A 114,292-nucleotide genomic window follows, 5' to 3' on the forward strand; every position below is an offset into this window, starting at 1 on the left:
GCGACAACACCTATGCGAACTACGCCGAGGCCAACCGCGCGCTGTGGCGCCAGACCGTGCTGCCGCTGGTCGGCCGCACCGCCCAGGCGCTGGCACACTGGCTGGCGCCCGTCTTCGGCGACGGGCTCCGGCTGTCCGGCGACGTCGACGCGATCGATGCCCTGTCGGCCGACCGCGCGGCGCTGTGGTCGCGGCTCACCGCCGCCGATTTCCTCACCGACGACGAGAAGCGTCTGGCGGTGGGCTACGGGGTGCGCGAATGACCGAGGCGCTGGACCGGGTGCTCGACGCCGTCATCGCCCGCGGGGATCTGGCCCACCTGGCGCTGTTCCTGTGGGCGGGGGCCGCCAGCGCCCTGTCCTGGCACGCGCTCAGGGAACTGGCGCGGTCCAACCGCCGCTTCGAGGAGTTCGTCACCGCGCTCGCCCGCGTCGACCGGCTGATCCGCGGCCGCGAATGACCGGGTGGGCAAGCCCGTCCCACCCCGGTCGCCGACCGGCGCGTGGCCCATTGCCGAAACGTCAATCCGAGGCGTCACAGGGTGCGTATCGGCTGGTAGACGGCCCGTCCCACCACCGAAATGGCCGGTATGGCGGTCCCGGTCCTGCCCGGCGAAGCCGCCGAATGATTAGGCAAATACTGCTTAAAGTCTGGTCACGTTCTCCAATTCTGCGTGGATTGATCGCTGTTTGTTCTATTATGAATAGCCGGTTTATTTCTTATTCATGACGTAGGGTAATAAAAAGCATCCGCTTTTTGATTCTTTGGTGCGCAAATAATCGCCGGATGAGATGCCGGAGGTATCCCTGCCCCTTTCCCAGAGGAAACCGGCAGAAACCCCGAGTTGGCCGCCGTTGGGGTGGGCCGGCGCCAGTCCGCGCCTGCCGTCGCCCGATACCGACAGGACCCGCCGATGCCCAGGACGACCGACCGGTGCGCCGCTGACGGCCGTGCCGCAAATCACCCGCGCCAGGACCCTGTCCGCGACGACCACGCCCGCGTCTTTGCCGATTTCGCCGAGACGCTGGCCGGTCTCGTCGCCGCGACCCGAAAGCACAAACGGAGATCCGCATGACCAGGAGTAGGAGCGGGGCGCCGCGTCGCCGGGGCCCGTCCGCCCGGAATGTCTCTCGCGACAGGTACGACGGCCGCGACGGTGACGACCCGATCGGGCGCGAGCGCAAGTTCGCCCCGGTCGACCTGAAATCGGTGGCGGCGGACGGCTCCTTCTCGGGCTACGCCTCGATCTTCGGCAAGGCCGATCTCGGCGGCGACCTGGTGGAGCCCGGCGCGTTCTCGCGCAGCCTGGCGGCGCGCGGCGTCGCCGGGGTCAAAATGCTGTTCCAGCACGATCCCGCCGAGCCGATCGGCGTCTGGCAGGAGCTGGCCGAGGACGGCGTCGGGCTCTATGCCCGCGGCCGCCTGATGCCCGAGGTGGCGCGCGCCCGCGAAGTCCTGTCGCTGATGCGCGCCGGCGCGCTCGACGGCCTGTCCATAGGCTTTCGCACGGTGAAGGGCCGCACCGATCCGAAGACCGGCATCCGCCGCCTGTCCGAGATCGATCTGTGGGAGGTCTCCGTCGTCACCTTCCCGATGCTGCCCGAGGCGCGCATCGACGCGGTCAAGCGATCGCCGTGGGCGCCCGGGGCACCCGGACCGCTTGAGGGGGGAGGCGCCATCGCCGCCGCCATCCGCCGAGCCGCCGCCCGGATGGCCCCCCGCTGACGCGCCGCCTGGCTCGCCAGGATGTAGACCCGATAGCCGTCCATCCGTGAAGCAAAGGCCGCATGGGCCCTGGATCAAGTCCAGGGCACGCGGCTTCGGTTTGCCGCCAGGGTCGTGCCGCATAACGGGGGGCTGTTCGTCTGTGCCTGCTGTAACGCACCGCCTTTGCCTCGCGACAGGCCTCGTGCCCTGGACTTGATCCAGGGCCCATGAGGCGGTGGCGGGAGGCTCAGTGGTTGAAGCGATCGAACAGGTCGTCCCAGTCGGGATTGGCCGTCTCGATCAGGGTGATCTTCCAGTGCCGGCGCCAGCCTTTCAGCTGGTGCTCGCGGCGGCGGGCGGCGTCGAGGTCGGCGAACGGCTCGGCATGGACGAGACGCTTTACGTCGTACTTGCGGGTGTACCCGTCGGCGAGACCGCTTCGATGCTCGAAAATGCGCCGCGCGATGTTGGCGGTGACGCCGATATAGAGCGTGCCGCGTCGCCGGCTCGCCAGGATGTACACCCAATAGCCGTCCATCGGTGAAGCAAAGGCGGCACTGGGCCCTGGATCAAGTCCAGGGCACGCGGTTCTTCGTGGTGCAGACGCCTAGCCACCAAGGACGACTGCGTTGCCGTGGCGGTTGTCTGGCCCCACGCGCTCGGCAAACCGAAGCCTCGTGCCCTGGACTTGATCCAGGGCCCACGGTGCGGTGGCGGCGGTCTCAGTGGTTGAAGCGTTCGAACAGGTCGTCCCAGTCGGGATTGGCCGTCTCGATCAGAGCGATCTTCCAGTGCCGGCGCCAGCCTTTCAGCTGGTGCTCGCGGCGGCGGGCGGCGTCGAGGTCGGCGAACGGCTCGGCATGGACGAGACGCTTTACGTCGTACTTGCGGGTGTACCCGTCGGCGAGACCGCTTCGATGCTCGAAAATGCGCCGCGCGATGTTGGCGGTGACGCCGATATAGAGCGTGCCGCGTCGCCGGCTCGCCAGGATGTACACCCAATAGCCGTCCATCGGTGAAGCAAAGGCGGCACTGGGCCCTGGATCAAGTCCAGGGCACGCGGTTCTTCGTGGTGCAGACGCCTAGCCACCAAGGACGACTGCGTTGCCGTGGCGGTTGTCTGGCCCCACGCGCTCAGCAAACCAAAGCTGCGTGCCCTGGACTTGATCCAGGGCCCATGCGGCCGCGCTGTTGTCCCGAGCCGTCCCGTATTTCTGAAACCCCGAACCAGGAACCCCGACACATGACACGACATTTCGCGCGCCCCCGCTCCCGCAAGGAAGGCGAAGAGATCGCCGCCGGGCCGACCAGCCTGGAGGTGGTGGAGGCCTTCGACGAGTTCATGGCCGCCTTCGAGGCCTTCAAGGAGGCCAACGACGAGCGCCTGGCGCAGATCGAAAGCCGCGTCTCCGCCGACGTGGTGACGACGGAGAAGATGGAGCGCATCAACCGCGCCCTCGACGAGCACAAGCGGCTGGTCGATGGGCTGGTGCTGAAGTCGCGCCGCCCGCCGCTGTCGGGCGAGCGGCCGGAGGCCTCGCTGTCGGCGCTGCAGCACACAGCGGCCTTCGAGGGCTATGTGCGGCACGGCGCCGAGGGCCAGCTGCGCGCGCTCGAGGCCAAGGCCATGTCGGTGTCGTCCGATCCCGACGGCGGCTATCTCGTGCCCGACGAGACCGAGCGCGAGATCGGCCGGATGCTGTCGCGGGCCTCGCCGATCCGGGCTATCGCCGGGGTGCGCGAGATCTCGGCCTCGGTCTACAAGAAGCCCTTCGCCATCACCGGGCCGGCCACGGGCTGGGTCGGCGAGACGGCGGCGCGGCCCGAGACCAACAGCGCCACGCTGGCCGAGCTCACCTTCCCGGCGATGGAGCTCTACGCCATGCCGGCGGCGACCCAGACGCTCTTGGACGACTCCGCCGTCAATATCGACGAGTGGATCGCTGGCGAGGTGCAGGCCGCCTTCGCCGAGCAGGAGGGCGCGGCCTTCGTATCCGGCGACGGCAGCAACAAGCCGAAGGGATTTCTTGCATATGCAACCGTCGCCGAGGGCTCCTGGAGCTGGGGCAATCTCGGCTATGTCGCCACCGGCGTCGACGGCGATTTCCCGGCCTCCGATCCCTCCGACGTGCTGATCGACCTGGTCTACGCCCTGAAGGCCGGCTACCGGCAGAACGCCACCTGGGTGATGAACCGGCGCACCCAGGGCGAGATCCGCAAGATCAAGGACGCCGACGGCAACTACATCTGGCAGCCCGCCGCCCAGGCCGGCGGCACCGCCTCGCTGCTCAACTTCCCCGTAGCCGAAGCCGAGGACGTGCCGGACATCGGCTCGGACACGCAGGCTATCGCCTTCGGCGATTTCCGCCGCGGCTATCTGGTGGTCGACCGGCTCGGCGTGCGCATCCTGCGCGATCCCTATTCCTCCAAGCCCTACGTGCTGTTCTACACGACCAAGCGCGTCGGCGGCGGCGTCCAGGACTTCGACGCCATCAAGCTGATGAAGTTCGGCGTGAGCTGAGGCGGGAGCGCTCGCCCGGCGCGGCCGCCGGGCAGTGTCTTCCTGCCGGGCGCGGCGCTATCGGGGCAAGGCTCTTGCAGGGCAAGGCCCTGACAGGACTATGTCCTTAGAGGGCCAAGCCCTTGGCGCGCCGCGCCGACCCCCCTCTCCATCTCTCCCCCGCAAGGGGGGAGAGGGGAAACTGCCGTGCCAACCGGACAGCCGCGTGTCCCGGACGTGATCCGGGACCCATTCGGCGCCTCAGTGCGGCGTCGCCGCCGATAGGGAACGCGGGCCCGCAAAGCGTGGGGCCGCCCCCCCTTTACGTCATTGCCGGGCCTGATCCGGCAATCCCGGGCGTATGGCACGAGATGCCCGGGTCAAGCCCGGGCATGACGCGGGGAATGGAGGGGACCCGGCAATCCGGCCTGCGGCCCCTAGGCCCGGGAACCTGCCCCCGCGTTCCGGAGCGAGCCCCAAGCACGCCCGGAAAACACCACCTGTGATCGGGGCTCTGCCGTGCCACCCGAACAGCCGCGTGTCCCGGACGTGATCCGGGACCCATTCGGCGCCTCGGCGCGGCGTCGCCGCCGATAGGGAACGCGGGCCCGCAAAGCGTGGGGCCGCCCCCCCTTTACGTCATTGCCGGGCCTGATCCGGCAATCCCGGGCGTATGGCACGAGATGCCCGGGTCAAGCCCGGGCATGACGCGGGGAATGGAGGGGACACGGCGATCCGGCCTGCGGCCCCAGTGCCGTGGCCCCGGCCCTTGGGCTCCGGGGCAGGCTTGTGGCCCGAGGCCCTGGTTTTGGCCACGGCCGTGCCAACCGGACAGCCGCGTGTCCCGGACGTGATCCGGGACCCATTCGGCTCCTCAGTGCGGCGTCGCCGCCGACAGGGACCGCGGCTCCGACGCCCTTCGCGAGCGCCCGTCGTCCCGGCCTCTCAGGAGACCCTCATGACCCTGATCCTCGTCACGCCGCCGGCGGCCGAGCCGCTGTCGCTCGCCGACGCCAAAGCCTTCCTCAAGGTCGAACACACCGACGAAGACGCGTTGATCGGCACGCTGATCGCGGCGGCCCGGCTGCACGTGGAGGCGGCCATCCGCCGGGTGCTGGTGACGCAGGCCTGGCGGCTCGTGCTTGACGGCTGGCCGCCCGGGCGCACGGTCGAGATCCCGCTGTCGCCGGTTGCCGCCATAGATGCGGTCACGGTCTATGACCGCGACGGCACGCCCGCCGTCCTCGATCCGTCCGCCTATGTCGCAGACGTCTCGTCGTTTCCCGCCCGCCTGATGGTGCGCGACACGGTGGCGCCGGGCGCCGCCTTCAACGGCGTCGAGTTCGACTTCACCGCCGGCTATGGCGACCCCGCCGACGTGCCCGCGCCGCTCGTCCAGGCGATCCGGCAGCTCGTCGCCCACTGGTACGAGACCCGCGAGCCCGTCGCCTTCGGCGGGCCGGTGGCGCAGGTGCCAGGCACGGTCGCCGCGCTGATCGCCCCCTACCGGGCGGTGAGCCTGTGATGCCGCTCGGCAGGCTGCGCAGCCGCGTCACGCTGCAGGCGCCGGTCGATGCCGACGACGGCGCAGGCGGCACGACGCGAAGCTGGCAGGACGTGGCCACCCTGTGGGCGCGCGTCGAGCCCCTGCGCGCGTCCGAGCGCGTCGAAGCGGAGCGCATCGAGGCGGCCGTCGATATTCGCGTCACCATCCGCTGGCGACCGGACGTCGGTCCCGCCATGCGCCTTTCCTTCGGCACGCGGGTCTTCGAGATCCGCGGCCTGATCGACCGCGAGGAGCGCCACCGCTACCTCGACTGCCTGTGTGAGGAGACCCCCGCATGAAGCTCAGGATCCGCCTGACCGGCGCCGATGCGCCCGGCACGCTCGCCCGCCGCCTCGAGACGGGCCTGGAGAAAGCGCTGGAGGCTGGCCCCGAGATCGCCCGCCCGCCGCGCCTGGAAGGCCGGTTCAAGGACCATCGCGACATCGCCGCGCCGCGCGGCGAGGCGGGCGACCTGCGGGTGACGCCGCGGCCCGAGCCGCGCGCCCCTCTGGGCGGCACCCGCAGGGGTGGAACCTACAGGGGTGGCACCCGATGAGCGCGGCGCTGGCGCTGCAATCGGCGCTGGTCGCCGCGCTGCGCGCCGACGCGCCGCTGACCGCGCTGCTCGGCGGCCAGGCGATCCATGACGGCGCGCCGCAGGGCGCCGGCTTTCCGCACGTGAGCCTCGCCGATCTGACCTCGCTCGACTACGGCGACGTCTCCGGCGAGCGGCAGGAGCACTATGCGACGCTGCTGGTGTGGTCGCGCCAGGGCGGCCGGCGCCAGGCGCTGGAGATCCTCGGCGCCGTCACCGCCGTGCTCGACAACGCTGCGCTGGCGCTGGCCGGCCACCGCCTGATCAATCTCGCCGTCGAACGCACCGAGGCCCGCCGCCAGGCCGACGGCGCCACCTGGCGCGGCCTGATGCGCGTGCGCGCCGTGACGGAAGCGGACTAGGCGCGACGCGCCGGCGCCGCCGATAGGGAATGCGGGCGTGTGGGACGCCGCGCGGAACCAACACCGACCCATCCACACCACGGAGACACCGATGGCCGCCCAGAAAGGCAGGGACCTGCTCTTGAAGATCGACTCCGACGGGGTCGGCACCTTCGTCACCGTTGCCGGCCTGCGAACCCGCACGCTCGGCCTGAACGCCCAGAGCGTCGACGTGACCGACATGGAGTCGGCCGGCGAGTGGCGCGAGTTGCTGGCGGGCGGCGGCATCAAGCGGGCGTCGATCACCGGCGCCGGCCTGTTCCGCGACGCCCAGTCGGACGCGCTGATGCGCCAGCTCTTTTTCGACGGGGCGATCCGCGCCTTCCAGGTGACGATCCCCGATTTCGGCATCATCGCCGGCCCGTTCCAGATCACCGCGCTGGAGTTCTCCGGCCGCCACGACGGCGAGCTGACCTTCGACATGGCGCTGGAATCCGCCGGCGAACTGACCTTCGCGGCGGTGTAGGGCCATGGCCAATCCCCTTCGCGGCGAGATTTCCGCCCGTCTCGGCGGGCGCGACCTGACGCTGTGTCTCACCCTCGGCGCCCTCGCCGAACTGGAGGCGGCGCTGGGCGCCGGCGACCTGATGGCGCTGGCCGCCCGTTTTGAGGCCGGCCGGCTGTCGTCGCGCGAGGCGATCGCGATCATCGGCGCCGGCCTGCGCGGGGCGGGGCACGAGATCACCGACGCCGAGGTGGCGCGGCTGCCGATCGACGGCGGCGCGGCCGCCTATGTCGGCCTCGTCGCCGACCTGCTGGAAGCGACCTTCGGCGCGGCATCGACGGCCGATCCGGACGGCGGCGCGCCAAACCCTACGGCGGCGGGCTGACCGGCGCCACCGATCCGTCCGCCGACCGGCCCGCCGATAGTTCACACAACGCTGATTCAAACGACACTGGTTCACAGGGGGGCGCCACGCCGCCCGAGCGGCGGTTTCCCTGGGGGGCGCTGCTCGGCTTCGCGGTCGCCGTGCTGGGACTGAGCCCGCGCCAGGCCTGGGCGGCGACGCCACGCGAGCTGGCCCTCGCCGCCGGCTGGCTGTCGTCGTCGCATGCTCTGGCATACGCGCCGACCCGCGCCGATCTCGCCGCGCTGATGGCGCGGTTCCCGGACTGATCACGAGGGGCCGTCGTATGGCCCTGGGCCCTGGATCAAGTCCAGGGCACGAGGCCCGTTAGGGGATCGACACCGTGCCACGGGTCGCAGCGCCGCGCCGCGCAAAAGCCACGCCAACGGACAACGAACGGAACACGCCATGCCCGAAACCGACGACACACTGACCGTCCATGTGGATGCCGACATCTCGGCCTTTCGCGCCGACATGGAGGAGGCGACGCGGCTTGCCCGCGGCTTCGGCGCGGCGCTGACGGGCGCGTTCGAAAGCGCGGCGCTGAAGGGCCGGTCGCTCGGCGACGTGCTGCGCGATCTCGCCCTGCGGCTGTCGCGGCTGGTGCTAAACGCGGCGCTGCGGCCGCTGGAGCAGGGCCTTGCCGCCGCGCTCGGCGCGGCGGTGCAGGGCGCGCTGGGGTTCGCCAACGGCGGCGTGCTCACGCCGTTCGCCGCCGGCGGCGTCGTCTCGCAGCCGAGCCTGTTCGCCCTCGGCGGCGGATCCGGACGTGGTCTGGGCCTCGTCGGCGAGGCCGGGCCGGAGGCGATCCTGCCCTTGCGGCGCGGTTCCGACGGCCGCCTCGGCGTGGCGGCAGAGGGTGGCGGAGCGGTCCATGTCACCTTCAACATCCAGACGCCGGACGTGGACGGCTTCCGCCGCGCCCGCGGCCAGATCGCCGCCGATCTGTCGCGCACCGTCCAGCGCGGCGTCCGCAACCGCTGACGCGCTTCAATGCGGCGCCAATGCGGCGGGGATTGGGCGGCGAAGTGGCGAAAAGTTTATAATTTTCAATGATGTAACATTCTGTGATTGAAATTTCGGAACGTCGCATCCGGTGCCGCGTTGATGGGCCACGTTCGAGACAGAACGCGATCCGATTCATGTCCGGCGGCCTCGTGCCGCCGGCACGAAACCAGGAGATGACCATGACCGCACGACCCATCCGTTTCCTCGCCGGCTCGGCACTCGCCCTCGCGCTCGCCGCGCCCGCTTTCGCCCAGTCGGGCACGCAGTCCGACACCAGCCAGACCACTGAACCGCCCGCCGCCGTCGAGCAGAACGGCGATACGATGCAGGCCCCCGGAAATGGCATCGAGAGCGGTGCCGAGGGCGGCACGGCGATGGACAGCGACGCGCCGACGCTGAAGAACACGCTGACCGACGAGATGACGGCGCCGAAGTCTCAGGCGCAGCCTGGGCAGGCGCAATCGGGCCAGCGTGACCCGGCCGCCGCCGCGCGGGCTCCCGCGAGCGCCCCGGCGAGTGCCGACGGATTGCCGGCCGAGCCGATCCTGACCGCCCAGAAGACCGGGCAGGTCGCCTCCGACACGTTCATCGGCATGGACGTCCGCAACCCCGAGGACGAGTCGATCGGCACCCTCGACGCGCTCGTCATCGACAGGCGCAACCGCGTCGTCGCCGGCATCGTCTCGGTGGGCGGCTTCCTGGGGATCGGCGCCAAGGACGTCGCCGTGAACTGGCGCGAGTTCGACTTCCAGCCCGAGCAGGAGGTCGCCGTGGTGATGCTGAGCCGCGAACAGCTCGAGAACGCGCCGGCCTTCCGCGACAGGGGCGATCTGCAGGCGCGGCTGCGCGCCATCGGCAACGGCGACGCCGAGACCCGGGCCGACCGGCTGAACGCCGAGCCCGGCACCCCGGCCGACAAGCCGGCCGCCGCCGAATAGACGCTGGTCCCCGCCCGCGGCGCGGCGTGATCAACGGCCCCATCGGGCCGACCCCGTTCATGCCCCCGATCGCGCCACGCCGTGTGCCGGGCGGCGCCCGGAACCCCGTTCCGGTGTCGCCGCCCGCAACTTCCGAAGCCGGCCTCCTTTCTTTCGGAGGTCGGCTTTTTTCGGTCTTCCGTTAGCGGGGCCCCGTGTGCGGGGCCCTAAGTGGACGGGCCGAAGCCCGTCCGGTCCGCGCAGGATGTGCCCATGAGCTTTCACGAGATCCGATTTCCCGCCGATGTCTCGCGCGGCTCGACCGGCGGCCCCGAGCGGCGCACGCAGGTCGTCGCGCTCGCCTCCGGCCATGAGGCACGCAACCAGCAATGGGCCGAGTCGCGCCGGCGCTACGACGCCGGCACCGGCATCAAGGACGCCGACGCGCTGCACGCCGTCATCACCTTCTTCGAGGAGCGCCGCGGCCGCGCCCACGGGTTTCGCTGGAAGGACTGGGCCGACTACAAGTCCTGCGCGCCGCTGGCCGTGCCCACGCCCGCCGACCAGGCCATCGGCACCGGCGACGGCGTCGAGACGGAGTTCCAGCTCGTCAAGGTCTACGGCGCCGCGCACCTGCCCTGGACGCGCACGATCGCCAAGCCGGTCGCCGGCACGGTCCGCGTCGCCGTCGCCGGCATCGAGCTGGCTCCGGTGACGGATTTCGCCGTCGACGTCACCACCGGCCGCGTCGCCTTCGTCAGCCCGCCGGAGGTGGACGCCTCGGTCACCGCCGGGTTCGAGTTCGACGTGCCGGTGCGCTTCGACACCGATGTCATCGGCGTCGACCTCGCAAGCGTCCGCCACGGCGCCATTCCGCAGATCCCGGTGGTGGAGATCCGCATCTAGGCGGCGCGTTTTGGTGGGGCGCTGCGATCGATACCGAACGCAGGCCGCCCAGTGCGGTCCGACTGCCCCTGATCGTCACTACCGGGCATGACGCGGGAAGGGGGAGGGCACGGCGGTACAGTGGGTGAGGCTTGAGCCCGGGGTTCGTCCCCTTGGGCCCCGGATCAAGTCCGGGGCACGAGGTCTTTTGTGTGTCCGCCACCGTGCCGAATGCCGCAGCGCCGTGTCCCGGACTTGATCCGGGACCCATGCGGCCTGTCCGCGTTTTGCTGCGGTCGATGCCGAAAGCTGGCCGCCCAGCGCCGTCCGACTGCCCCCGCCCGTCATTGCCGGGCCTGACCCGGCAATCCCGGGCGTGTGGCACGAGGTGCCCGGGTCACGCCCGGGCATGACGCGGGAAGGGGGAGGGCACGGCGGTACAGTGGGTGAGGCTTGAGTCTGGGGTTCGTCCCCTTGGGCCCCGGATCAAGTCCGGGGCACGCGGCCATGCTGTTTGGCACGGCCATGCCACCCGAAAAGCATCGTGTCCCGGACTTGATCCGGGACCCATGCGGCCTGTCCGCGTTTTGCTGCGGTCGATGCCGAAAGCTGGCCGCCCAGCGCCGTCCGACTGCCCCCGCCCGTCATTGCCGGGCCTGACCCGGCAATCCCGGGCGTGTGGTACGAGGTGCCCGGGTCACGCCCGGGCATGACGCGGGAAGGGGAAGGCACGGCGATGCGAAGCGTGAGGCTTGAGCCTGGGGCCTCGTCCCCCTGGGCTCCGGATCAAGTCCGGAGCACGAGGTCTTTTGTGTGTCCGCCACCGTGCCGAATGCCGCAGCGCCGTGTCCCGGATGTGATCCGGGACCCATGCGGCCTGTCCCCTTGGTGCTGCGGTCGATGCCGAAAGCAGGCCGCCCAGTGCGGTCCGACTGCCCCTGATCGTCATTACCGGGCATGACGCGGGAAGGGGGAGGGCACGGCGGTACGGTGCGTGAGGCTTGAGCCTGGGGCTCGTCCCCTTGGGCCCCGGATCAAGTCCGGGGCACGCGGCCATGCTGTTTGGCACGGCCATGCCACCCGAAAAGCCTCGTGTCCCGGATGTGATCCGGGACCCATGCGGCCTGTCCCCTTGGTGCTGCGGTCGATGCCGAAAGCTGGCCGCCCAGCGCCGTCCGACTGCCCCCGCCGTCATTGCCGGGCCTGACCCGGCAATCCCGGGCGTGTGGCACGAGGTGCCCGGGTCACGCCCGGGCATGACGCGGGAAGGAGGGGGCACGGCGGTACGGTGCGTGAGGCTTGAGCCTGGGGCTCGTCCCCTTGGGCCCCGGATTAAGTCCGGGGCACGCGGCCATGCTGTTTGGCACGGCCATGCCACCCGAAAAGCCTCGTGTCCCGGACTTGATCCGGGACCCATGCAGCCCATCCACGCGGGGGCTGCACGCCGCACAGCGAAGGGTAGTCCGATGAAAACCGTTTCCTCCGCGCTGGCCGCCCATCTCGCCGGGCCGGTGACGACGCTGTGCTGGTGCTGGAAAGTCAGCCGCACCGATGGCGTCGTCCTCGGCTTCACCGATCACGACCGGCCGATCTCCTTCGGCGGCGTGACCTACCAGGCGGCGAGCGGGTTCGTGGCGAGCGAGATCGCCTCCAGCCTCGGCCTGTCGGTCGACAATCTGGATGTCGAGGGCGCGCTGTCGTCGGCGGCGATCACCGAGGCCGATATCCGCGCCGGCCGCTACGACGGGGCGGCCATCGAGGTCTGGCGCGTGAACTGGGCCGAACCCGGCCAACGGCTGCTGATGCGCTCCGGCGCCATCGGCGAGGTGACGCGCGGCGAGCTCGCCTTCACCGCCGAGCTGCGCGGCCTTGCCCATGCGCTCGACCAGACCGTCGGGCCCACCTATCAGCGCACCTGCGACGCGGTGGTCGGCGACCATCGCTGCGGCGTCGATCTCGACACCGCCGCCTACACGGGCAGCGCGGCGGTGACGGCGGTGAGCGACAACCGGGTCGTCTCGACGGGCGGCCTGGACGCCTACAACGACGGCTGGTTCCGGTATGGCCGCCTGACCTGGACGTCGGGCGCCAACGCCGGCACCGGGGCCGAAATCCGCGCCCATCGCAGGACGGCGGAGGGGGCGGCGCTGACGCTGTGGCAGCGCGCGCCGCTGCCGATTGCGGCCGGCGACGCCTTCACCGTCACCGCCGGCTGCGACAAGACGATCGGGACCTGCAAGGCGAAGTTCGACAACGTGCTGAACTTCCGCGGGTTCCCGCACATGCCCGGCAACGACCGGGCCTTCTCCTATGTCGTCGGCCAGACCGGAGAGAACGATGGCGGCAGCTTCTTCAGGTGAGGCCCGGCGCGGCCGGCCGCTCGTCCGGTCGGCCGCCCAGGCGGTCGACCAGACGGTCAGCCGGGCCGCGATCGTCGCCGAGGCGCGCGCCTGGATCGGCACGCCTTACCATCACCAGGCCAGCCGCAAGGGCGCGGGCTGCGATTGCTTCGGCCTCGTGCGCGGCGTCTGGCGGGCCCTATACGGGCCGGAGCCCGAAGCCGTGCCCGCCTACAGCCGCGACTGGGGCAGCGTCACCGGCAAGGAGGCGCTGATCGAAACGGCGCGGCGGCACCTGGTCGAGATCGCGCCACGGGCCATCGCCCCCGGCGACGTGGTCGTCTTCCGCATCCGCGGCGGCAAGGTCGCCAAGCACGCCGGCATCGTCTCTGCGGTGGCCGGCTCGGCCGGCGGCTCGGCCGGCGGCGCGGACGGTGGCGGGGCGACCGGTGAGGGCGACCGTTTCGTCCACGCCCAGGAGGGCGCGCCGGTCTGCGAAGTCACCCTGTCGCCCTGGTGGCGCCGGCGCATCATCGGCGCCTTTTCCTTTCCCGGACTCGAGCACTAGACCATGGCAACGCTTCTGCTTTCCGTCGCCGGCTCGGTGATCGGCGGCGCCATCGGCGGCCCGGCCGGCGCCGTGATCGGCCGCGCGCTCGGCGGGCTCGCCGGCGCCGCCGTCGACCAGACGCTGCTGGCGTCGACGGCAGCGCGGCCCGACCGGGTCGGCCCGCGCCTGACCGCCGTCGACATCACCGGCTCCACGGAAGGCGCGGCGATGACGCGGCTCGTCGGCCGCACCCGGCTGTCGGGCCAGATGATCTGGGCGACCCGGTTCCGCGAGGACGCCGTCACCGACGACAGCGGCGGTGGCAAGGGCCTGGGCGGTGGCGGCGGCAGCACGACGACCTACAGGTATTTCGCCAATTTCGCCGTCGCCCTGTGCGAGGGGCCGGTCGACCGCATCGGCCGCATCTGGGCCGACGGGCGCGAGCTCGACCAGGAGTCCGACGATGTCGTCATCCGCAAGCACCGGGGCCGGTCGAACCAGGGCCGGGACAGCCTGATCGAGGCCAAGGAGGGGACCGACGCGACGCCCGGCTACCGGGGCGTCGCCTATGTGGTGTTCGAGAACATGGCGCTGGAGACCTACGGCAACCGCATGCCGGTGATCACCGCCGAGGTCTACCGCTGCGTCGGCGACCTCGAGCCGCTCGTCCCCGCCGTGGCGCTGATCCCCGGCACCACCGAGTTCGGCTACGATCCCGGCACCGTCAACCGGCTGAGCGGGCAGGCCAGCTACACGGCGGACAACCGGCACACGCTGGAAGCGCCATCCGATCTCGTCGCCTCGCTCGACCTGCTCGGCAGCGTCGCGGAAAACTGCGACTCGATCGTGCTGGTGGTCGCCTGGTTCGGCACCGACCTGCGCTGCGGGCATTGCGAGATCAGGCCGAAGGTCGAGAACCGCGCCAAAACGACGATGAAGGACGGCATGCCCTATGCCTGGCGGGTGGCGGGCGAGGACCGGGCCACCGCCGACCTGGTGAGCCAGTTGCCCGGCGACATTCCCGCCTTCGGCGGCTCGCCGAACGACGCCTCCGTGATCGCCTGCATCAAGGAGCTGAAGGCGCGCGGCTATCACGTCACCCTCTATCCCTTTGTGATGATGGACATCGAGGCCGGCAACGCGCTGCCCGATCCCTATTCCGACAATGCCGGCGCGACCGGCCAGCCGACCTATCCCTGGCGCGGCCGCATAACCTGTTCGCCGGCGCCGGGCCATGCCGGGTCGCCCGACAGGACAGCGGCGGCGGCGGCCCAGGTCGCGACGTTCGCCGGCACGGCGCAGGCCTCCGATTTCGCCGCCTCGCTCGGCACGGTGGTCGACTATACCGGCCCGGCCGAATGGTCCTATCGTCGCTTCGTCCTGCACATGGCGACGCTGGCCGATCTCGCCGCCCGGGCCGGCGCGCCCGTCGATGCCTTCACCATCGGCTCGGAGATGGTCGGCCTGACGACGGTGCGGTCTTCGGCGTCCGCCTATCCCTTCGTCGACGCGCTGGTCGACCTGCTGGGCGAGGCGCGCGCGATCCTCGGCGGCGGCACGAAGCTCGGCTATGCGGCGGACTGGTCGGAATATCACTCGCACCGGCCAGCCGACGGCTCAGGCGACGTCCATTTCCACCTCGATCCGCTGTGGTCCGACACCGAGCTCGATTTCGTCGGCATCGACAACTACATGCCGCTGTCGGACTGGCGCGACGGCACCGATCACCTCGACTATGCCAACACCGGTCCGACGTCGATCCACGACCGCGCCTACCTGACGGCCAATATCGCCGGCGGCGAGTATTACGACTGGTATTACGCCAGACAGGCCGACCGCGACGCGCAGATCCGCACCCCGATCGCCGACGGCGCCTACGGCAAGCCCTGGGTGTTCCGCAACAAGGACATCCGCGGCTGGTGGGAGAACGCGCACCACGACCGCCCCGGCGGCAGCGAGAGCGGCGCCCCGACCGGCTGGACCCCCGAGGGCAAGCCGATCTGGTTCACCGAATTCGGCTGCCCGGCGGTCGACAAGGGGCCGAACCAGCCCAACGTGTTCTACGACCCGAAATCGTCGGAAAGCGTCCTCCCGCACTATTCGTCCGGCGCCCGCGACGATGCCGCCCAGCGCGCCTACCTGCAGGCGATGCTCGACTACTGGACGGACCCCGCCAACAACCCGTCGTCGGGCGTCTATTCCGGCCGCATGGTCAACCGCGAGCGCATGGCGGTGTGGGCGTGGGACGCGCGCATGGGGCCGTCGTTCCCGCAGGACGAGACCACCTGGGCGGACGCGCCGAACTGGGAATACGGCCACTGGATCTCCGGTCGCCTCGGCGCCGCGCCGGCGCGCGAGACCGTCAACCACCTGCTCGCCCGGTACGACATTCCGCTGTCGCTGCGCGACGTCCGCGACATGGCCGGCGTCGCCGATGCGGTGGTCGTCGACCGGCTGATGTCGATCCGCGCCGTGCTCGACGCGATCCAGCCCGCCTACCTGTTCCAGGCCTTCGAGAGCCAGGGCAAGCTGCGCTTCGCCTCCCGTATCGGCGCGCCGGTGATCCGCGACGTCGGCCTCGACGACCTCGTCGACATCGGCGCGCCCGACGGCGGCTCCGGCTCGGTCGGCACGGATCGCTACGCCCGCACGCGCGGCCAGGAGACCGAGCTGCCCGATGCCGTGAAGATCAGCTACGGCGATCCGGTCAACGACGACCTGAGCGGCGGCGTCGAGGCGCGCCGCTCCGACGGCGGCTCGATGCGGGTGGAGCAGGTCTCATTGCCGGTGGTGATGGGCGAGGCGCGCGCCCGCGCCCTGGCCGAGACGCTCTTGTTCGACGCCTGGGTCGGGCGCGAGCGGCTGGAGTTCGCGCTGCCGCCGGCGCATCTGGATCTGGACCCGGGCGACGTGATCCGCTTCGCACCCGGCGGCGACGCCGACGGCCAGGAGACCTGGCGCATCGCCGAGATCGACGACGGTGCCTATCGCCGCCTGCGCGCCGTGCGCGTCGAGGCGAACCTGTTCGACGCCGCCGCGATGCCGCGCCGCGCGCGGCCGGTGGTGAGCGTGCCGGCGCTCGGTGCGCCCCTGGCCGTGTTCCTCGACGGCGCGCTTCTGCAGGACGCCGACGACCCCCATGCCGGCTATGTCGCCGCCTTCGTCGCGCCGTGGCCGGGCAGCGTCGCGGTCTACAAGAGCCCGGCCGAGACCGGCTTCGTGCTCGATACGATGCTCCCCACCCCGGCGACCGTCGGCACGACGGCCTTCGACTTCTACTCAGGCCCCCTGTGGCGCTGGGACCGGGTCAACGATCTCTATGTCGATCTGGAGGCCGGCACGCTGGCATCGGCCGAGGCCATCAACGTGCTGGCCGGCGCCAACGCGCTGGCGGTCGAGACCGCCGAGGGCGAATGGGAGATCGTGCAGTTCCAGACGGCCGAGCTGATCGACGTGAACCGCTACAAGCTGTCGCTGCTGCTGCGCGGCCAGCGCGGCTCCGAGCATGCCATGCGCGATCCGGTCGCCGCCGGCGCCCGCGTGCTGGTCCTCAACGCCGCGCTGCGGCAGCCCGACCTGTCCGATGCCGACATGGGCCTGCCCTACACCTGGCGCGTCGGCCCGGCGACCCGCGACGTCTCCGATGCGTCCTTCGGCGCCCACACCGTCACCATGGCCGGCAAGGGCAGGCGGCCACTGGCGCCGGTACGCCTGACGGGCCGGCGCGATCCCGCGACCGGCGACTGGACGCTCGCCTGGATCCGGCGCACCCGCATCGGCGGGGATTCCTGGAACCAGACCGAGGTGCCGCTGGCGGAAGACAGCGAAGCCTATGAACTGGAGATCCTCGACGCGCCGGGCGGTACCGTCCTGCGCGCCGTGGCGCTGACCGAGCCGCGATACCTCTACACCGCCGCGGCCCAGACGGCGGATTTCGGCTCGCCGCAATGGACCGTGCCGATCCGCGTCCGCCAGATGTCCGCGAGCTTCGGCGCCGGCGCCGCCGCCGAGGCCCTGACCTGGGATCACTAGAACCGAACCACTAGACCCGGGCCACTAAACCGGGACAACCGGAAAGGCTGGACGATGGCAGAAACCGCCAGACTGCGTCTCCCCGAGATCGCCGCCGCGCAGGCGCAGAAGCACGTCACCCACAACGAGGCGCTAGTGGCCCTCGACACGCTGGTGCAGCTCAGCGTCGTCGACAAGGATCTTTCCGCCCCGCCCGGCAGTCCCGCCGAGGGCGACTGCTACATCGTCGCCGCCGGCGCGACCGGCGCCTGGACCGGCTGGGAGGATCGCATCGCCCGCTACGAGGACGGCGCCTGGCGCTCCTTCCTGCCCGGCGCGGGCGACGGCGTCGGCTGGCTCGCCTGGGTGGACGACGAGGAGGCGTTCTACGTGCTGACGGCGACCGGCTGGGAGGCGCTGACGACGGGCGGCGCCGTCGCGATCGAGGCCGGCACCTGGACGCCGGCCGTCACCTTTCAGACGCCCGGCGACGTCAGCGTCTCCTATTCCACCCAGACCGGCACCTACATCCGCGTCGGCGACACCGTCTTCGTCACGTTCGTGCTGTCCTTCACCCCGACCCATACGACGGCTTCGGGGCAGTTCCGGATATCCGGCCTGCCGGTGACGGTCGCCAGCGACGGGCTGGGCAGCTTTCAGCACGGCGGCGCCAATCCGGTTTCCTATCCCGCCGGCACGAGCGCGCTGCTGACCGTGCCGGTCGCCAGCCATCAGAACATCGTCATCGTCGCGAACGGCAGCGGCGCGCTCGGAACCCTCGGCACCGCCGAGGTGACCAGCGGCGTGGCGCGCGTCTTCCGCGGCGAGGCCGTCTACGGCGCGTGACGCCGGAACCGGTCCAGTAAACGGCCCCGCAAGTGGAAGTGTAAACGGTCGCGATGGCCGTCGCGGAGGAGCCGGGGACGCGTCCGCGCGACCGGCCGGCGGCGGAAAAAGGCCCGCAGGTCCGCCGCTTTATGCTTTGATTTCAAAGATTTCCGGTGTTTCTTTATCGTTTGATCAAAAGTATTTCGCCGGGACAATATATGGGGTGTGCTACGGCGCAACATAAACTATTAAGTATAGTAAATAATGTATTCTTTAAAAAAATACATAAAAATGAAAACTAGTTGGCGAGTCGTGCGGAGTCTTGGTTGGGATTGCGTGGTAACCTTAAGATATAGACTTCCGAAAAATTTCTAAAAATATTTCAAATTCTGGTCATATTTCGTTAGCAAATGCGCATCGTCACGGCCCTTGAAGCCGGGGCGCTTTGTGTAACCAGCGACGGAACTGAGTATGACTGGAATTTCGCTGGGGCGTTTGGGCCTTCATGTAACCGCGCTGGCGACGGCCTCCGTCGTCGCCTCGTTCGCCGTGGCGCCGGCATCCGCGCGTATCCTCGACGGCGATCCGTCCGCGGTCACGCTGACCTTCTCGCCCAAGGATACGAAGACCGCCGGTTTCACCACCGGGGTCGGCCGCACGCAGGCCATCTCGGTGGCGCGCCGCTATCTCGGCGGCAACCCGACCGGGCAGCGCTCGCAGTGGTGCGCGGATTTCATGAACCTGGTGGAGAAGAAGATCGGCCGTGAAGGCACGGGCTCCCGCTCCTCCAAGTCCTATCTGGCCTACGGCAAGCCGGTCTCCAACCCGCAGCCGGGCGACATCGTCGTCCTGGCCCGGCGGGGTGGCGGCCATGTCGGCTACTTCATGGGCTGGAAGGACGGCAAGATCGAGCTGATTTCCGGAAACCACGGCCGCAAGGTCGGCATCGGCACCTATCCGAAGTCGCGCGTGCTGGGGTACCGGCGGCCCTGATCGCCCCACCCACTCGACCTAATCAGAAAAGGCCGTCCTCCGGGGCGGCCTTTTTGCTTTTGCAGGGAGACCGCGATGGCCCGGCACGGCTTCGAGGCGGCGCTGCCGCACGTGTTCCGCCACGAGGGCGGCTATGCCGACCATCCGCGCGATCCCGGCGGCGCCACCAAGTACGGCATCACCGGCGCCACCCTGTCGGCCTGGCGCGGCGCGCGCGTCACCGCGACCGATGTGCGCCGCCTGACCCGGGCGGAGGCCGGCGCGATCTACAGGGCGCGCTACTGGGACGCGATCCTGGCCGACGACCTGCCGGCCGGCGTCGACTACTGCGTGTTCGACGCCGCGGTGAATTCCGGGCCGGGGCGGGCGGCGCGATGGCTTCAGGCCGCGCTGCGCGTGCCCCAGGACGGTATCGTCGGCCCGGTGACGCTTGCCGCGGCGGCGGCCACCGATGCCGCCCGGCTGATCGACGACATCTGCGACGTGCGTCTCGCCTTCCTGCGGTCGCTCGGCACCTTCGCGGTGTTCGGCCGCGGCTGGGAGCGCCGCGTCGGCGAGGTGCGCCGCGCGGCCCGGGCGATGGCGCGCGACGGGGCGGCGGCGACCACGCCACCGGATCCTCGCGGCGACGGCCGCGACAGCGCGCCGCCGGCCGGCGGCATCTGGTCCATGCTCGCCGTCCTGCTGCGGGCGATCCTCACGGGAGGCAAACGATGATCGGCGCCCTTACCCCCTTCCTCGGCCCGGTCTTGGAGATCGTCAGGCGGGTGATCCCCGACCCGGCCGAGCGCGCCCGCATCGAGGCCGAGCTCAGGCAGGCGGCCTCCGACGCCGAGGCGCGCCTGGCCGAGGCGCAGGCCGAGATCATCACGACGGAAGCCCGGGGCGGCCCGCTGCAGCGCAACTGGCGGCCGCTCTTCATGATCGTCTGCATGGGCCTGCTCGTCTGGCACGCCGTCGCCGTGCCGATCCTCGCCGCGATCCTGCAGGTGCCGCTCGACGAGGTCGTCGGCCTCAAGGCCGTGCCCGACGGCCTGTGGACCCTGCTCGTCGTCGGCATGGGCGGCTATATCGGCGGGCGGTCGCTGGAAAAGGTGTTCACGGGCAGGGACAGGTGAGGGCGGTTGGCGCTCGTGCCGCTTTGCCGCTAGGTTCCCCGCCAAAGATGACCCCAGCCGGAGCTTTCCCGCCTTGTCCAACACCCTGACGATCACCGACGCGGCCCGTTCGCGCATGTCCTGCCGCGCCTTCCTCGATACGCCGGTGCCCGAAGACACCGTCCGCGCCATCCTCGACGCGGCGCGGTGGGCGCCGTCGGGCGGCAACCTGCAGCCCTGGCACGTGCACGTCGTCACCGGCGACGCGCTGGAGGATCTGCTCGGCCGCATCACCCCGCGCTTCGATACCCTGCCGCTGGCCGAAGGCGCCGAATACCAGGTCTACCCGGTGCCCCTGAGCCCGCCCTATACCGGCCGGCGCTTCAAGTGCGGCGCCGATCTCTACGCCTCGCTCGACATCCCGCGCGAGGACCGGCCGGCGCGCTATCGACAATATGCCCGCAACTTCGTGCTGTTCGGCGCGCCCGTCGGCATCTTCGTCTCGATCGACCGCCAGATGGGCCCGCCGCAATGGGCCGATGTCGGCATGTTCTGCCAGACTGTCATGCTGCTCGCGCGCGAGCACGGCCTGCACACCTGCGCCCAGGAAGCCTGGACCTTCTGGCACAAGACGATGACCGATTTCCTCGAACTGCCCGACAACATGATGCTGTTCTGCGGCATCGCGCTCGGCCACGCCGACATGGACCATCCGGTCAACAACTGGCGCACCGAGCGCGCGGAGGTTGACGACTTCGCCGTTTTCCGGGGATTCTGAGCACCCGACACACCTGAACGACCCATTCATCCGACGTTCAGCCAGGCGACACTACGGTTCCGGCCCATGAACAGGAACGCGCTCATAGGCCTTGCCGCCGCTCTCTTTGTCGCGCTCGCCGGCATCGCCGCGGCGACGCCGGGCAATGCGCTTGCGTGCTCCGGCGGGCTCGGAGACAATTGCGCGGAAATCGGCGCCGGTGAGACCGGTGCGGGCCTTGGTGCCGAGTTCGGAATCGGGACGACCGGCCCGGCCGGTGTCGCTGGCATTCCGAGCCTCGCCACGCCTGCCGCGCCGACGCCCGCGCCGATGCCCGCGCCGATGCGGCTTGCCGGCGACGGCTGCGGCACCGCGGCGGCCCAGGCGGCGGCCGCGCAGGGCGGCCAGGTCATCGGCGCGCCGCGGGTCGTCCAGCGCGGCAACCGCACGCTGTGCGTGGTCACCGTGCTGATCAAGGACCCGAGCGGGCGCAAGCCGCCGACGCGCAAGCAGATCACGGTTCCGGCCGACTGACCGGGCCGGACAGTTTCGAGGCCGGACCTTAAGGGAAACACCACGATGCGCATTCTGGTCGTCGAGGACGACAAGGATCTGAACCGCCAGCTCGTCGCCGCGCTGGCCGACGCCGGCTATGCCGTCGACACCGCGTTCGACGGCGAGGAAGGCCATTTCCTCGGCGATACCGAGCCCTACGACGCCGTCGTGCTCGACATCGGCCTGCCGCAGATGGACGGCATCCGCGTGCTCGAGCAGTGGCGCGCCGACGGCCGCAAGATGCCGGTGCTGATCCTCACCGCGCGCGACCGCTGGTCCGACAAGGTCGCCGGCATCGACGCCGGCGCCGACGACTATGTCGCCAAGCCCTTCCACATGGAGGAGGTGCTGGCGCGCATCCGCGCGCTGCTGCGCCGCGCCGCCGGCCACGCCTCCAGCGAGATCGAGTGCGGCCCGGTGCGCCTCGACACCCGCTCCTCGCGCGTCACCGTCGACGGCAACGCGGTCAAGCTGACCTCGCACGAGTTCCGGCTGCTGTCCTACCTGATGCACCATCAGGGCAGGGTGGTGTCGCGCACCGAGCTGGTCGAGCATCTCTACGATCAGGACTTCGACCGCGATTCCAACACGATCGAGGTCTTCGTCGGCCGCCTGCGCAGGAAGCTCGACACCGATATCATCGAGACGGTGCGGGGCCTGGGCTATTCCATAGCCGCGCCTGCGGCCGCCGATTGAGCGCGCCGAACACCGCGGTTCCGGCCAAGGTGCTCTCCGCCAGAAACGCAGCGATCGACGTCGCGGCCCGGCGTACAGTCGGGATGTCGCGATGAGCGCGTCGTCACGCCAGCCGGTATCCCTCGCGCTGCGGTTGTTCGTTCTGGCCGCGGTGTGGAGCCTGCTGGCGCTCGCCGCCGCCTATTTCGTGCTGGTCTCCTATTACCGGGCCGGACTGGAGCGCAATTTCGAGACCCTGCTCGACCTGCATCTGTTCAACGTTGTCGCCGCCATCCAGCAGGACGAGGATGGACGGATCTACGGCGAGCCGCAGCTCGGCGATCCCCGGTTCGAGACCTTCCGTTCCGGCTGGTACTGGCAGGCGATCCGCCTGGGACGCAGCGATCAGGCGATCGCCTCGCCCTCGCTCGCCGGCGGACGGCTGGGGCTGAAGAACACCGAGGAAGCGCCCTTCGACGACGCGTTTCGCCGGGTGATGGACATCGAGGGGCCGAACGGCGAGACCCTGCGCGCCGTCGAGCAGCTTGTCCTCTTCGACCGCACGGGCGATCGGCTGGCCTTCGCCACGGCCGCCGATCTGGGCGAGCTCGACGCCGACATCGCCGCCTACCGGAACCTGCTGGTCGCGGTGTTCACCGTGCTCGGCGTCGGCATCGTCGTCATCACGGTCGCGCAGGTGCGGCTCGGCCTCAGGCCGCTGCGCCGGGTCGGCGCGGCGCTGTCCGGCATCCGCGAGGGCAGGGCGGAACGCCTGACCGGCGCCTATCCGCGCGAGATCGCGCCGCTGACCGCCGAGATCAACGCGCTGATCGAGTCGAACGCCAAGATCATCGAGCGCGCCCGCACCCAGGTCGGCAATCTCGCCCACGCGCTGAAGACGCCGCTTTCGGTGATCACCAACGAGGCGCGCAGCGAGAAGGGGCCGCTCGGCGACAAGGTGGTCGAGCAGGCCGGGCTGATGCGCCACCAGATCGACTACTATCTCGACCGCGCCCGCGTCGCCGCGTCCGCCGGCGTCGTCAGCGCGGTGACGGAGGTCGAGCCGGTGGCCGCGACCTTCGCCCGCGCCATGGGTCGCATCTACGCCGACCGCGACATCGACCTGACCGTCGATATCGAGGCGGGATCGCGCTTCCAGGGCGAGCGCCAGGACCTGGAGGAGCTGTTCGGCAACCTCGTCGACAACGCCTTCAAGTGGGCGGCGTCGCGGGTGCGGCTGAGCTGCCGGCAGGCCCCGGACGGCGACCGCAAGTTGCTCGAGATCGTCGTCGAGGACGACGGTCCGGGCCTGAGCGAGGCGGAATGCCGGGACGCGATGCGGCGCGGGCGGCGGTTCGACGAGACCCAGCCGGGCTCCGGCCTCGGCCTGTCGATCGTCCGCGACCTCGCCGAGCTCTACAACGGCAGCTTCGCGCTGTCGCGCTCGCCGCTGGGCGGGTTGCGCGCCATGCTGCGGCTGCCGGCGGCCTGACCCCCGGTCGAAATCCCGCACCAAAACCCCCGCGAAAGTCATCGTTCCGCCCCAATTCGCCGCAAGGTCCGGCTTCCGACGTTCGCGGGGCGTCGCCTATTGCCCAAACGACCGGCGCGCAGGGCTGCACCGCTGGCAAATGATGAGGAAGAAACAGAAATGCATCTGACGAAATTCGTCGCCATAGCGGCGCTCGGCCTGTCGGTCGCCGCCTGCAACGGCGATCGCGGCGGCGAGACGCTCGGCACGGTGGTCGGCGCGACCGCCGGCGGCATCATCGGCAACCAGTTCGGCTCCGGCGGCGGCCGGGCACTCGCCACGGTGGCGGGCGTCGCCGTCGGCGGCCTGATTGGCAACCGCATCGGCGCCTCCGTCGACGAGGACGCGCGCCGCCGCGCCATGGAGGCCGAATACCAGGCGCTGCAGTACGGTCCGCCGAACACGCCGGTGGTCTGGCGCGAGCCCGACCAGGACGTCTATGGCGAGGTCGTCCCCGGCGCGCCCTATCAGCGCGGCGGCAGCGATTGCCGGGATTACACCCACACGATCTACGTCAACGGGCAGCCGGAAGTCGGCCGCGGCACCGCCTGCCGCATGCCCGACGGCACCTGGCAGACCGTTTCCTGACCGTTTCCGGCAGCCGAAATCCGGAAAAGGGGAGGCATCGCCTCCCCTTTTTTGCCCTTAGGGAAGGGGATTTCAGCTTTTTTTAAGCCGCGCCACCGACCATTCCGCGCCGAAGCGTTGCCCCAACCGACGCGTGCAGCCGCGAACGGACGTCAAGCATGACCGCCGACCTCAAGGTCCTGGAGCAGGTGAAATCCTATCTCGCGACGTTGTCGCCGCGATTGCGCGCGAAGCTCGTCAGCGAGATCGAGGCACAGCGCCTGAAGGGCAGCGCGGACGTGGCCCAGGAGGTCGTTCTCGACCTGCTGCGCGGTGTGATGCGGGCCGAGTCGGCGCAGGCGAGGCAATCCGGCACACCGGAAAGGGCGTTCAGCGAGCCCCTGGAGCCGTTCCTGGTCGACGAAGCCGGCCCGCGGAAGCTCGAGGGGGTCATCGCCCGTCAATCGCTCGATGCGCTCTGGCGCTGGCTGCAGCGCGAGGACGCGATCGGCGGCGCCCTGCACAAGGCAACCGAGGACGCCAACGCCGCCCTGCTTGCGGGCGACGACGAACGCGCCAACGGCATCATGGCGGGCCTGCGCGCCGATATCGTGCCGATCATCGAGGCGGCTCTGGCGGACGCGGCCGACGACCCGCGCCGCGAGATGAAGCTCGCCATGCAGCTCGACGGTCAGCGCGGCTTCGACGACCTGAAGGACATCATGACGGTGATGCGTCTCGAGGAGCGCATCAACAAGGTCGTCGCCAGGCTGCCGGCGACGATCGGCGATCTCGATGACGATCTGATCGCGAAGATCGTGCACCGGACCCGGGATGTGGACGGGGATCTGCTTTATCTGCTCGTCCCGGTCTATCGCCGCCTGGCGCATCCCGCCCATATCATCCGCATCCTTACCGAGTACGAGAACACCGACAAGGGCAGCCGGCTGGTCGAGAGCCGCTTCGCGCCCTGCGCCGAGATCGTGCTGACGGACGTGGAACTCGCCGCCGACCGGATCGCTATGCATATGGGCCGCCCCGGCGAGTTCGACCGGCTGCTGGAGGCCATCAAGCGGTTCTACACGCTCGCCAACGGTCTCGGCGTCGCGATTGAGCTCGACGACGCCACCGGATGGCTCCGGCGCCTCACCGACCAGCGCAAGCGCGCCTCGGAGATCCTGTCGGCCGAGGTCCAGACCATTCCAGGCTCGGTGCGCCGCGCGATGCGGCCGCGCCGCCGCGACGGCGAGCGTGGTGCCGCCTCCGACGACGACGTCCAGGACGCCGAGCACGCGGTGCGGCTCATGGTCGCGCTCAAGCCCTATCGCGGCGAGCTCGCCGTTAACGAGCTGCTCGGAACCGTGGTCGGCCAGGTCGAGACATTCATCGAGGCGGCGAATGCCGCGATCCTCCACGACATCCGCAAGTCGAGCGGCGCCGCGCTGGAGGCCGCGCGCCGCGATCTCGAGGTCGCCGTGCGCATCAATGCCGTGGTCCTCGGCGAGACCTACGCCTCGCTGCTCAAGCGCTCCGGCGACGCCGCCGGCCCCGTGCCCAGCCGTTTCGATCTGTACGAAGACGACGAAGACGGTGGAGAGGCCGACGCCGCCTCGGCCGCTGCCTGACCCCGCCCACGCCCTGAACCGCCGCGCCTGATCTGCGGCATCCCGGCCCGGCGCGGACCCGCTCCCGACCCGCTCCATCCTGTCTCCACATTCCCCTGCGACAGCTGCCCCCACGCGATTGTTACGTCGGTGCGACGGTTTTGCGGTTTCGCAAACCAGCGACGACGCGCTATCTAGGCATCGTCGGGCGGAGACCCTTCCGCCCCCGGACGGAGTGCGCCTATGGTCCTTTGGGTGGTATTCGCGGTTATGACCGGCGTCGCCATACTGGCGGTGCTGGCACCGTTGACGCGAGGCCGCTCACCCGCGCGGAGCGGGCAGGACTCCGATCTGGCCGTCTACAAGGACCAGTTGCGGGAGATCGATGCCGATCTTGCGCGCGGCGTGATCGATGCCTCCGAGGCCGGGGCCGCACGCGCCGAGGTCGGCCGCCGGCTTCTGGCCGCAGACCGGGCCGCCCAGGAGGCGCGGGTCAGCGCCGCTCCGGTATCGCGGGCGGTCGTCACGGCCGTCATCGTGCTGGTGCCGGCCATCAGCCTCGGCACCTATCTCGTGCTCGGCTCCCCCAATCTCCCCGGCCAGCCGCTGTCGGCACGCATGGAGCGTCCGCCGCAGGAGCAGGACGTCGAGATCCTGATAGCGAAGGTGGAGGACCACCTGGCTGACGAACCCGAGGATGGGCGCGGCTGGGAAGTGCTGGCGCCGGTCTATATGCGGCTCGGCCGGTTCGATGATTCCGTCAACGCCTATGCCAACGCCCTGCGGCTGCTCGGCTCGACCGCAGAGCGCGAGGCCGACTTCGGCGAGGCGCTGGTGACCGCCCGCGACGGCGTCGTCAGCGAAGAGGCGCGCGCGGCGTTCGCCCGGGCGCTCGCGCACGATCCGAAGATGCCGAGGGCGCGGTACTTCGTCGCGATCGCTGCCGAACAGGATGGCGACACGGACATGGCGAAACGGCTCTGGCGCGCGCTTCTGCTGGATTCCCCGTCCGGTGCGCCGTGGCGCGCGACGGTGGAACAGCGGCTGGCGGCGCTGGACGGCCCCGCGATGCCTGGCCCGAGCGCCCTTGACCCGAACGCCCTTGGGTCGAACTCCCCCGGGCCGAGCAGCGAGGACATCGCCGCCGCCCAGGACATGTCGGCCGAGGACCGCGGCCAGATGATCGCCGGCATGGTCGAGCGGCTGGCCGGCCGGCTCGCCGAGGACGGCAAGGATCTCGATGGTTGGTTGAGGCTCGCTCGCGCCTATGTTGTGCTGGGGGAGCCCGACAAGGCCCGCGACGCCCTGACCTCGGCGCGGGATAACTTCCCGGACGACGCGGCGGCGGCCGGCAGGATCGACGACGCGGCCCGGTCGCTCGGGCTTGAGAGTTCGTGAGCGCCGGCATGGTATCGGGCAGGCATGGTATCGGAATGGAATTCGTTGGGCGGATAGAGAGGTTGGATCGCGAATGACACGCAAGCAGCGTCGCCTGGTTCTGATCGGCGTGGCCGGCGTCGTCCTGTTTTCCGCCGTCGGGCTCATGCTGGCGGCGTTCCAGGACAATATCGTCTTCTTCAACAGCCCCAGCGACGTCATCGCCAACAAGACGGCGCCCGGCAAGCGCATCCGGCTCGGCGGCCTCGTCGAGGAGGGCAGCGTCGAGCGGATGGACGGCGCCACGGTGCGATTCACCGTCACCGATACCGCCAACGAGCTGCCGGTGGTCTATACCGGCCTGCTGCCGGACCTGTTCCGCGAAGGGCAGGGGGTGGTCACGGAAGGCGCGATCGGAGCGGACGGGATCTTCGTCGCCGACACGGTGCTTGCCAAGCACGACGAGAACTACATGCCGCGCGAGGTCGCCGACGCGCTGAAGCAGGACGGCCACTGGATGGCCGAGGAGCAGGCCCAGTGAACGGAACCGTCCGCGCCTGCCGCCGCGAAGCCGCGATCCGATCCGCGATCGGGGCCCTGGTCGGGGCGGGGACAAGCGACGGCACCGTCGCGCGCGGACGGGCGAGGAATGCGATGATGCGCCCTGGGATGCGCCCTGGGATGCGCCCTGGGATGCGCCCTGGACAGGCGCCAAGTGGTGCTGCGAGGATTGCCGCTAACCTGGAGGGAATATAGCCGTGGTACCGGAGATCGGTCATTACGCTCTCGTCCTTGCGCTGGCGCTGGCGCTCGTGCAATCGGTGTTGCCCCTGTGGGGCGCGCGGCGCGGCGACCAGGCGCTGATGGCGGTGGCGCCGCCCGCGGCGGTCGGGCAGTTCGTCCTCGTGCTGGCGGCCTTCCTGATGCTGATGGTCGCCTATCTCCAGTCGGACTTCTCGGTGGTCAACGTCTGGGAAAACTCCCATTCGGCCAAGCCGCTGCTGTTCAAGATCTCCGGGGTGTGGGGAAACCACGAGGGCTCGATGGTCCTGTGGGTGCTGATCCTCGCCTTCTTCGGCGCGCTGGTCGCGCTCTTCGGCGTCAACCTGCCCGATACCCTGCGCGCGACCGTCCTGTCGGTGCAGGCCTGGATCGCGGCGGTGTTCCTGCTTTTCATCCTGGGGACGTCCAACCCGTTCCTGCGCATTCTCAATCCGCCTGCAGAGGGCAGCGACCTCAATCCGATCCTGCAGGACGTCGGCCTGGCGATCCATCCGCCGCTGCTCTACGGCGGCTATGTCGGCTTCTCGATCGCCTTCTCCTTCGCCATCGCCGCGCTGATCGAGGGCCGCGTCGACGCCGCCTGGGCGCGCTGGGTGCGGCCGTGGACGCTGGCCGCCTGGTGCTTCCTGACGCTCGGCATCTCGGTCGGCTCCTACTGGGCCTACTATGAGCTCGGCTGGGGCGGCTGGTGGTTCTGGGACCCGGTCGAGAATGCCTCGTTCATGCCCTGGCTCGCCGGCACGGCGCTGCTGCACTCGGCGATCGTCATGGAGAAGCGCAACGCGCTGAAGATCTGGACGATCCTGCTCGCCATCCTGACCTTCTCGCTGAGCCTGCTGGGCACCTTCCTGGTGCGCTCCGGCGTCCTGACCTCCGTCCACACCTTCGCCTCCGACCCGACCCGCGGCGTGTTCATTCTCGCCATCCTGGTCCTCGCCGTCGGCGGGGCGCTGACGCTGTTCGCCTGGCGCGCGGGATCGTTGCAGACCGGCGGCGTCTTCGCCCCGATCAGCCGGGAGGGCGCGCTGGTCCTCAACAACCTGCTGCTGACGGCCGCCTGCGGCGTGGTCCTGGTCGGCACCCTCTATCCGCTGGCGCTCGAAGCCGTGACCGGCGACAAGATCTCCGTCGGCCCGCCATTCTTCGACGCCACCTTCGCGCCGATCATGGTGCCGCTGCTGATCGCGGTGCCGTTCGGGCCGATGCTGGCGTGGAAGCGCGGCGATCTCTATGCCGCCACGCAGCGCCTGATGGTCGCAGCCGGCATCGCGCTCGCCGTCATGATCGGCGTCTACGCCTACACCTATGGCGGTCCCGTGCTGGCCCCGGTCGGCATCGGCATCGGCGCCTGGCTCATCCTCGGCGCCATCTCGGAGATCACCTTCCGCTCGAAGCTGTTTTCCAGTCCGCTCGCCACCGGCCTGCGCCGCGCCGCCGGCCTGCCGCGCTCGGCCTGGGGCACGGCGCTCGCCCATATGGGGATGGGCGTCACCGTCATCGGCATCGTCGCGGTGACGGCCTACGAGAGCGAGACCATCGTCGCGATGAAGCCCGGCGACACCGTCGACGTCGCCGGCTACGAGCTCACCCTGGACGGCTTTTCGCCGTATCAGGGGCCGAACTACCGCGACCAGGTCGGCCATATCACCGTGCGCAAGGGCGGGGCCGAGATCGGCGTGCTCAATCCCACCCGCCGCGTTTACCTGGCCAGCGGCCAGCCGACGACCGAAACCGGCATTCGCACCATGGGCTTCAGCCAGCTTTACGTTTCGCTGGGCGAGGGCAGCGGCGAGGGTTCGGTCGCCGTGCGCGCCTACTACAAGCCGCTGGTGACGCTGATCTGGCTCGGCACCATCTTCATGACCGTCGGCGGCGTGGTGTCGCTGTCCGACCGCCGCCTGAGGGTCGGCGCGCCGCGCCGCGCCCGCGCGCGGGCTCCGGTCCCGGCGGAGTAGGTCCCATGCGCCGCCTAGTCCTTGCCCTTGCCGTCTTCGCCGCGCTGGCGGGGTCCGCGGCGGCGGTCCAGCCCGACGAGATCCTCGACGATCCCAAGCTGGAGGCGCGCGCGCGCGACATATCGGCGGGGCTGCGCTGCCTCGTCTGCCAGAACCAGTCGATCGACGATTCCGATGCCCCGCTTGCGCGCGACTTGCGCATTCTGGTGCGCGAGCGGCTGCAGACCGGTGACAGCGATGGCCAGGTCGTCGACTACATCGTCGACCGGTACGGCGAGTTCGTGCTGCTGAACCCCCGCTTCGAGGCCAAGACGCTGATCCTGTGGGCGGCGCCGGTGGTGCTGCTCGTCCTCGGCGGGATCGGCGTGTTCGTCGCCGCCCGCCGCCGCCGCGCCGATCCGGCCAGTCTCACCGACGACGAGAAGCGGCGCATCGAGGCGCTGCTCGAGGCGCAGGACTGAGCCTCGTCACCTAATCGGTCCCCCCGACATACTGCCGCAACTCTGGAACAAGCAGGAGGCGACAATGGCGCCCGGACAACGCGTGACCTTTGAAGGAAGCCTTGGCGACGAGCTCGCGGCCCGGCTCGATCTGCCAGCCGGCGAGATCCATGCGTTCGCCATCGTCGCCCACTGCTTTTCCTGCTCCAAGGAGCAGCCGGCGACGGCCCGCATCTCGACCGAACTCGCCAGGCGCGGCATCGCCGTGCTGCGGTTCGATTTCACCGGCCTTGGCTCCTCGCAGGGCGAGTTCGCCAACACGGACTTCTCCTCCAACGTCCAGGACCTGGTGAAGGCGGCGGACTGGCTGCGCCGGACCTACGAGGCGCCCAAGATCCTGATCGGCCACAGTCTCGGCGGGGCCGCGGTGCTGATGGCCGCCGGCGAGATCCCCGAGGTCAAGGCGGTGGTCACGGTCGGCGCCCCGGCCTCCACCGAGCACGTCGTCAAGAACTTCGCCGCCGATATCGACCGCATCGAGGAGGACGGGCAGGCCTGCGTCACGCTCGGCGGGCGCCCGTTCACGATCCGCAAGCAGTTCCTCGACGACGTGCGCGGCCAGAAACTGCTCGACAAGGCCGGCGCCCTGCGCCGCGCGCTGCTGGTCCTGCATTCGCCGACCGACGAGGTGGTCGGCATAGACAACGCCCGCCAGATCTACGACGCGGCGAAGCACCCCAAGGGCTTTGTCGCGCTCGACGGCGCCGACCATCTGCTCACCCGGCGCGGCGACGCCGTGTTCGCCGCCGAGATCATCGCCGCCTGGGTCGCCCGCTATCTCGATATCGGACCGGCCGCCGAGGTCGTCTCGCACGAAAGCGGCGTGACCGTCATGGAATCCGGCGAAGGCCGGTTCCAGCAATTCGTCCACGCCGGCCCGCACCGCATGCTCGCCGACGAGCCGGTGATCGTCGGCGGCACCGACACCGGCCCCTCGCCCTATGATTTCGTGTCGATCGGGCTGGCGGCCTGCACCTCGATGACGCTGCGCATGTATGCCGACCGCAAGAAGATGCCGCTCGGCCGGGTCACGGTCAGTGTCACCCACGGCAAGGTGCACGCCGACGACTGCCAGGATTGCGCGGAGGGCTTCGTCGGCAAGATCGACCGGTTCGAGCGCCACATCACGGTGGAGGGCGACTACAGCGCGGAAGACCGCGCCAAGATCCTCGAGATCGCCGACAAGTGCCCGGTTCACCGCACGCTGGACGGCCGCAGCGCAATCGTGACGAAATTCGACGAGTGACACACTGCGCGCCCGGTCTGGTCTTCCGTGGGCGGGGCATGTGGCGTTGAGCGGGAATACCGCCTAAATTGCGGGGGAATGAACCGGAGACAGGGCCCATGGCGCGCGACATCATTGTGGTCAAAGCCGCGAGAGATCCCGACGCCGGGGTGTGGTTTGTCGAGTCGAGTGACGTGCCCGGTCTCAATCTCGAGGCGGAAACGCTCGAGGAACTGGTCGACAAGCTTCCGGGCGCGGTCGCGGACCTGCTTGAAATCGGCGGTTTCGAAGGCGGTCGGAGCGAGATCCCCATCGAGCTCCCCATCGAGCTCATTGCCCACGCGAGTACACGCGTTCGGCTGAGCGTGGCGGCGTGAACGATTACGGCAAGGCCGTCCGGGAACTGCTGGAAAAGGCCGGTTGCGTGTTTCATCGCCATGGCCGGGGCGATCACGATATCTGGAAGAGTCCCAAATCGGACCGGCCCTTCACCGTTCCCGTGACGATCAAGTCTCGCCATACGGCCAACAAGATCCTGAAAGACGCAGGGCTTCCCAAAGCTTTCTGATTCCGCGGCCTTTTCGGTGCTTTCCCGGCTCCCGGGATCGAAGTCGCGCCTAACCGGCCGTTATCCCGCGGGTCGGCCCAACCTTACCGATATTTAATCCGCCCGACAGGCGGCTGTAAGGCGACGCAGCCCATAGTCCTCGTGAAGGCGGGGGGATCGATAGACCCGCGCGAAGATTGTCACGAGGAGAGACACTATGCCCCAGTTCAATTCCGATAGGGCGCCCCGGCGGATCCGGTCGGCCCTGATGGCCGGAACGGCGGCGCTGGCGATCGTCGGCACCGCGGCCGGCACCGGGCTCCTGAACCCCGAGCACGCCGCCGCCGAAAACGTCAGCGCCAAGGTGCAGCCGATCCAGACCTACGATTTCGCCGACCTGGTCGAGGCCGTCAGCCCGGCCGTCGTCAGCGTCGAGGTGGAAGGCCGCGACGCCAAGGTGGCGATGACCGACGCGCCCGGCATGCCCGACTTCAAGGACCTGCCCGAAGACCATCCCTTCCGCCGGTTCTTCAAGGACTTCGAGGATCAGTTCGGCCGCGGCGGTCCGGGGAGCGGTCCCGACGCCAGGAAGGGCCCGCGCCAGGGTCCGAAGCGGATGGGGCAGGGCTCCGGCTTCATCATCTCCGACGACGGCTACGTGGTGACCAACAACCATGTCGCCGGCGAGGCCGAGAAGATCACGGTCACGACCAAGGACGGCACCGAGTATGAGGCCAAGCTGATCGGCACCGATCCGAAGACCGATCTGGCGCTGCTCAAGATCGAGGCCGACACGGATCTGCCCTATGTCGAGTTCGCGGACGCAGAAGCCCGCGTCGGCCAGTGGGTCGTCGCCGTCGGCAATCCGTTCGGCCTCGGCGGCACGGTGACCGCCGGTATCGTCTCGGCCAACGGCCGCGACATCGGCTCCGGCCCCTATGACGACTACATCCAGATCGACGCGCCGGTGAACCGCGGCAACTCGGGCGGTCCGACCTTCTCCGTCGACGGCAAGGTGATCGGCGTCAACACCGCCATCTTCTCGCCCTCCGGCGGCAATGTCGGCATCGCCTTCGCGATCCCCGCCGAGATCGCCGTCCCGGTGATCGATGAGCTGAAGGCGACCGGCGCCGTCAGCCGCGGCTGGCTCGGCGTTCAGATCCAGCCGGTCAGCCAGGACATCGCCGACAGCCTCGGCCTCGACAAGCCGGAGGGCGCGATCGTCGCCTCGATCCTCGACACCGGCCCGGCCGGCGACTCCGACATCCGCTCCGGCGACGTCATCCTGTCGGTCAACGGCAAGCCGGTCGAGGACGCCCGCGATCTCGCCCGCAAGATCGGTGATCTCGATCCCGAAGACACGGCGAAGCTGGTGATCTGGCGTGACGGCGACACCGTCGACCTGTCGGTCCAGCTCGGCGCCCAGCCGGTCGAGAAGCAGCGCGTCGCCTCGCTCGCGCCCGAACAGTCCTCCTCGGGCGAGGTCGAGAACGACAAGCTCGGACTGGTGTTCGCTCCCGCCGACGAAGGCGGCGTGCGGATCACCGAGGTCGACCCGGACGGCGAAGCCGCCCGCAAGGGCCTGCAGGCCGGCGATGTGATCGTCGAGGCCGGCGGCGCCGACATCAAGGATCCTGCCGACCTAACCAAGGCGGTCGAGAAGGCCGAAGAGACGGGCCGCAAGGCGGTTCTGCTCAGGGTCAAGTCCGGCGACAGCGAGCGTTTCGTAGCGCTGTCGTTGCGCAAGGCCTAGGTCGGGTCGAAGGAACGGGACGGTGCGGTCTCCTCTCGCCCCCGCCGCAATACCGTCCCGGACGGCAGGCCGGTCTGACCGGCCTGCCGTTTTCTCCACCCATGCGCTACAACTGGGCCCGATGAAGATTCTCGTGATTGAAGATGACCGCGAAGCCGCCCAGTACCTGGCCAAGGGACTCAGCGAATCCGGTCATACGGTCGACCTCGCCGGCGACGGCGAGGAAGGCTTCGGACTCGCCCGCGACGGCAGCTACGACGTGCTGGTGGTCGACCGCATGCTGCCCAAGCGCGACGGCCTTTCCGTCGTGATGGAGCTGCGCGAGACACAGAACTCCACGCCCGTGCTGATCCTCTCCGCCCTCGGCGAGGTGGACGACCGGGTCAAGGGCCTGCGCGCCGGCGGCGACGACTATCTCGCCAAGCCCTACGCCTTCTCCGAACTGGTCGCCCGCGTCGAGGCGCTCGGCCGCCGCCGTGGCTCCACCGAGGTCGAGACGGTGCTGAAGGTCGGCGACCTCGAGCTCGACCGCCTGGCCCACCGCGTCCAGCGCGGCGGCACCACCATTCCCGTCCAGCCGCGCGAATTCCGCCTGCTCGAATACCTGATGCGCCATGCCGGCCAGGTGGTGACGCGCACCATGCTGCTGGAGAACGTCTGGGACTATCATTTCGATCCGCAGACCAACGTCATCGACGTGCACATGTCGCGGCTGCGCTCCAAGATCGACAAGGGCTTCGCCGCCCCGCTGCTGCACACCGTGCGCGGCGCCGGCTACATGATCCGGGAAGGCGAGATTTGAGGACCGCGCTCTTGCGCGGGCCCGCCTCCGGGTGCTTCAAGGGCCTGCCATGTTCGAAGCCCTGAAGCTCCTCAGATCGACCGCCTTCCGGCTCTCGCTGATCTACCTGGCGGTGTTCGCCGTCTTCGCCGGGCTTCTGATCGCCTATCTGTCCTGGAACACCTGGGTCATCTTCTCCCGCCAGCTGATCGATACCATCGACGCCGAGGTCCAGGGCCTGGCCGAGCAGTATCGCATCGGCGGCGTCCTGCGCCTCATCCAGGTCATCGACCAGCGCACCGGCAACCCGTCCAGTTCGCTCTATCTGCTCGAGGATCCGGACGGCAACCGGCTCACCGGCAACGTCGCCGGCGTTCCCCTCAGGGTCTGGAACGAGGACGACGCGGTGCGGATCCGGTACGAGCGCTTCAACGAAGGAGCCGGATCGAACCACGAGGCAATCGTCCGCGTGTTCCATCTGCCCGGCGGCTTCCGCCTGCTCGTCGGCCGCGACATCGAGGAGCGCCGCCGCCTGCAGGACATCGTCTGGCGCTCGACGCTGCTCGGCCTGGTCCTGATGGTCGTGCTCGGCGTCGGCGGCGGCTACTACGTGTCTCGCCGTATCCTGGGGCGTATCGACGCGGTTTCGGAGACCAGCCGTACCATCATGGCCGGCGACCTGTCGCAACGCATGGCGCTGTCGGGCTCCGGCGACGAGTTCGACCGTCTCGCCGAAAGCCTCAACGCCATGCTCGCCCGCATTGAGCGGCTGATGCACGGCCTGAAGGAGGTCTCCGACAACATCGCCCACGACCTGAAGACGCCGCTGACGCGCCTGCGCAGCCGCGTCGAGGCGGCCCTGCGCGCCGAGCCGACGGAGGAGGGCTACCGCGAGGCGCTGGAAACGACGATCGAGGAATCCGACCGGCTGATCGCGGTGTTCAACGCCCTGTTGATGATCGCCCGCGCGGAGGCCGGCGCGGCCGGGGCCAGCTTCGCCACCGTCGATCTTGCCGAGGTCGCCCGCGACCTGGTGGACCTCTACGAGCCGGTTGCCGAGGAAGCGGGCCAGTCGCTCACCGTGGAGGCGTCGCACAAGGCGGAGATCAAGGGCAACCGCGAGCTGATCGGCCAGGCGATCGCCAATCTGGTCGACAACGCCCTGAAATACACCCCGGCGGAGGCGGGAGAGCGCGGCATATCCGTGTCCGTGCGCTGCCAGGACGATCGTGCGCAGATCGTCGTCGCCGATTCCGGCCCCGGTATTCCGGCGGAGTCGCACGACAAGGTCGTGGAGCGCTTTGTCCGGCTGGAGGAAAGCCGCTCGGCGCCCGGCGCGGGGCTCGGCCTGGCGCTGGTTGCCGCCGTCGCCCGGCTGCACGGCGGCGAACTCAGGCTGGAGGACAATGAGCCGGGCCTGCGCGCCATCCTCGACCTGCCCGCCGGCAGCGGCAATACGACCGGCGCCTGAGCGCAGGGACTGGAGGGCAGGGGGCCTGAACGCAGGGGCCGGAGGGCAGGGGCCCGAGCGCAGGGGCCCGAGCGCAGGGGCCGGAGCGCTTGCATCCCGCGCCGTTGCCCCGCATCGTGCCTGCGATCGGAAATGTCGGGCCGGGACGCATGGCGAAGACTGCAGAAAAGACCAGAAAAGCTGAGAAAACCCTCCTGTCGCGCCTGAGCGAGTCGCCGAATGTCGTCGACAAGACGGACGCCGCGGCCTTTCTCGACGACCTGCTGGCGGCCGCCAAGGCGGAGAAGTGCCGGAAGCTCGCCAAGATCGACAGGAAGGGCGCGCCGGCCGATTTCCTGAAAGGCGTGCTCGAAGGCTCGCCCTGGCTTCGCGGCCTCCTCGAGGCCGATCCGGCCATGGCCGAGCGGGTGCTGTTCGCCGACACCGACAGCTATCTCGCGGTTCTGGGCGCCGCCGCCCGCTCGGAGGTACGCGCCGCCGAGGATCGCGCGGCGGCGATGGTCGCCCTGCGGCGCTACAAGAACGAGGCGGCCGCGTTGGTGGCGCTGGCCGATCTCGGTGGCGTCTGGTCGGTCGACCGGGTCATCGCCGCGATGACCGAGATCGCCGACACCGCCGTCTCGTCCGCCGTCGACTGGCTGCTGGCCGCCGCCGCCGAGAAGGGCGATCTCGCGCTGGCCGATAAGGCCGAACCGTCGCGGGACTCCGGCTACATCTTGCTCGCCATGGGCAAGCACGGCGCCGCCGAGCTCAATTTTTCCTCCGACATCGACCTGATCGTCCTCTACGACCCGGCGCGCGCCCATGCCGCCGATCCGGAGGAGGTCGAGGCGCTGTTCGTGCGCATCACCCGCGATCTCGTCAAGCTGATGCAGGAATTCACCGCCGACGGCTACGTCTTCCGTACGGACCTGCGCCTGCGTCCCGATCCCGGCGCAACGCCGATCGCGATCTCGCTCGAGGCCGCGCTCGAATATTACGAGAGCATGGGGCAGAACTGGGAGCGCGCCGCGCTCATCAAGGCGCGGCCCTGCGCCGGCGATATCGCGGCGGGAGAGGCTTTCCTGCGCGAAATCTCGCCCTTCGTCTGGCGCAAGTACATGGATTTCGCCGCGCTCGCCGACGTCCATGCGATGAAGCGGCAGATACACGCCCACAAGGGCCACAGCGCCGTCGCCGTTCGCGGCCACAATCTCAAGCTCGGCCGCGGCGGCATCCGCGAGATCGAGTTCTTCGTCCAGACGCAGCAGCTGGTCATCGGCGGCCGCCATCCCGAACTCAGGACGCGGCGCACGCTCGATGCGCTCGACCTGCTCGCCGAGGGCGGCTGGATCAAGCCGAAGGTCCGCGACGACCTCGCCGACGCCTACCGGTTCCTGCGCCGGCTGGAGCACCGCCTTCAGATCGTCGCCGACGAGCAGACCCAGACCATGCCGGCCGACGCGGACGATCTTGAGCGGTTCGCCCGATTCGCCGCCTTCAAGGGTGAGGCGGAGATGGCGAACGCGCTGACCGCCGAACTGCGGACGGTGCAGCGTCACTATGCCAACCTGTTCGAGGATGCCCCGACGCTTTCCACCGATACCGGCAACCTGGTCTTCACCGGCGACGAGGACGATCCCGAGACGCTGGAAACCCTGTTGCGGATGGGCTTCACCAACCCGAAGGAGGTCACGGCCGCCGTTCGCGCCTGGCATTTCGGCCGGATCGCCGCGTCGCGCAGCGCCCGCGCCCGCGAGCGGCTGACGGAGATCACGCCGGCGCTGCTGGAGGCGCTCGGCACCACGGCCAACCCTGATTCCGCCTTGCTCGCCTTCGACCAGTTCGTCTCCCGCCTCCCCGCGGGCATGCAGCTTTTCTCCCTGCTCTGGTCCAATCCCCACCTGCTGCATCTGCTCGCCGAGATCCTCGGCACCGCGCCGCGCCTCGCCGATCTCCTGAGCCGCCGCCCGCGCGTCTTCGCCGCCGTGCTGGAGCCCGATTTCTTCGACGCCCTGCCGAGCCGCGAGATGCTGGAGACGCGCCTGGAGGCGACGCTTGCCGAGGCCGCCAGCTACGAGGATGCTCTCGACCGCGCCCGCATCTTCGGCCAGGAGCAGTCCTTCCTGATCGGCGTGCGGGTGTTGTCGGGGACGGTTTCGGCGGCCGATGCCGGCGGCGCCTTCGCCCGTCTGGCGGAGCTTCTGGTGGACCGGCTGCATCACTTGGCGGCCGAGGAGCTGGCGCGGACCAACGGCCGCATCAAGAAGGGGGCCGTCGCCGTCGTCGCCATGGGCAAGCTCGGCGGCGCGGAGATGACCGCCACGTCCGATCTCGACCTGATCCTGCTCTACGACTACCGCGGCGAGGAGCCGACGTCGGACGGCCGCCGCCCGCTGCCCGCCTCGCAGTATTACATTCGCCTGACCCAGCGCCTCGTCGCCGCCCTGTCGGCGCCCACCGGCGAGGGCACGCTCTACGAGGTCGACATGCGGCTGCGGCCCTCGGGCCGATCGGGTCCGCTGGCCGTCCACATCGACGGCTTCGCGTCCTACCAGACCGACGAGGCCTGGACCTGGGAGCACATGGCGCTGACGCGCGCCCGCGTGATCTCGGGGCCGGACAAGCTCGCCCGCCGCATCGGCGACGTCGTCGGCAAGGTGCTGACGGCCAAGCGCGGGATGAAGGACCTGCGCGCCGACATCGTCGACATGCGCGACCGCATCCAGAAGGAAAAGGGGTCCGACGACGCCTGGGAGATCAAGACGGTGCGCGGCGGCCTGATCGACGTCGAGTTCATCGCCCAGTTCCTGCAGCTCGCCTACGGCCACAAGCACCCCGAGATCCTGTCGCAGAACACCGCCGCGGCGCTCGCCGCCGCGCGCCAGGCCGGGGTGCTCAAGAAGGGCGATGCGGCGGTGCTGGAGCCGGCCTGCCAGCTCTATCACGCGGTGACGCAGATCCTGCGACTGTGCCTGACCGGTCCATTCGACCCGGCACAGACCCCGCGCGGACTGTCGCGGCTTTTGTGCAACGCCGCCGACGTTCCCGACCTGTCGCGTCTGGAGGCGGATCTACGCGACACGCAGGCGAAGGTGAAGGCGGTGTTCGACAAGCTGCTGGCCGTCTGACGATCGGTCTATCGGCCGGCGGGTTGACCGGTGCTTCGGAACAGGGAGGCCGATCCGATGATCCGTGGCGTGCTTCTCGATCTGGCGGGCGTCGTCTATGTCGGCGGCGCGGCGTTGCCGGGCACGATTAAGGCGGTGGAGCGGCTGCGGCGCGCGGGATTGCCGCTCGGCTTCATCACCAACACCACCCGCTCGCCGAAGCGCGAGATCATCGCGCGGCTGAAGGCGATGGGGCTGAGCGTCGCCGATAGCGAGCTGACCACGCCGGCACAGGCCGCGCGCGCCTGGCTCCACGCCATGCGCCGCGCGCCGCACCTGCTGATCCATCCGGCGCTGGCCGAGGACTTCCAGGGCCTCGACGACTATCCCGACACGGCGGTCGTCGTCGGCGATGCCGGCGCGGGCTTCACCTACGAGGCGATGAACGGCGCGTTCCGCGCCCTCGTGGATGGCGCGGGTTTCCTGGCGCTGGCCCGCAACCGGACCTTCCGCGACGCCGACGGCGCGCTGAGCCTCGATGCCGGCGGGTTCGTCGCCGCGCTCGAATACGCCAGCGACCGGCAGGCGGTGGTGGTGGGCAAGCCGGCGCCGGACTTCTATGCCGCGGCCGTCGCCGGCCTGGGCGTCGACGCGGCGCAGGCGGTGATGGTCGGCGACGATGTCGAGGCCGACGTCTCCGGCGCGCTTTCGGCCGGCCTGGGCGCGGCGATCCTGGTGCGGACGGGAAAATACCGGCACGGGGCGGAGGAGGGCGCCAAACCGGCCCCGACGGCCGTTGTGGCCGATCTGGCCGAAGCGGTGGACTGGATTCTCCGCAATCGCGGATAGGACCGACGGACGACGCCGCTCGCTATTGCACTGTCACGACTTCAGGCCGACGCCGCGCGCGCCTGCGGCCCGCCGTTGTCGGGCGTTCCCTGGATGACCGGCTTCTGCGGCAGCCGCACCGTGACGATCGTGCCCTTGCCGGGCGTCGAGCGGATGCGCAGCGCGCCGCCGTGCAGCTCCACCAGCGAACGTGAGATGGCGAGGCCGAGGCCGGAGCCCTTGTGGGTGCGGGTGAACTGGTTCTCCACCTGTTCGAAGGGCCGTCCCAGCCGGCGCACCGCGTGGCGCTCGATGCCGATGCCGGTATCCTCGATCGAGATGGTGATGCCGCCCGAAACCGAGCGCGCTCGGACCTTGATCGAGCCGCTCTCGTTGTTGAACTTCACCGCGTTCGACAAAAGGTTCAGCATCACCTGCTTCAGGGCGCGCCGGTCGCCGCTCACGCTCAGGTCGTCGCCGATGACGACCGAGGTGGAAATGTTCATCTCCTCGGCGCGCAGCGACATGATGCGCACGCACTCGCCGGCGATTTCACCGAGATCCAGATCCTCGGCCTCGAGCTGGTAGCGGCCGGCCTCGATTTTCGACATGTCGAGGATGTCGTTGATGACGTCGAGCAGGAACTCGCCGCTCATGCGGATGTCACGGCAATATTCGTTGTACTTGTCGGAGCCGAGCGGACCGAACGTGCCGGTCTCCATGATCTCGGAAAAGCCGATGATGGCGTTGAGCGGCGTGCGCAGCTCGTGGCTCATGTTGGCCAGGAACTCCGATTTGGTCTTGTTGGCGAGCTCGGCGCGGGTCTTTTCCTGGGCGTAGCGCTCGGCCAGATCGACCAGCTGCTGCGCCTGCACTTCCAGCGTCTGGCGGGAACGGCGCAGGTCGGCGACCATCGCCGTCAGGGCCCGTTCGCTTTCCAGAAGGCGCTCTTCCTGCCGCTTCAGCGGGGTGATGTCGGTGCCGACGCTGACGAATCCGCCATCCTTGGTGCGCCGCTCGGAAATCTGCAGCCAGCGGCCGTCCTCGATCTGCGCCTCGTAGAGCCGGCCGGCGTCGCCGACCGGTCCGCCGACCTTCTCGTCCACCTGCACGATCGGCTGGCGGCTCTGCTCCATCACCGCGTCGTAATGGGTCCCCGTCTTCACCACCGCGTCGGGGAGCCGGTGCAGTTCCTGGTACTTGCGATTGCACAGGACCATCTTGTTGTCGGCGTCCCAGAGGACGAAGGCTTCCGAGGTCGCCTCGATGGCGTCGCGCAGGCGCATGTCGGCGGTGGCGCTGCGCTCGGCGAGACGCTGCTGTTCGGTGATATCGACGGCGATGCCGACGAGATGGCGGTCGCCGTTCGCGTGGTCGGGCACGATCTCGGCGCGTGCGCGCAGCCAGATCCACGATCCGTCGGCATGGCGCATCCGGAAGGTGCGGTCGACGTGGCCGGTATCCTGCGCGGCGAGCGCGTTCGCCAGGTCGTAGAAGTCCTCCTCGTCGGGGTGCAGCATCTGCGACACGTCCCCGATCGACAGCATCGCGTCCTTGTCGTCGCGTCCGAGCATCTCCAGCATCGACGCCGACCAGAAGATGCGTCCGCGCGCCAGGTCCCAGTCCCACAGGCCGCAGCGGCCGCGGCGCAGCGCGGTGTCGAGGCGCGCGCGGCTGGTGTCGTAGGCCGTCTCGACCCGATTGAGGTTGGCTCCCTGCCAGCGGAAGGCGAGGCCGATCAGCAGCAGGGCAAGGTCGGCGATGATGAGGATCGTGGTCGGCAGGGCCGCCGCCGCGCGCCAGCGCTCGACGACGGTGCTCTTGGGCTCGATCACGGCGACGTCGCCGAGCGGCGCCTCGAGATGGCGAACCGTGACCAGGGCCGGGTTGTCGCCGGGCAGGGTGGCGTCGAACACGCCGGCGCGCGCGCCGAAGGTGGCCAGCGGCAGGGCCGGGCCGAGCACGTCGACGAGCCCGGCGTTCCGCAGGCCGTTCGATTCGGGAAGGCCGGCGATGATCCGGCCCGCCGTGCCCGTCACCAGGACGATCTGGCCGAGCGTGCGGTTAAGGCCGGCATCGGTGAGTGCGACCTGGGCGAAGGCCTCGCCGCCGAGCGTGCCCTCGGCGCGGTAGGCCGCGTCGATCCGCGCCGCGATGATGTCGGCCGTCATGGTGAGCTCGTGGCGCACCGCGATCTCGGCATCGTCGCGTGCCTGCATGTTGATCGTGACCACAGCGGCCGCGATCAGCAGAACCAGTATGATGAGGAGTGGAGTGACAATGCGCCGGAACAGCGGCTCGGCCTTAACCAGGCCGGCATAGGTCGGAACGGCAATGTCCCGAGCAATTCCCTGAAACGCAGATACACTTCCCCCTATGCGCCCCAGGCGCCGAACGGACTCCGCCCGCTGCATTTTTGACCCCCTTCGGAATGCTTCGACAAGGCCTCTCGCCGAAGCGCCGCATCTCTTCCGAATCGTCTTATTCGAATCAAATGCAAGGTGATTTGTCTAGAGTCTGCACGCTTCTAGGCGCGCTTTTTGGCTCGTGAGTCCAAAAAGCAACGCCCCCGCCACAGGCGGCCAAGCCTTAAAAACCGGTTAACTCCGGGCGTTTAATCCAGGCTGCGCTCTACGATATCGGCGCTGTCCCGTGACAAGCCCTCGTGCCCGGCGATGCGCCTGAGTTCGGCTTCCGCCGCCGCGCGCCGCGCCGGTTCGAGCACCCGCCACGAGCGGAACGCCGACACCAGCCGCGCCGCGACCTGCGGATTGCTGCGGTCGATCTCCAGCGTGAAGTCGGCGACCAGCCGGTAGCCCGCGCCGTCGGCCCGGTTGAACTGGGTCGGGTTCGCCGCCGCGAACGCGCCGATGAGCGCGCGCACCCGGTTCGGGTTCGACAGCGAAAAGGCGGGATGATCCATCAGCGCCATCACCCGGTCGAGTGTATCGGGCCCCGTCATCGTCGCCTGCAGGCTGAACCACTTGTCGAGCACCAGCGGGTCGGTGCGATAGCGTTCGAAGAAATCGTCCAGCGCCGTGTCGGCCTCCGGCGCCCCCTGGCGCGTCAGCGCCGACAGGCCGGCCATCCGGTCGGTCATGTTGTCGGCGTTGCGGTAGTGCCGCTCCGCGGTCTCGATGCCCGCCTGGCCGGTGCCGGCGATGAGCCCGAGCGCGGTGTTGCGCAGCGCGCGGCGGCCCGCGCCGGCCGCGTCCGGGCTGTAGGGCAGGTTGGAGCCGTAGCGCCGATAGACGTCGGTGAGGCAGGCGCCGAGCTCGCCGCCGATCAGGCCACGCAGCCACCGGTCGGCGCCATGGATCGCGTCGGGATCGACATTGCGGCCGATCTCGCGGGCGATGTCGGATTCCGAGGGCAGCGACAGCACCTGGGCGCGGAAGCTCGGATCGAGCGCGTCCGCCTCGACGGTGTGCTCGAGCGAGCGGAGGAAGCGCGGGTCGATCTCCGGCGTCCTGCCGGCGGCGATCGCGGCCTGCGCCTCGATCAGGATGCGGGTCGCCAGCGACTGGACCGCCTGCCAGCGATTGTAGGGGTCGCTGTCCTCGGCGGCGGCGAACAGCAGGTCGTCGTCCGTCAGGTTGGCGGTCAGCTTCACCGGGGCGGAGAAGCCGCGCAGCAGCGACGGCACCGGCTTGGCCGGCAGGTCGGTGAAGACGATCCGCTCCCGCGTGCCGGTGAGCTCGATCAGGCCGTCGCGCACCGCCGGGCTGTCGGTCTTCAGGTCGGCGATCTCGTCGCCGTCCGGGCCGAGCAGGGCGAAGGCGATCGGGATCGGCATCGGCTGCTTCGTCGGCTGGCCGGGCGTCGGCGGGCAGGTCTGCTCGAGGGTCAGCTCGTAGGTGCGCGCCGCCGTGTCGTAGCGCCCGCTCGCCGTCACCTCCGGCGTGCCGGCCTGGTGGTACCACAGCATGAAATCGTCGAGGTTCCGGCCGGTCGCCGCGGCGAAGCAGCCGATGAAGTCTTCGATCGTCGCCGCCGTGCCGTCGTGGCGGTCGAAATACAGGTCCATGCCCGCCCGGAAGCCGTCCGGGCCGAGCAGCGTCTTAAGCATGCGGATCAGCTCGGCGCCCTTCTCGTAGACGGTCGCCGTATAGAAGTTGTTGATTTCCTTGTAGGTTTCAGGCCGTACCGGATGCGCCAGCGGCCCCGCGTCCTCGACGAACTGGTGCGCCTTCAGGGTCCGCACGTCGCCGATGCGTTCCACCGCGCGCGAGCGCACGTCGGCGGAGAAATCCTGGTCGCGGAACACCGTCAGCCCTTCCTTCAGGCAGAGCTGGAACCAGTCGCGGCAGGTGATGCGGTTGCCGGTCCAGTTGTGGAAGTACTCGTGGGCGATGATGGCCTCGATATTGGCATAGTCGGTGTCGGTCGCCGTCTCGGGGCTCGCCAGCACGTACTTGTCGTTGAAGACGTTGAGGCCCTTGTTCTCCATCGCGCCCATGTTGAAGTCGGACACGGCGACGATGTTGAACACGTCGAGATCGTATTCGCGCCCGAACGCGTCCTCGTCCCAGCGCATCGACCGCTTCAGCGCTTCCAGCGCGTAGTCGCAGCGGTCCTCCTTGCCCTTCTCGACATAGATGCCGAGCGTCACCTCCCTGCCGGACGCCGTGACGAAGGTGTCGCCGACGCGGCCGAGGTCGCCACCGACCAGGGCGAAGAGATAGGACGGCTTGGGATGCGGGTCATGCCAGACGGCGTAGTGCCGGTCGCTGCCGGCCACGACGCCGCTTCCGACCGGATTGCCGTTCGACAGAAGCACGGGGGCGTCGGAGGCGCGCGCCTCGATGCGCACCGTGTAGACGGCGAGCACGTCGGGCCGGTCGGGGAAGAAGGTGATGCGGCGGAAGCCTTCCGCCTCGCATTGGGTGCAATAGACGCCGTTCGAGCGGTAGAGCCCCATCAGCCGGGTGTTGGCGCTGGGATCGATGGTGGTGCCGATGTCGAGCACGAAAGCGCGCTCGGGCGGCGTGGCGATCGTCAGGCGGTCCTTGTCCAGCTTGTAGGCGGTGCCGGCCAGGGGCGCGCCGTCGAGTTCCAGCGCCGTCAGCTCCAGGTCCTCGCCGTCGAGAACGAGGTCGCCGCCGGGGCCGTCCGGATTGGGCCGGACGTGCAGGCGGCTCCTGACCCGCGTGCTCTGCGGGTCGAGGCGGAAATCGAGCTCGACGCGATCGACGAGATAGGCCGGCGGGGCATAGTCCTGTAGCCGCACGACCGGCGTCTGATCCTTGGCCATATGGTGAAAACTCCTGAACGGCTGGCGGGACGAGATTTAAGCCCTCAATGTGGCCGCGCCAAGCCCCGGCAGGAAATGGGGCGGCGGCGCCCCGCGCCCCGAGCGACGACGGCGATCGCATTCCCCTTGCGTCATTGCCAGGCGTGACCCGGCAACTCCGAGAAGACGGCACGAGATGCCCGGATAGAGCCCGGGCATGACGAAGGAGGGGAGGACCGGACTATTGATTGCCCCAGCCGTCGGCGCCTCGTCGTGTCGGCGCTGGGTCCCGGATCAAGTCCGGGACACGAGGCAGCAATAAGTTGCTCGGACCGTGCGCCAATACGACGCCCGTGCCCCGGACTTGATCCGGGGCCCAGACGGCGGTAGCGGCAGAACCGAGCGATATACGGGACACCGAGCGATATACCGGACGACGAAGGAGAGGCTTTTCCCGGCCGCCTATCTCTCCAGGCGCCAGGTCTCGCCGGAAAGCGGCGCCTGTGTCGGCATGCCCCATTCGAAGCCCGCCTCGGCGAGCAGGCACCACAGGTAGTCGGCCATCGAGCGGCGAACGAACAGGCGGAACACCGGGCCGCCCTCGGTCTCGTCCGCGTCGACCTGCCACAGCGTCGCCTGGGCGCGGCCGAACAGGGAGCCGGCGACCTGTCCCAGGGTGAAGGCGGACGGATGCAGGTCGAGCGTCGTCAGCTTCATCAGCATGTCGCGGGCGCGCGGACCAGCGAGCTCGATCGTCGTGTAGTACGAGGAAACGTCGGTGACCTGGTGGTGGACGCCCGCCAGCGCGGTCTCCAGCCCGTCGGCCAGCGCCGCCTGCGCGTCCATCGCGGTGACGATCCAGAACTCGTCCGGACCGATCCACAGGATCGCCGTCTCATCCTGGCGCGTGGCCCGGCAGGCCTCGGGAAGCGAAACACCGACCGTGTCGGTCACGGCCTCGCCGATCGCGTCCGGATCGCCGCGCAGGACCAGCTTGCCGAGGAACGGCGCCTCCGCCATGCGGGCGGCGTCATCCGTCGCCTTGACCGGCGCACGATGGGCGAGGGCGGAGCGGCGGCGCGTGTCAGACATCCCCGTCCTCCCGCAGCTTGAGGAAATCGGTGCCCGTCACCGTCACCGGAATCGGCGGGCCGGAGGGGCGCGACACCCACAGGCGGTCGCCCATGCGGTCGCGCCCGGATTTCACCATGGCGAGCGCGATCGAGCGGTTCAGCGTCGGGCTCATGTAGCTCGACGTGACATGGCCGAGCATCGGCACCGGCTTCGCCGTCGGCTCGGTTCCCGTCGCGATGACGTGCGCGCCTTCCGCGAGCATGATCGCGGGATCCTCGGTCACCAGGCCGACGAGCTGCTTGCGGTCGGGCCGCGCCGTGTCGGAGCGCGACAGCGAGCGCTTGCCGATGAAGTCGCCCTTGGTCTTCGACACGATCCAGTCCATGCCGAGATCCTTCGGCGTTGCCGTGCCGTCGGTCTCCTGGCCGACGATGATGAAGCCCTTCTCGGCGCGCAGCAGATGCATCGCCTCGGTGCCGTAGGGCGTGATGGCGTATTTCGCCCCCGCCTCCATCACCTTGTCCCACAGCCATGCGCCGTAATCGGCGGCGATGTTGATCTCGTAGGCGAGCGCGCCGGTGAACGAGATGCGGAACACGCGCACCGGCACGCCGTCGATGGTGGCATCGGCATGGCTCATGAAGGCGAAGCGCTCCGGATCGGGGTCGATGCCCTCGCAGAGATCGGCGACGACGCGCCAGCTGTCCGGCCCCGACAGGCTCGCCACGGCCCATTCCTCGGTGACGGTGGTGAGATAGACCTCCAGCTCCCGCCATTCGGTCTGGAGATAGTCCTCCAGCCATGTCAGCACGCGCGCGGCGCCGCCCGTCGTCGTGGTCATGTGGAAATGGTCGTCGGCGATGCAGGCGGTGACGCCGTCGTCCATCACCATGCCGTCCTCGCCCAGCATCAGCCCGTAGCGGGCCTTGCCGGGAGCGAGCTTCGACCAGGCGTTGGTGTAGACGCGGTTCAGGAACGTGCGCGCGTCCTTGCCGCGGATGTCGATCTTGCCCAGCGTCGAGGCGTCCAGCACGGCGACGCCCTCGCGCGCGGCCAGGCTCTCGCGTCGCACCGCCTCGTCGAAAGACTCGACCGGCTTCACGTAGGCGCGGGCGCGCAGCCAGTCGCCGACCGGCTCGAACACCGCGCCGTTGGCCTTGTGCCAGGCGTGCATCGGCGTCGTGCGGCGCGGATGGAAATGGTCGCCGACATGCTGGCCGGCCAGCGCGGCGAAGGTGACGGGTTTCCACGGCTGGCGGTAGGTGGTCGTGCCGACCTGCCAGATCGGTTTCTGCAGCGTATCCGCGACGAGGGCGAAGGCGTTCATGTTGGCGACCTTGCCCTGGTCGGTGCCCATGCCGGTGGTGGTGTAGCGCTTGGCGTGCTCGATGGAGTCGTAGCCCTCGTGGAGCGCCAGCCTGAGGTCCTTGGTGGTGACGTCGTCCTGCAGGTCGATCCAGGCGCGCACCTTGTGTTTCGGCCGCCCCGACGGGATTTCCGGGATCACCTTCGGCGTGCCCTGCGGCCGCTCCGCGCCCTCCACCTTCGGCGGTTTCGCCGCCTTGGTCGAAAGTCCGGCCTTCGCCGCGGCGTCCGCGCCGGCCTTGGCGCCTTCCTTTAGGCAGCCGTCCAGGTCGAAGGTCGCCGCCGCCGCGCCCGCCGACCGTTCCCGCTGCCAGGATTGACCGGGTTTGAAGGCACTCAGGGCCTCGTCATAGGCGAGCTTGCCGCGCGACTGCGAGAACAGAGCGATATTGGGCATCCAGCCGCCCGAGACGGCGAGCAGGTCGCATTCGATCGCGGTCACGGGGCCTTCGACATCGCCGGAATCGCCGAGCCTGCGGACTGTCGCGCCCGATACCCGGTGGCTGCCCGAGGTGCCGACGATCGCCGCGCCGGGATGGATCGCGATGCCGCGCCCGGCCGCCGCGCTCAGCAGCGCGGCGTCGACGTCGCGGCGCAGGTCGACGATGCCCGCGACCCGCGCGCCCGCCGCCTGCAGGTCGAACGCCGCCTCCCAGGCGGAATCGTTGTTGGCGAAGACCAGGACGCGCTTGCCGGGCAGGACGCCGTAGCGGTGCACGAAGGTGCGCGCAGCGCCGGTGAGCATGATGCCCGGCCGGTCGTTCTCGTGGAACACCAGCGGCCGCTCGACCGCGCCCGTCGCCAGAACCACCTCCCTGGCCCGCACCCGCCAGACGCGCTGGCGCGGCAGGTTGCCGGGCCGCGCGTTCGCGGCCAGGTGGTCGGTGACCCGCTCCCACAGGCCGACGAAGTTCTGCGCGTAGTAGCCGAACGCGGCGGTGCGGGGCAGCACCGTGACGCTGTCCAGCCGGCCAAGCTCGGCGACGACGCTGTCGACCCACTCCGCCGGTGCCGCGCCACCGAGCCGGACCGTATCCGGATCGACGGACAGGAGCCGTCCGCCGAGCGCGGCGGTCTCCTCGGCGAGGATGACGCGGGCGCCGGCGCGCCCGGCCGTCAGCGCCGCCATCAGGCCGGCGGGGCCGCCGCCGACGACCAGCACGTCGCAGTGCCGGTTGATCGCCTCGTAACGGTCGGGATCGGGCGCCGACGGCGCCTTGCCCATCCCCGCGGCGCGGCGGATGAACGGCTCGAACGCCATCCAGCTGCCGAGCGGGCCCATGAAGGTCTTGTAGTAGAAGCCGGCCGGCAGGAAAGCCGAGGCCCAGTCGTTGACCGCGCCGACGTCGAACGTCAGAGACGGCCAGACGTTCTGCGCCATCGCCTCCAGGCCATCGTAGATCTCCTGCTCGGTGACGCGGGTGTTCGGATCTGTCCGCGCCGCGTCGCGGCCGATCTGGACGAGGGCGGTCGGGTCCTCGCTGCCGGCGCCGAAGATGCCGCGCGGGCGGTGATATTTGAAGCCGCGCGCCACCATGTGCTCGCCGTTGGCCAGAAGCGCGGAGGCCAGCGTGTCGCCGGGATGGCCGGTGAAGTCGCGCCCGTCGAACCGGAAGCGGACGACCCGGCTACGATCGATCAGCCCGCCGGAGGCGCGGCGATTGGGCTGGCCGGTCATGGGACGAGCTCCAAGTCACGAGAGCCGGAACATCCCACTACGTCATTGCCGGGCTCGCCCCGGCAATCTCGTGCGAATGGTCCGGCAGGCGTCCAACCGCGCCGAGATCCCCGGGTCGAGCCCGGGGATGACGTGCCAGGGGAGAGCAGCGCCGCGCTCACGTCGCTTCCTCCGGCTGCACGACCTTCACCGCGTCGTTGCCCGAGCCGATCGGCGCTTCGCCCGACGGCGTGGCCGGCGCCACGGTCGTCACCTTCGGCGGCGTCTCGCCGATCCTGTAGACCGCCAGGATCTCGTCGGTGGCGGTGTTGCGCAGCATGTTGAAGAACCGCCGGCAGCCGGCGGCGTGGACCCAGCGCTCGGCGAACAGGCCCTTCGGGTTGTTGCGCAGGAACACGAAGTCGGCCCATTGCGCGTCAGTCAGCGCCTCGCCGTCGGTGGGCCGGGCGATATGCGCCTCGCCGGCGTTGGAGAACTCTGACTGGTCGCGCGTGCCGCAATAGGGACAGGTGATCAGGAACATCTCGTTTCTCTCAATCGCTGCACCGCTCTCCCGCTCCCCCTCTAATGCGCTACGGCCGCGGCGCCGTGTTCGGCGACCAGCGCGCCGGACTGGAACCGGTCGAGCGCGAAGGGCGCGGCGATCGGATGCGGATCGTCCCTGGCGACCGTCCAGGCGAAGACATGGCCGGAGCCCGGCGTCGCCTTCCAGCCGCCGGTGCCCCAGCCGCCGTTGATGTAGAAGCCCTTTACCGGCGTTTTCGAGATGATCGGGCTGGCGTCGGGGCAGGTGTCGACGATGCCGCCCCACTGGCGCATCATCCGCAGGCGCGACACCGGCGGCAGCAGCTCGCACAGCGAGGCCATCTGGTGCTCGATGATGTCCATCGAGCCGCGCTGCGTGTAGGAATTGTGCGCGTCGATGCCCGCGCCGATGACCAGCTCGCCCTTGTCCGACTGGCTGCAATAGACGTGCACCGCGTTCGACATGATGACGCAGGGCACCAGCGGCTTGATCGGCTCGGAGACGAGCGCCTGCAGCGGGTGGCTCTGGATCGGCAGCTTGATGTCCAGCATCGCCGCGATCACCGAGGTGTGCCCGGCGGTGACGCAGGCGACCTTCGGGGTCTTGATCACGCCACGCGTCGTCTCCACGCCCGTGACCGCGCCCCTGGCGGTCCTGATGCCGGTCACCTCGCACTGCTGGATGATGTCGACGCCCATGGCGTCGCAGGCCCGCGCGTAACCCCACACCACCGCGTCGTGCCGGTTGGTGCCGCCGGAGCGCTGCAGCGTGGCGCCCAGCACCGGATAGCGGATGTCGTGCGAGATGTTGATGATCGGGCAGAAATCCTTGACCTGCCTGGCGTCGAGCCATTCGGCGTCGACCCCGTTGAGGCGGTTCGCCTCGACGCGGCGCTTGAGCTGGCGGGCCTCGTGCTCGTCATGGGCGAGGTTCAGTACGCCGCGGTGGCTCATCATGATGTTGTAGTTGAGCTCGCGGCCGAGCGTTTTCCACAGCTCCAGCGCGTGGTTGTAGATCGCCGCGCTCTCGTCGAAGAGGTAGTTGGAGCGGATGATGGTCGTGTTGCGCCCCGAATTGCCGCCGCCGATCCAGCCCTTCTCGATCACGGCGATGTTGGTCATGCCGTGCTCCTTTGCCAGATAGTAGGCGGTTGCCAGCCCGTGGCCGCCGCCGCCGATGACGACGGCGTCGTAGGCGGCCTTGGGCTCGGGCGCGCGCCACACGCGCGGCCAGCCCTGGTGGCCCTTCAGGCCCTCGCGGATCAAGGAAAAGACGGAATATTTCACCCGGCCGGCCTCGCTCGCTGTCGCGGCCCGGTTTCGACAGCCCCGGGCCGCTGCCTGCCTCGCGATGGTCGCTTACCGGAGCCCCTGGACGCAAGTGTCGGGCCGTTCCGCGAGGCAGGATGATTTCGCGTTGCAATACAAGCCGTTCTTGCGTCGCGATCGTTTGTCATCTAGGAGCGAACATTGGTCTGATTGCGACATCAGGCAATTCGGTTGGGTAACCGGTTGCCGCGCGGTTTGGGAAAGGCCTTGCATGGACGCCACCGTACAGCGTTCGCGCCGGATCGTATTTTTTCTCGTGCCGAACTTCTCGATGATCGCGTTCGCCACCGCGATCGAGCCCTTGCGGTTGGCCAACCGGCATCTCGGCCAGCAGTACTACAAGTGGCGCCTCGTCACCGAGACCGGCTCGCCCGGGCTCGCCTCGAACGGCGTCAAGGTCGCCGTCGACGGCTCGCTCGAGGATGAAAAGCGGCTGTTCCACTCCGACGAGCGGCCCGACATGTTCTTTGTCTGCTCGGGCGTTTTCGTCGAGAAGTACGAATCGAAGGCTTTGAATTCCTGGATTCGGCAACTTCACCGCGGCGGCGTTACCGTCGGGGCGATGTGCACTGGCGCCTGGATACTGGCCAAGGCCGGGCTGCTGGACGGCAGGCGCTGCGCCATTCACTGGGAGAACCTGCCGGGTTTCGCCGAGGCCTTCCCGGAAGCCGACGTCTATGCGGATCTCTATGAGGTCGACCGGAACATCTATACCTGTGCCGGCGGCACCGCCTCGCTCGACATGATGCTGAGCCTGATTGACGCCGACCATGGCGACACGGTCGTCAATCGCGTCTGCGAACAGGCGCTCACCGACCGGGTGCGCAGCCCGCAGGACCGCCAGCGCCTGCCGCTCAGGGCGCGGCTGGGTATCCACAATTCCAAGGTGCTGACCATCATCGAGCTGATGGAAGCCAACATCGCCGAGCCGCTGTCGCTGGTCGAGCTCGCCCGCTTCGCCGGTCTGTCGCGCCGCCAGATTGAGCGCCTGTTCCGCCGCACCATGGGCCGCTCGCCGGCGCGCTACTATCTCGAGCTGCGCCTCGATCGCGCCCGCCACCTGCTGCTCCAGTCGAACCTGCCCGTGGTCGAGGTGGCGGTGGCCTGCGGCTTCGTCTCGGCCTCGCATTTCTCCAAATGCTACCGGGAATTCTACGGGCGCTCTCCGCTGACCGAGCGGCGCGAACGAGAAAGTGCGACGTAGTGGGACCGCAGAGCCGATGATACCGCGCTGGTTCCTCTGGCTGGTCGCCGCCGCGATCGTGTTCTCGGCGTTGATGGCGGGACGGTCCTATCTGATCCCGATCGCCATCGCGCTGGTCCTGTTCAGCCTGCTTGCCGCGCTGATCGACCGCATCACGCGGATCCGGGTCGGCCACTGGTCGGTGCCGCGGCCGCTGGCGACTGTCATCGGCCTCGTCATCATCTTCTACGCGCTGTTCCTGATGGTCTACGTCATGTCCTCCCAGGTGGAGGCGGTGATTGCCGCGAGCCCGCGCTACATCGCCCGCATGGAGGCGCTGCTGTCGCAGGCAGCCGAGTTCTTCGGCCGGGATATCGCCGAAGACATGCAGAGGGCGCTCTCCGAGATCGATCTGACCAGGCGCATTCCCGGCGTTGTCGGGTCGGCCGGGGCGACGCTGACGACGATCACCCTGATTGTCCTCTACATGGGCTTCATGTTCGTCGAGCGCGGCGCCTTCCAGTCCAAGCTCGCCCGGCTGTTTCCCAATTCCGACCAGTCGCGGCGCGTTCACGGACTGATCATCTCCATCTCGGACAGCATCCAGCGCTACTTCTCGATCAAGCTGTTCGTCAGCGCGCTGACCGGTGGCGCCGCCTATGTGGTGATGAAGCCGATGGGTCTCGATTTCGCCGAGACCTGGGCACTGCTGGCCGTGCTGTTGAACTTCATCCCGAATATCGGATCGGCGGTCGCCACCCTGCTGCCCGCGGTAGTGGCGCTGGTGCAGTTCGATACGCTGGGGCCGTTCGTGATCATCTTCTTCGGCGTCGGCGCGATTCAGCTCTTCATCGGCAATTTCGTCGAGCCGGCGCTGATGGGCCGCTCGCTGAACCTGAGCCCGCTGGTGATCATCCTGTCGCTGACCTTCTGGGCCTTCGTCTGGGGCATCGTCGGCATGTTCCTGTCGGTGCCGATCATGGTCATCGTGCTGATCGTCTGCTCGCACGTTCCCGCCTGGCGCCCGGTGGCGATCGTGATTTCGCGCGACGGCGAGATACCCGCCGCCGGCGACCTCAAGGGCTAGTCGCCGGCCGTTTCCCGCGCTCCAAACAGGTTTTCGACCGTCCTATAGCGGGCGCGCAGACGCTTGCCGAACACCCGGCTCGCCTCGACCGTCCAGTGGCCATAGTCGGTCACCAGCGGGGCGCCGTCGGCGGCGAGCACCGCGCAGTCCCCGCCGGGGCAGAGCAGGGCGATCTTCGACACATAGGCAATTCCCCGGCGGGCGAGCGCGTCGGCGTAAAGGCGGTCGACGCGGAGCACCTCGCGGTCGAGATAGGCGCGCAGGAAGCCGTCCAGGCCGTCCATTGTCCGGCGGGTCGCGACAAGGGTCGGCACGTCCCTGGAGTATTCGGGCTGCGGTCCGAAGACGACGACCGGCACGCCCGCCGTGGCATAGTCGGCGGCGAGGGCGGCCACGCCGTCGGCGTAGCGGTCGATATCCTGCGCCGCGTCCGATCCAAGCCGTGCGGTGATCGCGACGCCGTCGAGGCGGTCGGCGTTATCGGCAATGAACGTGCCGGTGAACTGCCTGAGCTGCACGCATTTCGGGTGCTCGGTCCACGGATCGCAGCCGGCCCCCGTCAGCTGGATGACGTTGACGCTCTTGTAGGCCCGCGACAGGGCGAGCCACAGGTCGGCGGCGTGGCTGTCGCCGACGACCGCGAAGTTACGTTCTCCGAGGGGGGAACACGCTTTGAAGTGCCTGGCGAACTCCTCGATGGACTGGTTTCGCGTCACCATGTGGCATCGGTTCGACCGTGTCGCCGTGCGCCGGGCCCTTGCGTCCTTGTCCATGGTCTTCAGCATCGCGGCGACGTCGTCCGACATGCGCCAGTCCATGCCGCCGCTCGCCGACACGTAGGCCGCCGGGGCGACGAGGACGACCGCCAGCGCCGCCGAGGCGAGCCCGACCTGCCGGTTGCTCAGGGCGATGCCGCGCGGCCGCCTGCGCCGGAACGGCTGCTCCACCCAGAAATACATCGCCGTGGCGATGGCGATGGAGGCGGCGACCATGCCCCACTGCTCGACCGGCCGGAAATCGCGGGCGATCGCGTAGGCGTAGAAGACGACGATCGGCCAATGCACCAGGTAGAGCGAGTAGGAAATGAGCCCGATGCCGATCGCGACGCGGTTGTCGAGGAGGCGCGCCAGCCGCGCGCCGCCCCCGGCGAAGATCACCAGTCCCGCGCCGATGCAGGGCAGCATCGCCGACGTTCCGGGAAACGGCGTCGCCTCGGTGTAGAGAAACACCGCCGCCAGGATCATCGTAAGGCCCGCCAGCATCAGCGCGTCGAGCACTAATGCACGCCGGGGGCGGTATTTTTCGATCCAGACGAGCGCCGCCCCGACGGCGAACTCGCCGATCCGGAAATGGGCGAGGTAGAAAACCGCCGCCGCGTCGTTGTCGAGCGTCCGGTCGGCCCGGTAGACGCTGATGGCGCCGGCGACCAGCAGGAACAGCGGGACGCCCCACTCGGTGAGGGCGGGAAAGCGCGACCGTTCGACCCGTGGCCGGAGCGCCAGCAGGGCAACCAGGACGGTCGGCCAGACCAGATAGAACTGCTCCTCGACGCTGAGCGACCACATGTGCAGCAGCGGCTTGTAGATCGCGTCGGCGTCGAAATAGCCGCTTTGCCACCAGAAGCAGATGTTCGAGACGAAGAACGTGGTGCAGACGAGCGAATCCGCGAACTCCTCGAAGAAACGCGGCGACAGGATGAAGAACGCGGCGACGAAGCTTGCCGCCAGCACCACGAACAGCGCCGGAAACAGCCGGCGGGCGCGGCGGACATAGAAGGTCGCGTAGGAGAAGCGGCCGGCTTCATGGTCGGCGCGGATCAGGCGGGTGATCAGATAGCCGCTGATCACGAAGAACACGTCGACGCCGACGAAGCCGCCGCTGAACGGCGCGAACCCGACATGGAAGAACACCACGACGAGGACGGCGAGCGCGCGGAGCCCGTCGATTTCGGGACGGTAGGTCACGCTGGTCATTGCGAGCAGATCCGTACGGCGTGCGGCCGCCAAGAAAGCCGGGCCGGCGCGCGCCGGCACGGCTTTTCTTACAAACAGCGCGGCCCGACCTCAAGCGCCGTGCCGGTTTTCCCCGCTGCGTCTGGCCGGCGCGTCGAACCGGCGCGCCCAACAGGCGCGTACAATCGGCGCGTCAGGCCCTCAGCCGCTCGTTCTGCGGATCGAACGGGGATTCCTCGATGACGGTGGCCTTGTAGCGGTCGCCGAGGATCTGGATCTCCAGATCCGTTCCGATCTCGCCCAGCTCCGGCCGCACCATCGCGAGCGCCAGCGACTTGCCCAGCCGCCAGCCGTAGCCGCCCGACGTCGCCCGGCCGACCAGTTCGTCGCCCCGCCAGATCGCCTCGTTGCCACGCGCGTCGGCATCCCCGATGCCGTGCACTTCCATCGTCACGAAGCGGTTCTGGAACCCCTTCTGCTGCCAGGCGACCAGGGCGTCGCGGCCGATGAAGTCGCCCTTGTTGGGATGCACGAAGCGATCTAGGCCCGATTCCAGCGCGGAATACTCGATCGACAGTTCACGCGGGATCAGCCGGTAGGATTTCTCCAGCCGCATGGAATCCATCGCGCGGATGCCGAACGGGCGGATGCCGTAGTCCTTGCCGGCCGCCATGACGAGGTCGAAGATCATGTTCTGCATCTCGATGGGATGATGCAGCTCCCAGCCGAGCTCCCCGACGAAGTTGACCCGCATCGCATCGGCGACGGCGCGGCCGACGCTGATGCGCTTGCCGGTGAGCCAAGGAAAGCTGGCGTTCGACAGGTCGGTGTCGGTGAGCTTCTGCAACACGTCGCGTGCGCGCGGGCCGGCGAGCACCAGCACGCCGAGCTGCGTCGTGACCGGCTGCACGCGGACGCTGCCGTCGGCCGGCAGCAGCTTTGTCAGGTAATCGTGGTCGTGCCGCTCGTAGGCGCCGGCGGAGACGAGGTAGTAGCCGTTCTCCCGCGCCTTGTAGACGGTGAACTCCGAACGCACGCCGCCGTTCTGCGACAGCATGTGGCAGAGGCCCAGCCGCCCGATCTTCTTCGGAATGCGGTTGGCGAGGATCGCGTCGAGCCACGCCTCCGCGCCGGGGCCGGAGACATGGCACTTGGCGAAGGCCGACATGTCGAGCAGGCCGACGCCCTCGTGCACCGCCTTGCACTCCTCGCCGACGAACGGGAAGTAGTTGGACCGGCGGAACGACCATTTCTCGCGCACCTTGCCGGTCCAGTCGGCGGGCGCGTGGTTGTGGTTCGTCAGCGTGTCGTCGACGGCGAGCTCGTCGGCCGGCACCTCATAGTCGAGGGGGGCGAACCAGTTCGGCCGCTCCCAGCCGTAGACCGAGCCGAAGACCGCGCCGCGCTGGCGCATCCGGTCGTAGCAGGGCGCCATCTTCAGCGGACGGGCGGCGGCGCGCTCCTCGTCGGGATAGTGCATGGTGAAGACATTGGCGTAGGCCTCCTCGTTCTTCTCCTTGAGGTAGCCGCGCGAGGCGTAGGGGCCGAAACGGCGCGGGTCGACGCCCATCATGTCGATGGTCGGCTCGCCGTCGACGATCCATTCGGCAAGCTGCCAGCCGGCGCCGCCGGCCGCCGTGACGCCGAAGGAATGGCCCTCGTTCAGCCAGAAGTTCTCCAGGTCCCAGGCCGGGCCGACGATCGGCGATCCGTCCGGCGTGTAGCAGATCGCGCCGTTGTAGACCTTCTTGATGCCGACCTCGCCGAAATAGGGCACGCGGGTGATCGCGGTCTCGATATGCGGTTCGAGGCGCTCCAGATCCTCCTGGAACAGCTCGTACTCGGCCTTCTCGTCCGGCCCGTCGACATAGCAGCACGGCGCCCCCTTCTCGTAGGGGCCGAGCAGCAGGCCGCCGGCTTCCTCACGCATGTACCAGGAGGAATCCGACTCGCGCAGCACGCACAGCTCCAGTCCGCCGTTCCGACGGTGCTCCTGGATCGCCGGGTGCGGCTCGGTGACGATGTACTGGTGCTCGACGGGGATGACCGGAATGTCGAGGCCGATCATCGCGCCGGTCTGGCGCACGAAGTTGCCGGTCGCCGAGACGACGTGTTCGCAGGCGATGTCGCCCTTGTCGGTCTTCACCAGCCAGTCGCCGTTCGGCTGCCGCTCGATCCCGGTCACGCGGGTGTTGCGGTGGATCTCCGCGCCGCGGTCGCGCGCTCCGCGCGCCAGCGCCTGGGTCAGGTCGGCGGGCTGGATGTATCCGTCTTCCGGGTGCTGGATGGCGCCAAGCAGGCCGTCGACGTTCACATACGGCCAAAGCGCCTTGATGTCGTCGGGGCTGAGCTGCTTGACCTCGATACCGAGCGTCCGGGCGATGCCCGAATAGTACATGTACTCGTCCCACCGGTCCTTGGTGCGGGCGAGGCGGACGTTGGAGACCTTGCGGAACCCCGTGTCCATGCCGGTCTCCTCGGCAAGCTCCTGGTAGAACCGCACCGAGTACTTGTGGATCTGCCCGACCGAGTAGGAGAGGTTGAACAGCGGCAGCAGGCCGGCCGCGTGCCAGGTCGAGCCCGACGTCAGCTCGTTGCGTTCGACCAGAACGACGTCGGACCATCCCTTCTTCGCCAGGTGATACAGCGTCGAGACGCCGACGACGCCCCCTCCGATGACGACTGCGCGGGCGTGTGTCTTCATGGTTTCCCCCGAAAACGCGGTGTCGGACGGGCATCGCCCGAAAAACCTGCTCCGATCCGACATACGCCTCCTTCACGCATGGTGATGATCGGCAGGCGACATCGAGTGTCGCCGATCCGCCAGCGGCATCGCCCCCCTATGGGGGGAAGCACGGGAACGTCCACGGATATGGGGGCTGAAATGCACGACGGCGGCCGGAGGGGCCGGCCGCCGTCGCTATGCCGTCACCGCCCGCTGCACCCTGGACGGCGTCGGTATTCCTCTAGCGCCGGCGCATCCGGCGCTCGGCCGCGCGCCGGTCGGCGGCGATCTGCCGGACCGCCAGCGACGCGTTGATCTCCATCGGCAGGCCGGCGGCGGATTCGATGTCGCGCCGCGTCAGGCCGATGTCGTCGAGAATCCGGTCGTCGAGGGCGGTCATGGTCATGAAGGTCCGCCGCTGCTGGCGCCGTTCGATCCGCCGGCGCAAGCCGTGAAGGACCGATGTCGCGAGAGACAGGAACCCTGTCCGGAAGCTCGGCCGAGCGACCGCTTCACAGCAGGGGGAGGCGCTGTTCTGGTAGGTGCTCATAATGGATCTCCGGATCTTGGGGCGGCAATTTCGAAGCCGCCGCCGTTTCCACGGAGAAATATCGGTTGGGAAGACTGTTCAATCAAACGAATTGATTTTACGCTAGTGTTCAATGAAATTGAACACAGGGGCGGATTAGGTGACGCCATGACGAAATCGGAAACCGGCGGGCTGCCGCTGCTGGAAAACGACGTCCTGCGCACGTTCGTCGCGATTGCCGAGACAGGCAGCTTCGCACGGGCGGCGAAAACCGTGTTCCGCACGCCCTCGGCGGTGTCGATGCAGATCCGCAAGCTGGAGGACACGCTCGGCCGGCCGGTTTTCGTCCGCGACGGCCGCAGCGTCCGACTGACGACCGAGGGCGAGGCGCTGCTCGGCTATGCCCGGCGCATGCTGCGCCTGTCCGACGAGGCGGTCGGCCTGTTCCGGGCGCCCGCCGTCGAAGGCATCGTGTGCATCGGCACGCCGGACGATTTCGGCACCCGCTTCCTTCCGAACATCCTGAGCCGTTTCGCGCGCACCCATCCCGGCGTCGACGTCGACGTGACGCTCGACATGTCGAACGCGCTTCTCGGGAGGCTCGACCGGGGCGCCCTCGACCTGACGCTGGTCACCTCCGCGTGCGGTCCCGCCGCGCTCGATCGCGGCCAGATCGTCTATACGGAACCGCTCGTCTGGGCCGGGCTGGAATGCGGCTGCGCCTACGAGCAGCGGCCGATGCCGCTCGCGCTCGCGCCCAAGGGTTGCGCCTGGCGGTCAACCGCGCTTGCCTCCCTGGACAAGGCGGGTATCGCCTCGCGGACGGCCTACACGAGCCCGCACTGCGCCGGCCAGATGGCGGCGATCTACGCTGATCTCGCCATCGCGCCGTTCCCCGAAAGCCTGATCGAAAAGCCGCTGGAGCGCCTGGACGACCGCCGCGGCCTGCCGGCCCTGGGCGACTACCACATCGTGCTGGCCAAGCGTCCGAACCTCGGTCCGGCGGCCGAGGCGCTCGCCCGGCACGTGGTCGAAAGCTTCCGCGATATCGCCCGCGGCGGGCATACGAAGGCGCCGGCCGACCCGGTGAGCGACGTCGCCGCCGAATAGGGCCTGACGCATAGCGTCCGAGCGGTGGCACTTGAATCGATGGTTTAAGTCCGTAGCCAGCTAAACGGATTTCTCGCGTTTCGGAATCGGTGTTTCAGCCGATCCGGCTAACGGGTTGGTCGGAATCGGGTTTTCCAGGCGTGAAGACCGCGCCCCGTCCTGAATCGATTTGTGAGAAGGGCCTCCGCTCAGGCGGGGTCCGGCCGCGCCCGGCGCCGTTCGCCGCGCCGCCCCCGGCCTTCGCCCGGTAGCGGGGTCTTGGGGACGGGCAGGGTCACCGCACGCGCTAGATTGGGGAACAAATCGATCTTGTTGGGCAGTGCCATCGCGGCGACGAAGTGCTCCTGGAAGCGCGGCTCCAGCGCCGTCTCGATCTTCTCGATACGGGTGACGAGGTCTTCGACCTCGGCGCGGTGGCCGCGGTTCAGTAGGCACATGCGCGCGCCCGTCCCCGCCGCGTTGCCGACGGCCGAGACATGCTTCAGGTCGCAGTCGGGGATCAGCCCGATCAGCATCGCGTACTTGGTGTCGATATGGGCGCCAAAGGCGCCGGCGAGCTTGATGCGGTCGATATGGGTGCAGCCGTACCGGTCCATCAGCAGCTTCACGCCGGCATAGAGCGCCGCCTTGGCGAGCTGGATCGCGCGCACGTCGTTCTGGGTGATGCGGATCTCCTGGTCGCCCCGCCACAACAGGTAGGAGAAGGTGCGCCCGTTGGCCTCGATACGCGGCGACCTCGCCGCCAGCGATCCGTCGATCACGCCGTCCTGGGTGACGATGCCGGCCAGGAACATCTCGCCGATCACCTCGATGATGCCCGATCCGCAGATGCCGGTGACGCCGACTTGATCGATCTTCTCGGCGAATTCCTCCTCGTCCGACCATGCCTCGAGGCCGATCACGCGGATCTTCGGTTCCAGCGTTTCGGGATCGATGCGCACCCGCTCGATCGCGCCCGGCGCGGCGCGCTGGCCCGACGAGATTTCCGCCCCTTCGAAGGCCGGCCCGGTCGGCGAACTGGCGGCGAGGATGCGGTGCCTGTTGCCGAGCACGATCTCGGCATTGGTGCCGACATCGACCAGCAGGGTGACCTCCTTGCTCTTCTGCGGTCCTTCCGCGAGGGCCGCCCCGGCCGCGTCGGCGCCGACATGGCCGGCGATGCAGGGCAGCATGTAGACGCGCGCGCCCGGATTGACGCCGAGCCCGATCTCGCGGGCGGGGAAGGTGAGGGCGCCGGAGACGGCGAGCGCGAACGGCGCGCCGCCGAGTTCGCGCGGATCGATCCCGAGGAACAGGTGGTGCATGATCGGATTGCCGACGAAGACCGCGTCGAGGACGTCGTCGCGGCTGGCGCCGGCGTCGTTGACGGCCTTGTCGATCAGCCCCTCGATCGCGCCGCGCACGGCGGTGGTGAGCGCCGGCAGGCCGTCGGGGTTCATCATCAGATAGGAGACCCGCGACATCAGATCCTCGCCGAAGCGGATCTGCGGGTTCGCGGTGCCGGTCGAGGATACGGTGCGCCCGGTCAGCATGTCGGAGAGATGGCAGGCGATCGTGGTAGAGCCGATGTCGACGGCGATGCCATAGAGCCTGTCGTGGAAACCCGGCCAGATCGACACGATGGTGGGGATGCCCTCGGTATGGACGGCGACGGTGACCTTCCATTCGCCCTGCCGGAGCAGCGTCTGGACGATGGGCAGCAGGCGGAACTCGCAGCGCGCGCCGATGAAGCCCCATTGCGCCTCCAGCGCCCGGACCAGCCGGTCCGCGTCGCCGAGCGGCTGTTCCATGTCGGGCTCGTCGACCTCGACATAGCACAGCTGCATCACCGGATCGCGCGGGATCGGCCGGGCCTCGGCGCGCTTGCGCACCAGCGCCCGGTTGGTTTGCGCCTCGATGGGGATGTCGATGACGAGATCGCCCTCGATCAGCGCCGAGCAGGACAGCCGCCGGTCTTCGGGCAGGCCGCGCTTGGCCTTGTAGCGCGCCTCGGTATCGGAGAACGGCGACAGGTGCGTTGCCGCGCTGGTGATCTTGTGCTTGGCGAACACGCCCTCGGTGACGGTGACCTGACAGCGCCCGCAGATGCCGCGCCCGCCGCAGACGGATTCGACATAGACGCCGAGCTGGCGCGCCGCTTCCAGGACCGGCGTGCCGAGCGGGAACCGGCCCCGTCGCCCGGAAGGCATGAACAGGACCAGGGCGTCCTTGACCTGCGAGATGTCCTCGCTCATGCCGCCCTCGGCGTAATCGCTGTCGACCGGCTTATCCATGGCCGAAAACCCTGAACAAGCCGTTGGTTGGCCGAAGCGCGTCTCTGGCGCGGGTGTCCGCCAATCCGGTGTCTCCGGCCTAAACGGCCCGGGCCCGGCGCGCCTCGCGGCCGCCGCGCCTGCGCCCACCGGCGGCCGGCGCCGCTGTATCGGCCCCCCCGGCCGAAGCGGCGGGGGCGGTACTGGCCGGCGCGTGGTCGCGATAGGTCTTGATCCAACCGGCGCAGTGGGGATCGGTGCCATTCAGCACGTTGGCCGCGCGCACCATCTCCATTTCCTGCGGCCGGCAGGGGTTCATGATCGCCGACGTCATGCCGGCGCCGATCACCATGGGGATGAAACCGGCGTTGATGCCGTGGCGGTGCGGAAGGCCGAAGGAGATGTTCGACAGGCCGCAGGTCGTGTTGACCCTCAGTTCCTCGCGCAGGCGCCGGACCAGGCGGAACACCTGCTGGCCCGCGGTGCCCATCGCGCCGATCGGCATGACCAGCGGATCGACGACGACGTCCTCCGCCTTGATGCCGTGGTCGGCGGCGCGCTGGACGATCTTCCTGGCGACCTCGAAGCGGACGTCCGGGTCTTCGGAAATGCCGGTCTCGTCGTTGGAGATCGCCACGACCGGCACGTCGTATTTCTTCACCAGCGGCAGGATCGCCTCGAGCTTCTCCTCCTCGCCGGTCACCGAATTGACCAGCGGGCGGCCCTTGGCGACCTGGAGGCCGGCCTCGATCGCGGCGGTGACCGAGGAGTCGATCGACAGCGGCACGTCGACCAGCGACTGCACGATCTCGAGCGTCCTGACCAGCAGCGGCGGCTCGGTCTCGTTCGGGTTGACGGCGGTAACGCCGGCGTTGACGTCTAGCATGGTGGCGCCGGCGGCGACCTGCGCCAGCGCGTCGGCCTGCACCGTCTCGAAATTGCCGTCCACCATTTCGGCGGCGAGCTTCTTGCGGCCGGTCGGGTTGATGCGCTCGCCGATCACGCAGAACGGCTGATCGAACCCGATGACGATGGTTCTGGTGGCGGAGGCGACGACGGTGCGCGACATTCACTTGCCCTCCGCGACGAAGGTCTTCCGGCCGCCGTTCGCGCCGAACCACGAGCCGCGCTCGGCGAGCCATTCGGCGGTCTTCCTGAGGCCGCCGAACGGAAAGACGTGCAGCTGCACGATCGGGCAGTCCGGATCGGATGCGACATGGGTCTCGATCGGGGCAACGACGCCTTCCGGGCTGAATCCCGATGCCAGCGCCATGACCGAGGTGGCCCGTTTCTTCAGGAAGGCGAGCGAGGGGCCGACGCCGCACAGGGCCGCGTATTTCAGGAGCGTCGTGATCTTGGCCGGGCCGGACACGCCGACATGGATCGGCAGCCGGTTACCCGCCGCGGCCAGGTCGTGCGCCCAGGAGACGTAGCGCTGCGGATCGAACCCGAACTGGGTGACGATGCGCATGTCGAGGCCGTGCTCGGCGGCGAAGGCGTTTTTCTCGGCCAGCGCCTCGGCGATCGTCTGCGAGGACATGTCCGGGCTGCCTTCCGGATGGCCGGCGACGCCGATCGTCGTGATATCGAACTCGGAGAGGATGCCGGTCCGTAGCACGTCCATGCTCGAGCGCAGGCTGCCGGCCGGGACGTCGACGCTTCCCGCGACGACCAGCACGTCGGTGACCCCGGCCTCGCCGGTCAGGAGCCGCAGCCGCTCGCGCAGGTCCGCTTCGTCGGCGATGCGGCGGGCCGGCAGATGCGGCACCGGTTTGTATCCGTCCTGGGCCAGGATCTTCGCGGCGCGGGCGAATTCCGGTATGGGCGCTGTGCCGACATCGGTGAGATAGACGCGGGTGCCCGCCGGGAACAGGCCGGCGAGGCGGTCTCCCTCGAGCACCTGTTTCGGGGTCGCTTCGATCGACGCGGCGATACGGAACGGGGGACGGAACGCGGGATCCTGAGAAACCTGGCTTGACGACATGCGAATTTCCTCCGCGGCGCAAAGCGCTATCGAGGGTGGCGTTACGCGAAGTCGGGCCGGCGCGCCTCGGCGATGTCCGGCGGTTCCTGCTTCTTGATATCCATGATGCGGGACACCCTGCCGCGAGGTTTGCTTTCTCACGACAGGCAAAGTCTGTTTTGCGACCTGTTTTTCAGGGCCGGCGGCGTTGGGAAAAGTCCATAGGTCCCAGTGGGCTAGGGGCTATGTCCCACGTCTCTGGCCATGTCCGTCAGCGTCAGCCTTGCTGGCCTGCCACGACAGCGCCCGGCCCGCCGGGATTCCGCCCTAGGAACGCCACTTGATAGAACAGCCGATGGAGGCCTGCTGGCCGGCCGGCACCGTGTCGTCCCGGGCCACCTCGCTCATCGCCTCGCGCAGCTCGCGGCGGGTATCCGGCCCGCTCGGCTCGCGACCGGAGGAATCGATGCGGCCGCGGTACTTCAGCGTCAGATCCCTGCCGTAGCCGAAGACGTCCGGCGTGCACACGGCCCCGTAGGCGCGGGCGACATCCTGGGTCTCGTCGATCAGGTAGGGAAAGGTGAAGCGGTGGCCTGAGGCGAACGCGACCATCCGGTCCGGCGCGTCGTCGGGATAGACGTTCCAGTCGTTCGGCATGATCGCCACGACGCCGACGCCCTTGGCCTGCAGCGCCGCGGCGTCTTCGACGAAGCGGTCGATGACCGCCTTCACATAGGGGCAGTGATTGCAGATGAAGGCGACGACGAGACCGTTGTCGCCCCTGACGTCGTCACGCGTCCATGTCTTACCGTCGGTGCCCTTCAGGCTGAAATCCGGGGCCCGATGCCCGATCTCGCCGGGCGGCGTCGCGGTGCGAACCATGTCTGCCTCCATCGTCGTCCCACATGGCGCTCCACGGGGCATTCCACGTGGCGTTGATGCAGGACCATATCAAACGGAACCGGACATAGAACCGTCTCGCGGCATGGGCGCTGTGTCACCCCGCCGCGAGACGCTGTTCAAGAAGGCTGTCTACCGCTGGTGCGGCCAGGCGGCCGATCGGTCGAGTGGCGGGCGAATTGCGGCGCCTCAGCAGCTCATCTCATTCTGTATCGATCCGTTCGAATGGAACGTGTAGCATTTGGACGCCAGCTTGTAGGGGCCGTTCTCGCACGTCGTCTTGCCGCTGTTTGCAAGCTGTTCGCAGAACTTGCTGCCGTCGACCCACCATTTTCTTTCGATGGTCTTGCCGCCGAGCTTGAGGATCTTCTGGCCGCCCTTGGTGTAAGTCACCGACCAGGTGGCCACCTTCTTCCCAGCCTGGTCGTAACTGGTTCCCTTCATGGTCTTTCCGGGGAAGAGTTGAGCTTTCTCGGGACCCGTCAGTGGTTTCGCCCCTTTCTTGACCAGAGACGACTGGTCTTCGGCGAATGCCGATACACAAAGCATGGCCGAAAGTAGCGTCGTTGCGATAGCCAGTTTCATGTTTCTGCACCCTCGTTCTCGAATGGTTTCATATAAAACAGAGTCACGCAGTATCGATATTGTAGGTTTTGAGTGAGCCGAATTACAATATAGGAAAAACGCCGTCTCTATTGGCGGGAATAGATTGGTGCGTGGCAGTAATATTGGCCGGAATCGAGGCTTCTACCTTCCGTCCGACGCGGAGGTTCGAAATGTCGCGCTGTAAACAGCCGGCGAAAGCTCGATGTTTCCGTATCGCGGCGCGATCTGCCCGGTGGCTTCGGTTCGAATTGCGAACAACCCTCAAAAATTCGAGCCCGAGCGGTTTCGCGTCACCGGCAAGGGTATATATGACCGGGCCGCGCGAGCCTGCGGCCGCGAATCCCGAAGACGCCTGAAGGCGCCTGAAGACGAAGGAGAGTATGGACATGCGTGAGGCTTTCATTTGCGAGGGGGTACGCACCCCGATCGGTCGCTACGCCGGTTCGCTGGCGCAGGTACGCCCCGACGACCTCGCCGCCCACGCGATCAAGGAAGTGATGGCCCGCGCCTCCGGCCTGCCCGGCGAGGCGGTCGAGGACGTCATTTTCGGCTGCGCCAACCAGGCCGGCGAGGACAACCGCAATGTCGCCCGCATGGCCGCGCTCCTGGCCGGGCTGCCGGACACCGTGCCCGGCGCCACCATCAACCGCCTGTGCGGCTCCGGTCTCGACGCGGTCGGCACCGCCGCGCGTGCCATCAAGGCCGGCGAGGCCGAGGTGATGATCGCCGGCGGCGTCGAATCCATGAGCCGCGCGCCCTTCGTCATGGGCAAGGCCGAGACGGCCTTCTCGCGGTCGGCCGAGGTGTTCGACACCACCATCGGCTGGCGCTTCGTCAACCGGCGGATGAAGGCGGAATACGGCATCGACTCCATGCCGGAGACGGCCGAGAACGTCGCCGAGGACTTCCAGATCTCGCGCGAGGACCAGGACGCCTTCGCGCTGCGCAGCCAGGCCCGCGCCGCCGCCGCCCAGAAGAACGGCCGCCTCGCCAAGGAGATCGTCGCCGTGTCGATCCCGCGGAGGAAGGGCGATCCGGTTGTCGTCGACACCGACGAGCACCCGCGCGAGACGACGCTGGAGAAGCTGGCGTCTCTCAGGGCGCCGTTCCGCGAGGGCGGCTGCGTCACCGCCGGCAACGCCTCGGGCGTGAACGACGGCGCCGCCGCGCTGATCGTCGCCTCCGCCGAAGCCGTCGAGAAATACGGCCTGAAGCCGCTGGTGCGCGTCGTCGGCATGGCGACGGCCGGCGTGCCGCCGCGTATCATGGGCATCGGCCCGGCGCCGGCCTCCCGCAAGCTTCTTGAGCGGCTCGGCCTGTCGATCACCGACATGGACGTGATCGAGCTGAACGAGGCCTTCGCCGCCCAGGCGCTGGCCGTCACCCGTCAGCTCGGCCTCGCCGACGACGCCGACAACGTCAACCCGAACGGCGGCGCCATCGCGCTCGGCCATCCGCTCGGCATGTCCGGCGCCCGGCTGGCCCTGACGGCGGCGATCGAGCTGCACGAGCGCGACGCCGACAAGGCGCTTTGCACCATGTGCATCGGCGTCGGCCAGGGCATCGCCGCGGTTTTGGAGAAGGTGTAGGCCTACGCCTACGTCGCCGGCTCGGCTTCCGCCGGGTCGTCTTGCTCCTCGAACTCGAACCGAAGCTGGTTCTCGTCGAATTCGGTATCGATCGGCGTCAACACCGGACTGGCGGCGAAAACGCCGCCGTCCGTCGTGTGTTCCGGCGCCTCGCGCCGGGCCACGCGGAACACCGAGAACGTGCCGAAGGCCAGGAGCGTCACACCGAAGAACGTGTAGATCCCGGCCGCCCCATAGTATTCGATCGACAGCGAGGCGACCGGTCCGGCGACGGCCGATCCGATCGAGAAGGCCAGGATCAGGGTCGCGGCCGCCGGCACGATCGAGGTTTCCGGCAGGCGGTCGTTCACGTGGGCGATGACGATCGAATACAGCGGCATCGCCGCGATGCCGCCGACGGCCATGGCGGCCGCGACGACCCAGATCGGGTGGCCGATGAGATTGAGCAGCAGCGCGACGGACAGCGCGCCGATGCCGGTCACAACGGCGGTAATAGCGACGACGAACCGCCGGTCGAACCGGTCCGAGAACCAGCCGAGCGGATACTGGGCCAGCGCCCCGGCGATCAGCGCGCCGGTCATGAACGCCGGCACGGCCCTGTCGGACAGCCCCAACCGCCCGGCGAACACCGCGCCCAGCCCGAGAAACGACCCCTGAATGAGCCCGGTCGTGAAGCACCCGACCGTGCCGAACGGCGTTTCGCGGATCAGGCGCGCGAGCGTGTAGCGCTCGACCTCCGTGCCCTCGCCCGAGACATAGGGCGCGCTGAACCGGGTCAGGGTCACCGGGACGAGCGCCACCGACATCAGGATCGAGGCGATCACGAACGGGCGCAGGCCGTCCACCTCGCCGAACGAGGCGAAGAGCGGGCCGACGGCATAGCCCAGGATCGCCGCGATGCTGGCGACCGCCAGCAGCTGGCCGCGCACGTTGCGCGTCGCCTTGGCGTTGAGCCAGCTCTCGGTCACCGTCGCCAGTCCGGCGAAGCACAGCCCGGTGACGAAGCGCAGGGCGATCCAGAAATACGGCTCGATCAGCATGCCGTGGGCCAGCACCACGGCGGAGATGATCGAGCTCAGCGCCGCGAAGGCGCGGATATGGCCGAACCGGTCGACGAAGACGGGCGCCCGGAGCGTCCCCAGCATGTAGCCCAGGTAGTAGGTGGTGGTCATCGCCCCGACCACGGCCAGCGAGAAGCCGGCGGATTCGGCGCGCAGGGCCAGGATCACGAACTGCAGGCTGTTGCCCGCCAGCAGGATCGTGAGGCTGGTGAGGAGCGCGGTGACGGACAACAACAGCGGTCGCATCGAAGCACCTTGCCGGGGAGGAAAATGGGGAATCGCCCGCGGCCCGGCGGGGCCCGGGCATCACGGCGCGAATACGGTGGAAGGCGGGACGCTAGCCCGCGGCGGCGGCGCGCTGGTTGTGCAGCCGGCGCATCAGCTCCTTGGCGGTGTCGACCGTCACCGCCGCGTCGCGGCAATAGGCATCCGCCCCGACCGCCCTGCCGAATTCCTCGTTGAGCGGCGCGCCGCCGACCAGCACGATGTACTTGTCGCGCAGGCCCTTCTCCTTCAGCGCGTCGATGACGACCTTCATGTAGGGCATGGTGGTCGTCAGCAGGGCCGACATGCCGAGGATGTCGGGCTGATGCTCCTCGATCGCCTCGAGATATTTCTCGACGGGATTGTTGATGCCGATGTCGATCACCTCGAAGCCGGCGCCCTCCATCATCATGCCGACGAGGTTCTTGCCGATGTCGTGGATGTCGCCCTTCACCGTGCCGATCACCATCTTGCCGACCTTGGGCGCGCCGGTCTCGGCGAGCAGCGGCCGCAGGATCGCCATCCCCGCCTTCATGGCGTTCGCCGACAGCAACACCTCGGGCACGAACAGGATGCCGTCGCGGAAGTCCTCGCCGACGATGCGCATGCCCTCGACGAGCGCCCTGGTCAGCACGTCGTAGGGCACCCAGCCGCGCGCCAGCAGGATGTTCACGCCGTCCTCGATCTCCTCCTTGAGGCCGTCATAGAGGTCGTCGTGCATCTGCTGGACGAGGTCGTCGTCCGCAAGCGAGGAAAGATCGATATCGTCGTCAGACATGCGCGAAACCCCGACGCGAAGGACGCGGCCAGCAAAGCCGATTACGGGGATTATTCGGCACATTCGTCACGAGTCGTTTCCTGGAACCGACTTCCCGGGTCGTAATTGCGACGAGGGGCAGAATTTGGGGAGGGGGGCGCTACGTGTTGATCCGCGATTGGACATCTTAGCGAGGTGGCAATTGCCCCCAAGCTGACCTCAGATAGCTACTGAATTGACAACTGCTTTGCGTTCCCAAGTCGCTCGTTCGCGTGTTTTGGCGTAAGCGGCCGTTCGTTGCAAACTGAGTGAAGAGCCAGGAAGGGCAGGAAGCGGACGTTCGTTGCGGGCGCAGCACTCTAGCGCATGTATGATGGTGCAGAACTTGACCGCAGATACCGAGTGTTGCTTTCTTGCGGGTGCTTGGAGCTAAACCAGTTGGTAAGTTCCTAATATAGAGAAAAGCTGTTTTGATCCGCGGGATTATTAGCCGGCGTGGTCTTCGTGAGCGTGCTCCCGGGAAAAATTTCTGAAACGGAGACGTGGCTATGAAGCCAATTTCGAAAATGGACTGGGACATCATTGACGCACGCGTAGCGAAGGCATGCGACCGGAACCAATTTGAAAAGAAGACCGTTGGCTTCCTTGCGGTCGTCATTGATCAGATATTCCCAGGCCATGAGGATCAACTACAAGAAATTGTTACGGACGGGCCTGGCGATAGAGGAGTGGACGCCATCCACATTGTCGAGAGTGAAAGCAGCGCAGAAGTTTTTCTTTTTCAATCGAAATACAGGGAAATACATGGAGCTTGCCAAAAAACTATTAATGATGCGGATCTCCTAAAGATTGCACTTTTTCTGAACGAACTATTCGACAAGGCGGATGGCCTTCTAGGCTGTGGAAATTTCCGACTTAAGGAAGCGGTTCAGCGAGTTTGGCAGCTGCACGACAACGGGAAGATCTGTCGCTACAAGGTTATATTCTGTTCAAATGGTGGAGGTTTCTCGGCATCTGCGCGAGGCATCATCGACAGCGTTAAAGCTACCCATGCGTCCGTGTCGTTTGAGTTTTACAGTGGTCATGATGTTGTTCGGGCTATGGCCATTGAGGGGCGAAATGCGGAAGATGGTCAGCTTCAAGTAATTGGAAAGGAAATACTAGAGCGCTCTGATGGCGATGTTCGAGGGGCTATTGCGTCTGTAGATGCGCAATCCTTCGTTGATTTGATTACGTTAGAGGATGGAGAAACGATTAAGCGTCATTTATTTGATGATAATTTGAGAGTATTTCTTGGCTCTAAAGGCGGGTATAATCAGGAGATTATAGCTTCTGCCAATTCCGATGATAGATATCTTTTCTGGTATTTGAACAACGGTGTTACTGTAACATGTAAGAGTTTTTCATATAACAAGGGGCATAGTAATCCGAAGCTTAATTTTAAAGATTTTCAAATCGTAAACGGCGCTCAGACATCGCATTCTCTTGTGGAGGTAGCTAGGACAAATCCAGAGGCACTTTCCGAAGTTGTGTTGATGGTTCGTATGTACGCAACTGATCGAGAAGACATTGTGGAGAGGGTCGCGGTTGCTACAAACAGTCAGGCGAGAATTCAGAGTAGAGACTTGAAGGCTAATAAGGGCGTATTGAAGAAGCTAGAGCTTGCTTTCAAGGAGAGAGGGTATTTTTTTGAGCGTAAAAAGAACATGCATTCAGATAAGCCGGAAAGTAAGAGGATTGACGCTCTGAAGCTCGGTCAGATTATTCTATCTTTCGAGCTAAGGGAGCCGGATAAGGCTAAGACTGAGTCGGATTCTATATTTGATTCCCGGTTTCATCAGATTTTCGACAATCGGCAAAGCGTTGATGAATTGATCAGGCTTTACCAAATTTACGAGATCATTGAAAAAATGAGGGACCGCTACCAAGCGGATTTTGGGGCGTCACCAGAAACCGGGCACGAGCATCAGTATCTGGTCTATGGCCATTGGTTCGTACTCTTTGCCTGCAAGCTACTGCATGTAAAAACGCAAGCGCCGCAACTGCCAATTGGCGATGATGCACTTGCTTTGGTCGAAGAGGCTATCCGCAGGGTTGCCGCTGCCTGCCGACAACAAAAGGCGGTCGCGCATTATCAACTCTTCCGCAGTCCTCGCACTAAAGAGCGTATCCTGGGAGAGATTAGCGCTAAGCAGTTTGATTTTTTCGATCTATTGGCCGACTCGTAGATTTAATCGAGTGCATGCTATCTGCAATCGGAAGCAGTTTTTTGATGAGAGAATGATGGGTGATCCCTATAAGCTGGCTAATGCATTCGTCGCCGATTTTCGATCGATGGAATACACACTGAAGCGGTCAGGTTTTCTGAGAATCAACACAGAAATAGCTGAAGCGGACTGGGGTAGGTTCGCACAGAAGCTCGGAGAGGATTTCTTCGATCATGTGGTTCGTGCTGGCCTTGCAACGACACTTATCGGCGATCCTCCCAGGCGATTGCTGGCGAATATGGAGTGGTCACCGCCAACCACGGTTCCTTTGACGAATGTAGCTCAGCTAATGATCAACGGGGTGTGCAGAGTGCGGAATAGCTACATTCATGGTGAAAAATTTACGGGCGGACCCGAAAGGCAATGGGAGCGCGATGAAAGATTAGTCACGGAAGCCCACGCGATACTTGTGGAGGCAATGAAATTCTCTAGCGCCGTGCGTACGGTCGCCGAAAAATAGATGGTTTTTCAAATTTTCAAATCGAGACAATTATATCCCGTTTCAGTAAATCTGCGCAGAAGAACAGATATGACCCCGGCAGGGTGGGGAAGTCATCGTCTAAGCATTTCAGTGTGAATTTCCTAATAAATAACTTGCACATCTATAAACCGCCAGACTCCTCTTGCTCCCATCCCGCCCTTTGCCTCCCCCCACACCAGACTTGATCGCGGTCACCGAACGTAATATTGGTTCGCCGGCTTCCCCGGCCGGACCGTCCGCGCGTCCGGCGACAGGAGGGGCAGTGGACGCGTGATCCTGAAAGGCGGGATTGCCGATGACAGCGAAACAGTTTGATGAGCTGGCTCTGAACGGGACCGGGCGTCTCAGCCGCCGGTCGTTCCTGGCCGGATCCGCCGCAACCGTCGGCGCCCTGGGGCTCACCGGCGGGCTCGCCGGCTGCGCGACCGACGGCGGCATGACCCGCGCTGAAGCCGCGCTGGCCTACGGGCCGCTGCCCGACGAGAAGTTCCCGGTGCCTGCCGTCGATCTCGACCGGATCGATCGGAAGTTCTATCGCCGCACGGTGCGCTACGAGACCGACGAGGCCCCCGGCACGATCGTCGTCGACCCCGGCCAGTACTACGTCTACCGCATCGAGGAAGACGGCTATGCCACCCGGTATGGCGCCAATGTCGGCCGCTCCGGGTTCCTGTGGAGCGGCAACGCCTATATCGGGCGCAAGGCCGAATGGCCGATCTGGACGCCGACCCCGGACCAGATCGGGCGCGATCCCGAGCTCAAGAAGTATGCCGGCGGCATGAAGCCCGGCCTGGACAATCCGCTCGGCGCGCGCGTCCTCTATCTCTATCAGGACGGCAAATACACGCTCTACACGATCTACAGCACGGTCATGCCGCAGACGATCGGCACCGGCGTGTCGAGCGGCTGTGTCGGCCTGCTGACCCAGGACATGTTCCACCTCTATGCGCGGACGCCGGTCGACACGAACGTCGTCGTTCTTCCGGCTTAGGGGCTGCCAGCCTAGGGCTGCCTGCCCAGGAAGGCCGGCTTAGGGGCTGCCGAGTAAGCGACGGCGCCTACCGCCCCGTCAGTCCTCCGGCCGCATTCTCCTGCACCCTTGCTACGCGCCGATGTTCCCGGCGCGTCGCGCGTATGCCGCTGCCGGGATAAGGCCGGCGGGCGCGGCGCGTTAGCATTTCCTCAGAGCACGGTCAGGCCGGCGCACGGCGCCGAAGGCACGAGGGTTCCCATGAGCGACGTCCGGGATGAGCAGCGCGGCCGCCGGCGCGGTGGCGGCGCCGAGGCGCGGCGCGAGCGCCGTCGAGGCGGCGGCCAGCAATCGCTGCGCTACATCACCCGCAAGGTGCCCCTCTACGAGATCCTGAACGAGGAGGGACTGGCGCTGATCGAGGCCAACGCCGACACGGTGCTGGAAGAGATCGGCATCGAGTTCCGCGACGACGCGGAGGCGCTGGCGCTGTGGAAGGCGGCTGGCGCCGATGTCAGCGGCGCGCGCGTCCGCTTCCCCAGGGGGCTTTGCCGCGAACTGATCAAGACCGCCCCGCCGGTCTTCACCCAGGCCGCACGCAATCCGGAACGCTCGGTGCAGATCGGCGGCGACGCGACCGTGTTCGCCCCCGTCTACGGCCCGCCCTTCATCCGCAACCTCGACGAGGGCCGCCGCTACGCGACCATCGAGGACTTCCGCAATTTCGTGAAGCTGGCCTATGTGGCCCCGGCGATCCACCATTCCGGCGGCACCGTGTGCGAGCCGGTCGACCTGCCGGTCAACAAGCGGCATCTGGATATGGTCTACGCCCATATCCGCTACTCGGATAAGCCGTTCATGGGCTCGGTGACCCATCCCGAACGCGCCGCCGACTCCGTCGCCATGGCCAGGCTCGTCTTCGGCGACGACTTCGTCGACAGCAACTGCGTCCTGATCAATCTGATCAACGCCAACTCGCCGATGGTGTTCGACGAGACCATGCTCGGCGCGCTCAAGGTCTATGCCCGCGCCGGCCAGGCGACGATCGTCACGCCCTTCATCCTCGCCGGCGCCATGTCGCCGGTGACGGTGGCCGGAACGCTGACCCAGGTCCTGGCCGAGGTGCTGGCCGGCGCCGCCTTCACCCAACTCGTGCGCACGGGCGCCCCCGTCGTGTTCGGCTGTTTCGCCTCGTCGATCTCGATGCAGTCGGGCGCGCCCACCTTCGGCACGCCGGAGCCCTCGCTGGTCTCCTTCGGCGCGGCCCAGCTCGCCCGCCGCCTCGGCCTGCCGTTCCGCACCGGCGGCAGCCTGTGCGGCTCCAAGATCGCCGACGCGCAGGCCGCCTACGAGAGCGCCAACACGCTGAACGCGACGGTGCTCGCCGGCACCAACTTCGTCCTGCATGCCGCCGGCTGGCTCGAAGGCGGGCTGGCGGCGGGCTACGAGAAGTTCGTCATGGACTGCGATCAGATCGCCATGCAGCAGCGCGTCTGCGAGGGCGTCGATCTGTCCGAGAACGGCCAGGCGATGGACGCCATCCGCGAGGTCGGGCCGGGCAGCCACTATCTCGGCTGCGCCCACACCCAGGCCAATTTCGAAACCGCCTTCTATCGCTCGACCATCGCCGACAACAATTCCTTCGAGCAGTGGCAGGCCGAGGGCGAGAAGCGCGCCGACGAACGCGCCAACGCGCTGTGGAAGGCGTGGCTTGCCGACTACGAGGCGCCGGCGCTGGACGAAGGCGTGGACGAGGCGCTGCAGGCCTTCATCGCCAAGAAGAAGGAATCGATGCCCGACGCGTTCGCGTGAGCGGGGGTGGCGGGGCTTCCCGCCCCAAGCACGGCGTCCCCTGACGCACCGCCGCATGGGGCCCGGATCAAGTCCGGGACACGCGAGCCTGCTTGAGGCACGGCCGTCGTCAGACAGCAAACCGTGTGCCCCGGACTTGATCCGGGGCCCAGACGAACGCCGCACGAACTCAGGACGGGTGTTGGATTGCCCGAATCCACCCCACCCGTTCATTCCCGCGAAAGCGGGAAGCGCGCGGGGAGAAGCGGCGGCCTTTGGGCCGGAGGGCATTTCCTACCCCGCAGTCCTGCCCGGACTTGTTCCGGGCACCCATCGCCACTATCGCTGATGGCAGTGTTCATCGATTGCCGGGACTGGTCCGGCCATGACAGCCAGTGGTTACGTGTGACCCCGCTATACGCCAACCTCTCCGAAGCCGTCGCCGCCCACGGCCTCGCCCTGCGTGGCGGGTTCCATCCCGCGCCGGAGGACGCGAGTCCGGACGCGGGCGAGGGGCGGGCGACCCGGACCCTCGTCCTCGTCGGCAATGTCGGCCCGGACCTGTGGCCGCATTTCGCCCCGCAGGACGATGGCGGCCGCGACGCGCTCGACCGCTGGACGCGGGCGACCATGAAACCGATCGCCGACCGGTTCGCGGCGCGCTGCATCTTCCCCTTCGATACGCCGCCGCTGCCGTTCCAGCGCTGGGCCATGCGGGCGGAGCCTGTGCGGCCTTCGCCGCTCGGCATCCTCATGCATCCCGATCACGGCCTCTGGCATGCCTATCGCGCCGCGCTGCTGTTCGCCGAGGCGATCGATCTGCCGTCGCCCGACGCGCGGCCGATCCCCTGCGATACCTGCGCGGACAAGCCGTGCCTGTCGGCCTGTCCGGTCGGCGCGTTTTCGGGGAAGGGCTATTACGTGCCCGCCTGCGCGGGCTATCTGGCGTCGCCCGAAGGCATCGGCTGCACGACGGGCGGCTGCCGGGCGCGCGATGCCTGTCCGGTTGCCGCCGACCGCCGCTACGCGCCCGACCAGATCCGCTTCCACATGGCCGCCTTCAAGCGGGCGGTTTGCGGATAAGGCCCTGAATGAGATAAGGCCCTGAATTAATTGTTTTATAATTGGCGCTACATACACCGAGGCGTTGGTTTTTATCCGATGCCGAAGTGGGGGGCTCTTTGAGAAATTCGGTCAGTGACGCCGCGAGCCTGCCGCTCACGGTCGGGGCAGACGGCGCCGGCCACCCTTACCCGGCCGCCGCCAGCGTGAATATCCCACATGTCATCTCGGCAATCCGGGTCGCCGCCGTGCTGGTGGTCCTGCTGGGCGTGTTCAGGGAGTTCTTCGTATACGGCTACGGAGAGGAAACGTTCTTCAAGGAGATGCGGCAACTCGATCTGGACGACGAGGCCAATGTGCCGACGTGGTTCAGCAGTGTCTTGATGTTCGTTATTTCGGTGTCGGCGTTTCTTATCTATCGCGGGTTCAAGGGCGGCGGGACGATATTGAGGCTGAGTTGGGCGGGCATTTCCGTCGTGTTCCTGGCTCTGTCGATCGAGGAGGTCGCCAGTTTCCACGAGGCTCTGATGGTGCCCCTGCGACTGATGCTCGGGGCAAGTGGCGTGTTCCATTACGCCTGGGTTGTCCCCGCCTTCTTCCTCGTGGCGATCTTTGTCCTGCTGTCCGTTCCGTTCCTGATCCGGACACCGCTCCGATATCGGGTCTTGTTCGTCGTCGCCGGCGCGATCTACGTCGCCGGCGCGATGGGCTTCGAAATGATCGGCGGGCTGGTTGCGTCGAGCGTCGGCGAAGACGTCTACTACTACGGCTTCATCACGGTGGTTGAGGAAGCGATGGAAATCGCCGGTCTGACGATTTTCGCGGGCGCCGTGCTCGAGTACTTCGCCGCCGGCGGTGCCAGGATTGAGCTGATCAGGAGCTGAGCGGGGCTCACCCACGCATCCTCAGCCCCTCCGGGTCGAACAACGGTTCGGGCTGGATCGTCGCCGGCCGGCGCTCACCGATGATCTCGATCTCGAACGCGCCGTTGCCGTCAGATGCGCCGTTGGCGAGCCCGGCCGGGATGTAGCCCTGCGCCAGCGAGGCGTCGACGAAGTGGCCGTAGCCGCCCGACGTCACCCAGCCGACGACCGCGCCGTCGTGCCAGATCGGCTCGTCACCGATCACGTCGGCATCGTCGACGTCGACCACGAAGGTCACCCGCTTCAGCGTCGGCGCGTCCTTTTCCTTCGCCGCCCGCTCGCGGCCGATGAAGTCGTTCTTGGAAAGGTCGACGAAGCGTTCGAGGCCGGCCTCGAACGGGCCGTAGATCGGCCGAAGCTCGCGGAACCAGGTCGGGAAGTTCTTTTCAAGCCGCATCGACAGGAGCGCGCGCATGCCGAAATTGACGATACCGTGCGTTGCGCCGGCCGCCATGATCGTCTGGTAGAGTCGCCGCTCGTATTCGGGTGCAACCCAGATCTCATAGCCCAAGTCGCCGGTATAGGTGATGCGGCCGACCATGGTGGGCACCGCGGCGAGATCCATCTCGCGGAAGGCCATGAACGGGAACGCCTTGGAGGTAATGTCCTCGTCGGTGAGCACGGCAAGCACGTCGCGCGCCTTCGGCCCGGCGATCGACAGGCCGACCAGCCCCATGCCGAGCGCCTCGATCGCCACCGAACCGTCCGTCGGCAGGTGCTGCTCGAACCAGCGCATGTGATAGACCTGCGCCTGGCTCGATCCGAACATCATGAAGCGCTCGTCCGACAGCTTGGCGATGGTGAAGTCGCCGATCAGCTTGCCGTTTTCGTTGAGCATCGGGGTCAGCACGATGCGGCCGGTGCGGGGCATCCTGTTGGTCATCAGACCCGACAGCCAGGCTTCCGCGCCCGGTCCGGTGATCTCGTACTTGGCGAAGTTGGCGATCTCCGTAACGCCCACACCCTGGCGCACCGCCATGACCTCGGCCTTCACGTGCTCGAAGTCGTTGGAGCGGCGGAACGAGACGATGTCCCTCGGCTCGACACCCTCCGGCGCGAACCACAAGGGCGTCTCCAGTCCCCAGGAATCGCCCATCACCGCGCCCTGGGCGCGCAGGGTGTCGTAGAGCGCGGTGGTCTGGACGGGCCGCGCGGCGGGCAGCTCCTCGTTCGGGAAGCGGATCGAGAAGCGGCGCGAATAGTTCTCCTGCACCTTGGCGTTGGTGTAGCCCAGCGTCGCCCAGTCGCCGAAGCGGGCGACATCCATCGCCCAGACGTCGAAGCCCGGATCGCCGTCGACCATCCAGTTCGACAGGGCGAGGCCGACGCCGCCGCCCTGGCTGAAGCCGGCCATCACCGCGCAGGCGCACCAGAAGTTCCTCAGGCCCCGGACCGGTCCGACCAGAGGGTTGCCGTCGGGCGCGAAGGTGAAGGGGCCGTTGATGATCTGCTTGATGCCGGCGTGCTCGAAAGCGGGGAAATGGGAGAAGCCCACTTCCAGCGACGGCGCGATGCGTTCAAGGTCGGGCACAAGCAGTTCCTGGCCGAATTCCCAAGGCGCCTGGCGCGGCGACCACGGCCGGCAGGCTTTCTCGTAGGTGCCCATCAGCATGCCGCCGCGTTCCTGGCGGATGTAGATCTCGCCCTCGAAATCGATGGCGTGGACGACTTCCTTGCCGGTGACCTGGTTGATCTCGGCGACCTCGGGCATGTCCTCGGTCAGGACGTACATGTGTTCCATGGCGAGCACAGGCAGCTCGAGGCCGACCATCCGGCCGACCTCGCGCGCCCACAGGCCGCCGCAATTGACCACGTGCTCTGCATGGATCGTGCCCTGATCGGTGACCACGGTCCACGTGCCGTCCGGGTTCTGGGTGAGATCGGTAACGCGGTTGCGCAGCACGATCTCGGCGCCGCCGATGCGCGCCGACTTGGCGTAGGCATGCGTCGTGCCGGACGGATCGAGATGGCCCTCGATCGGGTCCCAAAGCGCGCCGACGAAGTGCGACTCGTCGATCAGCGGCAGAAGGTCCTTCGCCTCTTTCGGCGAGATGATGTCGAGCTCCATGCCGAGATAGCGGCCGCGCGCCTTCGCCATCTTCAGCCATTCCAGCCGCTCGGTATTGCCGGCGAGCTGCAGGCCGCCCGTCAGGTGCAGGCCGCAGGACTGACCGGAAATCTCCTCGATCTCCTTGTACAGGCCGATCGTGTAGGCCTGCAGCTTGGCGACGTTCGGATCGCCGTTCAGCGTGTGGAAGCCGCCGGCGGCATGCCAGGTCGAGCCCGAGGTCAGTTCCGATCGCTCGATCAGCACTACGTCTTTCCAGCCGGCCTTGGTGAGGTGGTACAGGACGCTGCACCCGACGACGCCGCCGCCGATCACGACGGCCTGTGCGTGGCTTTTCATCCTCTCGCGGTCCTTCTCGATTGGGGAAGCCCGTTGTTTGTCGTAGCCGGTCCCGGCCTCACGCCGAGATCGATCGCGATGCAGCGGCTCGGCATGGAAACGTCCGTCATGGCGAGACCCCGAAACCCGGCCTAGTAGTCCGTCGGCGCGCCGCCTTCGGCGATGCGTCGCGCGACGAAAGCGTCGATCTCTTCCGCGATCGCGGGATCGAGCGGCGGCGGCTCATACTGGGCGAGGACTTCTTTCCAAAGCCGGTTGGCCTTGTCGTACGCGGTCGGCCTGCCGGCCTCCGACCAGGTCTCGTAGTTGCGCCAATCCGACAGGAGCGGCGCGTAGAAGGCGTCACGATAGCGCGCCTGGGTATGCGGCGTGCCGAAAAAGTGACCGCCTGGCCCCACGTCGCGGATGGCTTCGAGCGCCAGCGTATCCGTGTCGACGACGATCGGCTCGAGATACTCTGCGACCATCTGCAACAGGTCGACGTCGAGAATGAGCTTCTCGTAGGACACGGTCAGGCCGCCTTCCATCCAGCCGGCTGCGTGCTTGATGAGATTGCCCCCGCCCATGATCGCGCCCCACAGCGAGAACACGGACTCGTAGGCCGCCTGTGCGTCGAGGGTGTTGGCCGCGCAGGTATTGGAGGTCCGGTAGGGCAGGTTGTAGCGGCGCGCGAGCTGGCCGCCGACATTGGCCGCCTTCATGTATTCCGGCGTGCCGAAGGCCGGCGCGCCCGATTTCATGTCCACGTTCGAGGTGAACCCGCCATAGACGACCGGCGCGCCCGGACGCACGAGCTGGGTGAAGGCGATGCCCGCCAGCGCCTCGGCGTTCTGCTGGGCCAGCGCACCGGCGAGCGTGACCGGGGCCATCGCGCCGGCGAGCGTGAAGGGGGTGACCACGATTACCTGGTTGCGGCTCGACATCTCGATGATGCCCTGCAGCATTGGCGTATCGAGCCGCAGCGGCGACGACGAATTGATGATCGAAAGCAGTGAGGGCTCTCGTTGCAGCCTCTCTTCGGAAATGCCGCGCGCGATGCGCGCGATCTCGATGCCGTCGCGGTTGCGTTCCTTGCCGAGCGAGTAGACGTGGAAGATCTTGTCGGTCAGCGTCGCGAAGTCGCGCAGGCATTCCAGATGCCGGATCGAGGCGTGCAGGTCGACCGGCTCCACCGGATAGCCGCCGGTCAGATGGATGATGTTGAAACTCTGGGCGAGTTTCACGAGGTTGCGGAAGTCCTGGTGGGTGCCCGGCCGCCGTCCGCGGTCCATGTCGGAGCAGTTCGGCGCGCTGGCCATTTGCGCGAAGGCGACCCAGTTGCCGCCCAAGCGGACGTTGTGCGCCGGATTGCGCGCGTGCATCGTGAATTCCGGCGGGCAGGTCTTCAGCGCCTCCATGATCAGGCTGCGGTCGATACGCACACGGTCGGAGCCCGGATCGACGTCGGCTCCGGCGCGCTTCAGGATCGCCTTGGCCTCCTCGTGCATGAAATCGATGCCGATCTCCTCGAGGATGGTCAGTGACGCATTGTGAATATCCTCCAGTTCGTCGGCGCTCACGATTTCGATTGGCCGGTAGGTCATCCGGGGCTGGCGGAACGGCGTCTGCTCGAAGCCGCGCGACTGTCCGGCGCGCCGGCTGCGCCCGGTGCGACGGTGGCTCCTTTCCGGTCCATCCGCCAGAATTCCGGTATCCATGGTCAACGTGCTCCGCATCGGCCATCTGGTCCGTAGGCGCTACGCTGCAGTGATTTTGCCGCCTAGCCAAGCGGTTCGGCGGATCGCCACCGGGGGACGTCGCGGAAGCGTCCGGACAGGTCGCAATCGGAGTATTTATTCTGCGCGCGCTATTGCCGAGAGGGCGGGGCTACATGTTAGGCTTGTCCAGCCTTGTTTCAGAACAAGCCACGCTCGGCCGGGACCACGAACCGAACGCCCGCCGCGGAGTCCCTACATAAATGCGCGGAGAGCGGGATCGCCGGACGCGAGGGTCGGCAATAATTGGGAGTTTTTATATGACGAAAAGCGACAAGCCGCGCCGCCTGCACCCGAAGGTGCGGGAGGCCAGGGATCTCATGGGCCGCGGTCGTATGGACCGCCGCGAATTCGTACGAGTCGCGGCGCTGCTCGGGGTATCCGCCACCGCCGCCTATGCCATGGGCGGCGTCACGCCGTCCTTTGCCCAGCAGGGTGACCTGCCGTTCCCGCAGGACGATTCCAACGCCAAGGATGGCGGCATTCTCCGTGTCGCCATGCAGGTGCAGAAGATGGAAGACCCGGCGACCTATTCGTGGGTCGAGATGTCGAACCAGACCCGGCATATGCTGGAACACCTGACCTTCACCACGCCGGATAACGTGACCCAGCCGATGCTCGCCGAGAGCTGGGAAGCGTCGGACGACCTGAAGACCTGGACGTTCAAGCTGCGCAAGGGCATCAAGTGGCACAACGGCGACGATTTCACCGCCGACGACGTCATCTTCAACATGACCCGCTGGATGGACCCGGACGTGGGGTCCTCCAACATCGGCCTGTCCACCTTCGCCTCCATGGTCGAGGAGAAGGACGGCAAGAAGCAGATGCTTCCCGGCGCCCTTGAGAAGGTCGACGACTACACGGTCCGCCTCAACCTGTCGAAGCCGGTGCTGTCGGTGCCGGAAGACCTCTACAACTATCCGACCGCCATCGTGCACCGTAGTTTCAAGCCGCCGCTTTCCGACAATCCGATCGGAACCGGCGCCTACACCATGACCAACCTCAAGGTCGGCGAGCGCTGCGAACTGAAGCGCGTCACGGAAACGGCCGACGGCAAGCCGTTCGAATACTGGGGCGGAAAGGTCTATCTCGACGAAATCCACTATTACAATTTCGACGAGGACAACCAGCTGACGGCCTTCGCGTCCGGTGACGTCGACGCCATCTACGAGTTCGGCATCGAACAGTTCGAGCTCGCCGAGGCGCTGGACGGAGAGATCATCGAGGCGCGCACGGCGCAGACCCTGTGCTGCCGCATGCGGGTCACCGAAAAGCCCTTCGATAACGAGAAGCTGCGCCAGGCGGTCATCGCGGCGACCGACAATTCGGTCTATCGCGACCTGGTCTTCCAGGGACGCGGCGATATCGGCGAGAACCACCACGTGTCGCCGATTCATCCCGAGTACTACGAGCTTCCCGGGCTCAAGCGCGACGTGGCGAAAGCCAAGCAGCTGCTGACGGAAGCGGGATATCCGGACGGCATCGAGCTGACCATCGACGTCGGCAACACCGATGGTCCCTGGCACCAGACGGTCACCGAGATCATGCGTGACCAGCTGAAGGACGCCGGCATCACGCTGAACATCAACGTCATGCCCCCCTCCAAGTACTGGGAGATCTGGGACAAGACGCCGTTCGGCGCCACCGCCTGGACGCACCGTCCGCTGGGAACCATGGTGCTGTCGCTCGGCTACCGGAGCGGCGTGCCGTGGAACGAGACCGCGTTCGCAAGCGAGGAGTTCGACAACGCGTTGAATGACGCCGAGGCGATCCTCGACACCGAAGAGCGCCGCGAGAAGATGAAGAAGGTGGAGCAGATCCTGCAGGACGCCGCCGTCATGGTGCAGCCCATCTGGCGCCCGGTCTTCACGATCGCGGCGAAGAAGGTGCACGGCTATCCGCCGCACCCGACGCAGTATCACCAGTTCAACAAGGTCTGGCTGGAAAGCTGATTTGAACTGTGGCCGCCGCGCCCGCCGACAGGCGGGCGCGGTATTCCCGCCGCGAAAGAACCGACGGTAGTCGGGGGCAATTCCCCCGGAAGACGGCGTCGCGGGGGAATATGAGGGGACGGCATACAATGCTCAATTTGATTTTCCGCCGTTTGGGGCAAATGGTCCTGATCATGGCGGTCGTTTCATTCGTTCTGTTTCTTGTATTCGATAGTGACAAATTCAAAAAACAGATTGCCGTCAACGAATTAGGCGGTTTCGGCGTACAGGCGCTGACCGAACAGGAATACCAGGACTGGCTCACCTCAAAGGGCCTCAACGTCCCCTTCTACGAGCGCTATGCCGACTGGGTGGCCGACGTCTTGCGGGGCGATTTCGGATTTTCGTTCGAGAAGAACACCGCGGTCGGACCGCTCCTCGCCGAGCGTCTGGTAGCCACCGGAATACTCGGCTTCTGGGTGTTCGCGCTGATGATCCCCATCGCGCTGATAACCGGCGTTGTCGCGGGGATGAAGGAGGGGTCGTTCCAGGACCGGGCGGTTTCCTTCATATCGGTTTTCACCACATCGATACCCGAGATCGCGACGGCGATCTTTCTCACCGTCATTTTCGCCCTGGGCCTCGGGTGGCTCCCGACCAAGTCGGCGATGACCCAGGGGTTCGACTGGACCCAGCTGGTTCTGCCGGTGATGACCCTCGTGCTGTACGACTTCGGCTACGTTGCCCGGATGACGCGGGCCTCCATGGCCGAGGTGATGACGTCCCAGTACATCCGCACGGCGATCCTGAAAGGCATCCCCTACAGCCGCGTCATCCTGCGCCACGCCTTGCGCAATGCGCTGATAGCGCCGTTCACGGTGATCGTCCTGCAGCTCAACTGGCTGTTGTCGGGCGTCGTCGTGGTCGAGGTGTTCTTCCAGTACAACGGCTTCGGCAAGATGCTGCTCGATGCCGCCTTGTTCGGTGACATCTATGTCATCCAGGCGGGCACGCTCGCGGCGGTCTTCGTCGCCGTGTTCTCGCAGATCATTTCGGACGTGGGCTACACGCTGCTCAATCCGCGTATCAGGTTCAGTTGAGGAGACGCGATCGATGAGCGCGACAGCAGAAAGCCCCGTGGCTACCCCGTCGATCCTGGCCCGGCTCACGCAACCCAAGCCGGTGATCGTGCTGATCCTGCTGATGTGGGTGCCGCTGATCGTCTACGTGATGTTCGGTCAGATGATCGGGTCGTCCAGTCGTGTCGTCCTGCTCCCCGCCATCCCCGCGACGATGCTGCTATATGTGCTCGCAGTGCGGGCCTGGTGGGAAGCGAAGATCGCGGTGATCGGCGCCACCCTGGTGTTTTTCTGGCTCTTTATGGCGGTCACCGCGCCGTATCTGCCGCTGATCGACCCCAACCAGCCGATCGCCCCGTTCACGCTTCCGTTCACCGAGAAGAAGGACATCTTCTTCTGGCTGGGAACGGACTACAAAGGGCGCGACATGCTCTCGCGCGCCATCTGGGGCTGCCAGCGGGTGATCGTCTGGGGCGTCACCGCGACCCTCGTCGCCTATGTCGTCGGCACCGCGTTCGGCCTGCTCGCGGGCTATCTCGCCGGCTGGTGGGACGAGATCATCTCGTTCATCGCCAACATCCTGCTGTCGTTCCCGGTGATGGTGCTGTTCATCCTGATCCTGAACTATCTCGGGCAATCGGGCTTCAACATCGTCATCGCCGTCACCTTCGCTTCGGCGCCGGCGATCATGCGCATCGTTCGCGGCCTCGCCCTCGACATCAAATCGCGGGACTATGTCTATGCTGCCCAGACCCGAGGCGAGCATCCGATCTGGATCATGGTGGTCGAGCTCCTGCCCAACGTGCGCGGGCCGATCATCGTCGATGCCTGCCTGCGCCTCGGCTACACCACGGTCGCCATCACCACGCTGACCTTCCTGGGGCTGGGCCTCCAGCCGCCGGATCCCGATTGGGGCCTGATGATCAAGGAGGCGGCCAATACCGCGATGATCTTCAAGTTCTCGTATATGCTCATCATTCCGGCGCTTTCGGTGTCGACGCTGATCCTCGGCTTCAATCTGATGGCCGACGGTCTGCGCGAAATGAGCCTGCGCGACTGAGGAGGGCGCAACCATGACCGATCAGACGCCGGTTCTCGAATGCCGCAACCTGTCGATTTCCTATTTCACCCGCGCCGGTGAAATCCCGGCGGTCGTCGACTTCAATCTCACGTTGATGCCGGGCGAGGCGCACGGCATCGTTGGCGAGTCGGGGTGCGGCAAGTCGACGGTCGCGTTGGCGATCATGCAGTATCTCGGCCAGAACGGCCGGATTGTCGGCGGCGAGTTGCTGTTCAACGGACGCGACATGCGCGCCATGAGCGAGGAAGAGCTTCGCAATCTGCGCGGCTCCCGGATCGCGATGGTCTATCAGGAACCGATGGCCTCGCTGAATCCGGCGATGAAGATCGGCGAGCAACTGGCCGAGGTCCCGATTTATCACGACGGCGTTTCGAGCCAGGTCGCTCGGGACCGCGCCGAGGAGATGCTGGCCAACGTCAACGTGCCGGATCCCGCGCGGATCATGGCTTCCTATCCGCACCAGGTTTCCGGCGGTCAGCAGCAGCGCGTGGTCATCGCCATGGCATTGCTGTCGAATCCCGAGCTTCTGTTGCTCGACGAGCCGACCACGGCGCTGGACGTGACCGTCGAGGCCGGGATCGTCGAGCTGATCAAGGATATCTCGGCGAAGTTCGGTACGTCGATGATCTACATCTCGCACAACCTCGGGCTGATACTCGAGACGTGCGACCGCATCACGGTCATGTATTCGGGCGAGGCGGTCGAGGTCGGCGACATCGAGACCGTCTTCAACAACATGCGCCATCCCTATACGCGCGGCCTGTTCGCTTCGATCCCGCTGCCCGGCGCCGACAAGAACGCCCACCCGCTCGTCGCCATCCCCGGCCAGTTGCCGTTGCCGCATCAGCGGCCGACCGGCTGCTACTTCGGTCCGCGCTGCCAGTTCTTCGAGGGCGGACGCTGCGATCTCGGCCTGATCCCGATGGAAAAGGTCGATACCGGTACCGAGCACTTCGTGCGCTGCGTGCGTTGGCAGGAGATCGACTGGGACGCCACCAAGCCGAAGGCCGACGAGCGTCCGCCGGTGGAGCCGGGCGATGTGGTGCTGAAGGTCGAGGATCTGACCAAGCACTACGAGATCGAGGATTCCGCCCTTTTCGTCTTCGGCGCCGGCGAGACCAAGACCGTCAAGGCGAACGAGGAGCTCAGTTTCGAGGCCCGCGAGGCGGAGACCGTGGCGATCGTCGGCGAGTCCGGCTGCGGCAAGTCGACCTTCGCGAAGGTGCTTATGGGGCTCGAGGAAGCGACCGACGGTGGCGTGCTCCTCGGCAACCTGGACCTGGCCAACCTGCCCGTCGAGAAGCGCAAGGCACAGACGATCGCCAAGCTGCAGATGGTCTTCCAGAACCCGTTCGACACGCTCAATCCCAGTCACACGGTCGGCGGCCAGATCGCCCGTGTCATCAAGAAATTCGGTGTCGAGACCGACAAGGGAAAGATCCAGGAGCGGGTCTACGAGCTTCTCGATATCGTCAAGCTGCCGCGCGATTTCGCCAAGCGGCGGCCGCGTCAGCTATCCGGCGGACAGAAGCAGCGCGTCGGCATCGCCCGCGCCTTCGCCGGCAATCCGGAGGTGGTGATCGCCGACGAGCCGGTCTCCGCGCTCGACGTGTCGGTCCAGGCCGCGGTCACCGAGCTTCTGATGGACATCCAGCGCGATCATCGCACCACGCTCCTGTTCATCAGCCACGACTTGTCGGTGGTGCGTTATCTCGCCGACCGCATCGTCGTGATGTATCTCGGCCAGATCATGGAGCAGGGCACCACCGATCAGATCTTCGCGCCGCCCTATCATCCTTATACCGAGGCGTTGCTCTCGGCCGTGCCGATTGCCGACACGCATATCGAGAAACGCAAGGTGCTGCTGACCGGCGAGCTTCCATCGCCGTCCAATCCGCCGAAGGGCTGTCCGTTCTGCACGCGCTGTCCCTATGTCATCGAGGGCCTGTGCGACAAGCGCAAGCCACCGAACAGGCGCATGGCCGACGGTCACTACATCTTCTGCCACCTCGACGAGGTGACGCTCAACGACATGGAGCCGGTGATCAAGGTCGCCGAAGCGGAAAAGGACGAACCGGCTCCCGCCTGATCCGCCCGCCTGATCCGCCCGCCTGAACCTTCCGCCGTCGGGCAATGCGGTGGCCGTCGCATTTCCGCGCATTTTCCGTCGCGAAACCGGTGCGCGCGGCGTCTCGGTCATCGTAGGTTTGGTGCGATAGGCTCTTGAAAACGGGCCGCTCTGCAGCTGCCTGCGAAGGGAACGCGTCGTCATGCGTGGTTTCGCCCTCAATCGCACGCCCGCCTTTGTCGTCGGTCCGGGTCGGGTTTCCGAAATCGGCGCCGACGTCACCGATATGTTCAGCGGCGACGCGACCGTCATGCTCGTCGCCGATCCGGGACTGGCATCGCTCGGCATCACCGAGCGGGCCATGGCGGCGCTCGCCAGGGGCGGCCATCGCGTCGTCCTGTTCGAGGATATCACCAGCGATCCCCAGGAGACGCAGGTCGCCGCGGGTGCCGCGATGGCATGGCAGGTCAAGGCGCGGGCCGTCGTCGGGCTAGGCGGCGGGTCGGCGCTCGACGCCGCCAAGATGATCGCTGTGGCCTCGGTGGCCGATCGGGCCGTCGAGGACTATCGCCTGGCGGACCATCCGCTTCCCGCCCGCCGCGTACGGCTGATCTGCGTGCCGACCACGGCCGGAACCGGGTCCGAGGCGACGGCCATCTCGGTCCTGTCGGCGCCCGACCACACGAAATACTGGTACTGGGGCGATCCCCTGAAGCCGGATTTCATCGTACTCGACCCCGAATTGACGGTCGGCCTGCCGGTGGCGCTGACGGCGGCGACAGGCCTCGATGCGCTGGTCCATGCGATGGAAGCGGCGACGAACCGCAAGGCCAATCCGGGCAACGATCTCTATGCCCTGTCGGCGATCCGGATTGCGGTCGCCTATCTGCCGCGGGCCGTGACCGAGCCCGGGAACCTCGATGCGCGGATGCGGATGATGCTCGCGGCATCCTCGGCCGGCGCCGCGATCGACAATGCCGGTACCGCGCTTGCCCACAATGTGGCCCATGCGCTCGGCAGCCTGATGCCGATCCATCACGGCCGCGCGGTCGCTATCGCCATGGCCGCGACGCTGCCCTTCGTGATCGAGGGCAATCCCGGCGGATTTTCCCGCGTGGCCGAGGCTTTCGGCCTGGCGAGCGCCGATGCGCTGCCGGCCCGGTTCTCCGCGCTTCTGGACGAACTCGGCCTCGACCGCAGCCTGCCGCGCGACATCGATGCGGCGACGCTGGCCGCGCGCATGGCCGCGCCGGAAAACGCCGCGATGCTCAGGGCCACGGCGCGGGATTTTTCGGAGGAAGACGTGCACGGGCTTGCCGAATCCGTGCTCGCCGCGACGACCCGCGCCGGGCAGGCCGCATGAAGATCGCGGCGATCGAGATCAGCCATCACCGGCTCCCGCTCGACCCGCCGTTCCGGGCGAGCTGGGACACCCGCCCGCGCACCGAATTCGAGGCGACGGTCGTCCGTGTAACGTCGGATGAAGGTCTGGTCGGAGTCGGCTCAGGGGACAAGATGGTCGGCTTCGAGGGCCATGAGCATCTTTTCGTCGGCCACGACCCGCTCCGGCTCGAACGGCACGGCCGCGTCCTGGACAACATCGCCTTCCACTACGGCCGTTGCTGGCCGCTCGACCTGGCGCTGTGGGACCTCGCCGGCAAGATCGCCGGACTGCCGGTCTGGAAGCTCCTCGGCGGCCGCTTCGACCGCATTCCCGCCTACGCCTCCTCCGGCACGCTGCGCGGCCCCGACGCGCTCGCCGATGCCGCCGAGGCCTACAGCGCCCGCGGTTTCCGCGCCATGAAGATCCGCTTCCATCGCGGCGACTGGCGCGACGACATCGCGGCGCTCGCCGCGGTGCGCGCCCGCCTCGGCGACCGGCTCACCCTGATGGTGGACTGCAATCAGGGCTGGCGCATGCCCTGGGACACCGCCGCGCCCTGGACCCTGAAGGACGCGCTGCAGGTGGCCCACGAGCTCGAACGCCTCGATGTCTACTGGATGGAGGAGCCGCTGCACCGCGGCGACCGCGAGGGGATGCGGCGTCTGCGCGACCGGACCGACGTGCGCGTCGCCGCCGGCGAGATGACGCGCGAGCTGCACGAGTTCCGCGACCTGATCGATGCCGGCGCCGTCGATATCCTCCAGCCCGATGCCGCGCTCGTCGGCGGCATCACCGGCCTGCGCCGCGTCGCGGTCATGGCCGAGGCGCACGGCATCGTCTTCACGCCGCACACCTGGACCAACGGCCTTGGCGTCGCCGCCAACGCGCACCTGACCGCCGGCATCGCCGCCGCGCCGTTCATCGAATTCCCCTTCGATCCGCCGGAATGGTCGCTCGATTGTCGGGATTTCATTCTCGAAAGCCCGGTCGATGTCGACGACAACGGCGATCTGGCGCTGTCCGAGGCCCCCGGCCTGGGCGTGACGCTGGACGAGGAGCGGCTGGAGGCGACGCGGATTGGATAGGGGAGTGTGGTCCGGCCGGGATGCCCGGCGGCCCCATGCCTTGGTCTGCGTCATTGCCGGGCGTGGCCCGGCAATCCCGGGCGTGTGGTACGAGATGCCCGGGTCAAGCCCGGGCATGACGTGATAGAGGGACCCGGGCTTGACCCCGGGCGCGGGGACGGCACGGTAGGCGGTTGCGTGAGAAGACGGGCCAGCGAGAAGGCGAGCGAGAACGGAATGACGAAAACCTACGACGCGATAGTCATCGGCGCGGGCGTGATCGGCGCGGCGATCGGGCTGGAGCTGGCCCGCAAGGGGGTGAAGACCCTCAACGTCGACATGGCGCCGGCGGCGGGCTACGGCTCGACGGCCGGTTCCTGCGCCATCATTCGCACCCATTACTCGACGCTGGAGGGCTCCGCCTTCGCCTTCGAGGGGTTCCACTACTGGAAGGCCTGGCCGGACTATCTCGCCGCCGCCGACGAGCGCGGCCTCGCCGAGTTCCGCCAGACCGGCTGCATCGTCATGAAGACGGAGGCGAACGGCTATCTCGCCAACGTCAAGGCGCACATGGACGCGCTCGGCGTGCCCTACGACGACCTCGACACGGCGGCGCTGAAACGGAAGGCGCCGTATTACGACCTGCATCTCTTCCATCCGCCCAAGCGTCCCGAGGACGCGGGCTTCGGCGAGCCGACCGGCGGCGAGCTGGCCGGCGCGGTGTATTTTCCCTATGCCGGCTACATCACCGACCCGCAGCTTTCCGCCCACAACCTGCAGCGCGCGGCCGAGGCCGCCGGCGGCGCCTTCCTGTTCAACCGGCGCGTGGTGGACATCCGCAAGGACGACACCGGCCGCATCGCCGGCGTCACCCTGGACGATGGCGAGCGCATCGCGACGCGCATCGTCGTCAACGTCGCCGGGCCGCATTCCTTCAAGGTCAACGCGATGGCCGGCGCCACCGCCGACATGAAGATCGGGACGCGGGCGCTGAAGCAGGAGGTGGTGCACGTGCCGATGCCGGTCGATGGCTACGATGCGGACGGCATGGTGACGTCGGATTCCGACATCGCCTGCTACACGCGGCCGGAAAAGGGCGGCTTCCTGCTGGTCGGCTCCGAGGACCCGCCGTGCGATCCGCGCGAATGGGTCGATCCGGACGACTGGGACCGGAACTTCTCCGAGCAGTGGCGGGTGCAGGCCCTGCGCGCCGCGCAGCGCATCCGGAACCTCGGGATCCCGAGCCAGATGAAGGGCGTCACCGAGCTCTACGACGTCACCGACGACTGGATCCCGATCTACGACCGGTCCTGCGTGCCGGGCTACTACATGGCGATCGGCTCGAGCGGCAACCAGTTCAAGAACGCGCCCGTCGCCGGCGCGATGATGGCCGACCTGATCGGGAAGGTCGAAGCCGGCCACGACCACGACGCCGATCCGGTCGCGTTCCCGCTGACGCATATCGGCCGCACGACCGATGTCGGCTTCTATTCCAGGCTCAGGACCATCAATCCGGAGTCGAGCTTCTCGGTGCTGGGCTGATCGCCGTGACCGGGGGGGGGGCGGCCCCGATCCCGCCGCGGAAGGAAATTCGGTTCATTCCGCGGCCGGGGCTAGCCACCTTCGGCGGTTGGCTGTTACGAATTCCCGATGACTGCGACATCCGCCCAGGGCGAAACCAGCCTCGAAGCCGAGATCGACCGCCGTCTTGCCGGCTACGAGGCGCGCGACGAAACCGCGACGCCGGTGACCGACGCGATATTCAGCCGGGTTCCGGCCTCCGCCGTCGCCGAGCTGATGGAGCGGCTCGAACCGGACCAGAGAGCCAACCTGGAACGGCTCCAGAGGGTCGCCCCGCAGCATTTCAAGCGCCGGGTCATGCAGCTCGGTACCGAATTGGACGTGCCGGGCATGGACCGGAGCGGGCTGCTGCGGCTGATGGTGCCGGAGACGGTCCATTCGGTGGTCGGCGCCAACCAGCCCGCCGGAGACTTCTTCGCCTGCGACATGTTCGCCGATGTGCTGGCGGCGGCGGGCGTGTCGATCCCCTCGGGCGGACGGCTGCTGGATTTCGGCGCGTCGTCCGGCCGCGTGGTGCGGAACCTGGCGCTCTACTATCCCGAGGTCGCCTGCGAGGGCTGCGATCCGCGAAAGTCGACGAGCGAATGGGCCGAGGCGAACATCCCCTCGGTCCGGTTCTATGCAAGCCCGGTGATGCCGCCGCTGCCGGTCCCGGACGGCTATTACGATGCCGTCTACGCGGGATCGGTCTGGTCGCATTTCAGCGAACGGTCGGCGCTGGCCTGGTTCGCCGAGATGCGGCGCGCGATCGCCCCCGGCGGCGTGCTGGTCTTCACCACCCACGGCTATGTCTCGGTGCGCCATTTCAGGCGCAAGGCGGCGATGCCGGTGGCCGAGGCGCAGGCGGCGCTGGAGGGGATCGATGCCGGCCGCTACGTGTTCAATCGCTATCCAGAGAAGGCGCACGACAGGGATCTCGACAACGAGAACTGGGGGATCAGCTACATCCCGCGCGCCTGGATGGACGCCCGCATCGGCACCGACTGGGATGTGCTCGTGTTCCAGCAGGGCAGGCTGCACCTCAACCAGGACGTCTACGTGTTGCGTCGCGTGCCCGATGCGGAGCGCGGCAAGCGCCGGCGGCGGCGGCTGTTCGGCCGGCTGCTCGGCCGCTGACGGGCCTGCCGATGACCGTTGCGCCCCGGGCGCGGCGCGGTGACACTGTGGTCCGACTCGCCAGGACCTAGACTTTCCGGGAAATCCGCCATGTCCGACGTCGCCGTATCTTCACGCCTGTCCTACTCGGCGATCGGCGCGGGAACCGTCGCGGCCTTCGTCGGTTTCGGCAGCTCGTTTCCGGTGGTCGTCCAGGGACTGACCGCCGTCGGCGCGTCGAACGCGGAAGCCGCCTCCGGCCTGATGGCGATGTCGATCCTGATGGGGCTGGCCGCGATCCTCCTGAGCTGGCGCTCGCGCCAGCCGGTCTCGGTTGCCTGGTCGACGCCCGGCGCGGCGCTGCTGATCTCGACGGGCGCGGTCGCGGGCGGCTTTTCCGCCGCCGTCGGGGCCTTCCTGATCACCGGCTTGCTGATCGTCGTGGCCGCGCTCGTCCGCCCGTTCCGCGATCTCGTCGCCGCTATCCCGTCGTCCATCGCCAACGCGATGCTCGCCGGCATCATCCTCGAGCTCTGTCTCGCGCCGGTCCAGGCGATCGGCGTCATCCCGCAATACGCCTTGCCGGTGATCGTCGTGTGGGCGGTGATGCTGCGCTTCGCGCGGCTCTACGCCATGCCCGTCGCGGTGGTGGTGACGGCGGTGATCATCGTGACGACGACCGAACTTCCGGTCGCCTCGGTCGGCGAGCTGCTGCCGGCTCCGGTGCTGATCGCCCCGAGCCTCAGCTGGGGCGCGGTGGTGTCGCTGGCGATCCCGCTGTTCATCGTCACCATGGCCTCGCAGAACGTGCCGGGCATCGCGGTGCTGCAGGCCTACGGCTATCGCACCCGCGTGCGCGAATCCTTCCTGGTGACCGGCGTGGGAACGATGATCGGCGCGCCGTTCGGCGGCCAGGCGATCAACTACGCGGCGATCACCGCGGCGATCTGCGCCGGCCCCGACGCCGACCCGGACCCGGCGCGCCGCTGGATCGCGGCCGTCGCCGCCGGCGTCCTCTATGTTGGCTTCGGCTTCGCGGCGACGTTCGCCACGGTGCTGATCGCGGCCTCGCCGCCGCTGCTCATCCAGGCGGTGGCGGGACTGGCGCTGATGGGCGCGCTCGGCAGCGCGCTGCTCGGCGCCATGCGGGAGATCGGCGACCGCGACGCGGCGATCGTCACCTTCGTCGTCTCCGCCTCGGGCCTGAGCTTCTTCGGCATCGGCGCCGCCTTCTGGGGCCTGGTCGCCGGCGGCGCCATGCTGGCGCTGTCACGATGGCGTCAGGAGAAGACGGCGGATTGAGGCCGCGCCCGCCGTTTCGGGTGGCGTCGCGTCCGGGGAATCCGCTAGCGTCTCCGCGCCATGACCGCCGGAACTGATCACAAGCCCCTCGATCGCCTGAGCCTCAAGAGGGCGCGGCGCATCGCGCTCGCCGCGCAGGGCTTCGCCGAGCGCAGGCCGTCCGCCGCCACGATCACGCCCCGGCACATGGCCCGTGTGTTCGACCGGGTCGGCCTGGTACAGATCGATTCCGTCAACGTGCTGGCGCGCTCGCACTACCTGCCGTTCTTCTCCCGCCTTGGCCCCTATGACCGCGACCTGCTCGACCGGCAGGCCTATGGGCGCAAGCGCTATTTCGAGTACTGGGGCCACGAGGCCTCCTTCATCCCCGTCGCGCTGCAGCCGGCGATGCGCTGGCGCATGCGGCGCGCCCGCGCCGGCGAGGGCATCTATTCCGGCCTCGCCCGCTTCGGCCGCGAGAAGCGGGCCTTCATCGACACGGTCCTGAAGGAGATCGAGGCCGGCGGGCCGACGGGCGCCTCGGGGCTTGCCACCGGCGGCAAGTCGCGCCCCGGCTGGTGGGAATGGGGGGAGGGCAAGACGGCGCTGGAATGGCTGTTCTGGGGGGGCTACGTGACGACCGCGACGCGGCGCAACTTCGAGCGCGTCTACGACCTGACCGAGCGCGTGCTGCCGCAGGACGTCATCGCCGCGCCGACGCCCGACGAGGCCGAGGCCCAGCGCACGCTCCTGCGCGTGGCGGCGAAGGCGCTGGGCGTCGCCACCGAACGCGACCTGCGCGACTATTTCCGCCTTCCCGCCGCCGGCACCGGCGCGCGCATCGCCGAGCTCGTCGAGGCCGGCGCGCTGATCCCCGTGGAGGTGGCGGGCTGGAAGCAGACCGGCTATCTCGACCCGGCCGCGCGGATGCCGCGCAAGGTCGCGGCGAGGGCGCTGCTGTCGCCGTTCGATTCCCTGGTCTGGGAGCGCGACCGGGCCGAGCGGCTGTTCGATTTCCGCTACCGGCTGGAGATCTACACGCCGTCGGAGAAGCGCGTGCACGGCTATTACGTGCTGCCGTTCCTGATGGGCGAGGGGCTGGTCGGGCGCGTCTGCCTCAAGGCCGACCGCGCCGCCGGGATCCTGCGCGTCAACGCCGCCCACGCCGAGGACGGCACCGACGAAGCCGCCGTCGCCGCCGGGCTGGCCGAGGAGCTGGGCCTGATGGCCGGCTGGCTGGGACTGGACGGTGTCGAGATCGAGGCATCCGGCAACCTGGCGCCGCAACTGATCGCCGCGCTTCGAAGCAAATAGCGGTATTTTCTCGCTTTAATCTAGTTTTTAGGTTGATATTTCTTGGCTACCCGCGATCGGGACACGCTGTTTCCGCAGACTGTTTTCAAAATGTTGTCCAACAAATTGGGTAAGCGTAGTCGCTTGACTTGATAATGGCGAAGAAGCAAGCTTTCTAAAAATAACGGATCTGTAAAAAGTCCGGTAGTTGCATTCAGTAAAATCAAGTCCAGGAGATGCTCTGAAGAACGTATCGTTTGTTGGAGGGGGGTATGAAGCGCATTCTGGTGTTTCTGGCCATCGTCGCCTTGACCGTAGGAATCGCGGAGGCGGCAAAGACCAGCAAGAGGCAGAAATATCGCGTTCTGGATCTTTGCTCCTGGAGTGGCAATCCGGGAGACGCCAATCCTTGCTCGACAATCGTCAAGGTTCACAATCTTTCGAAGACGAGCTGCAGCGTCAGAATTCGCTTTTTTCGCAACGACCGCAATACTCCGGTCTGCACGATCCAGAATGCCAGCCTGGCCGGCGGCAAGGTGTGGTGCGCCAGCAGTCGCGAAGCCGGCAGCCCCGAGCCGCACAACTGCACGCAATGCAGCCCGCAGCTGCTCGATTTCAGCGAGACGTCAGGGTATGCCATCGTCGACACGAAGTGCGCCCGTTCGGCCGTTCAGGCGACCATCAACGTGATGGATCCCCAGTTCGACCTGGATATTCTGAGCATCCACCGCGTCGAAGTGGTTCCGCTGAACTAGGGCTGCCGACACGGACAGGCCGAAACGCGCCCCCGGACCGGCGGCGGCTGCGGTGCCGCGCCGCGCGCCGCCCCGTTTCCGACGGATCGCCGTCGCATCACGCTTCTCCCACGATTGTTTGAACCGGCGCGACCGCTTTGTTGCCTGCGGTCACGGGCTCTGATCCCTATGTTGAGGGCCTGAATGGAGGTACCCGATGCTCACGAGACGACGGTTCGGCGCCGTTTCGCTCGGTGCCATCGCCGCGGTCAGCTTCGGCGGGACGGCAGAGGCGTTCCGCGTGACCAAGAGCGATGCCGAGTGGCGCAAGATACTCACCCCGGCGCAGTACAGCGTGCTGCGCGAGGAAGGCACCGAACGGGCCGGCTCCAGCCCGCTCGACCGGGAGAAGCGGGCCGGCATCTTCCACTGCGCCGGCTGCGACCAGGCGCTGTTCTCCTCGAAGGCCAAGTATGACAGCGGCACCGGCTGGCCGAGCTTCTACAAGCCGCTGCCCGGCGGCGTCGGCACCCGGCGCGACCGCGGCTGGGTCTTCACCCGCACCGAGGTGCACTGCGCCAATTGCGGCGGCCATCTCGGCCATGTCTTTGACGACGGGCCGCCGCCCACCGGCAAGCGCTACTGCATGAACGGCGTTGCGATGACGTTCAGACCGGCCTGAGCGAGCGCGGGAGAGAAACGATGCGTGGAACCGTCCTGAAAAGCCTGATCGCGGCCGCGTTCGTGGCCCTGGTGGCACCCGTGGCCGGCGTCGTGCCGGCCCAGGCCGCCCAAGCCGTGGCGATCTTCGCCGGCGGCTGCTTCTGGTGCATGGAACCGCCCTACGACAAGACCGGCGGCGTCATCTCGACCACGTCGGGCTATATCGGCGGCGGCACCGCCAATCCGACCTACCGGCAGGTCTCGTCCGGCGGCACCGGGCATGTCGAGGCGGTCAAGGTGGTCTACGATCCCGACCGGGTCTCCTACGAAAAGCTGCTCGACATATTCTGGCGCAACGTCGATCCGTTCGACGGCGGCGGCCAGTTCTGCGACCGCGGCAGCCAGTATCGCAGCGCGATCTTCTATACCGGCGGCGCCCAGAAGGCTGCGGCGCAGGCCTCCAAGGTGGCGGTCGAGACGCGCTTCGGCAAGTCCGTCGCCACCGCCGTCCGCCGCGCCGGGCGGTTCTATCCGGCGGAGGACTATCATCAGAACTACTACCGGACGAACCCGGTGAAATATCGGTACTATCGGTCCCACTGCGGCCGCGATTCCCGCCTCGCCGAGGTGTGGAACTAGGGGGTGGAACCAGAGGGCGGCTCCCGATAGCCGTCCGGATTGCGCGGCGCCCTTCGGGCCCCGTTTTCGTTCGTCACGCGCCTGCGGCGACGGGGCGCGCCGAACCCTCTCGATTATATTCAGGAAATCGAATATAAAAGATCAGGACCCGCATGGCCGCCACGACGCGCGCCGGCGCCGGTTGGCCCCCATTGCGGTCCGTCAACGAAACACAGAGCGGAACGCGTGACCGTGGGCGACAGCACGACCCTCGCCGGGGACGAAACGGCGGTATCGCCGATGTCGGGGCACGACGACCTGAGCGCCGACGCGGCCATCGAACTGGCCGGCACCGCGCAGGCGGCGACGGACTTCCTCAAGGCGCTGGCGCATGAAGGCCGGCTGATGATCCTCTGCCATCTGGTCGAGCGCGAACGATCGGTCGCCGAGCTCGAGCACCTTCTCGGCGCCCGCCAGGCCACCGTCTCGCAGATGCTGGCGCGGCTGCGGCAGGAAGGCCTCGTCGAGGCCCGTCGCGACGGCAAGACGATCTATTACCGCCTGACCGACGAACGCACCCGGCCGCTGCTCGAGCTCATTCACGACATGTTCTGCGCGTTGCCGCCCGAAAAGGCTTAGGGCGCCGACGCATAGGCGCCGATCCAGGCCGGGCCGCGCTTGATGAGGTGAGGGCGGTCCCCGCCGGCCCGTCGTGACGCGCGCCGGTTCCCTGGCCTCGTCCGATCCCGATGAAGAAACGCCCCGCCGCGTTGTTCCAGCTTCGAAGCGGATCGTTTGTGGAGTACCATTTGTTCCGGTTCGCCCAGGGAGGCTCGTGAGTGACGCTCGTCAGGGAGGCTCGAATGCCGGACAAGTGGACTGACGCCGATGGCTACGAAATGTACGTGGGCAGATGGAGCCGGAAGGTCGGCGAGGGCTTCCTGGCCTGGCTCGATGCATCGCCGGGCCTGCGCTGGCTGGATCTGGGCTGCGGCACGGGTGCCCTGACGTCCCAGATACTGCGGCTGTGCGGTCCGCAATCGGTGGTCGGCGTCGAGCCGTCGGACGATTTCCTGGCGCTGGCGCGCCAGCAGATCGCGGACGACCGTGCCGAGTTTCGCCAGGGCTCCGGATCGGAGATCCCGATAGCCGACGGCGGCGTCGACATGGCGGTCTCCGGGTTCGTCCTGAACTTCATCCCCGACCCGGCGCTGGCCCTGAAGGAACTGATGCGGTGTACGGCTCCGGGCGGGACCATTGCGTCCTATGTCTGGGACTATGCCGGTCACGTCCAGTTCATGCGCACGTTCTGGGATGCGGCGGTCGCGCTCGATCCCGCTGCCCGGGAGCAGGACGAGGGCCTTCGCTTTCCGATCTGCCGTCCGAACCGCCTCGCAGAGGTGTTCGCGGGCGCGGGCCTGCGCGATGTCGTCACCGAGGCCATCGACATTCCGACGCCGTTCCGGGACTTCGACGACTATTGGCGCCCCTTCCTGAGCGGCGTCGGACCCGCGCCCGGATACTGTGTGTCTCTCGACGACACGGCTCGCAACAGGCTGAAGCACCGCCTCCAGGAAATCCTGCCGACCGATTCCGACGGCATGATCCTCCTGGCCGCCCGGGCGTGGGCTGTCCGGGGTACGCGCTAGGCGCAGCCTACGCGGTTCTGTCTATGCCGCTCCGTTCTGGCCGAGCGCCTCGATCTGGAGTTCGAGACCTTCCTGGATGTGATCGATGATCGCGTCCTCGGCGACGCGCGGATCGCCCGTCTCGATGATGTCGACGAGCTGCATGTGGTCGCCGAACGACTTGGACAGGTCGACCTTCTCGATCGTGGCGAACAGATGGAACGAGATCGCCCGGTTCCAGATGTTGTCGAACATCTCCAGCAGATAGCGGTTGTCGCACAGCTCGACCATGCGGCGATGGATGTTCCGGTTCGCCTCGAAATAGGCGGCGACCGTCTTCGAGGTGATGTTTTCCTCTTTCCCGATGGTCGCGCGCAGGTCCGCGTTGATGCGCGGGTCGTTGCGCTTGGCGAGAATGCGGATGGCCTGGCCTTCGATGGCGGCGCGGGCCTGGTACAGTTCCTCGACCTCGCCCACGGACATGTCGTGCAGCACGAACCCGCCGCGCGGGGAGGTGACCAGGATGCCGTCCTGTTCCAGGCGCAGAAGGGCCTCGCGCACGGGCGTGCGGCTGATCTGCAGTTCGGCGGCCAGCTTCTCCTGGACCAGCCGGTCGTTGCGGCCGACCTCGTTGTTGAAGATCGCGCCGAGTATCTGCTGATAGACCTCGTCGGCGAGTCGCCGCCGTTCGGCCTTGATGCTCTTGAGTGCCACTCTCGGACCTATTGTTTCCTGCTGTCGCCGGCCCCGTCGGCGCGGGCGATTCGCCCGGATTCTAGCCTATTTGCACACCAAGCGATCACGCCGTCACGATCCCCCTTGCGTCATTTTTGGATACTGAATACAGTATACATGAATTGCGAGGAGATGCAAAAACGTGTGTGGGATCGCAGGTAGAATTCTCAGTGCCCCCGGGCGCGTCGGCAACGACCTCGTCGAGTTGATGGATGCTCAGGAACACCGGGGAGCCGACAGCACCGGCTTCGCGGTCTACGGCATTCCGCGCGACGAGGGATATATTCTTCGCGGCATGGGATTCAACGAGTCCCGGCTGTCGGCGGATATGGAGGACTTCCGGCTGATCCTTCGGGAACACGGCGCCGATTTCCTCGATGAGCCGACCTTCGTCACCGGCGGCGCGGCGCATTATTGCGTCCGCATGGTGATCTCCGATCCGAAGGACCTTGCCCGCTGGATCAATGACGCCGACACCATGTCCGACCGCTTCGAGGTCCAGTCCTGCGGCCGGTCGCTGGAGATCGTCAAGGACACCGGCGGTTCGCGCGACGTCGCCGAGAAGCACGGCGTGCGCGACATGATCGGCACCCACGGCCTCGGCCATGCGCGTCTGGCCACCGAAAGCTCGGTGCTGCCGAACGCCAGCCATCCGTTCTGGGCGCGGCCGTTTCCCGACGTCGCCATCGTCCACAACGGCCAGATCACCAACTATTACACCTGGCGCGATCGCCTGCACCGGCTCGGCTATCGCTTCCTCACCGAGAACGACAGCGAGCTGATCGCCGTCTGGGTGTCGCACGAGATGAGCCAGGGCCTGACCCTCGACCAGGCGCTGAAGAAGTCGATCAGGGATATCGACGGCGTCTTCACCTACATGATCGCCGGCGAGGACGGCATCGGCTTCGCCAAGGACCGGTTCGCCATGAAGCCGCTGGTGGTGGTCTGGCAGGACGGTTCGTTCGCCGCCGCCACCGAGGAGCAGGCGGTGCGCCGGATCTACCCGGGCGAATGCGACGTCATCAACTACGACGGTCCGAGCCTGACGGAGATCTGGGGGGTGGGCAACCGGAGGGCCGCAGCGTGAGCGAGATCGTCATCGACGTTGGCGATCGGCCGATCCGGGAGGTCAACCAGGATATCCAGGCCGCCTGCGCGGCCGGCGGCCCGATCCGCGTTCGCAACACGCTGTCGCGGCACAATCTCGGCGTCGGCCTGCCGCCCGGCGTGACCATCCATTTCGAGGGCAGCGTCGGCTACTACTGCGCCGGGCTGAACACCGGCGCCACCGTCACCATTGAGCGCAACTGCGGCTGGGGCGTCGCCGAAGGCATGTCCGACGGGTTCGTCACCGTCGGCGGCTATGCCGGCATGTCCTGCGGCGCGGCGATGACCGGCGGCCTGATCCACGTGAAGGGCGATTGCGGGCCGCGCTGCGGGGTCGCCATGAAGAACGGCACCATCGTTGTCGAGGGCAAGGTCGGCTACCAGTGCGGATTCATGGCCCACAAGGGTCGGATCATCGCGCTGGGCGGCGCCGGGGAATCCTGTGCCGACGCGCTGTGGGAGGGCGAGGTCTGGGTTGCCGGCGCGGTCGACAGCCTGGGCGTCGACGTCAAGGTGATCGAGCCGACGGCGGAGGAGGTCGCCGAGGTCGACGCCATTCTCGAGCCGCTTGGCCTGAAGGACACGTCGCGCAACTGGCGCAAGATGATCTCGGGTCAGCGCCTCTGGTACTTCGAGAGCCGGGATGCAGGCGCATGGCTGATGATCTGAACACTCCCTACGAATACCCGTTCGACATGCCCTCCGAGGCCGACATCAAGTTCGGCGACGGGGCGATACCGGGCCGGCCCGCCGGCGTCCCGTCCTCCTATGACGAGGGCGGCTCGACCCGCTGGACCCCGGAGGCGATTTCCGAGGTTCATGCGCTGGCCCAGCTCGGCCGCTACCAGGTGCGCGGCTACAACACCTTCAACAAGCGTCTTCCCACCTTCGACGACCTGACCTTCGTGCCCGCGACGATGACGCGGCTTCCGCTGGAGGGCTATCGTGAGAGCTGCGACACCACCACCGTGCTCGGCGCCGGCCGCGGCCTCGTCGAGAAGCCGCTGGAGCTGAGGATACCGATCTACATCGCCTCGATGTCCTTCGGCGCGCTGTCGGCGCCGGCCAAGGCCGCGCTCGGCTACGGCGCCTCGAAGGCGGGCACGATGACCTGCACCGGCGAGGGCGGCATGCTGGAGGAGGAGCGCGAGGCATCCAGGACGCTGCTCTACCAGATGTCGCCGGCGCGCTATCGCATCGACCTCGACCACCTGCGCCGCGCCGACGCGCTCGAGCTGGTGGTGGGGCAGGGGGCGAAGCCGGGGACCGGCGGCCTGCTGCTCGGCATGAAGGTGTCCGAACGGATCTCCAGGATGCGCACCCTGCCGGTCGGCGTCGACCAGCGCTCGACCATCCGCCATCCCGACTTCCTCGGCGCCGACGACCTTGCGGTGAAGCTCGAGGAACTGCGGATCGCCACCAACTACCAGGTGCCGATCTTCGTGAAGATGGGTGCGACCCGGCCGCGCTACGACGTCGCCATCGCCGCCAAGGCCGGCGCCGACGTGGTGGTCGTCGACGGCGCGGAGGGCGGCACCGGCGCCTCGCCGGAACTGCTGCTCAACCACACCGGCATACCGACCATGAGCGCGATCCGCGCCGCGCGCGAGGCGTTGGACGAATGCGGCATGACCGGCAAGGTCGATCTGGTCGCCGCCGGCGGCATCCGCTCCGGCGTCGACGCGGCCAAGTGCCTGGCGCTGGGCGCCGACGCCGTGATGATCGGCAACGGCGCGATGATCGCGCTCGGCTGCAACTCGCCGCGCTATCTGGAGGACTACCAGAAGCTCGGCACCTCGCCCGGCGCCTGCCACCATTGCCACACCGGCCTGTGCCCGGTCGGCATCTCGACGCAGGATCCGGAGTTGCAGAAGCGGATGCATGTGGACGCCGGCGCCGAGCGCGTCGCCCGCTACCTCGCGGCGATGACGATGGAGATCACCGCGCTGGCCAAGGCCTGCGGCAAGTCCTCCGTCCACAATCTCGAGGTCGAGGACCTGCGTGCCCTGTCCTTCGAGGCCTCCGCCTTCACCGGCGTCAAGATGGCCGGTATCGACCGGGCGTACGACTGGTGAGGTGACCCCGTTCGAGTGGTGAACCACTAAAGTCCTGGTCGGCGAGTCTGGGGCGTGCCCCGGACGTGGTCCGGCGCGCGCGACGCCCTCGGGCGCTACCGCCCCGACGGGCTTTCGGCGGGCGACAGCTTGCGCCGGCCGGCGATCTTGAACCGGTCGGCGGTGCCGTATTCCCTGCGGCCGACCCCGGCGACGAAATCCCCGAAGACCGGCCCGTGCTTGTAGAGGTGGCCCGAGCAGCCGCCGGCGAGCAGGACGTTGTCGTGCTTGGGGTGCCAGTCGACGATGAAGTGGGTGTCGGGCGTCAGGATGATCTGGTTGAACTTGGAATCGACCACCTTCTGCCCGACCAGGCCGGGGAAGCGCTTGCGGATGTAGCTGCGCGTGCGCGCCAGCGTCTCGCGCCGGATCAGCCGCTCGTCGTTGTCCAGGTCGATCTTGTCGGGAATGACGACGGCCGCCTTGACGCCGGAGCCTTCCGTCGACGGCAGGCCGAACGACTTCTCGCCGTGGTCGATCCAGCACGGCATGTTCTCCTGGTCGAACGAGGCGTCGCCGTCCGGCGTCGAGGTGTAGAGCACGTTGACGCCGACCACAGCCGTGATCGGCTTGACCGTGCGCGGATACATGTCGGCCATCCACGGGCCGGTCGCCACCACGATCAGGTCGGCTTCCAGCGGCTTGCCGTTCAGCACCAGCCGCTCGTCGGCGTCCGTCGTCACGTGGCCGCGTTCCACCGTGCCGCCGGCGCGCTGGAACAGCTCCAGCCCCGCGCGCACGCCGCGGTGGGCCATGATCATGCCGGCCTCCGGCTCGTACAGCGAGTAGGCGACGCTCGCGGTGTCGAACTGCGGGAAGCGCGCGGCGGTCTCCTGCGCGGAAAAGCGGTAGTAGGGCACGCCGAGCTTGTCAAAGGTCTCCGCGGTCGCGTCCTCCCAGTGGCAATGGCCCTGGGTCGCCAGGATCAGCGCGCCGCACTCGTAGTAGAGCCGCTGGCCGATCTCGGCCTGCAGTTCCATCCAGCGCAGCCGCGCCTCGCGCGCCCACAGCGTATAGAACTCGTCGCGCCCGTGGATCGCCCGGATGACGCGGTTATAGTCTGTCGACGAGGCGCGCGAATGGCCCGGTTCCCAGCGGTCGATCAGGGTCACGCTTTCGCCGCGGCGCGCCAATTCCAGAGCCGTCATGACGCCGGCGATACCGCCGCCGACAACCACCGCACTGGGCCGCGCCATCGGGAAATTCCTCTTGCCAACACAATTTGATATGCATACTGTATACTGAATACAAAGACCGATCAACAATCGGCGAATAACGGTTGGCAAAGGCTGGAGGGGACCTTGACGCAATCGGAATTCGGCCTGCCGGAGGGCACGCATACGGTCGTTCTGGGGCTTGGGGATCTGTGCGGGATCATGCGCGGCAAGCGCATCCCGGCGACCCACTGGGACACGATCTGCCAGTCCGGCAACGCGCTTTCAATCGCGCTCTTCGCCATCGACATGACCTGCGACGTCTGGGACACGCCCTACGTCAACTTCGGCAACGGCTATCCCGACATGCACATGCTGCCGCTGACCAGGCCGGTGTCGCTGCCCTGGGAGCCGGGCGTGGCGTTCTGCCTGGCCCGCGCCGAGGGCATGGACCACAAACCGGTGCCGATCGATCCCCGCAACGTTCTGGTCCGGCAGATCGAGCGCGCCGCGGCGATGGGCTACGCCGTCAATGTCGGCACCGAGCTGGAGTTCTACCTGCTCGACCCCGAGACCCGGCGCCCCAGGGACAAGGGCATCCAGGTCTACGGCCTCGAGCGCGCCGCCGAGCTGGAACACGTGCTCGGGCCGATCCGCCAGCAGATCAACGAGGCCGGCATTCCCATCGAGCAATCGAACCCGGAATACGCCCCCGGCCAGGTCGAGGTGAACATCCACTACGGCGACGCCCTCCTGTCCGCCGATCGCGTGGTGATCTTCCGCTCGTTGGTGAAGCAACTCGCCACGCACCACGGCTATCTCGCCACTTTCATGGCGAAGCCGTTCTTCGAGCAGTCCGGCAACGGCTTCCACACCCACTATTCGTTGTGGAAGGACGGCAAGAACGCCTTCGCCGACGGCGGCAAGCTCAGCCAGACCGGCCGCCATTTCGTCGGCGGCCTGCAGAAGCGCATGGCCGAGATGTCGGTCTGCGGCACGCTCACGCCGAATGGCTACCGCCGCCGCCAGCCCTTCTCCTTCTGCCCGATCAACACGACCTGGGGCCTCGACAACCGCACGGTGGGCATCCGCGTGATCGAGGGAGCCGACGCCGCGACCCGGGTGGAGAAGCGCGACGGCACCGCCGACTGCAATCCCTATCTGATGCTCGCCGCCGAGGTCGCCGCGGGCCTGGAGGGCATCGAGCAGGGCATCGAGCCCAGCGCGATGACCACGGGCAACGGCTACGAGGACGAGGCGGCCGAGCCGATCCCGGGCAGCCTCGACACGGCGATCGCGCTCGCGCGCCAGTCCGACTGGCTCAAGGCGCTGTGCGGCGACGACCTGTACGAGCTGCTGTGCCAGATGTGCGAGCGCGAGATCGAGTTCGTCAACGCGCAAGTGACCCCGGTCGAGATCGACCGCTACCTCGGGAATTTCTGAGCGATGAAGATCGCCCGCGTCACCGGAACCGTCACGGCCTCCGTGAAGGCGGCCCCGCTGACGGGGCACAAGCTGCTCGTCACCGATGTCGAGGACGGCGCGGGCAACGTGCTCGAGCCGGCGGTCGTCGCGGCCGACACATGCGGTGCCGGCGTCGGCGATCTCGTGATGCTCGTCACCGGCTCCGCGGCGCGGCTGCCGGCGGCGGTCGCGGGCGTACCGATCGATGCCGCCATCGTCGCGGTGGTCGATCATGTCGATATCGCGGGAGGTCCGGCGAAAAGGGCCCCCACCAGGAGAAGGAACGGGTGAAATGGCAAAACCGGTCAGCGGACAGATGGCGCTGGGCATGATCGAGACCCGCGGTCTCGTCGCCTCCATCGAGGCGGCGGACGCGATGGTCAAGGCGGCGAGCGTGACCATCATCGCCCAGACCAAGTCCGGTGGCGGGCTGGTCTCCACGCTGGTGCGCGGCGAGGTCGGTGCGGTGAAGGCGGCGACCGATGCCGGCTCCACGGCGGCCAACAAGGTCGGCGAGGTGGTCGCCGTCCACGTCATCCCGCGCCCGCACGACGAGCTGGAAGGGATCATCGCGGCACTGGGCGGCGGCTCGGCCGACTGAGTGACCCGGTGCCGCTCCGACGTCTCGTCCAGGGGGATACCGGTCGATGAGCGCCGCAGGATTCGAGGAGTTCGCCGAGGCCGTCGCCGCGCGCAGCGCCGGCGGCGCCGTTGAGGCCGCGCCCCGCTACGACCGGGTGACGGTGCTCGGCGGTGGCCCCGACGCGCGCCTGCTGGCGGCGCTGTGCCTTGCCGAAGGGGCCGCCGTCACGCTGTTCTCCGCCTACGGGGAAGAGCTGTCGGCGCTGCGCTCGGGGGCGGGCGTCGCGTTGCGCGGCGCCGGTCCGGTCGGCACCTACCAGATCGACCAGGACAGCGTTCCCTCGATCAGGACGACGGCGGAGCTCGACCGCGCGGTCGCCGGCGCCGAGCTGATCTTCCTCACCGGACCGATCCACAAGCAGCGTACCTACGCCATGGTGCTCGCCGACCATGTCCGCGACGGGCAGGTGCTGGTGTTGGCGCCGGGGCGTTCGATGGGCGCGCTGGAGGCGGCCTGGCTGCTCCGGGTCGGCGGCGCCAAGGCCGACATCACGCTGGTCGAGACGCAGGGGCTTCCCTACTGGTTCGCGGTATCCGGCGCGACGCTCGACCTGTCGCCGGCGGCAACCGTCAGCGCCGCGACCCTGCCGAGCGGCCGCCCCGCGGTGCTTGCCGGCCTGGCGCGCTACCTGCCGAACCTGAACCCGGTGCTCAGCACCGTCCATTCCGGTTTCGCCGACGGCTCCGGCCTCGTCGAGGTGCCGGCGTTGCTGCTCGGCGGGCCGGCCGTCGGCAATGGCGGGCCCGAGGTGCCGATGGGCGGCGTGCCGCTGCCGGAGAACCGGACCTTCCGCGCGCTGATCGGCGCCGAGCATGCGGCGGTCATCGCTCGGCTCGCCGACGAACGCGCCGCCGTGGGCCGTGCCTTCGGCGTGCGCGACCTGCCGTCGGCCACCGGCTGGATGGACATTCATGCCGGCGCGCTGAAGGGACCGGGCAGCCGTCCGGAGCCCTCCGGCGCCACCGCGACCGCCATCCTGCGCGACGCCACGATCGGCTCGCTGGCGCCGCTCGTCTCCGCCGCGCGGCTCGCCGACGTCGCCGTGCCCGCGACCGAAGGCATGATCACGCTCGCCTCGACCATCCTCGGCGCCGACGTCGCGACCGCCGGCCGCAAGCTGGAGACGGTCGGCATCGACGCGACCGACATCGAGGACGCGCGCCGCATCATGGACGTCATCGCCCGGGGGGCGACGGCCACCGGGGATCCGCAACGACCGGGGAGCGGCACCGATGGATGACGATCTCAAGTCGATCGCCGCGGCCCGGCGCGCCGCCGATACCGCCTTCGAGGCCTATCGCAGGTTCCTCGGCACCGATCCGAAGGCGATCGACGCCCTGGTCGACGCCATGGCGCGCGCCATCGAGCCGGAAGCCAAGCGCCTCGGCGAACTCGCGGTGGAGGAGACGGGCTACGGCAACGTGCCGGACAAGCGGGTCAAGAACCTGTTCAACGCCCTGGCCGTCGCCGACTATCTGCGCGACGTGACGACCCTCGGCGTGCTGTGGCGCGACGACGCCACCAAGGTCGCCGCGATCGGCGAGCCGATGGGTGTGGTCGCGGCCCTGATCCCGGTCACCAACCCGACCTCGACGATCATCTACAAGGTGCTGTCGGCGGTGAAGGCGGGCAACGCGATCGTCTGCGCGCCGCATCCGCGCGGGGTACGATGCGGCCTGGAAACGACCCGCATCATGGCCGAGGCGGCCGAGCAGATGGGCGCGCCGAAGGGCCTGATCCAATGCCTGGATCATGTCACGATCCAGGGCACCGGCGAGCTGATGCGCCACCGCCGCACCTCCGTCGTCATGGCCACGGGCGGCCCGGCGATGGTCCGCGCCGCCTATTCCTCGGGCAAGCCGACGCTCGCCGTGGGCGCCGGCAACGTGCCCTGCTACGTCCATGCCTCCAAGGCCGGCCAGCTCGGCGAGGTCGCCGAGCAGATCGTCATGTCGAAGAGCTTCGACTACGGCACAGCCTGCGTCTCCGAGCAGGCGGTGGTCGCCGACCGCCAGATCGCCCGCGAGCTGCGCCACGAGATGAAGCTGCGCGGGGCCTATTTCTGTACCCCGGCGGAGGCCGACAGGCTCGCCCGGGTGATCTTCACCGAGCACAACGCGATCGCGCCGGACAGCGTCGGCCAGTCGCCGGAGGCGCTGGCCAGGCGCGCCGACTTCTCGATCCCGCCGCGCACGCGCTGCCTCGTTTCCGAGGAGACCGAGGTCGGCTGGCAGCGGCCGCTGTCGGCGGAAAAACTCAATCCGGTGCTGGCCTTCTACGAGGCGCGCAACTCGGACGCCGGCATCGAGATCGCCCATGCGATCGCCATGTTCGGCGGCTGGGGCCATAGCGCCGTCATCCACTGCGACGATCCCGCGATCGTCGCCCGCTACGCCACCGTGCCGACCGGCCGCGTCCTGGTGAACACGCCGGCGATCACCGGTGGCATGGGCTATTCGACGGACCTGGAGCCGAGCTTCATGCTCGGCACAGGCACGTGGTCGGGCTCGATCACGTCCGACAACGTGACCGCGCTTCACCTCATCAACATCAAGCGCGTCGCATACGAAAACCGGCCGTGGCGCGACATCTACGAGGAATACGGGGAGTAGGGTCCAGGGCATGACCAGGAGCGACATCACCATCCGCGCGCTGGTGCAGATCGACAACCTGCAACCGAAATTCGCCGCCTATAACGGCGCGACGGTGCAGGGCTCGATCCCGCTATCGGGCGACACCATCCTGATCGGCGAGCTGGCGCCCGGCAATGGCGTGTTCTCCCTGATCGACCGGGCGCTGAAGGCGAGTTCGGTGGAGGCGACCAGCCAGATCGTCGAGCGCGAGTTCGGCTTCTTCATCCTGCGCTCGCCCTCCAACGCCGAGGTGACGGCGGCCCGCGAGGCGATCCTCGCCGAACTCGGCGCCTCGATGCGCGACCGGGTGAAGCCCACCGTCGCCTCGACCCAGATCATCACCTCGGTCGAGCCCTATCAGGCGCAGCTCCTCAACAAGTGGCGCAAGGGGACGCTGGTCGTTCCCGGCCAGACGCTGGGCATCATCGAGTGCGCGCCGGCCGCCTACATCTCGATCGCCGCCAACGAGGCGGAGAAGTCCGCCGAGATCGACATCGTCGAGGTGCGCGCCGTCGGCCGCTTCGGCCGCCTGTTCGTGTCGGGATCGGAGAATTCGGTGGAGGCCGCGGTGGACGCCGCCGTCGCCGCCATCAAAGCCGTCGAGGGGACACCGGAATAATGGCCGCCGGCCGCCGTGTCATCGGGGCTGAACATGTCGAGGAGGCGCGGGCGCGCGGCCGCATCGTGGTCGAGATCCTACCCGGCGACATCGTCACGGCGCTGGCCAGCGAAACGGCGCAACGGCTCGGCATCAGGCTGGTGGACGGCCCGATCGAGCGCCCCGCCGTCGCGCGAACGGACGGCGGCACGTCGCTGCGCCGCGTCCTCTACCGCCGTTCGCCGAAATGGGTCGCGCCGAAGCCGGCGACGCCGCGCAACGCCCGCCGCCTGACCAAGCTCGCCCTGATCGGCGCCGGCGGCGTCGGCGGCACTATCGGCCATCTGGCGGCGAACGCCGATCTGGTCGACGAGATCGCTCTGATCGACATCGCGCCGGGGCTGGCCGAGGCGGTCGCGCTCGATCTCAACCATGCCAGCGGCATCAGCCGCACCCGCGCCCGCGCCGTCGGCGGCACCGATGCGGCGCTCGTGTCCGGCGCCGACGTGGTGGTCGTCACCGCCGGGCGGCCGCGCACGCCCGGCATGTCGCGGGCCGACCTGATCGACGTCAACCGCCGGGTCGTCCAGGCCGCGGCGGAAGCGATCCGCACGCAGGCGCCCGGGGCGATCGTCATCGTCGTCACCAACCCGCTCGACGAGATGACCGTGGAGATGCTGCGCGCCACCGGCTTCCCGCGCGAGCGGGTGCTCGGCATGGCCGGCACGCTTGATTCCAGCCGCTTCCGCAACGCGCTGGCGGCGGCGGCGGGCGTCGGCCCGGCCGATGTCGAGGCGATGACGCTGGGATCGCATGGCGACGAGATGGCGCCGATCGTCTCGCTCGCGCGCATCAGGGGGCGGCCGCTCGAAATGTTCCTGTCGCCCGCGCGGATCGACGCCTGCGTCCAGGACGCGGTAACCGGCGGCGGACAGGTCGTGGCCCTGCGCAAGAGCGGGTCGGCGACGCTTGCCCCGGCCCATGCCGCCATCGAGCTGATCGACCACATTCGCGGCGCGCGCACCGGGCCGGTCCCGGTCTCGGTCATGCTCGACGGCGAATACGGCATCGCCGGCGTGGTGCTGGGTGTTCCCTGCCACCTGGGCCGGGGCGGGCTGGTCGCCGTCGAGGAACTGAACCTGACGGACGCCGAGCGTACGGCGCTGCGCGCCGCCGCCGAGGCGATCCGCGGCCGGCTCGGGCTGTAGCCGCCATGGTCGTGCGGACCTTCAAATCCGGCGGCCGTTTCGAGGAGGTCGGGTCGTATTGCCGGGCCAAGCGGGTCGGCCCGTTCGTCTTCGTTGCCGGCACGACGGCGATCGAGCCGACCGGCCGGCTGCATGCGCCGGGCGATACCTATCGCCAGGCCATGTACATCTTCGGCCGCATCGAGGCCGCGCTGGCCGAGGTCGGCGCCGAGATGCGCCACGTGGTGCGCACCCGTGCGTTCCTGACCGACATGGCCCGGGGCGGCGGCGATTTCGTCCGCGCCCACGGCGAGGTGTTTAAGGGCATAGACCCGGTGACGAGCGGCGTCGAGGCCGGTCTGACCCAGCCCGGCATGATGATCGAGATCGAGGCCGACGCCCTGATCCACGACCCCGACGGGACGGTGGTTTTCGGCGGCTGATCGGCCGTTCCGGCGGGGCGCTTTTTAGCCGCCGAGCAATTGACGGGTCATTCAGACCGTGTACTGTATTCAGAATACAATAAGATCACGAACAGGTCATATCCGGTCACGGAAGGGGAACAAAGACAATGGGATGGACGTTACGGACAGTCGCCGCCGCGCTGGTGGTTTCGGCATCGGCGTTCGCGGCCACCACCGCACCTGCGCAGGAGCCGGTGAAGGTGGGATTCATTGGATCGCTGGCCTCCGACACCGGCAGAAGCACCCTTCGCGGCGCACAGATCGCGATCGACGAGCTCAATGAGAAAGGCGGCGTTCTCGGCGGCCGCCAGATCGTCCTGGTCGAGGCCGACACCGGCGGCGACGTGACGGAGGGCATCAAGGCCTACGAGTATCTCGCCGAGACCGAGAAGGTCGATTTCATCGTGTCCGGCTCCATCGACGACGTGTCGCTCGGCTGGCTGCCGCGCATGGTCGAATACAAGATCCCGACGCTGGACACCTGGACGTCGAACATCGGTATCATCGACAAGCTCGTCGAGGACTACGAGACCTACAAGATGTACTTCATGAACATCGCCTCCGACGAGGCGCTGGCCACGCTGTACGTCGATTTCGGCAAGGATGTGCTGAAGGACAAGATGGGCTGGGAGAAGGTGGTGATCCTGCAGGAGGACACCGCGTTCGGCAACGCCATCAACGGCCTCGTCACCCAGCTGCTCGCGCCGGAAGCCGGCATCGAGGTCGTCGACACGATCGTCTACGACACCGCCACGGTCGACTTCTCGCCGATATTCTCCAAGGCCGTCGATAGCGGCGCCGACTTCATCTACCTGATCTCCTCAGTGAACGGACAGGTCGTCTCCTCGCAATACGTGAAGTTCCAGGTTCCGCTGGCCATGACCGGCGTCGCGGTGGCGACGCTGGGCCACGAGTACTGGGAGGACACCGGCGGCGCCGGCGGCGGCATCTCCTCGCTGAGCCCGATCCCCTCGGTGGGCTTCCAGCTCGACGACATGGACCAGGCCTTCGCCGACAAGTACGTCGCCCGCTACGGCAACGACCGGCCGAAGTTCCCCCACTTCAACGGCTTCAACGCCTACTGGGGCGTGCTGCAGGCCTTCGACGCCGCCGAGACGGCCGGCGGCTTCCAGCCGCTCGACAACTGGGTCGACGCCATGCTGAACGAGGACTGGGTGTTCGAGAAGGACGGAGAGCTGTGGATGCGCTACGCCTTCTGGAAGCCGGGCGAGGTCGAGCCCCGCACCGGCCGCACCTATCCGCACAACCTGAAATTCGACATCACGCCGCCCTATGACGACGGCGCGCCGTCGATGGTCGTCATCCAGTGGTACGAGGACGGGACGCCGCATGTCGTCTACCCGCCCAAATACGCCAACGGCGACTTCAAGCTGCCGTCCTGGATCAAGCAGTAGTCTCCGGGCTCTCCGCGCCGGGCGCGCTTGAGCCCGGCGCGGGGGCCGCCGAGACGGAACCGACATCGACAATCGAAGATCGGCCGGGGCCAGCCTTCCGATGATCCAGGTCATTATCCAGGGGCTGTTGTTGAGCGGGCTCTATTCGCTGATCGCGATCGGCTTCACGCTGATCTTCAGCGTCGGCCGGGTCCTCAACCTCGCCTACGGCGCCTACCTGATGCTCGGCGCCTATGTCTATTTCTACATGGCGCAGACGCTCGGCCTGCCGATGGCCGTCGGCATGGCGGCGGCGATCGCCGTCGGCGCGCTCGCCGGCAGCCTGAAATACGGCTTCATCGTCAAGCCGCTGAAGGGCGATCACGTGGCGGTGGAGATCTCCACCCTGATCCTCGCCGTCGTCGTGCAGGCCGGCATCGTTCTGGTCTTCAACGACAGCTCCAAGGTGCTGCAGCCGATCGTGCCCGGCGTCGTCTGGATCGGCGGTGCGGCGGTCACCTACAACGTCGTCGCCGCGACGCTGGCGAGCTGGGTCATCCTCGGCGCGCTCTACCTGTTCGTGCGCAGGACCCACACCGGGCGGGCGATGCAGGCGGTCTCGATGGACATCAAGGGCGCCGCCATCTCCGGCATCGATCCCGACCGGGTCAACCTCATCACCTGGGTCATCTCCGGCATCCTGGGTGCGATCGCCGGCGTCTTCTTCGCCAGCTACACCCAGCTTAATCCGTCGATGTGGGTCTCGCCGCTGATCATCGCGGTGGCGGTCGTCATCGTCGGCGGCATCGGCTCGATCATCGGCACCCTGGTCGTCGCCCACATCATCGGCTTCATGGAGGTGATCTCGACCACCTTCATCGCCGCCGAGCTGCGCGGCGTCTTCACCATGCTGCTCATCATCGTGGTCCTGGTCATGATGCCCAGGGGCCTGTTCGGCCGGGCGGAGCTGTAGCGATGGCGGCCGGCATCACCTGGCGCCACGTCGTGCTCTGGGCCCTGTTCGTCGTCGGCATGTGCCTGCTTCCCTATCTCGTCCCGTCGGGCACGCTGCGCACGATCATTTTCGCCAACTACCTGGCGATCTTCGCCATGAGCTGGGACTTCCTGTCCGGCCGCACCGGCTACATCAGCTTCGGCCATCCGTTTCTGATCGGCATCGGCGCCTACACCACGGCGATCCTGTCGTACCGGTTCCATGTGCCGGTCTCGATCTCCATCCCCGCCGCCGTCGTCGTGACCATGCTGGCCGGCACGCTGTTCTTCCTGCCGGCGCTGAGGATCCGCGGTTCCTACTTCGCGCTGGTGACGCTCGCCTTCATGGAGCTGATGTACCAGCTCGTGCAGGTGATCCGTCCCGACCTGACCGGCGGCACGCGCGGCATATCCGGCGTCAAGACGCTGCTGAGCGGGGCGACCAACAACTTCTACCTCTCGTTCGGGCTGATGACGGTCATCGCCATCTTCCTGTGGAGCCTGAACCGCACCCGCGTCGGCACGGCGCTGAGCGCAATCGGCATGAACGAGGAATCGGTGCGCGGCAGCGGCCTCAACACCACGAAGCTCAAGCTGTTCGCCTTCATGGTCAGCGCCTTCGTCGCCGGCGTCGGCGGTGCCTTCTACGTCCACTATCTCGGCTCGATCGCCCCGCGCGCCCTGTTCGACATCAATTTCCTGTTCACGATCATCGTCGCGTCGCTGATCGGCGGCGCCTCGACCATCATCGGCCCGATGGCGGGCGCCTTCTTCCTCACGTTCCTGCTGGAATACCTGCGGCCCTATCTGCCCGGCACCGAACGCTATTTCATCTACGGCACCGTCGCGCTGGCGCTCTTCATGTACCAGCCCAAGGGCCTGTACCAGATCATCGTCGATGCCGCCGAACGGGTCCGCGGCAAGCCGAAACCGGAGGCCGTCCGTGACCCCGCTGCTTGAAGTTGACCGTGTCGTCAAACGGTTCGGCGGCATCTCCGCCGCCAACGACCTGACTTTCTCGGTCGGCCAGGGCGAGTCGCTCGGCCTGATCGGTCCCAACGGCGCCGGCAAGACCACGGTGTTCAGCCTCATCATGGGCGAGCACCGACAGAATTCCGGCGCGATCCGGCTTAAGGGGCAAGACATATCCGCGCTGCCGACCTACGAGCGCATCAAGCGCGGGGTGGCGCGCACCTATCAGGTGCCGCGTCCGTTCGGCGAGATCAACGTCGCCGAGAACATCCGC

At 67.7% G+C, this 114,292-nt stretch carries 102 protein-coding genes (2 of these 102 cut by a window edge); 79 read left to right on the top strand and 23 right to left on the bottom strand.

Annotated features, from left to right (window positions below):
* Together ACSF9G_RS07240 and ACSF9G_RS07245 are read left to right on the top strand one after the other, a co-directional pair.
* Positions 1 to 263: the final stretch of a phage portal protein gene (locus ACSF9G_RS07240; protein ID WP_436642071.1), read on the top strand. The gene continues 853 nt to the left of window position 1, outside the view; 263 of the gene's 1,116 nt are visible here — the last part of the coding sequence; its start codon lies beyond the left edge, outside the window; the stop codon is at positions 261 to 263.
* On the top strand, positions 260 to 460 hold the full coding sequence (locus ACSF9G_RS07245) for a hypothetical protein (protein ID WP_436639992.1): 201 nt from the start codon (positions 260 to 262) through the stop codon (positions 458 to 460). Before ACSF9G_RS07240 ends, ACSF9G_RS07245 begins: the two co-directional genes overlap by 4 nt.
* 252 nt (positions 461 to 712) lie before the next feature.
* Here ACSF9G_RS07245 and ACSF9G_RS07250 read toward each other — a convergent pair whose 3' ends face one another.
* On the bottom strand, positions 713 to 1,057 hold the full coding sequence (locus tag ACSF9G_RS07250; protein ID WP_436639994.1) for a hypothetical protein: 345 nt from the start codon (positions 1,055 to 1,057) through the stop codon (positions 713 to 715).
* Between the two features lie 14 nt (positions 1,058 to 1,071).
* Here ACSF9G_RS07250 and ACSF9G_RS07255 point away from each other — a divergent pair, with 14 nt between their 5' ends.
* Positions 1,072 to 1,725 carry an HK97 family phage prohead protease gene (locus ACSF9G_RS07255; RefSeq protein ID WP_436639996.1) on the top strand — a complete coding sequence of 218 codons (654 nt, stop codon included), beginning with the start codon at positions 1,072 to 1,074 and terminating at the stop codon, positions 1,723 to 1,725.
* 229 nt (positions 1,726 to 1,954) lie between these two features.
* Here ACSF9G_RS07255 and ACSF9G_RS07260 read toward each other — a convergent pair whose 3' ends face one another.
* A complete protein-coding gene (locus ACSF9G_RS07260; RefSeq protein WP_436639998.1) occupies positions 1,955 to 2,245 on the bottom strand; it encodes a GIY-YIG nuclease family protein in 291 nt (96 codons plus the stop codon).
* A 184-nt stretch (positions 2,246 to 2,429) separates the two neighbouring features.
* The gene (locus tag ACSF9G_RS07265) at positions 2,430 to 2,720 is read right to left on the bottom strand and encodes a GIY-YIG nuclease family protein (RefSeq protein WP_436640000.1); all 291 of its coding nucleotides are present in this window, start codon (positions 2,718 to 2,720) and stop codon (positions 2,430 to 2,432) included.
* 230 nt (positions 2,721 to 2,950) lie between these two features.
* On the opposite strand from ACSF9G_RS07265, the gene ACSF9G_RS07270 reads away from it, so the two are divergent.
* The 36 genes from ACSF9G_RS07270 (at position 2,951) to ACSF9G_RS07445 (ending at position 40,244) form a co-directional block, all read left to right on the top strand.
* Entirely contained in the window at positions 2,951 to 4,228 is a 1,278-nt protein-coding gene (locus tag ACSF9G_RS07270) for a phage major capsid protein (protein ID WP_436640002.1), read from the top strand.
* A 937-nt stretch (positions 4,229 to 5,165) separates the two neighbouring features.
* Positions 5,166 to 5,732, top strand: a complete 567-nt coding sequence (locus tag ACSF9G_RS07275) for a head-tail connector protein (RefSeq protein ID WP_436640004.1) — start codon at positions 5,166 to 5,168, stop codon at positions 5,730 to 5,732.
* Entirely contained in the window at positions 5,732 to 6,052 is a 321-nt protein-coding gene (locus ACSF9G_RS07280) for a phage head closure protein (RefSeq protein ID WP_436640006.1), read from the top strand. The genes ACSF9G_RS07275 and ACSF9G_RS07280 overlap by 1 nt, the downstream gene beginning before the upstream one ends.
* Entirely contained in the window at positions 6,049 to 6,309 is a 261-nt protein-coding gene (locus tag ACSF9G_RS07285; RefSeq protein WP_436640008.1) for a hypothetical protein, read from the top strand. The genes ACSF9G_RS07280 and ACSF9G_RS07285 overlap by 4 nt, the downstream gene beginning before the upstream one ends.
* Positions 6,306 to 6,710: a DUF3168 domain-containing protein gene (locus tag ACSF9G_RS07290; RefSeq protein WP_436640010.1), complete on the top strand. Its 405-nt coding sequence runs from the start codon at positions 6,306 to 6,308 to the stop codon at positions 6,708 to 6,710. The genes ACSF9G_RS07285 and ACSF9G_RS07290 overlap by 4 nt, the downstream gene beginning before the upstream one ends.
* 91 nt (positions 6,711 to 6,801) lie before the next feature.
* Positions 6,802 to 7,215: a phage major tail protein, TP901-1 family gene (locus tag ACSF9G_RS07295; RefSeq protein WP_436640012.1), complete on the top strand. Its 414-nt coding sequence runs from the start codon at positions 6,802 to 6,804 to the stop codon at positions 7,213 to 7,215.
* 4 nt (positions 7,216 to 7,219) lie between these two features.
* Complete coding sequence (locus tag ACSF9G_RS07300; RefSeq protein WP_436640014.1) at positions 7,220 to 7,579, top strand: gene transfer agent family protein; 360 nt, start codon at positions 7,220 to 7,222, stop codon at positions 7,577 to 7,579.
* On the top strand, positions 7,576 to 7,866 hold the full coding sequence (locus ACSF9G_RS07305) for a phage tail assembly chaperone (protein WP_436642073.1): 291 nt from the start codon (positions 7,576 to 7,578) through the stop codon (positions 7,864 to 7,866). Before ACSF9G_RS07300 ends, ACSF9G_RS07305 begins: the two co-directional genes overlap by 4 nt.
* 139 nt (positions 7,867 to 8,005) lie before the next feature.
* A complete protein-coding gene (locus ACSF9G_RS07310; RefSeq protein WP_436640016.1) occupies positions 8,006 to 8,581 on the top strand; it encodes a phage tail tape measure protein in 576 nt (191 codons plus the stop codon).
* A gap of 203 nt (positions 8,582 to 8,784) precedes the next feature.
* Positions 8,785 to 9,543 (top strand): PRC-barrel domain-containing protein, encoded by a 759-nt coding sequence (locus ACSF9G_RS07315; protein ID WP_436640018.1) that lies wholly within the window; start codon positions 8,785 to 8,787, stop codon positions 9,541 to 9,543.
* 252 nt (positions 9,544 to 9,795) lie between these two features.
* Complete coding sequence (locus ACSF9G_RS07320; protein WP_436640020.1) at positions 9,796 to 10,428, top strand: phage distal tail protein, Rcc01695 family; 633 nt, start codon at positions 9,796 to 9,798, stop codon at positions 10,426 to 10,428.
* A 1,445-nt stretch (positions 10,429 to 11,873) separates the two neighbouring features.
* Positions 11,874 to 12,767: a phage/gene transfer agent baseplate hub protein gene (locus ACSF9G_RS07325; protein ID WP_436640022.1), complete on the top strand. Its 894-nt coding sequence runs from the start codon at positions 11,874 to 11,876 to the stop codon at positions 12,765 to 12,767.
* Positions 12,745 to 13,314: an NlpC/P60 family protein gene (locus ACSF9G_RS07330; RefSeq protein ID WP_436640024.1), complete on the top strand. Its 570-nt coding sequence runs from the start codon at positions 12,745 to 12,747 to the stop codon at positions 13,312 to 13,314. The genes ACSF9G_RS07325 and ACSF9G_RS07330 overlap by 23 nt, the downstream gene beginning before the upstream one ends.
* Before the next feature lie 3 nt (positions 13,315 to 13,317).
* The gene (locus ACSF9G_RS07335; protein ID WP_436640026.1) at positions 13,318 to 17,328 is read left to right on the top strand and encodes a baseplate multidomain protein megatron; all 4,011 of its coding nucleotides are present in this window, start codon (positions 13,318 to 13,320) and stop codon (positions 17,326 to 17,328) included.
* Between the two features lie 54 nt (positions 17,329 to 17,382).
* On the top strand, positions 17,383 to 18,153 hold the full coding sequence (locus ACSF9G_RS07340; protein WP_436640028.1) for a DUF2793 domain-containing protein: 771 nt from the start codon (positions 17,383 to 17,385) through the stop codon (positions 18,151 to 18,153).
* A gap of 453 nt (positions 18,154 to 18,606) precedes the next feature.
* Entirely contained in the window at positions 18,607 to 19,128 is a 522-nt protein-coding gene (locus ACSF9G_RS07345; RefSeq protein WP_436640030.1) for a TIGR02594 family protein, read from the top strand.
* Positions 19,129 to 19,203: 75 nt separating this feature from the next.
* Positions 19,204 to 19,845: a glycoside hydrolase family 108 protein gene (locus tag ACSF9G_RS07350; protein ID WP_436640032.1), complete on the top strand. Its 642-nt coding sequence runs from the start codon at positions 19,204 to 19,206 to the stop codon at positions 19,843 to 19,845.
* Positions 19,842 to 20,246 (top strand): 3TM-type holin, encoded by a 405-nt coding sequence (locus ACSF9G_RS07355; RefSeq protein ID WP_436640034.1) that lies wholly within the window; start codon positions 19,842 to 19,844, stop codon positions 20,244 to 20,246. Before ACSF9G_RS07350 ends, ACSF9G_RS07355 begins: the two co-directional genes overlap by 4 nt.
* 73 nt (positions 20,247 to 20,319) lie before the next feature.
* Positions 20,320 to 21,003, top strand: a complete 684-nt coding sequence (locus ACSF9G_RS07360; RefSeq protein ID WP_436640036.1) for a nitroreductase — start codon at positions 20,320 to 20,322, stop codon at positions 21,001 to 21,003.
* 66 nt (positions 21,004 to 21,069) lie between these two features.
* A complete protein-coding gene (locus ACSF9G_RS07365) occupies positions 21,070 to 21,516 on the top strand; it encodes a hypothetical protein (protein ID WP_436640038.1) in 447 nt (148 codons plus the stop codon).
* A gap of 45 nt (positions 21,517 to 21,561) precedes the next feature.
* Entirely contained in the window at positions 21,562 to 22,233 is a 672-nt protein-coding gene (locus ACSF9G_RS07370) for a response regulator transcription factor (RefSeq protein WP_436640040.1), read from the top strand.
* Between the two features lie 91 nt (positions 22,234 to 22,324).
* On the top strand, positions 22,325 to 23,704 hold the full coding sequence (locus ACSF9G_RS07375; protein ID WP_436640043.1) for an ATP-binding protein: 1,380 nt from the start codon (positions 22,325 to 22,327) through the stop codon (positions 23,702 to 23,704).
* Between the two features lie 159 nt (positions 23,705 to 23,863).
* Positions 23,864 to 24,331 carry an RT0821/Lpp0805 family surface protein gene (locus ACSF9G_RS07380; protein WP_436640045.1) on the top strand — a complete coding sequence of 156 codons (468 nt, stop codon included), beginning with the start codon at positions 23,864 to 23,866 and terminating at the stop codon, positions 24,329 to 24,331.
* A 158-nt stretch (positions 24,332 to 24,489) separates the two neighbouring features.
* Positions 24,490 to 25,935, top strand: coding sequence for a hypothetical protein (locus ACSF9G_RS07385; RefSeq protein WP_436640047.1), 1,446 nt, complete (start codon positions 24,490 to 24,492; stop codon positions 25,933 to 25,935).
* Between the two features lie 222 nt (positions 25,936 to 26,157).
* Complete coding sequence (ccmI, locus tag ACSF9G_RS07390; protein ID WP_436640049.1) at positions 26,158 to 27,312, top strand: c-type cytochrome biogenesis protein CcmI; 1,155 nt, start codon at positions 26,158 to 26,160, stop codon at positions 27,310 to 27,312.
* A gap of 73 nt (positions 27,313 to 27,385) precedes the next feature.
* Entirely contained in the window at positions 27,386 to 27,832 is a 447-nt protein-coding gene (ccmE, locus tag ACSF9G_RS07395; protein ID WP_436640051.1) for a cytochrome c maturation protein CcmE, read from the top strand.
* A 217-nt stretch (positions 27,833 to 28,049) separates the two neighbouring features.
* On the top strand, positions 28,050 to 30,029 hold the full coding sequence (locus ACSF9G_RS07400; RefSeq protein ID WP_436640053.1) for a heme lyase CcmF/NrfE family subunit: 1,980 nt from the start codon (positions 28,050 to 28,052) through the stop codon (positions 30,027 to 30,029).
* 5 nt (positions 30,030 to 30,034) lie between these two features.
* Positions 30,035 to 30,490 (top strand): cytochrome c-type biogenesis protein, encoded by a 456-nt coding sequence (locus ACSF9G_RS07405; RefSeq protein ID WP_436640055.1) that lies wholly within the window; start codon positions 30,035 to 30,037, stop codon positions 30,488 to 30,490.
* Between the two features lie 64 nt (positions 30,491 to 30,554).
* Positions 30,555 to 31,775, top strand: a complete 1,221-nt coding sequence (locus ACSF9G_RS07410) for a bifunctional alpha/beta hydrolase/OsmC family protein (RefSeq protein ID WP_495542734.1) — start codon at positions 30,555 to 30,557, stop codon at positions 31,773 to 31,775.
* A 98-nt stretch (positions 31,776 to 31,873) separates the two neighbouring features.
* Positions 31,874 to 32,131 (top strand): DUF1902 domain-containing protein, encoded by a 258-nt coding sequence (locus ACSF9G_RS07415; protein ID WP_436640059.1) that lies wholly within the window; start codon positions 31,874 to 31,876, stop codon positions 32,129 to 32,131.
* On the top strand, positions 32,128 to 32,322 hold the full coding sequence (locus ACSF9G_RS07420; RefSeq protein WP_436640061.1) for a type II toxin-antitoxin system HicA family toxin: 195 nt from the start codon (positions 32,128 to 32,130) through the stop codon (positions 32,320 to 32,322). The genes ACSF9G_RS07415 and ACSF9G_RS07420 overlap by 4 nt, the downstream gene beginning before the upstream one ends.
* A 196-nt stretch (positions 32,323 to 32,518) precedes the next feature.
* Entirely contained in the window at positions 32,519 to 34,054 is a 1,536-nt protein-coding gene (locus tag ACSF9G_RS07425) for a Do family serine endopeptidase (protein ID WP_436640063.1), read from the top strand.
* A 121-nt stretch (positions 34,055 to 34,175) separates the two neighbouring features.
* Complete coding sequence (locus tag ACSF9G_RS07430; protein WP_436640065.1) at positions 34,176 to 34,856, top strand: response regulator transcription factor; 681 nt, start codon at positions 34,176 to 34,178, stop codon at positions 34,854 to 34,856.
* A gap of 49 nt (positions 34,857 to 34,905) precedes the next feature.
* Positions 34,906 to 36,306, top strand: coding sequence for a sensor histidine kinase (locus tag ACSF9G_RS07435; protein WP_436640067.1), 1,401 nt, complete (start codon positions 34,906 to 34,908; stop codon positions 36,304 to 36,306).
* 149 nt (positions 36,307 to 36,455) lie between these two features.
* Positions 36,456 to 39,416 (top strand): bifunctional [glutamine synthetase] adenylyltransferase/[glutamine synthetase]-adenylyl-L-tyrosine phosphorylase, encoded by a 2,961-nt coding sequence (locus tag ACSF9G_RS07440; protein ID WP_436640069.1) that lies wholly within the window; start codon positions 36,456 to 36,458, stop codon positions 39,414 to 39,416.
* Positions 39,417 to 39,473: 57 nt separating this feature from the next.
* On the top strand, positions 39,474 to 40,244 hold the full coding sequence (locus ACSF9G_RS07445; protein ID WP_436640071.1) for a TIGR01458 family HAD-type hydrolase: 771 nt from the start codon (positions 39,474 to 39,476) through the stop codon (positions 40,242 to 40,244).
* A gap of 41 nt (positions 40,245 to 40,285) precedes the next feature.
* On the opposite strand, the gene ACSF9G_RS07450 is transcribed toward ACSF9G_RS07445, so the two are convergent.
* The 6 genes from ACSF9G_RS07450 to ACSF9G_RS07475 form a co-directional block, all read right to left on the bottom strand.
* Complete coding sequence (locus ACSF9G_RS07450; RefSeq protein ID WP_436640073.1) at positions 40,286 to 42,637, bottom strand: PAS domain-containing sensor histidine kinase; 2,352 nt, start codon at positions 42,635 to 42,637, stop codon at positions 40,286 to 40,288.
* Positions 42,638 to 42,837: 200 nt separating this feature from the next.
* Complete coding sequence (gene pepN / locus ACSF9G_RS07455; RefSeq protein WP_436640075.1) at positions 42,838 to 45,477, bottom strand: aminopeptidase N; 2,640 nt, start codon at positions 45,475 to 45,477, stop codon at positions 42,838 to 42,840.
* Between the two features lie 441 nt (positions 45,478 to 45,918).
* A complete protein-coding gene (locus ACSF9G_RS07460) occupies positions 45,919 to 46,548 on the bottom strand; it encodes a sarcosine oxidase subunit gamma (protein ID WP_436640077.1) in 630 nt (209 codons plus the stop codon).
* The gene (locus ACSF9G_RS07465) at positions 46,541 to 49,573 is read right to left on the bottom strand and encodes a sarcosine oxidase subunit alpha family protein (protein WP_436640079.1); all 3,033 of its coding nucleotides are present in this window, start codon (positions 49,571 to 49,573) and stop codon (positions 46,541 to 46,543) included. Before ACSF9G_RS07465 ends, ACSF9G_RS07460 begins: the two co-directional genes overlap by 8 nt.
* Positions 49,574 to 49,730: 157 nt before the next feature.
* On the bottom strand, positions 49,731 to 50,096 hold the full coding sequence (locus ACSF9G_RS07470; RefSeq protein ID WP_436640081.1) for a sarcosine oxidase subunit delta: 366 nt from the start codon (positions 50,094 to 50,096) through the stop codon (positions 49,731 to 49,733).
* Between the two features lie 41 nt (positions 50,097 to 50,137).
* Complete coding sequence (locus tag ACSF9G_RS07475; RefSeq protein ID WP_261614746.1) at positions 50,138 to 51,385, bottom strand: sarcosine oxidase subunit beta family protein; 1,248 nt, start codon at positions 51,383 to 51,385, stop codon at positions 50,138 to 50,140.
* A gap of 253 nt (positions 51,386 to 51,638) precedes the next feature.
* Between ACSF9G_RS07475 and ACSF9G_RS07480 the strand changes: the two genes are divergently transcribed.
* Together ACSF9G_RS07480 and ACSF9G_RS07485 are read left to right on the top strand one after the other, a co-directional pair.
* Complete coding sequence (locus ACSF9G_RS07480) at positions 51,639 to 52,631, top strand: GlxA family transcriptional regulator (RefSeq protein ID WP_436640083.1); 993 nt, start codon at positions 51,639 to 51,641, stop codon at positions 52,629 to 52,631.
* Positions 52,632 to 52,647: 16 nt separating this feature from the next.
* Positions 52,648 to 53,697, top strand: coding sequence for an AI-2E family transporter (locus tag ACSF9G_RS07485; protein ID WP_436640085.1), 1,050 nt, complete (start codon positions 52,648 to 52,650; stop codon positions 53,695 to 53,697).
* Here ACSF9G_RS07485 and ACSF9G_RS07490 read toward each other — a convergent pair.
* The 3 genes from ACSF9G_RS07490 to ACSF9G_RS07500 all read right to left on the bottom strand — a co-directional run bounded on the left by ACSF9G_RS07490 (position 53,694) and on the right by ACSF9G_RS07500 (position 58,924).
* Entirely contained in the window at positions 53,694 to 55,670 is a 1,977-nt protein-coding gene (locus ACSF9G_RS07490; RefSeq protein ID WP_436640087.1) for an acyltransferase family protein, read from the bottom strand. The two genes, ACSF9G_RS07485 and ACSF9G_RS07490, sit on opposite strands and share 4 nt — an antisense overlap.
* Positions 55,671 to 55,842: 172 nt before the next feature.
* Positions 55,843 to 58,353 carry a GcvT family protein gene (locus ACSF9G_RS07495; protein ID WP_436640089.1) on the bottom strand — a complete coding sequence of 837 codons (2,511 nt, stop codon included), beginning with the start codon at positions 58,351 to 58,353 and terminating at the stop codon, positions 55,843 to 55,845.
* Positions 58,354 to 58,615: 262 nt separating this feature from the next.
* On the bottom strand, positions 58,616 to 58,924 hold the full coding sequence (locus ACSF9G_RS07500; protein ID WP_436640091.1) for a DUF1127 domain-containing protein: 309 nt from the start codon (positions 58,922 to 58,924) through the stop codon (positions 58,616 to 58,618).
* Between the two features lie 147 nt (positions 58,925 to 59,071).
* Here ACSF9G_RS07500 and ACSF9G_RS07505 point away from each other — a divergent pair, with 147 nt between their 5' ends.
* Positions 59,072 to 60,013, top strand: coding sequence for a LysR substrate-binding domain-containing protein (locus ACSF9G_RS07505; RefSeq protein ID WP_436640093.1), 942 nt, complete (start codon positions 59,072 to 59,074; stop codon positions 60,011 to 60,013).
* Between the two features lie 188 nt (positions 60,014 to 60,201).
* On the opposite strand, the gene ACSF9G_RS07510 is transcribed toward ACSF9G_RS07505, so the two are convergent.
* From ACSF9G_RS07510 to ACSF9G_RS07530, 5 genes are all read right to left on the bottom strand, one after another.
* Entirely contained in the window at positions 60,202 to 62,247 is a 2,046-nt protein-coding gene (locus ACSF9G_RS07510; RefSeq protein WP_436642076.1) for an ASKHA domain-containing protein, read from the bottom strand.
* A 118-nt stretch (positions 62,248 to 62,365) separates the two neighbouring features.
* Entirely contained in the window at positions 62,366 to 63,334 is a 969-nt protein-coding gene (locus ACSF9G_RS07515; RefSeq protein WP_436640095.1) for a methyltetrahydrofolate cobalamin methyltransferase, read from the bottom strand.
* Positions 63,335 to 64,249, bottom strand: coding sequence for a methylenetetrahydrofolate reductase (locus ACSF9G_RS07520; RefSeq protein ID WP_436640097.1), 915 nt, complete (start codon positions 64,247 to 64,249; stop codon positions 63,335 to 63,337).
* Positions 64,250 to 64,555: 306 nt separating this feature from the next.
* Entirely contained in the window at positions 64,556 to 65,110 is a 555-nt protein-coding gene (locus tag ACSF9G_RS07525; RefSeq protein ID WP_436640099.1) for a thioredoxin family protein, read from the bottom strand.
* Positions 65,111 to 65,317: 207 nt separating this feature from the next.
* Entirely contained in the window at positions 65,318 to 65,713 is a 396-nt protein-coding gene (locus ACSF9G_RS07530; RefSeq protein WP_436640101.1) for a hypothetical protein, read from the bottom strand.
* A 407-nt stretch (positions 65,714 to 66,120) separates the two neighbouring features.
* Here ACSF9G_RS07530 and pcaF point away from each other — a divergent pair, with 407 nt between their 5' ends.
* Entirely contained in the window at positions 66,121 to 67,323 is a 1,203-nt protein-coding gene (pcaF, locus tag ACSF9G_RS07535) for a 3-oxoadipyl-CoA thiolase (protein ID WP_436640103.1), read from the top strand.
* 8 nt (positions 67,324 to 67,331) lie between these two features.
* Here the strand turns inward: pcaF and ACSF9G_RS07540 are convergent, their stop codons facing one another.
* Together ACSF9G_RS07540 and ACSF9G_RS07545 are read right to left on the bottom strand one after the other, a co-directional pair.
* Entirely contained in the window at positions 67,332 to 68,630 is a 1,299-nt protein-coding gene (locus tag ACSF9G_RS07540) for an MFS transporter (RefSeq protein ID WP_436640105.1), read from the bottom strand.
* Positions 68,631 to 68,721: 91 nt separating this feature from the next.
* Positions 68,722 to 69,426, bottom strand: coding sequence for a corrinoid protein (locus ACSF9G_RS07545; RefSeq protein WP_436640107.1), 705 nt, complete (start codon positions 69,424 to 69,426; stop codon positions 68,722 to 68,724).
* 527 nt (positions 69,427 to 69,953) lie between these two features.
* On the opposite strand from ACSF9G_RS07545, the gene ACSF9G_RS07550 reads away from it, so the two are divergent.
* The 6 genes from ACSF9G_RS07550 (at position 69,954) to ACSF9G_RS07575 (ending at position 76,860) form a co-directional block, all read left to right on the top strand.
* The gene (locus tag ACSF9G_RS07550; RefSeq protein ID WP_436640109.1) at positions 69,954 to 71,633 is read left to right on the top strand and encodes an AIPR family protein; all 1,680 of its coding nucleotides are present in this window, start codon (positions 69,954 to 69,956) and stop codon (positions 71,631 to 71,633) included.
* A gap of 55 nt (positions 71,634 to 71,688) precedes the next feature.
* Positions 71,689 to 72,132, top strand: coding sequence for a hypothetical protein (locus tag ACSF9G_RS07555; protein WP_436640111.1), 444 nt, complete (start codon positions 71,689 to 71,691; stop codon positions 72,130 to 72,132).
* A 316-nt stretch (positions 72,133 to 72,448) separates the two neighbouring features.
* Entirely contained in the window at positions 72,449 to 73,144 is a 696-nt protein-coding gene (locus ACSF9G_RS07560; protein ID WP_436640113.1) for a L,D-transpeptidase, read from the top strand.
* A gap of 240 nt (positions 73,145 to 73,384) precedes the next feature.
* A complete protein-coding gene (locus tag ACSF9G_RS07565; RefSeq protein ID WP_436640115.1) occupies positions 73,385 to 74,935 on the top strand; it encodes a trimethylamine methyltransferase family protein in 1,551 nt (516 codons plus the stop codon).
* Between the two features lie 327 nt (positions 74,936 to 75,262).
* Entirely contained in the window at positions 75,263 to 75,997 is a 735-nt protein-coding gene (locus ACSF9G_RS07570; protein ID WP_436640117.1) for a hypothetical protein, read from the top strand.
* 98 nt (positions 75,998 to 76,095) lie between these two features.
* Positions 76,096 to 76,860: a DUF8692 domain-containing protein gene (locus ACSF9G_RS07575; RefSeq protein ID WP_436640121.1), complete on the top strand. Its 765-nt coding sequence runs from the start codon at positions 76,096 to 76,098 to the stop codon at positions 76,858 to 76,860.
* Positions 76,861 to 76,867: 7 nt separating this feature from the next.
* On the opposite strand, the gene ACSF9G_RS07580 is transcribed toward ACSF9G_RS07575, so the two are convergent.
* Both ACSF9G_RS07580 and ACSF9G_RS07585 read right to left on the bottom strand, forming a co-directional pair.
* Positions 76,868 to 79,306 (bottom strand): GcvT family protein, encoded by a 2,439-nt coding sequence (locus tag ACSF9G_RS07580; protein WP_436640129.1) that lies wholly within the window; start codon positions 79,304 to 79,306, stop codon positions 76,868 to 76,870.
* A 131-nt stretch (positions 79,307 to 79,437) separates the two neighbouring features.
* On the bottom strand, positions 79,438 to 81,003 hold the full coding sequence (locus ACSF9G_RS07585; RefSeq protein WP_436640131.1) for a trimethylamine methyltransferase family protein: 1,566 nt from the start codon (positions 81,001 to 81,003) through the stop codon (positions 79,438 to 79,440).
* 317 nt (positions 81,004 to 81,320) lie between these two features.
* On the opposite strand from ACSF9G_RS07585, the gene ACSF9G_RS07590 reads away from it, so the two are divergent.
* From ACSF9G_RS07590 to ACSF9G_RS07660, 15 genes are all read left to right on the top strand, one after another.
* Positions 81,321 to 83,012 carry an ABC transporter substrate-binding protein gene (locus tag ACSF9G_RS07590; protein ID WP_436640133.1) on the top strand — a complete coding sequence of 564 codons (1,692 nt, stop codon included), beginning with the start codon at positions 81,321 to 81,323 and terminating at the stop codon, positions 83,010 to 83,012.
* A 128-nt stretch (positions 83,013 to 83,140) separates the two neighbouring features.
* A complete protein-coding gene (locus tag ACSF9G_RS07595) occupies positions 83,141 to 84,091 on the top strand; it encodes an ABC transporter permease (RefSeq protein ID WP_436640135.1) in 951 nt (316 codons plus the stop codon).
* Positions 84,092 to 84,104: 13 nt separating this feature from the next.
* On the top strand, positions 84,105 to 85,130 hold the full coding sequence (locus tag ACSF9G_RS07600) for an ABC transporter permease (protein ID WP_436640137.1): 1,026 nt from the start codon (positions 84,105 to 84,107) through the stop codon (positions 85,128 to 85,130).
* Positions 85,131 to 85,143: 13 nt separating this feature from the next.
* Entirely contained in the window at positions 85,144 to 87,240 is a 2,097-nt protein-coding gene (locus ACSF9G_RS07605; RefSeq protein WP_436640138.1) for an ABC transporter ATP-binding protein, read from the top strand.
* A gap of 181 nt (positions 87,241 to 87,421) precedes the next feature.
* Positions 87,422 to 88,582, top strand: coding sequence for an iron-containing alcohol dehydrogenase (locus ACSF9G_RS07610; RefSeq protein WP_436640139.1), 1,161 nt, complete (start codon positions 87,422 to 87,424; stop codon positions 88,580 to 88,582).
* Positions 88,579 to 89,688, top strand: a complete 1,110-nt coding sequence (locus tag ACSF9G_RS07615; protein ID WP_436640140.1) for a mandelate racemase/muconate lactonizing enzyme family protein — start codon at positions 88,579 to 88,581, stop codon at positions 89,686 to 89,688. The genes ACSF9G_RS07610 and ACSF9G_RS07615 overlap by 4 nt, the downstream gene beginning before the upstream one ends.
* Positions 89,689 to 89,904: 216 nt before the next feature.
* The gene (locus ACSF9G_RS07620; RefSeq protein ID WP_436640141.1) at positions 89,905 to 91,209 is read left to right on the top strand and encodes an NAD(P)/FAD-dependent oxidoreductase; all 1,305 of its coding nucleotides are present in this window, start codon (positions 89,905 to 89,907) and stop codon (positions 91,207 to 91,209) included.
* A 108-nt stretch (positions 91,210 to 91,317) separates the two neighbouring features.
* Entirely contained in the window at positions 91,318 to 92,364 is a 1,047-nt protein-coding gene (locus ACSF9G_RS07625; protein WP_436640142.1) for a class I SAM-dependent methyltransferase, read from the top strand.
* A 90-nt stretch (positions 92,365 to 92,454) separates the two neighbouring features.
* A complete protein-coding gene (locus tag ACSF9G_RS07630; RefSeq protein ID WP_436640143.1) occupies positions 92,455 to 93,645 on the top strand; it encodes a benzoate/H(+) symporter BenE family transporter in 1,191 nt (396 codons plus the stop codon).
* A 60-nt stretch (positions 93,646 to 93,705) separates the two neighbouring features.
* Entirely contained in the window at positions 93,706 to 94,938 is a 1,233-nt protein-coding gene (locus ACSF9G_RS07635) for a winged helix-turn-helix domain-containing protein (RefSeq protein WP_436640144.1), read from the top strand.
* 251 nt (positions 94,939 to 95,189) lie between these two features.
* Entirely contained in the window at positions 95,190 to 95,672 is a 483-nt protein-coding gene (locus ACSF9G_RS07640) for a hypothetical protein (RefSeq protein ID WP_436640145.1), read from the top strand.
* A gap of 196 nt (positions 95,673 to 95,868) precedes the next feature.
* Positions 95,869 to 96,333, top strand: coding sequence for a peptide-methionine (R)-S-oxide reductase MsrB (gene msrB / locus ACSF9G_RS07645; protein WP_436640146.1), 465 nt, complete (start codon positions 95,869 to 95,871; stop codon positions 96,331 to 96,333).
* 20 nt (positions 96,334 to 96,353) lie between these two features.
* Positions 96,354 to 96,953, top strand: coding sequence for a peptide-methionine (S)-S-oxide reductase MsrA (gene msrA / locus ACSF9G_RS07650; RefSeq protein ID WP_436640147.1), 600 nt, complete (start codon positions 96,354 to 96,356; stop codon positions 96,951 to 96,953).
* A gap of 231 nt (positions 96,954 to 97,184) precedes the next feature.
* On the top strand, positions 97,185 to 97,571 hold the full coding sequence (locus tag ACSF9G_RS07655; protein ID WP_436640148.1) for an ArsR/SmtB family transcription factor: 387 nt from the start codon (positions 97,185 to 97,187) through the stop codon (positions 97,569 to 97,571).
* 224 nt (positions 97,572 to 97,795) lie between these two features.
* Entirely contained in the window at positions 97,796 to 98,581 is a 786-nt protein-coding gene (locus ACSF9G_RS07660) for a class I SAM-dependent methyltransferase (RefSeq protein WP_436640149.1), read from the top strand.
* 21 nt (positions 98,582 to 98,602) lie between these two features.
* Here ACSF9G_RS07660 and ACSF9G_RS07665 read toward each other — a convergent pair whose 3' ends face one another.
* Positions 98,603 to 99,274 carry a GntR family transcriptional regulator gene (locus tag ACSF9G_RS07665; protein ID WP_436640150.1) on the bottom strand — a complete coding sequence of 224 codons (672 nt, stop codon included), beginning with the start codon at positions 99,272 to 99,274 and terminating at the stop codon, positions 98,603 to 98,605.
* A 163-nt stretch (positions 99,275 to 99,437) separates the two neighbouring features.
* On the opposite strand from ACSF9G_RS07665, the gene ACSF9G_RS07670 reads away from it, so the two are divergent.
* Genes ACSF9G_RS07670 through ACSF9G_RS07680 form a run of 3 tightly spaced genes read left to right on the top strand, consistent with a single transcriptional unit; the run spans position 99,438 to position 102,477 of the window.
* Positions 99,438 to 100,382 carry a class II glutamine amidotransferase domain-containing protein gene (locus ACSF9G_RS07670; RefSeq protein WP_436640152.1) on the top strand — a complete coding sequence of 315 codons (945 nt, stop codon included), beginning with the start codon at positions 99,438 to 99,440 and terminating at the stop codon, positions 100,380 to 100,382.
* Entirely contained in the window at positions 100,379 to 101,071 is a 693-nt protein-coding gene (locus ACSF9G_RS07675; RefSeq protein ID WP_436640153.1) for a GltB/FmdC/FwdC-like GXGXG domain-containing protein, read from the top strand. The genes ACSF9G_RS07670 and ACSF9G_RS07675 overlap by 4 nt, the downstream gene beginning before the upstream one ends.
* Complete coding sequence (locus ACSF9G_RS07680) at positions 101,056 to 102,477, top strand: FMN-binding glutamate synthase family protein (protein WP_436640154.1); 1,422 nt, start codon at positions 101,056 to 101,058, stop codon at positions 102,475 to 102,477. The genes ACSF9G_RS07675 and ACSF9G_RS07680 overlap by 16 nt, the downstream gene beginning before the upstream one ends.
* Before the next feature lie 95 nt (positions 102,478 to 102,572).
* Here the strand turns inward: ACSF9G_RS07680 and ACSF9G_RS07685 are convergent, their stop codons facing one another.
* Positions 102,573 to 103,712, bottom strand: a complete 1,140-nt coding sequence (locus ACSF9G_RS07685; protein WP_436640155.1) for an FAD-dependent oxidoreductase — start codon at positions 103,710 to 103,712, stop codon at positions 102,573 to 102,575.
* 105 nt (positions 103,713 to 103,817) lie between these two features.
* On the opposite strand from ACSF9G_RS07685, the gene ACSF9G_RS07690 reads away from it, so the two are divergent.
* From ACSF9G_RS07690 to ACSF9G_RS07745, 12 genes are all read left to right on the top strand, one after another.
* Positions 103,818 to 105,113, top strand: a complete 1,296-nt coding sequence (locus ACSF9G_RS07690) for a glutamine synthetase family protein (protein ID WP_436640156.1) — start codon at positions 103,818 to 103,820, stop codon at positions 105,111 to 105,113.
* A 3-nt stretch (positions 105,114 to 105,116) separates the two neighbouring features.
* The gene (locus ACSF9G_RS07695) at positions 105,117 to 105,425 is read left to right on the top strand and encodes a EutN/CcmL family microcompartment protein (RefSeq protein ID WP_436640157.1); all 309 of its coding nucleotides are present in this window, start codon (positions 105,117 to 105,119) and stop codon (positions 105,423 to 105,425) included.
* A gap of 1 nt (position 105,426) precedes the next feature.
* Positions 105,427 to 105,735 carry a BMC domain-containing protein gene (locus ACSF9G_RS07700; RefSeq protein WP_261614706.1) on the top strand — a complete coding sequence of 103 codons (309 nt, stop codon included), beginning with the start codon at positions 105,427 to 105,429 and terminating at the stop codon, positions 105,733 to 105,735.
* Between the two features lie 46 nt (positions 105,736 to 105,781).
* Positions 105,782 to 107,017 (top strand): hypothetical protein, encoded by a 1,236-nt coding sequence (locus ACSF9G_RS07705; RefSeq protein ID WP_436640158.1) that lies wholly within the window; start codon positions 105,782 to 105,784, stop codon positions 107,015 to 107,017.
* Positions 107,010 to 108,389, top strand: coding sequence for an aldehyde dehydrogenase family protein (locus tag ACSF9G_RS07710; RefSeq protein WP_436640159.1), 1,380 nt, complete (start codon positions 107,010 to 107,012; stop codon positions 108,387 to 108,389). Before ACSF9G_RS07705 ends, ACSF9G_RS07710 begins: the two co-directional genes overlap by 8 nt.
* Positions 108,390 to 108,399: 10 nt before the next feature.
* On the top strand, positions 108,400 to 109,029 hold the full coding sequence (locus ACSF9G_RS07715) for a BMC domain-containing protein (protein ID WP_436640160.1): 630 nt from the start codon (positions 108,400 to 108,402) through the stop codon (positions 109,027 to 109,029).
* Positions 109,029 to 110,216 (top strand): malate dehydrogenase, encoded by a 1,188-nt coding sequence (locus ACSF9G_RS07720; RefSeq protein WP_436640161.1) that lies wholly within the window; start codon positions 109,029 to 109,031, stop codon positions 110,214 to 110,216. The genes ACSF9G_RS07715 and ACSF9G_RS07720 overlap by 1 nt, the downstream gene beginning before the upstream one ends.
* Positions 110,217 to 110,221: 5 nt before the next feature.
* Positions 110,222 to 110,638, top strand: coding sequence for a Rid family hydrolase (locus tag ACSF9G_RS07725; RefSeq protein WP_436640162.1), 417 nt, complete (start codon positions 110,222 to 110,224; stop codon positions 110,636 to 110,638).
* A 128-nt stretch (positions 110,639 to 110,766) separates the two neighbouring features.
* Entirely contained in the window at positions 110,767 to 112,074 is a 1,308-nt protein-coding gene (locus ACSF9G_RS07730; protein WP_436640163.1) for an ABC transporter substrate-binding protein, read from the top strand.
* A 100-nt stretch (positions 112,075 to 112,174) separates the two neighbouring features.
* On the top strand, positions 112,175 to 113,026 hold the full coding sequence (locus tag ACSF9G_RS07735) for a branched-chain amino acid ABC transporter permease (protein ID WP_436640164.1): 852 nt from the start codon (positions 112,175 to 112,177) through the stop codon (positions 113,024 to 113,026).
* A 2-nt stretch (positions 113,027 to 113,028) separates the two neighbouring features.
* Positions 113,029 to 114,006, top strand: a complete 978-nt coding sequence (locus ACSF9G_RS07740; protein ID WP_436640165.1) for a branched-chain amino acid ABC transporter permease — start codon at positions 113,029 to 113,031, stop codon at positions 114,004 to 114,006.
* Positions 113,990 to 114,292, top strand: partial view of an ABC transporter ATP-binding protein gene (locus ACSF9G_RS07745; RefSeq protein WP_436640166.1) — the beginning only. 426 nt of this gene lie beyond the right edge of the window; only the first 303 of its 729 coding nucleotides appear in the window; its start codon is at positions 113,990 to 113,992; its stop codon lies beyond the right edge, outside the window. The genes ACSF9G_RS07740 and ACSF9G_RS07745 overlap by 17 nt, the downstream gene beginning before the upstream one ends.

Origin of the sequence: Microbaculum mangrovi (assembly GCF_051390635.1) — a bacterium.
GTDB lineage: Bacteria > Pseudomonadota > Alphaproteobacteria > Rhizobiales > Tepidamorphaceae > Microbaculum.

Excerpts from the sequence above, each read along its gene's own strand:
- ACSF9G_RS07505 (WP_436640093.1), top strand. The coding sequence starts at position 59,072 with ATGACGAAATCGGAAACCGGCGGGCTGCCGCTGCTGGAAAACGACGTC.
- ACSF9G_RS07330 (WP_436640024.1), top strand. The coding sequence starts at position 12,745 with ATGGCGGCAGCTTCTTCAGGTGAGGCCCGGCGCGGCCGGCCGCTCGTC.
- ACSF9G_RS07610 (WP_436640139.1), top strand. The coding sequence starts at position 87,422 with ATGCGTGGTTTCGCCCTCAATCGCACGCCCGCCTTTGTCGTCGGTCCG.
- msrB (WP_436640146.1), top strand. The coding sequence starts at position 95,869 with ATGCTCACGAGACGACGGTTCGGCGCCGTTTCGCTCGGTGCCATCGCC.
- ACSF9G_RS07320 (WP_436640020.1), top strand. The coding sequence starts at position 9,796 with ATGAGCTTTCACGAGATCCGATTTCCCGCCGATGTCTCGCGCGGCTCG.
- ACSF9G_RS07625 (WP_436640142.1), top strand. The coding sequence starts at position 91,318 with ATGACTGCGACATCCGCCCAGGGCGAAACCAGCCTCGAAGCCGAGATC.
- ACSF9G_RS07735 (WP_436640164.1), top strand. The coding sequence starts at position 112,175 with ATGATCCAGGTCATTATCCAGGGGCTGTTGTTGAGCGGGCTCTATTCG.
- ACSF9G_RS07285 (WP_436640008.1), top strand. The coding sequence starts at position 6,049 with ATGAAGCTCAGGATCCGCCTGACCGGCGCCGATGCGCCCGGCACGCTC.
- ACSF9G_RS07500 (WP_436640091.1), bottom strand. The coding sequence starts at position 58,924 with ATGAGCACCTACCAGAACAGCGCCTCCCCCTGCTGTGAAGCGGTCGCT.
- ACSF9G_RS07445 (WP_436640071.1), top strand. The coding sequence starts at position 39,474 with ATGATCCGTGGCGTGCTTCTCGATCTGGCGGGCGTCGTCTATGTCGGC.
- ACSF9G_RS07350 (WP_436640032.1), top strand. The coding sequence starts at position 19,204 with ATGGCCCGGCACGGCTTCGAGGCGGCGCTGCCGCACGTGTTCCGCCAC.
- ACSF9G_RS07355 (WP_436640034.1), top strand. The coding sequence starts at position 19,842 with ATGATCGGCGCCCTTACCCCCTTCCTCGGCCCGGTCTTGGAGATCGTC.
- ccmE (WP_436640051.1), top strand. The coding sequence starts at position 27,386 with ATGACACGCAAGCAGCGTCGCCTGGTTCTGATCGGCGTGGCCGGCGTC.
- ACSF9G_RS07710 (WP_436640159.1), top strand. The coding sequence starts at position 107,010 with ATGGATGACGATCTCAAGTCGATCGCCGCGGCCCGGCGCGCCGCCGAT.
- ACSF9G_RS07740 (WP_436640165.1), top strand. The coding sequence starts at position 113,029 with ATGGCGGCCGGCATCACCTGGCGCCACGTCGTGCTCTGGGCCCTGTTC.
- ACSF9G_RS07370 (WP_436640040.1), top strand. The coding sequence starts at position 21,562 with ATGCGCATTCTGGTCGTCGAGGACGACAAGGATCTGAACCGCCAGCTC.
- ACSF9G_RS07405 (WP_436640055.1), top strand. The coding sequence starts at position 30,035 with ATGCGCCGCCTAGTCCTTGCCCTTGCCGTCTTCGCCGCGCTGGCGGGG.
- ACSF9G_RS07560 (WP_436640113.1), top strand. The coding sequence starts at position 72,449 with ATGACAGCGAAACAGTTTGATGAGCTGGCTCTGAACGGGACCGGGCGT.
- ACSF9G_RS07300 (WP_436640014.1), top strand. The coding sequence starts at position 7,220 with ATGGCCAATCCCCTTCGCGGCGAGATTTCCGCCCGTCTCGGCGGGCGC.
- ACSF9G_RS07520 (WP_436640097.1), bottom strand. The coding sequence starts at position 64,249 with ATGTCGTCAAGCCAGGTTTCTCAGGATCCCGCGTTCCGTCCCCCGTTC.
- ACSF9G_RS07660 (WP_436640149.1), top strand. The coding sequence starts at position 97,796 with ATGCCGGACAAGTGGACTGACGCCGATGGCTACGAAATGTACGTGGGC.
- ACSF9G_RS07470 (WP_436640081.1), bottom strand. The coding sequence starts at position 50,096 with ATGTTCCTGATCACCTGTCCCTATTGCGGCACGCGCGACCAGTCAGAG.
- ACSF9G_RS07495 (WP_436640089.1), bottom strand. The coding sequence starts at position 58,353 with ATGAAGACACACGCCCGCGCAGTCGTCATCGGAGGGGGCGTCGTCGGC.
- ACSF9G_RS07615 (WP_436640140.1), top strand. The coding sequence starts at position 88,579 with ATGAAGATCGCGGCGATCGAGATCAGCCATCACCGGCTCCCGCTCGAC.
- ACSF9G_RS07385 (WP_436640047.1), top strand. The coding sequence starts at position 24,490 with ATGACCGCCGACCTCAAGGTCCTGGAGCAGGTGAAATCCTATCTCGCG.
- ACSF9G_RS07565 (WP_436640115.1), top strand. The coding sequence starts at position 73,385 with ATGAGCGACGTCCGGGATGAGCAGCGCGGCCGCCGGCGCGGTGGCGGC.
- pcaF (WP_436640103.1), top strand. The coding sequence starts at position 66,121 with ATGCGTGAGGCTTTCATTTGCGAGGGGGTACGCACCCCGATCGGTCGC.
- ACSF9G_RS07415 (WP_436640059.1), top strand. The coding sequence starts at position 31,874 with ATGGCGCGCGACATCATTGTGGTCAAAGCCGCGAGAGATCCCGACGCC.
- ACSF9G_RS07550 (WP_436640109.1), top strand. The coding sequence starts at position 69,954 with ATGAAGCCAATTTCGAAAATGGACTGGGACATCATTGACGCACGCGTA.
- ACSF9G_RS07595 (WP_436640135.1), top strand. The coding sequence starts at position 83,141 with ATGCTCAATTTGATTTTCCGCCGTTTGGGGCAAATGGTCCTGATCATG.
- ACSF9G_RS07255 (WP_436639996.1), top strand. The coding sequence starts at position 1,072 with ATGACCAGGAGTAGGAGCGGGGCGCCGCGTCGCCGGGGCCCGTCCGCC.
- ACSF9G_RS07310 (WP_436640016.1), top strand. The coding sequence starts at position 8,006 with ATGCCCGAAACCGACGACACACTGACCGTCCATGTGGATGCCGACATC.
- ACSF9G_RS07260 (WP_436639998.1), bottom strand. The coding sequence starts at position 2,245 with ATGGACGGCTATTGGGTGTACATCCTGGCGAGCCGGCGACGCGGCACG.
- ACSF9G_RS07275 (WP_436640004.1), top strand. The coding sequence starts at position 5,166 with ATGACCCTGATCCTCGTCACGCCGCCGGCGGCCGAGCCGCTGTCGCTC.
- ACSF9G_RS07325 (WP_436640022.1), top strand. The coding sequence starts at position 11,874 with ATGAAAACCGTTTCCTCCGCGCTGGCCGCCCATCTCGCCGGGCCGGTG.
- ACSF9G_RS07730 (WP_436640163.1), top strand. The coding sequence starts at position 110,767 with ATGGGATGGACGTTACGGACAGTCGCCGCCGCGCTGGTGGTTTCGGCA.
- ACSF9G_RS07630 (WP_436640143.1), top strand. The coding sequence starts at position 92,455 with ATGTCCGACGTCGCCGTATCTTCACGCCTGTCCTACTCGGCGATCGGC.
- ACSF9G_RS07435 (WP_436640067.1), top strand. The coding sequence starts at position 34,906 with ATGTTCGAAGCCCTGAAGCTCCTCAGATCGACCGCCTTCCGGCTCTCG.
- ACSF9G_RS07265 (WP_436640000.1), bottom strand. The coding sequence starts at position 2,720 with ATGGACGGCTATTGGGTGTACATCCTGGCGAGCCGGCGACGCGGCACG.
- ACSF9G_RS07700 (WP_261614706.1), top strand. The coding sequence starts at position 105,427 with ATGGCAAAACCGGTCAGCGGACAGATGGCGCTGGGCATGATCGAGACC.
- ACSF9G_RS07685 (WP_436640155.1), bottom strand. The coding sequence starts at position 103,712 with ATGGCGCGGCCCAGTGCGGTGGTTGTCGGCGGCGGTATCGCCGGCGTC.
- ACSF9G_RS07295 (WP_436640012.1), top strand. The coding sequence starts at position 6,802 with ATGGCCGCCCAGAAAGGCAGGGACCTGCTCTTGAAGATCGACTCCGAC.
- ACSF9G_RS07245 (WP_436639992.1), top strand. The coding sequence starts at position 260 with ATGACCGAGGCGCTGGACCGGGTGCTCGACGCCGTCATCGCCCGCGGG.
- ACSF9G_RS07290 (WP_436640010.1), top strand. The coding sequence starts at position 6,306 with ATGAGCGCGGCGCTGGCGCTGCAATCGGCGCTGGTCGCCGCGCTGCGC.
- pepN (WP_436640075.1), bottom strand. The coding sequence starts at position 45,477 with ATGGCCAAGGATCAGACGCCGGTCGTGCGGCTACAGGACTATGCCCCG.
- ACSF9G_RS07270 (WP_436640002.1), top strand. The coding sequence starts at position 2,951 with ATGACACGACATTTCGCGCGCCCCCGCTCCCGCAAGGAAGGCGAAGAG.
- ACSF9G_RS07380 (WP_436640045.1), top strand. The coding sequence starts at position 23,864 with ATGCATCTGACGAAATTCGTCGCCATAGCGGCGCTCGGCCTGTCGGTC.
- ACSF9G_RS07440 (WP_436640069.1), top strand. The coding sequence starts at position 36,456 with ATGGCGAAGACTGCAGAAAAGACCAGAAAAGCTGAGAAAACCCTCCTG.
- ACSF9G_RS07425 (WP_436640063.1), top strand. The coding sequence starts at position 32,519 with ATGCCCCAGTTCAATTCCGATAGGGCGCCCCGGCGGATCCGGTCGGCC.
- ACSF9G_RS07540 (WP_436640105.1), bottom strand. The coding sequence starts at position 68,630 with ATGCGACCGCTGTTGTTGTCCGTCACCGCGCTCCTCACCAGCCTCACG.
- ACSF9G_RS07725 (WP_436640162.1), top strand. The coding sequence starts at position 110,222 with ATGGTCGTGCGGACCTTCAAATCCGGCGGCCGTTTCGAGGAGGTCGGG.
- ACSF9G_RS07555 (WP_436640111.1), top strand. The coding sequence starts at position 71,689 with ATGGGTGATCCCTATAAGCTGGCTAATGCATTCGTCGCCGATTTTCGA.
- ACSF9G_RS07340 (WP_436640028.1), top strand. The coding sequence starts at position 17,383 with ATGGCAGAAACCGCCAGACTGCGTCTCCCCGAGATCGCCGCCGCGCAG.
- ACSF9G_RS07570 (WP_436640117.1), top strand. The coding sequence starts at position 75,263 with ATGGCAGTGTTCATCGATTGCCGGGACTGGTCCGGCCATGACAGCCAG.
- ACSF9G_RS07510 (WP_436642076.1), bottom strand. The coding sequence starts at position 62,247 with ATGAGCGAGGACATCTCGCAGGTCAAGGACGCCCTGGTCCTGTTCATG.
- ACSF9G_RS07365 (WP_436640038.1), top strand. The coding sequence starts at position 21,070 with ATGAACAGGAACGCGCTCATAGGCCTTGCCGCCGCTCTCTTTGTCGCG.
- ACSF9G_RS07430 (WP_436640065.1), top strand. The coding sequence starts at position 34,176 with ATGAAGATTCTCGTGATTGAAGATGACCGCGAAGCCGCCCAGTACCTG.
- ACSF9G_RS07680 (WP_436640154.1), top strand. The coding sequence starts at position 101,056 with ATGGCTGATGATCTGAACACTCCCTACGAATACCCGTTCGACATGCCC.
- ACSF9G_RS07545 (WP_436640107.1), bottom strand. The coding sequence starts at position 69,426 with ATGTCTGACGACGATATCGATCTTTCCTCGCTTGCGGACGACGACCTC.
- ACSF9G_RS07720 (WP_436640161.1), top strand. The coding sequence starts at position 109,029 with ATGGCCGCCGGCCGCCGTGTCATCGGGGCTGAACATGTCGAGGAGGCG.
- ACSF9G_RS07515 (WP_436640095.1), bottom strand. The coding sequence starts at position 63,334 with ATGTCGCGCACCGTCGTCGCCTCCGCCACCAGAACCATCGTCATCGGG.
- ACSF9G_RS07315 (WP_436640018.1), top strand. The coding sequence starts at position 8,785 with ATGACCGCACGACCCATCCGTTTCCTCGCCGGCTCGGCACTCGCCCTC.
- ACSF9G_RS07695 (WP_436640157.1), top strand. The coding sequence starts at position 105,117 with ATGAAGATCGCCCGCGTCACCGGAACCGTCACGGCCTCCGTGAAGGCG.
- ACSF9G_RS07580 (WP_436640129.1), bottom strand. The coding sequence starts at position 79,306 with ATGAAAAGCCACGCACAGGCCGTCGTGATCGGCGGCGGCGTCGTCGGG.
- ACSF9G_RS07635 (WP_436640144.1), top strand. The coding sequence starts at position 93,706 with ATGACCGCCGGAACTGATCACAAGCCCCTCGATCGCCTGAGCCTCAAG.
- msrA (WP_436640147.1), top strand. The coding sequence starts at position 96,354 with ATGCGTGGAACCGTCCTGAAAAGCCTGATCGCGGCCGCGTTCGTGGCC.
- ACSF9G_RS07280 (WP_436640006.1), top strand. The coding sequence starts at position 5,732 with ATGCCGCTCGGCAGGCTGCGCAGCCGCGTCACGCTGCAGGCGCCGGTC.
- ACSF9G_RS07460 (WP_436640077.1), bottom strand. The coding sequence starts at position 46,548 with ATGTCTGACACGCGCCGCCGCTCCGCCCTCGCCCATCGTGCGCCGGTC.
- ACSF9G_RS07375 (WP_436640043.1), top strand. The coding sequence starts at position 22,325 with ATGAGCGCGTCGTCACGCCAGCCGGTATCCCTCGCGCTGCGGTTGTTC.
- ACSF9G_RS07715 (WP_436640160.1), top strand. The coding sequence starts at position 108,400 with ATGACCAGGAGCGACATCACCATCCGCGCGCTGGTGCAGATCGACAAC.
- ACSF9G_RS07605 (WP_436640138.1), top strand. The coding sequence starts at position 85,144 with ATGACCGATCAGACGCCGGTTCTCGAATGCCGCAACCTGTCGATTTCC.
- ACSF9G_RS07530 (WP_436640101.1), bottom strand. The coding sequence starts at position 65,713 with ATGAAACTGGCTATCGCAACGACGCTACTTTCGGCCATGCTTTGTGTA.
- ACSF9G_RS07620 (WP_436640141.1), top strand. The coding sequence starts at position 89,905 with ATGACGAAAACCTACGACGCGATAGTCATCGGCGCGGGCGTGATCGGC.
- ACSF9G_RS07600 (WP_436640137.1), top strand. The coding sequence starts at position 84,105 with ATGAGCGCGACAGCAGAAAGCCCCGTGGCTACCCCGTCGATCCTGGCC.
- ACSF9G_RS07525 (WP_436640099.1), bottom strand. The coding sequence starts at position 65,110 with ATGGTTCGCACCGCGACGCCGCCCGGCGAGATCGGGCATCGGGCCCCG.
- ACSF9G_RS07590 (WP_436640133.1), top strand. The coding sequence starts at position 81,321 with ATGACGAAAAGCGACAAGCCGCGCCGCCTGCACCCGAAGGTGCGGGAG.
- ACSF9G_RS07410 (WP_495542734.1), top strand. The coding sequence starts at position 30,555 with ATGGCGCCCGGACAACGCGTGACCTTTGAAGGAAGCCTTGGCGACGAG.
- ACSF9G_RS07485 (WP_436640085.1), top strand. The coding sequence starts at position 52,648 with ATGATACCGCGCTGGTTCCTCTGGCTGGTCGCCGCCGCGATCGTGTTC.
- ACSF9G_RS07450 (WP_436640073.1), bottom strand. The coding sequence starts at position 42,637 with ATGCAGCGGGCGGAGTCCGTTCGGCGCCTGGGGCGCATAGGGGGAAGT.
- ACSF9G_RS07705 (WP_436640158.1), top strand. The coding sequence starts at position 105,782 with ATGAGCGCCGCAGGATTCGAGGAGTTCGCCGAGGCCGTCGCCGCGCGC.
- ACSF9G_RS07335 (WP_436640026.1), top strand. The coding sequence starts at position 13,318 with ATGGCAACGCTTCTGCTTTCCGTCGCCGGCTCGGTGATCGGCGGCGCC.
- ACSF9G_RS07345 (WP_436640030.1), top strand. The coding sequence starts at position 18,607 with ATGACTGGAATTTCGCTGGGGCGTTTGGGCCTTCATGTAACCGCGCTG.
- ACSF9G_RS07640 (WP_436640145.1), top strand. The coding sequence starts at position 95,190 with ATGAAGCGCATTCTGGTGTTTCTGGCCATCGTCGCCTTGACCGTAGGA.
- ACSF9G_RS07585 (WP_436640131.1), bottom strand. The coding sequence starts at position 81,003 with ATGGATACCGGAATTCTGGCGGATGGACCGGAAAGGAGCCACCGTCGC.
- ACSF9G_RS07490 (WP_436640087.1), bottom strand. The coding sequence starts at position 55,670 with ATGACCAGCGTGACCTACCGTCCCGAAATCGACGGGCTCCGCGCGCTC.
- ccmI (WP_436640049.1), top strand. The coding sequence starts at position 26,158 with ATGGTCCTTTGGGTGGTATTCGCGGTTATGACCGGCGTCGCCATACTG.
- ACSF9G_RS07480 (WP_436640083.1), top strand. The coding sequence starts at position 51,639 with ATGGACGCCACCGTACAGCGTTCGCGCCGGATCGTATTTTTTCTCGTG.
- ACSF9G_RS07465 (WP_436640079.1), bottom strand. The coding sequence starts at position 49,573 with ATGACCGGCCAGCCCAATCGCCGCGCCTCCGGCGGGCTGATCGATCGT.